Raw genomic sequence first — 83,923 nt, 5'->3', positions numbered from 1 at the left:
GAATCTCTCCACCCCTGCCATATTTAAGGCTCTAGCAGAAATGCTAGAGCCTTTTTGCTTTCTGAATCTAATACCAATTAAAGTAAAAATGTGATCTAATTAAGATTGATGAATTATTGTGAAATTTAGCCATGGATAGCCTTAATAACACTGACTTCAAAAAGCTTGCGAGCCAGCAAAAAACCATTCAGATGAAGATGCGTTTACTTGCGCTCGCACACTTTAAAGACGGCCTCTCTCGTACACAAATTGCAAAATCTCTCAAAGTCAGTCGAACCAGTGTCAATAAATGGGTTCGGATTTTTTTTGAAGAAGGCCTAGAAGGACTTCAAGAAAAACCTCGGACTGGTAGGCCTGCATACCTCACCGATGAGCAGCGGGCTCAACTCAGTGCCTTCATAAAAAAAGAAGCTGAATCACCTTCTGGTGGCCGCCTTGTTGGAAGCGATATACATGACTACATCGTTAAACACTTTGACAAGCACTACCACCCTAATTCCATCTATTATCTCCTCGACCACATGGGTTTTTCTTGGATAACTTCTCGTTCCAAACACCCTAAACAATCACAGCAAATACAAGACGATTTTAAAAAAATTCCAAATCGAAACGATCCTTAAGATCCCCGGCCATATTGGGCTAGAGAGTGTTGATGTCTGGTTTCAAGACGAAGCTAGGTTTGGTCAGCAGAACACAACAACACGTCTTTGGGCTACTCGTGGAACGAGACCTCGCGTAGTAAAACAGCAGCAATTTGAATACGCTTATTTGTTTGGCTCAGTGTGCCCATCGAGAGGGATTGGTGAGGCAATGGTCGTCCCTTGGGTTAACAAAGACATCATGATAAACCATCTAGAGCAGATATCTAAAGTCACAGAAAAAGACCGTCATTCAGTGGTAATAATGGATGGCGCAGGATGGCATACCGATGATATTGCTAACCCATTTGATAATGTCAGTATTATCAAATTGCCGCCATACTCACCAGAGCTTAACCCTATAGAGCAAGTGTGGAGTTGGTTAAGGCAACACTATCTAGCAAACCAAAACTTCATTGATTATAACGATATTGTTTCGAAGGTCTGTAGCGCTTGGAATGGATTTCTTGAGTGCAAAGATCGCGTCACAAAAATGTGTACAAGAGATTGGATTGACCTGAACAGTTAATTTTCCGGATTGGTATAATATACGCCATTAGCAAAGCCGCGGATTCTCCTACTTACCAAAACAGCGCGTGTTGGGAGTCTAAACCTCCAACCTTTCCATATACTAAGCCTCAGCAGAAATACTGGGGCTTTTTTGTATCTGCTGCTTCTACGAAGTAATGTTGGGATAACTAGGCGCTCCTAGCTCACCTGCGTGCTCGAATCTCCGGAGTGCCTACTCATTCCAGCCTTGCCATATTTAAGACTCTAGTCTGCACGTCTCGGCAGAAATGCTAGCGCTTTTTATTCCTGTCATTTTTACAAGTATCACTTGAAGTACCATGTGTTCCTTTAGCTATCTCTATCGAACACTGATTTAGTGCAGCCTTGCGGTATTTAATGACTTAGTTCAAACCGTTCACCACTCATCTAGCTCCACAGTCCTGTTAATAACTAACGCTATTCTAGCGAGACGTTGAGTCCCGTTATTTTTGTTTCCAGGTGAAAGGTGAAGTCTTTCGATTGAAGCTTATATAACTTGAGAGTGGGTTATTGGGTAGACTAGCGAGTGCGCACAAGAACGAGTTCTCTGTATGACTTAACCTACTTAAAGAGTTCTGGATACCCACAACAAGGCTTTCGACTACTCAAATACTCGCGGTATCAAATATCGATATAATCTCTATGTTCCACGCATACCTTTCAACGATAACTTCAGTGAGGGAATTGGCGAGTTTGACTTTCATTAGGTATAAAAAAGGCCACCTAAAGTAGGCGGCCTTGGTTGATCTATTTAGATATTAATCTAGCTCTTTCTCTGCTTGTTTTGCTTTCTCTATCATAGGAGTGATTGTTGAGCCTTGAACTAGAATAGAGAACACAACAACGGCGTATGTCATGACAAGGATTATCTCTTTAACATCGATTGCTTTGTCTTCAATTACCCAGATACCTGAAGGGATTGAAAGTGCCATGGCTAGTGCTAAGCCACCGCGTAAACCACCCCAAGTTAGAATCTTAATCGACCACGGGTTGTAAGTTCTAAAGCGTTTAAATCCGATGTAAGACAAGAAAACACTCAAGTAACGTGCACTCAATACTAGAGGGACTGCGAAAGCCATTAAGATCCAATCTTCTTGGTGGAATTTGAATAACAGCATCGACATACCAATTAGTAGGAATAATACGCCGTTTAAGAATTCATCTATCAATTCCCAGAAATGATCTAAGTGATCTTCACTCTCTTTTGAGAATCCGATAAAGCGAGTCCAGTTACCAATCATGATACCTGAGACCACCATCGCTAATGGTCCTGATACATGTAGAACTTCAGCAAACGCATAACCAGCAGTTGGGATGCCGATGGTTAATAGCAACTCCATCGAGTGGTCATCGGTATTGCTGATTAGGTAGTGGAATACAAGACCTAAAACAAAACCATAGACAATGCCGCCAATCGCCTCTTGAACGAATAGCATGGTCACACTACCGACGGTTGGCGCTTCTGTGCCGAATGCGATAGTAAATAGGGTTACGAAGATAACTAAGCCAAAACCATCGTTGAATAGAGATTCTCCCTCGATTTGAGTAGAGATTCTTCTGGGAGCGTCGAGTTTCTTTACTATTGCTAGCACGGCGATGGGATCGGTTGGAGAGATTAGCGAGCCAAAGAGTAGGCAGTAAATCAGATCAAATTGAATACCGATGAACTGGCAAAACCCGTACAGCACAAAACCGATAAAGAATGTTGAAAACAGCGTAGCACCTAACGCGAGTACTGTTATTTCCCATTTCTGGTCTTTTAGGTTTGGTAATTTGATTCCCAAACCGCCTGCAAATAGTAAGAATCCTAATATCCCTTTTAGAAGGAAATCTTCAAAATTGATACTGGCAACGGTTTCTGAGGCGATGTCAGCCAATTGGAACCAATTGTTTTGTCCCGCAATGATAATCAATAGAGATAACATCATTGAGCCTGCTGTGATGGCGATGGTTGTCTGCATTTTACCAATTTTTGTATTCACGAAAGCAATAAGCATGGCTGCAGCGGACAAGAAGCATAAGGTGTAATAGACCGACATTGGGATTCCAACATGTAACAAAGTATGAATATGAATTTTCGTTGTCTCATGCTCAAATAGCAAACATTTTTTTGTCATGACTCAGTAATCAATTTCCTTTTTTAGACGTCTAGACTCCTTTTTAATGTGTGATAGGATGGAGGGATAATTAAAGGAATGAGGTTGTACCGTGGGAAGTAATGTAAGGCAAAAGATTGACGCTCTGTTGAAGCAACGAATTTTACTGATTGATGGTGGCATGGGCACCATGATTCAGGATTATAAATTGGAAGAGCAAGACTATCGTGGTGAACGCTTTGCTGATTGGCACAGTGACTTAAAGGGCAACAATGACCTTTTAGTTCTTACACAGCCTAAGCTTATCAAAGATATCCATTCAGAATACTTGGAAGCTGGGGCTGACATCCTCGAAACCAATACCTTTAACGCTACAACCATCGCTATGGCCGACTATGATATGGAAAGCCTTAGTGAAGAGATTAACTTTGCTGCTGCCAAGCTTGCTCGTGAAGCAGCTGATGAATGGACTGCAAAGACCCCAGATAAACCTCGCTTCGTCGCGGGTGTATTAGGCCCTACCAACCGAACTTGTTCTATCTCGCCTGATGTAAACGATCCAGGTTACCGTAATGTTAGCTTTGACGAACTGGTTGAAGCCTATTCTGAATCGACTCGCGCGCTCATTAAGGGCGGTTCAGATTTAATTCTTATTGAAACTATCTTTGATACGTTAAACGCGAAAGCGTGTGCCTTTGCCGTTGAATCTGTTTTTGAAGAGGTGGGTATTGCTCTTCCAGTGATGATTTCCGGTACCATCACTGACGCATCAGGTCGTACCCTTTCAGGACAGACGACAGAAGCATTCTACAACGCCCTTCGTCATGTAAAACCAATCTCATTTGGATTGAACTGTGCATTGGGCCCTGATGAACTGCGTGAGTATGTCGGTGAGATGTCTCGTATCTCAGAGTGCAATGTTTCTGCTCACCCTAATGCGGGTTTGCCTAATGCATTTGGCGAGTATGACCTTTCTCCTGAGGATATGGCTGAACATGTTAAAGAGTGGGCTGAAAGTGGCTTCTTGAACCTAATTGGTGGGTGTTGTGGTACTACTCCAGAGCATATCCGTCAAATGGCTGAGGCCGTTGAAGGTGTAACGCCGCGTCAATTGCCAGACTTACCAGTTTCTTGTCGTCTTTCGGGACTAGAGCCACTGACGATAGCTAAAGAATCTTTGTTCGTGAATGTAGGTGAGCGGACCAATGTTACCGGCTCTGCACGCTTTAAGCGCCTTATCAAAGAAGAGCTCTACGACGAAGCCTTGAGTGTAGCTCGAGAGCAAGTCGAGAATGGTGCTCAAATTATCGATATCAACATGGATGAAGGGATGCTAGACGCCGAGGCGTGTATGGTTAAATTCCTGAATCTATGTGCTTCAGAACCTGAAATCTCGAAAGTACCTGTTATGGTCGATTCTTCTAAGTGGGAAGTTATCGAAGCTGGCCTAAAGTGTATTCAAGGCAAAGGCATCGTTAACTCAATCTCTCTAAAAGAAGGCAAAGAGAAGTTTGTTGAGCAAGCCAAATTAGTTCGTCGTTATGGTGCTGCTGTGATCGTGATGGCGTTTGATGAAGTCGGGCAGGCTGATACTCGAGAGCGTAAAGTCGAAATCTGTACCAATGCCTACAACATTCTTGTTGATGAAGTCGGTTTCCCACCAGAAGATATTATTTTTGACCCGAATATTTTCGCAGTGGCTACTGGTATCGATGAGCATAATAACTATGCGGTTGATTTCATTGAAGCAGTAGGAGACATCAAACGCGATCTCCCGCATGCGATGATCTCTGGCGGTGTGTCGAATGTTTCATTCTCATTCCGTGGTAATAACTACGTCCGTGAGGCTATTCACGCGGTATTCCTATATCACTGTTTTAAAAACGGTATGGATATGGGCATTGTAAACGCTGGTCAGTTGGAAATTTACGATAATGTTCCAGAAGATCTGCGTGATGCTGTTGAAGATGTCGTACTAAACCGTCGTGATGATTCGACTGAAAGATTGCTGGATATGGCGACCGAATACCTAGAGCGTGCTGTTGGTAAGGTTGAAGATAAATCTGCATTAGAGTGGCGAACTTGGCCTGTAGAGAAGCGTTTGGAGCACTCTTTGGTAAAAGGTATCACCGACTTTATTGTTGAAGATACCGAAGAAGCTCGTGTTAATGCCTCTCGTCCTATTGAAGTGATTGAAGGTCCTCTAATGGACGGAATGAACGTTGTTGGTGACCTGTTTGGTGAAGGTAAGATGTTCTTACCACAGGTTGTAAAGTCTGCGCGTGTGATGAAACAGGCGGTTGCCCATTTAGAACCATTCATTAATGCATCCAAAGAAGTGGGCGCAACTAACGGTAAGATTTTGTTAGCGACCGTTAAAGGTGACGTTCACGATATCGGTAAAAATATCGTTGGTGTGGTTTTACAGTGTAATAACTACGAAATTATCGACTTAGGTGTGATGGTTTCTTGCGAGAAGATTCTCAAAGTAGCGAAAGAAGAGAATGTCGACATTATTGGCCTGTCTGGGCTGATTACACCGTCTCTTGATGAAATGGTACATGTTGCTAAAGAAATGGAGAGACAGGGTTTCAAGCTGCCTCTTCTGATTGGCGGCGCAACCACATCTAAAGCTCACACAGCAGTTAAGATTGAGCAGAATTATTCAGAACCTGTTGTATACGTAAATAATGCCTCGCGTGCAGTGGGTGTTTGTACTTCACTACTTTCTGATGAATTGAAACCCGCTTTCGTTGAGAAGCTGGATATCGATTACGATCGCGTTCGAGATCAGCACAATCGTAAGAAGCCTCGTACCAAGCCTGTCACGCTTGAAAGAGCTCGTGCCAATAAAGTTGCTATCGATTGGGATGCGTATACGCCACCGGCACCCGCTAAGCCGGGAGTTCATATCTTCAATGATTTTGATGTGGCAACTTTGCGTCAGTACATCGATTGGACTCCATTCTTTATGACATGGTCATTGGTTGGTAAATACCCTGCAATCCTTGATCATGAAGAAGTGGGTGAAGAGGCAAAACGTTTATTCAAAGATGCTAATGATTTACTGGATCGCGTAGAGAAAGAGAAGCTGCTTGAAGCGCGTGGTATGTGTGCCATGTTCCCAGCGAACAGTGTTGGTGATGATATTGAGGTGTATACCGATGAATCTCGTACCGAAGTTCTAAAAGTTCTACACAATCTTCGTCAACAAACAGAGAAACCAAAAGGCTTTAACTACTGTTTGTCTGATTACATTGCGCCAAAAGAAAGCGGTAAAGCTGACTGGATTGGTGGCTTTGCGGTTACTGGCGGTATTGGTGAGCGAGAGCTTGCTGATGAATATAAAGCTAATGGTGATGATTACAATGCGATTATGATTCAGGCGGTTGCGGACCGTTTGGCTGAAGCGTTTGCAGAATATTTACACAAAGAAGTGAGAAAGGACATTTGGGGTTACTCGCCTGATGAGGATTTGTCTAACGACGATTTGATTCGAGAGAAGTACCAAGGTATTCGTCCAGCTCCGGGTTACCCTGCTTGCCCAGAACATACAGAGAAAGGCACGTTGTGGGAGTTGATGGACGTTGAAAAAGCCATCGACATGTCACTAACCACGAGTTACGCAATGTGGCCAGGTGCCTCAGTGTCGGGTATGTATTTCTCACACCCTGATGCTAGATACTTTGCTATTGCACAGATTCAACAGGATCAAGTGGATAGCTATGCTGATCGTAAGGGCTGGGATATGTTGGAAGCTGAGAAGTGGTTAGGTCCAAACATTAACTAGTTTGAATCTATGACGAGCTTTGGTTCGTAAAGTAAAAAAGAGAAAGGGTTGCTCAAGAGCAACCCTTTTTGTATCTGGGGTTTGGTTAATTAAAACCAATTAATTAACCATCGCCTTATTCAAATAACTCTTGGTGAAGTTTTTGGATCGCCAACTTAGAAACAGATGCATCTAGCAAGAAGCACAAGTTGTGTGGGCTTGCTCCGTAACAAATCATACGTAGATTGAAATCTTCCAGAGTGCCAAACACCTGCTTTGCATAGCCTTTATTTTCACTCATGTTGTTGCCAATAAGCGCAACAAGGCATAGGTCGTGTTCAATATCTACAGAACACAACTCTTCAAGCTCCAGTCGAGCAGCTTCTGGTAACTCAGGAGCACCACCTGATGTGTCTGTTTGATCGAGAGTCAGTGAGACACTGATCTCTGAAGTCGTGATGAGATCGACTGAGATCTTATGTTTAGCAAGGATCTCGAATACCTTCGCCAAAAAGCCGTAAGCATGGAACATGTTTGCACTGCGAAGCGTAACCATCGTTTGGTTGCAACGAAGAGCAAGTGCTCTGAATAATGGTGAGCTTTCAACTTCTTGGCGAATCCAAGTTCCACCTAACTCTGGTGCTTTAGAAGAGCCGACAAATACCGGGATTTGGTGGCGCAATGCAGGTACTAGAGTTGAAGGGTGCAGTATCTTTGCACCAAAGTTTGCCATTTCCGATGCTTCACTAAAGCTGATCTCTGGGATAGGAGAAGCTTTAGGTGCAATACGAGGATCTGTGGTGTAGATACCTGGAACATCCGTCCAGATTTCTAGACCAATCGCCTGTACAGATTCGGCAATCAGTGCTGCTGAGTAATCACTGCCACCGCGGCCTAAAGTCGTGGTGTTACCTTCGCTATCAGCGCCGATAAAACCTTGGGTAACGACAACTTGTTGTTGGCAAAGTGGAATCAGTTTCTCTTGCGCTAGAGCGGCAATATCTTCTAGTTGAGGTTCGGCTTTACCAAAATCATCATTAGTACGCATCACATCTCTGATATCAAAGCGAACAGCAGGAGTGCCTCGTTCAGAGATGATCTGAGCCAAGATGTGTGTCGACATCAACTCGCCACATGCGACAAGGTGATCCGTCAGTTTAGTACTTGTTTGGAATGATGCGGCCTCTGCAGCGCTCGCAATGTCATCAAGAATGCTGTGGACTTCTTTTTCGATGCTGATTGGATCTGCGAGTTGGTCAAGAATTGCGTTGTGAATGTCCGCTAATTGCGCCATTAGTTCCTGACGACGAGCTTTGTCTTGAACACCATTTGCTAGTTCAACCAGCAAGTTAGTGACACCAGAGCATGCACTACTCACGACCAGTTTCGTGTTTGAGTTGTTTTCAATAATGGCAGCACAACGGCTCATTGCTTCAAAGTTGGCAACACTTGTTCCACCAAACTTAGCGACATTAAAAGAACCAGCTACATTAGATGCACTCACGATATATCTCCCACGACTTCCTAAAATAAAATTACGGTTGGGTAATCCAACGTCCGATGTTTTTCGAAGAGAGTTTTAGAGCAAAAAGAGAGGAATTATTAGAATAGTAACCTCAGAAGCTCTTCACCATATAGAAATGGCGACAGTTGACGGGATTCAGCCCGCTCAACCGATAATAAAGGTCCTGCATCCTTTTATTATCTCGGCACTGCTCCCCATAAATGTTTTGTATTGGAAATGCGGTTCCACAAAACATCTGCCTGGGCAGTGCTCCTCTTCTGCTAGATAGCCGTTTCATTGAACGTTTTTGTGGTAACAATGTCAATCCGTAACTTGAGATAATTGAAAAATAATTTTAACAATTATGTGACAGTGGTTTGACCTCAATACTTATGGCTAATTGCTGAGGTAATCAATTTGCTTTAGGGTGGATTGTTCACAACATTAACGTAAGGGATGTACATGTCTAATTTACCACTCACTACTGCTATCGATAGCTTTTATCCACCACACCGAACGTTAATGGGACCTGGTCCTTCAGATATCTCACCTCAAGTGTTACAGGCTTTGAGCCGTCCAACCATAGGTCACTTAGATCCGCTGTTTATTGCGATGATGGATGAGCTTAAACAGCTTCTTAAATACGCTTTTCAGACTGAAAACGAATTTACGATTGCCGTTTCTGCACCGGGCAGTGCGGGTATGGAGACCTGTTTTGTTAACTTGATTGAGCCTGGTGAAAAGGTGATTGTTTGTCGTAACGGTGTCTTCGGTGAGCGTATGCGAGAAAACGTGGTGCGTTGTGGTGGCGAAGCGATCCTTGTTGATGACGAATGGGGCAAGCCCGTTTCAGTTGAAAAGGTAGAACAAGCATTGGCAGAAAACCCCGATGCCGTTGCTGTTGCATTTGTGCATGCAGAGACATCAACCGGAGCGTTATCTGATGCTCAAGCTATCTCTGCTGTCGCTCGTCAGTTTGATGCGTTAACGATTGTTGATGCAGTGACATCATTAGGTGGTGTGCCATTGCTGGTTGATGAGTGGCAGCTTGATGCGGTTTATTCTGGCAGCCAAAAGTGTCTGTCTTGTGTGCCAGGGCTATCTCCAGTGACTTTCTCTCAGCGTGCGGTTGATAAAATGAAAGCCCGTAAAGCACCAGTGCAAAGCTGGTTTTTGGATCAAAGTTTAGTATTAGGTTACTGGAGTGGAGAAGGTAAGCGTAGCTACCACCATACCGCACCCGTGAACAGCCTTTATGCTCTGCATGAGTCGCTGGTTTTGTTGAAAAATGAAGGCTTAGATAATGCGTGGTCTCGTCATCATGCGATGCACCAAGAGCTTAAAGAAGGCGTAGAAGCTCTAGGGTTAAAGTTTGTGGTTGATGAAGAGAGCCGCCTGCCGCAGCTTAATGCACTTTATTTCCCAGAAGGAATTGATGAGGCTAAGATCAGAACGCAGCTTTTAGAAGAATATAATCTTGAAATCGGTGCTGGGCTTGGCTCTTTGGCTGGTAAGGCATGGCGTATCGGCCTAATGGGTTACGGTGCTCGTAAAGAGAATGTCGCGTTGTGCCTAAAAGCGCTAAAAGATGTTTTGAAGTAGCTGCATGAACTGAAATTAAAAAGAAAAGCGCACGAGAGATCGTGCGCTTTTTTGTATCTACCCCAAGCTCCTACTGCCTACTAAGTGAAGCTTGCGTTGCGAATTCTTAACATTATTCTGCAGACGAAACGTTATCTTCTGCTTGTGACACTTTCTTATACTGAACCTTTGAAAAGTCTCTGTTAGGGAATAAAAAGTTCGCTTCGCTACGAATTTGCTCTGCTTTACTTTCTTCTCCTAGGCCTTGATACGCCAGAATCAGATTGCTGTAGAAAGCCGGTCTTGGTTTGCTCTTAATGATCTCCAGTGACCAATCGATGTAAGGCTGTATAAGGCTCGGGTCGGCTTTGTAGAGGCCGATATTAAGGTAAGTGCTGTATATATCCCAATCGTAGCGATCTTTCCACACCACTGGGTTCGTTACCTGCTTAAGAATGTCCGGATTTTTCGGCTTAGACAGTTCAAACTTAGTCAGTACATAGTTGGTGTGCAGGGCGCTCAACATATAAAAACTGACCAAAATAGGGAGCACTAAGCTCAACACTCTAAATAGGGTCTTGCTGATGATACTGAACGACTGTTGATAATGTCGGGAAGAGCGCTGATCTACCCAGTAAATCAATATAATGAATGTTATCCAGTGAATCGCCGAGTGGTAAAAAGGATACTCAAGTTGAGAGTGCAAAAGGATTGGGATAAATAACGCGAGCAGGGCTAGACGTGTTCCCTTTGCTGAACTTGTTATGCGTGACATCACCAATATTGCAGCAATCAAGATTCCGATGATTGGTACAATCCCCCCTTCAACTCCCCAAAACAGGAACTCATTGTGCGGGTGATCCATTGAAGGAAGACCTGGATGATAGTTCGAGTTGAGTTGATGTTGGCGAGCTGTATATAGCGTGTATTCAGACTCAAATTTCCCGTAACCATAACCTGTAAATGGCTTTTCGATCATCATATCTAAAGCTTGCGGGAACGTATAAGCGCGCGGGCTTTCTAGGTTCGCTTTCTTGCTAGCGAGGCTATCAGTCGCACTTAGGCTGATCACCGAAAAAGCGACGACGACACCGACGAGCACTGATGCGCACCATCCGTAGAAGCGTTTCTTGGTCGAGAACTTGTATAGATAGGGCAGAATGCAGATAAACCCAATGACAGCGGCCAACCATCCGGTACGTGATGCAATGATGATCAGCAAGGGCACGGTTAAGGTTGGAGTTAAATACAGTAGGAATGATTCGCTGATCTTATGGTTATATTTAGCCGGCTGCCTTGCTAAAAGGTAAGCGGACAGCACAAAACCAGTAGCAAGAAAGCTTGCCATTACATTCGGTTGTTGAAATATCCCATATGGTCGGTTTGCAGCAGTGTTGTAGCCAAATAGGTTGCCTGGTTCTAATAAGAAATATTGCACATAGCCAAATAGTGCTTGTATAACAACAGCAAGTACAATGAACCACAACATACGTTGCTTGTGTTTATTGCTGAACTTAAATTGCTGCAGCACCACAAATAAGGCAAAGCCCGCCCACAATCCAAGCAAGCGTCCTGACGCTCCTTGAGGTGCAGCATTGCTGTATAAAATGGGTAGCGTGAGTATGATGCAGCTAATCAACAAGCCAATTGTTAATTTGGAATACTTGAGTACTCGATTGGTCGCGAGTTGGTAAAAGCCAATCGCTAGCGTGAAGCTTAGCGCTAGCCAAGTGGTAGGGTTAAAGGATAGAGCAAGGCCCGAACCACCAGGATTCGGCATAAAAAAATGCATAGCTAACAAGAATACAACAGCTAAAGAAGCCAGAAATGCTTTGTTGAGTGGTAGCTGAGTGACCTGATTTTCTAGCTGAGTACCGCTAGTGTGTATTGTTGCCATAAATCCCTAACCTTATAAAAACAGAGCTTGTTCCTTCTGAAACAAGCTCTGTTACTTTAACATTTTTCTGTCTGCCCGCAGGGCGCTATTTTACACCGACTTCAAATTTAACATAGGCTTAAGGAAGCGAGCAGTGTGTGAACCTTCGACTAACGCCACATCTTCAGGTGTACCCTCTGCAACAATCTCACCACCACCTTGCCCACCTTCTGGGCCAAGATCTAGGATCCAGTCTGCTGTTTTAACGACATCTAGGTTGTGCTCAATCACGACAACTGTATTACCGTGATCACGCAGTCTATGTAATACCGTCAGTAGCTGCTGGATATCGTGGAAATGAAGGCCTGTTGTTGGCTCATCGAGAATGTATAAGGTTTTTCCCGTGTCTCGTTTAGACAGTTCACGCGCTAATTTAACACGCTGAGCTTCACCACCAGATAAGGTTGTAGCTGCTTGCCCTAAGCGAATGTAGGAAAGGCCAACGTCCATTAAAGTTTGCAGTTTACGAGCGATAACAGGTACCGGGTTGAAGTATTCACGAGCATCTTCCACAGTCATCTCTAGAACTTCGTCAATGGTTTTACCTTTGTAGCGGACCTCTAGAGTCTCACGGTTATAACGCTTACCTTTACACACATCACAAGGCACATACACATCGGGTAAGAAGTGCATCTCTACCTTGATTACGCCGTCTCCCTGACAAGCCTCACAACGACCACCACGAACGTTAAAGCTGAATCGACCTGGCTTGTAACCACGAGAACGTGATTCCTGAGTGCCCGCGAATAGTTCACGAATAGGGGTGAAAATCCCTGTGTAGGTCGCAGGGTTTGATCTTGGTGTACGACCGATAGGGCTTTGATCTATGTCGATTACCTTATCAAAATGTTCTAACCCTTTAATCTTTTTGTGCTTTGCTGGAACTGCAGTCGTGGCACCGTTTAATTGAGTGTGGGCGACTTTAAAGAAGGTATCGTTGATAAGCGTTGATTTACCCGAACCTGATACGCCCGTAATACAACTGAACAAGCCAACAGGAATTGTCGCGGTCACATTCTTTAGGTTGTTCCCCGTTGCGCCAACGATCTCGACGACCTTTTTCTTGTCGATAGGCGTTCTCTTTTCAGGCACTGCAATTTCTTTAGCACCGCTCAGGTATTGGCCTGTCAAAGAGTTCGGGTTTTCGATGATGTCTTGCATGGTACCTTCTGCCACCACGTGACCACCGTGCACCCCTGCTCCTGGACCGATATCGATAACATGGTCAGCACAACGAATTGCATCTTCGTCATGTTCCACAACAAGTACCGTATTACCTAAGTCTCTCAGGTGAATTAAGGTTTGCAATAGACGTTCATTATCGCGCTGGTGGAGACCAATTGATGGCTCATCAAGTACATACATAACGCCAACTAAACCGGCACCGATTTGGCTCGCCAAACGAATACGTTGCGCCTCACCACCAGACAGCGTTTCAGCACTGCGTGATAGGTTAAGGTAGTTCAAACCAACGTTGACTAAGAAATGCAGACGATCATTGATCTCTTTCATCACTTTATCTGCGATCTGCCCACGTTGACCGTCTAGCTTCAATTCTTGGAAAAATTGTAGTGCGTCAGCAATGCTAAGTTCAACGATTTCCGGAAGTGTTGTATCACCAATGAAAACATTACGAGCTTCTAATCTCAGGCGAGTGCCATCACAGCTAGAGCACGATTTGGTTGAGATGTATTTAGCAAGATCTTCACGCACTGCGCTCGATTCAGTATCACGGTAACGGCGCTCCAAGGTATTTAAAATGCCCTCAAATGGATGACGCTTAACCCGAATATCACCTCGGTCATTGATGTACTTGAATTCCACTTCAGTACGACCTGATCCTTTTAGAATGATCTCTTGAGTCTTTTTCGGTAGAGAATTAAATGGCGCATACAGATCAAAACCATAATGTTCTGACAGCGACGTTAGCATTTGGAAATAGTAGTAGTTCTTTTGATCCCAACCTTTTATCGCACCTTCAGCAATGCTTAGGTTCTCATCTAAAATCACTCGGCTTGGATCAAAATACTGTTGAACACCAAGACCATCACACGTACCACATGCTCCTGCCGGGTTATTAAATGAGAACAGGCGAGGCTCAAGCTCTTGCATGCTGTAACCACATTTAGGACAAGCGAAGTTAGCAGAGAATACGATCTCTTCTTGATCCGTTTCGTCCATCCAGCCGACGACAGCGATACCGCCAGAGAGCTCTAATGTGGTCTCGAATGACTCGGCTAAACGCTGTTGAAGATCAGGACGAACCTTGAATCTGTCTACCACAACTTCAATGGTGTGCTTCTTATGAAGTTCAAGTGCTGGTGGATCGGATAGATCACAGGTTTCACCATCAATTCGGGCTCGGATAAAGCCTTGCGCAGCTAAGTTTTCCAGTGTTTTAACATGCTCACCTTTGCGCTCTTTGACAATCGGTGCCATCAACATCATCTTTGAGCCTTCAGGCAGTTCTAAGACCTTATCGACCATTTGACTGATGGTTTGTGCTGCTAGAGGGATGTTGTGGTCTGGACAGCGAGGTTCGCCTACTCGCGCATACAATAATCTGAGGTAATCATAGACTTCGGTAATGGTACCGACGGTTGAGCGAGGGTTATGTGAAGTCGATTTTTGTTCTATTGAGATAGCTGGAGACAGACCTTCAATATGGTCGACATCAGGCTTTTCCATAAGAGATAGAAATTGACGAGCGTAAGCAGACAGAGATTCAACATAACGACGCTGACCTTCTGCGTAGAGTGTGTCAAACGCAAGTGACGACTTTCCTGAACCCGATAATCCGGTGATGACAGTCAGTTTGTCACGTGGAATGGTTAGGTTGACGTCTTTGAGGTTATGCGTACGAGCGCCTCTAATTTCTATTTTATCCATCTCAATAGACCATGTAATTTTAAGTGGCTAAAGTATTACATAGAGTGAGATTTGTGCAAAGTTTTACTGGATAAAAAAACAGTAAACAAAAAGGGCGACTCAAAGAGTCGCCCTTTCTAAAATCAGTAACGTTAGTGATTAACCAGTCGTTATGCTTCTTTCTTGGTCGAGTGTTTACCTAGCTCGATTTGCTGCTGGTCTTTCTTGTATAGGTTTTCGAAGCAGTAGTTTGTTGCTTCGATATAGCCTTCAACACTACCACAGTCAAAACGTTGGCCTTTGAATTTGTAAGCCAATACACAGCCTGCTTTTGCCTGTTTTAGCAATGCATCAGTGATCTGGATTTCGCCGCCTTTACCTGGTTCTGTCTGCTCGATTAATTCAAAGATATCTGGAGTCAGAATATAACGACCAATGATCGCTAGGTTGCTTGGTGCTGTACCTTGCTCTGGCTTCTCTACCATGTCATCAACTCGGAAAAGGTCATCTTTGATCATTTCGCCAGAGATAACACCGTACTTGTGAGTCTCTTCTTCTGGAACTTCTTGTACAGCAACAATAGAACAGCGGAACTGTTTGTATAGCGCAACCATCTGAGCTAGCACGCCTTGTTGCTCGTTCACACAAAGGTCATCAGCAAGTACTACTGCGAACGGTTCATCGCCTACAAGTTCGCGACCCGTTAAAATAGCATGGCCAAGGCCTTTCATCTCACGTTGACGAATGTAGGTGAAGTTTGCCGCTTCAATCGTTTCACGGATATTAACCAATAGGTCTTCTTTATTGGTGCCGCTAATCTGGTGCTCAAGCTCGTAGTTTTTATCAAAGTGATCCATGATCGAGTGCTTACCACGTCCAGTAACGATGCACATTCCATCCATACCAGCTTCGATAGCTTCCTCTACACCGTATTCAATCAGAGGCTTGTTTACTACAGGCATCATTTCTTTAGGCATTGACTTGGTTGCAGGTAAAAAACGTGTACCGTAGCCAGCTGCCGGGAAAAGGCACTTTTTGATCATGATAAGACCCTTTATCTATAATAATTATTGATTCAACCTGAGTGGTTGATATTTCTGAGGGCAACTCTAGCATAAGTTATGTCGAAAATTCAGCAACAATAGCCATGGTTTACTAGAGCTTCCCTCAAAATTATCGTCAGACTAAGAGGTGGGTCGATTATGCAAGCAGGTTCTGGTTTGCCCATGCTATCGCTTGAACTCTATTTTTTACCGCAAGCTTACGGAATATTTGATAGAGGTGAGATTTAACCGTGAACTCACTAATAAACAAGTCATCGGCGATTTGTGTGTTTGAAGACCCGGATTGAAGACAGCGAATCACCTGGATCTCACGAATGGTTAAATCAACATTGGTTGGTGTGGTGTTGGTATTGACCATATTGCGATAATAAAACAACAGTTGATTGGTTACCTTCCTTGGCAGCCAGTTATCGCCATCAATGACTTCTTGAAGACCACGAGCAATCTTGTCCTTTTGTTCAGTGTTGTAAAAGAGTCCTTTTAGTACCCCATAGGTAAGAAGCTCTGAGGTTGGAAGTTGCTGGGGGACATTGAATAAAATGATTTCGTGATTTTTCCACATAACAGTCAGGTTAGGACAAATAATCAGTAGTTGTGGTACCTCTCTGTAATCGACGAGCAAGATCCGGTTACTCCGCTTTCTATCAACTAGCATTAATTCGTCGGGTGTCATTTTGTAGAGAACAATAGATAAATGCTTTTCTATCTCTTTTACATGTAGATAGGTATCGTTTGGGTCGATGCACAGAAAGTGTAAAGTGCGAGCGTATCTTGATTTTCTCATTGAAACGTCCTGTTTGAGTGGGATTAGATTCCACGTTGTCATGCAGGCTTTAGCTTCTCTAGCGCCTTGATAGTGACTTGCGTTGAATATCAATTATCAAAGTAAATGAGTGGTTTGTAAGTGGAGAAAAAAGCAACATCGCTCTGAATATCATGATTTGTTACGTTTTTATTCTTTGTAGTGAGGAGAGAATAGGAATGCGATTTATCACTGCAGAAAAGCATGCTATTCTTGTGCGCTAAAATTTTCTGAGACTATGAATTTAGACGGAGCAAATCATGGCTAGCCGTGGAGTTAACAAAGTTATATTAGTGGGTAACCTAGGTAATGACCCTGAAATTCGTTACATGCCAAATGGCGGCGCAGTAGCGAACATTACCATTGCAACGTCAGAGTCATGGCGTGATAAAGCAACTGGCGAGCAGCGTGAAAAAACAGAATGGCACCGTGTTGCTCTGTTTGGCAAGCTTGCGGAAGTTGCTGGTGAGTACCTACGTAAAGGTTCTCAAGTTTACATTGAAGGTCAACTTCAAACTCGTAAATGGCAAGATCAAAGCGGTCAAGATCGCTACACAACTGAAGTGGTTGTTCAAGGCTTCAATGGTGTAATGCAAATGCTTGGCGGCCGTGCTCAAGGTGGTGCTCCTGCTCAAGGTGGCATGGGTAACAACCAACAGCAAGGTGGTTGGGGTCAGCCACAGCAGCCACAGCAACAACAATACAGTGCTCCCGCTCAACAGCAGCCAAAAGCACCTCAACAAGCTCCTCAGCAGGCTCAACCTCAATATAATGAGCCGCCAATGGATTTTGATGATGACATCCCATTTTGATCCCTGTTTTTAATATATTATAAAGACAGTATTAAATTGGAAAAAGCCGCGTTCATCGCGGCTTTTTGTTACCTACAATTCTTAACGCTTTATTTACAACGTCAATTTATAGTATAAGTAGCAATACGGTATAATGTGAGTTGAAAAGGATTTCGTTATTCATGAGATATACCCCGACACTAAAATTGAGCACTCGATTGGTCGCATTTGTCACCGTGATAGTGATCAGCGCGATGTTCATTCTTTTTATTGGTGGCACACTTTCCTTTAAGCGTATTGGACAGGAGTATTTAGACCATTATTTGGTTGGCATTGTCGACGTTGTAGATAAAGAGATGGAAGACCCTGACGCCGCGTATTCAATGCAGCGTTGGATGCCTAAGATGTTGCAGGCGAGCAATATTGTTGAGATGAAACTCTCGAACAAGACCGGCATCGTTTATCGTTTCAAAGATACCTCCCCACAAATTGATCCCAATCGTCTTTATGAGAAAAGCTTCATTTTAGAGCGTAATGAAGGCTACCGAATCGAATTTAAAGCACTTCCTCCTTATATTGGCTACAACTACTCAATGGAAGCGATGTGGTCAATTACTTTGGCTGTCGCATTGGTTCTGTTCTGTCTTGCTCGCGGTGTTCGTTGGTTGAAAGAACAACTCATGGGTTCTGAAATCTTGGAAGAGCGAGGAAGAATGATCTTGGCCGGTCAGGTTGAAGCTCATGCAAAGGGAGATGAGCGAGAGTGGCCTTATACCGCAAGCGAAGCCTTAGATGTATTGATTGAAGAGCTACAAGATGCTCGTCAAGAACGAAGTCGCTTTGATACCTTTATTCGTACCCATACTTTCCTAGATAAACTCACGGGAACGGCAAACCGAGTTTTATTCGATAATAAGCTGGAATCGGCACTGCATGAAAGTGGTGCTCGAGGCGGTGTGTTACTGATACGTATCGACGAATGGGAGCAAGTTAGTGATGCTAACGATAAGCAAACCACAGACGGCTTTATTATTGAAGTCGGTGAAGTACTGTCGAATATCGTTCAACGCTATCCCGATGTCATTTTTTCTCGCTATTACGAAGCGGACTTTGCTGTATTTATCCCTCATCAGGGCGCAAAAGATATTGCGACCTTGGCTGCTCAGTGTTTAAGGCAGTTAGATAAGCTAACTCCGCCAGAGCCTTTAGAGTCGGATAACTGGTGTCATATTGGTGTGACCATGTATACCGAAGGTGAGCGTCATAGCCAGATCATGGATGAAACGGAAACGGCACTAAAGAGTGCTCAGTTAGAGCGTATTAATAACTGGAGCCGTTACCCGAAAGAGAATAAGAATGAGCTTGATAGAGGTAGTGTTCGTTGGAGAACATTACTTGATAAAGCGCTGCTTCCTGAAAATTTAGTAATCTTTGCTCAGCGGTGTTATCTTATGCCGGAATCTGGTCAAGTTAATGAATTGCATAGAGAAATATTTACTAGAATTCAGGATCCTGACAAAGGTTTATTGAAATCGTCTCGATTTATGCCTGCGGTAGAGCAAGTGGGTTATCAAGCTCAAATGGACCAATCGGTTCTAAAGGTTGTGTTGAAATCGTTGAAAGAATCAACTCAACCTATCAACTATTCAGTGAATCTGAATGTTACCCCGTTTGCTAATAAACAGCACTTTAAGTGGTTTAGGAGTGAGTTGTTACAGCTCTCTGCTCAACACCGCTCTCAGCTTGCGTTTGAGTTTCCAGAAGGGCACTTGATTGCTCATCTTGATTATATGAGACCGGTGGCAAAGATGTTGCGAGGTTTAGGGTGTAAAGTTGTGGTTGGCCAAGCTGGGCGAACCATTGTTAGCACTCACTATATAAAGGATTTGAAGGTTAATTATATTAAGCTTCATCGAAGCCTAATAAAGAAAATCGACCAAAGGCATGAGAACCAACTGTTTGTTCGCAGCTTAATTGGGGCGTGTGGTGATTCTCCAACTCAAGTTATTGCCGTTGGAGTCGAGACAAAACAAGAAAAGAATACCTTGATAGAGTTAGGCATTAACGGCTATCAAGGGAGATATTTCGACGAAGAACAACAAATTATCCCTTTGCCTAATCAAGCAGAAAAAGCCGCGAAAGCGGAATCTGTTGTCAAAGTTGGACGAAGAAATCGATGGCGTAAGAGTAGTAGTTAAGAATGAATTTTAAAGCGATTTTAGACAAAATAAAGCCAACGAATAATAAAGGTAGCTCGCAAGTTGTCTTGCTGGGCAATGACGCCATTTATATTTCATCGACAGAACAAGATCCTCAAGTAGCCAGCATTCCCGTGGTTAATGGGGACTGGGAGAGTGCGCTAAAAAAATCGCTTAGCAGTGAGGCGTTTACCAGTAATAGCGTCCAACTGATTGTCTGTGCTAACTACTACCAAACCTACCAAATTGATAAACCGGACATTCCAGAGAGTGAATGGTCGGTAGCACTGCCTTTTTTACTCAAAGATCTTGTTTCAGAAAGAGTCACGGAAATTACTGCGAGTGCGGTCGCGTTACCAACGTCGAACAAGCTGCAAGTATATGTCCTGCCTAAAAAGCTGTTGGACAAGCTTTTGAATATCACTAATTCGGCTCAGGTTGAATTAATAGGTGTTGCTCCTGAAGATGAAATCTGGGGTTACAGTGCAGGCGAACTGTCTAATTTCATTCTTTTACAACGTAGCGTCAATTCACACTTTAAATTGGGTGCGTTTGTCGAAAATACCGTTTGTTTTCAAAGAACCATCCGCAGTGTTGTGCCACCTTTAACGGGTGTTGCGTCAAGTGCTCTGCAGTTAGATGGCCTCGCTTTAGAGCTTCAACGCTCGATTGATTACCTTTCTTCTCAAATTAAAGGCACCCAGCTTCACCAGCTTAAAATCTGTTGTGACGAAGAAGATGAAGCAGAGTTACAAAGTGCCTTAAACAGTACATTGAGCTCGACAGTTTCACTGTTGGTTGAAGGTGAGCGTGATAATTCAGAGAGTTTGTTGCTTAAACTTGCAGCTGAAAAAGAGACGTTTAAGGTCAATCTTTACCCTGAACACCTTAAGCCTAAAAAAGAATATTTTACGCTGACCAATGTTGTTGCGAGCTGGGGAGTAATTTGTGTTTTGATGCTTGGTGGTTACTTCGCAATGCAGTATCAAGTTTCTAATCTAGATAAAGAGCTAACAGCCCTGCAACAAGACTCGAATCAACTTAACAAGCAAGTTAACCAATTGAATAGTAAGTTAACTCAGCATAAACCGTCTCCAGAGAAAGTCGCGGCGGTTGCGCGTCTCAAACGTGAGACTGAGGCTAAAAAAGAGGCTTTGAAGGCTGTTGGACAATACGACGAATCCCAACAAGTCGGGTATTCTGGCGTCATGAATTCCTTAGCTAAATTAGGCCGAAATGACATTTCTCTTTCGCACATCTACATGACCCACGATACTTTAGATCTTAGTGGCTTGGCTCGTAACGCAAATGTCGTTCCGAACTGGATTGGTCAGTTTAAAAGTGAGCTTAATTTAGTCGGACGCACTTTTGAAAAACTAAAAATTGGCCGTAATGATCAGGATGTGGTGACGTTTGAGCTAAGTACTCGTCGGGAGAGTAAATAATGCAGCAGTGGAACCAGCTGAGCGATAAGTTTCTTGCATTAAGTCAAAGAGAAAAATGGCTACTTTTTGTGTGTGGTTTTGTTGGCCTATCGATGTTGTTGTTCACCTTATTGGTTGAGCCTGCGTATCTCGATCTACAAGCTAAAAATGCCAAGGCGAGCAGCCTGACTCAATCGAATCAAAGGCAGCAAGGTGAGTTACTTGTTCTGCAAGCTCAGTTAAACAAAGACCCAGACAAAGAAATTAATCGAGAGTACAAAAAGCTGCTGGTGGAGAGCCAAGATCTCTCTCTTCAGCTTTCTCAGATTGTTGATGGATTAATCACACCTTCTCAAATGTCGCAGTTACTGGAGAGCGTTCTTAACGCCGGTAATGGACTAAAGCTTGAATCGCTAGAGTCATTAAAACCAGAAGCGATTTCGAACAATAAAGAGACCAGCGAATATTCAGGCTACTTTCTTCACCCTGTAAGAATGGAGCTAACCGGCAGTTACTTTGATATCTCAGCTTACCTTCAAGCACTTGAGTCTCTACCTGTGAGTTACTACTGGCGCACATTTGAATACTCAGTAGAAGAATATCCTAAAGCTCGACTGGTGTTCGAGGTTTACACATTAGGTACTAGACAGGAGTTTATCGGTGGTTAGAACTCTTTTGTTGTCCTTGCTATTTAGTAGCTCTTTTGTGTGGGCTGAGCAAGATCCCACGGCGCCATTAGGCTGGCTTTCACCTCAACAGAAAACGGCGCCTGCTAAGAAAGCACCAACTCGTTATCGCTTGCCTTCTTTAGAAAGCATCGTGTGTAAGGGAGATACGCCTTGCTATGCGATTATGAATGGTCAGATTCTCGGACAAGGGGAAACGATCAGAGGGTACCGAGTTAAGAACATAGATCCAGAATACGTCACTCTGCAGAGAAGCTCTAAGCAGTGGAAATTAGAGATGTTCTCTTTAGATGTTAAGAATAATTAAGGTTAGAGTGAAGACATGCGTAAACTTGTAGTAGCAATCCTAGTGTCATCTTTAGTCGGCTGTTCGATGGGGCATAGAGATCCTGTTGAGATTAAAGAGTCTTTAAACGAATCAATTAATGAAGCCAATAGCAGAGCGCTTCATAAGCTGCCTTCGTCGGTTCAAGATGACCTTATGCCTCAGCTTAATTCTGACTCGATGTCTCCGGGGATGGAAACGGTTAAGCGTTTTCGTATTCAGGCAAAAGGCGTTGAAGCGAGAACTTTTTTTGCCAGCTTAGTGAAAGGTACGGAATATAGTGCGGCTATTCACCCAAGTGTGTCTGGAAACCTTACGCTTAATCTAACGGACGTGACGTTAGATGAGGTACTGGCTGTTGCTCAAGATATGTATGGCTACGATATTGAAAAGCGTGGCAAAGTGATTCAAGTTTATCCTGCCGGTCTTCGCACCGTAACGATCCCTGTCGATTACTTACAAGTTAAGCGTTCTGGTCGCTCACTAACGACGATCACCACCGGCACGATCTCTAACTCAGATTCGAATTCATCGAGCTCTTCAAACTCGAACTCAAACTCGTCAAATTCATCTAACTCTTCTAATTCATCAAACTCGACATCGAATGGTGGTACAGAGATTGAAACGACCTCTGAAAGTGATTTTTGGCCACAGCTTGAAGCGGCGGTTGCTCACTTAATTGGCTCGGGCGATGGGCAAAGCGTTGTCGTGACCCCGCAAGCGAGTGTGATTACAGTGCGTGCTTACCCTGACGAAATTCGTGAGGTTCGAGAGTTCTTAGGTATTTCTCAAAAACGCCTGCAGCGTCAAGTTATCCTAGAAGCCAAAATCATGGAAGTAACCTTGAGTGATGGTTACCAACAAGGTATTAGCTGGTCTAATTTATCTAAGTCGATTGGCAGCGGCGGTGTGGTAATTGATCGACCTGGTGGAACTTTGCCTCCATTAGATGCGATCAGCTCTTTGTTAGGCGGGCAAACCAACGTAACGATCTCAGATGGCAGTTTTGAAGCGGTATTGAGCTTTATGGATACTCAAGGTGACCTGAACGTTCTATCAAGCCCACGAGTCACAGCTGCAAACAACCAGAAAGCGGTTATCAAAGTGGGTACTGACGAATACTACGTGACGGATTTATCTAGCGCGGTAGGCAGTGGTGACAACGCGAACGTCGCACCTGAGGTTGAGTTAACTCCGTTCTTTTCGGGTATCTCCTTAGATGTGACCCCTCAGATAGATGATAAAGGTAGCGTATTCTTACATGTTCACCCAGCCGTTATTGAGGTCGAGGAAGAAGTGAAAGAGCTCAACCTTGGTTCTACAACGGGTGTGGTGCAGCTTCCTTTGGCGAAAAGCTCTATTCGTGAGTCTGACTCAGTGATTCGAGCTCGAGATGGCGATGTGGTTGTTATTGGTGGTTTGATGAAATCCAACACCAGTGATGTGACCTCTAAAGTTCCATTCCTCGGTGATATTCCAGCCTTAGGTCATTTGTTCCGTAATACCAATCAGTTAACGCAAAAAACTGAGCTCGTGATCTTACTTAAGCCAACGATCGTGGGTGTGAATACTTGGCAAAATGAGTTGGAGCGTTCACGTGATCTTCTTCAGCAGTGGTTCCCTGATGAAGAGTAATTGCTTACTTTCTCAATATAGAGTGGCAGTGTCTCACTAAGCTAGGTCGTCGTATGTATCAAGCTCACTTTGGTTTTGAACAACTGCCATTTACCTTAACGCCGAATACCGATTTCTTCTATGGTTTAGCGCCTCATTTCGAAGCGATTCAGACGGTAATCTCGGCGTTGGAAATGGGCGAGGGCGTGATTAAGGTGACCGGAGAGGTAGGCACTGGAAAAACCATGGTTTGCCGAATGTTGGTCAATCACCTACATGACTGTACAGCTCTGATCTACTTACCAAACCCTGTGTTATCAGGGGCAGACTTGCGCCAGGCGGTTGCAACAGAGCTTGGTTTAGCTGTCGATAATGAAGCAACCTTGGTTGATAACATTCAGCATAAGCTCATTGAATTGCACAATTCTGGTTTAAGAGTGGTGGCTATTCTTGATGAAGCTCAGGCTCTATCGGATGAAGCGCTCGAAACATTAAGGTTGTTTGGTAACCTTGAAACGGAAGATAAAAAACTGCTGCAGATTGTCTTATTAGGTCAGCCAGAATTGGATGCTCGATTAGAGGCTTACCACCTAAGGCAGTTTCGCCAAAGAATCACATTTAGTTCGACACTGAGACCGCTGAATCTCGATGAAACGGTGGCTTATATTGATAATCGAATCGCTAAATCTGGTGGCAGTCCTGAGTTATTCAGCTTGAATCAAAAAAAGGCGATCTGTCGTTCGTCGTTAGGTATCCCTAGATTGATAAACCAACTTTGCCATAAGGCTCTATTGCTTTCGTTCAGTGAAGATAAGAAAAGTATCGACAACCAACATCTTTTTTCAGCTATGCATGAAACGTACGATGTGTGTAAGCCTAAATTTAAAACGCCAATACTGTGGGGTTGGAATTAATTATGAGCGTCATTAACAACGCCTTGTCTGAATTGGCAAAGAAAAAGTCAGCGACTTCGATTGAAGCGGCAGTCGTACCTAAAGTAAAAACGCGTTCCCCCCTAGTTTGGGTTGTTGCAGGTTTTACGTTGAGCTTAGCGATGGGCGGTTGGGCGATATCGCAAGGCCCTGTGATTGATCAGTCTATTGTTGAGCAGTCAATCTCAACTCGAGATTTACAGGTTCAAGTCTCTGTCGTTGATGATTCAAATGGCATCCAGGAAGCCGCTCAACCTATCTCATCGCCAACTAAGAAATTGGTGACACTAGACTCTGCGATCCTTTCAACAGAAAACACTGCGATGGCAAAAAGCGCTCAATCTAAGCCTAGTGTTTCCGAATCAGTTGTTATGTCTGCCCCAAAAGCGACAAAACAACAAACACCGGCTAAACCTCTAAGCACGCCTAAAACGATTAGGACTGACATCCCCCAACCAGTTTACGTTGCTAGTGTGGCCAAAAAAGATCCTGCGTCTATCTCTAATGAGCCTGTAGCCTCTGGTGATTCAGAAAATAGCGGAATGTTGATCGAACAGGTTGAGTTAACTCCGGAACAGCTATCTGTGAATGCTCAAGGTCGAGCTCAGAAAGCGCTTGATGCGAACGATCTTACTGGTGCGTTGAAGGGCTACACTGAAGCTCTACGCTACACGCCACGAAATGAAGATGTCCGTCAGAAACTTGCGATTCTCTATTTTGGTAAAGGCGATACTCGCAAAGCCTATGAGCTTTATCAGTCTGGAATTAAGCTCAACATCAACAGTGAAAAATTGCGATTAGGGTTATCTAAACTGCTGGTTAAAGCGAATCAATCAGAAGCGGCGCTGAGCCCTTTAGTACACATGCCTCCGCATCCAACTCAAGAGTATCTAGCAATGCGTGCGGCGTTGAGCCAAAAATCACAGCAAGAAGAAATCGCACTCGAGAGTTATCAAAAGTTGGTTGAGGTCGATTCAGATAACGCTCGCTGGTGGTTGGGCTTAGCGATTCAGCAAGAACGCCAACTCGACTTCACGGCTGCTAAAGCGTCATACCAAGGTGCGTTAACCAGAGTCGGTATCTCATCTCAATCACAAAGCTTTGTGCGTGACCGGTTAAAAATACTCAATGCTTTAGAGGAGAGCGGCGATGCAAATTAGATTAAGAAAAAGACTTGGTGATTTGCTTGTCGAAGAAGGCATTATCACCGAGGCTCAAGTTGAACAAGCACTGGCCGCTCAGAAAAGTACTGGGCGTAAGCTCGGTGATGCTCTAATTGAGCTTGGCTTCTTGTCAGAACAGCAAATGCTGAGCTTTTTGTCGCAGCAGTTAGCGATTCCTCTTATTGATTTAAGCCGAGCCGTTGTCGATGTTGAAGCGGTACAGCTTTTGCCAGAAGTACATGCTCGTCGCCTTCGTGCCTTAGTGATTGGGCGCCAAGGTGACACTTTACGTGTTGCTATGAGTGACCCAGCCGATCTGTTTGCCCAAGAGTCTTTGCTTGGTCAGCTCGGCGATTACGCGCTGGAATTCGTTGTTGCTCAAGAAAGGCAATTGGTTGATGGCTTCGATCGCTATTATCGAAGAACCAAAGAGATTGCCTCGTTTGCTGAGCAACTTCACGCTGAACACCAAGTTAATGATGCTTTTGATTTCGATATCGCTGAAGAAGACAGTGATGAAGTTACCGTCGTTAAGCTGATCAACTCACTATTTGAAGATGCTATTCAGGTTGGTGCTTCGGATATTCATATCGAGCCAGATTCAAACGTATTGCGTCTTCGTCAGCGTATTGATGGCGTACTGCATGAAACATTGCTGAATGAAGTGAATATCGCTTCTGCACTTGTACTGCGCTTGAAGCTGATGGCAAACCTCGATATTTCAGAGAAACGTCTTCCTCAAGATGGTCGCTTTAATATCCGAGCTAAAGGTCAGTCGGTTGATATTCGTATGTCGACCATGCCAGTACAGCACGGTGAATCAGTGGTTATGCGTCTTCTTAACCAGTCAGCAGGCCTACGTAAACTAGAAGAGTCGGGCATACCGAGTGATCTGTTGGTTCGTCTGCGTCAACAATTGCGCCGTCCACATGGCATGATTTTGGTTACCGGCCCAACCGGCTCAGGTAAAACAACAACCTTATACGGCGCGTTAAGTGAGTTAAACGAACCGGGTAAAAAGATCATTACTGCGGAAGACCCGGTGGAATACCGCCTACCTCGTGTGAATCAAGTTCAGGTAAACCCTAAGATCAATCTCGATTTCTCTACTATCTTGAGAACCTTTCTACGTCAGGATCCCGATATTATTCTTATCGGTGAGATGCGTGACCACGAAACCGTTGAGATAGGCTTGAGAGCTGCACTGACCGGCCACTTAGTATTAAGTACGTTACATACCAATGATGCGGTAGACAGCGCGTTGCGTATGATGGATATGGGTGCTCCGGGTTACTTGGTCGCGAGCGCTGTTCGAGCAGTAGTCGCACAGCGATTAGTTCGTAAAGTGTGTACAGATTGTAAGGTTGAGGATGAGTTAGATGAACCTCGCAAGCAATGGCTGAGCGTCCGTTTCCCTAACCAAGTAGGTGTGCCGTTTATGAAAGGCCGTGGTTGCCAGCACTGTAACTTAACCGGTTACCGCGGGCGAATTGGTGTATTTGAAATGTTGGAGCTAGAGCAAAACATGATGGATGCACTGAGAGCTAATGATGCGGTAGGTTTTGCTCAAAAGGCGAGACAGTCTGAAAACTATAAACCGTTATTGGCTTCTGCGATGGAATTGGCTCTGCAAGGTGTCGTGAGTCTTGATGAGATAATGCATCTTGGCGAAGGTGATGCGTCCGGTGCCACTGACCCAATTTATCTGTAGGGGTAGAATGATATGCCAACGTATCGTTATGTAGGTCGCAGCTCTGATGGTAGTCAAGTAAGTGGGCAATTAGACGCGAATAATGAAGATCTTGCTGCTGAAAGCTTGATGAGTAAAGGGATCATTCCAACCTCTATCAAACTGGGCAAAAGTGGTGGTTCAGTCTTAGATATGGATGTATCGAGTCTGTTCTTTCCGAGTGTACCGTTAGAGGTGTTGGTTCTGTTTTGTCGACAGTTATACAGCCTAACCAAAGCGGGTGTACCACTATTAAGATCGATGAAAGGCCTCACTCAAAACTGCGAAAATAAGCAGCTGAAAGCCGCCTTGGAAGAGGTGGTTGCTGAGCTAACCAATGGTCGCGGCTTAGCGGCGTCAATGCAGATGCACCCAAAGGTATTCAGTCCGTTGTTTGTCTCGATGATTGGCGTTGGTGAAAACACAGGCCGTCTAGATCAGGCTTTACTGCAATTAGCTGGATATTACGAACAAGAAGTTGAGACTCGCAAACGAATTAAGACTGCGATGCGTTACCCAACATTCGTGATCAGTTTTATCTTGATTGCAATGTTCATTCTTAACATCAAGGTTATTCCACAGTTCTCAAGCATGTTTGCGCGCTTTGGTGTCGACTTGCCGCTGCCTACTCGTATCTTGATTGGTATGTCTGAGTTCTTTGTGAATTACTGGGGCTTAATGCTTGGAGTGATCTTTGGTCTTATCTTCGCTTTTAAAGCTTGGGTGAAGACAGACAAAGGCTTGGAAAAGTGGGATCGATTACGCTTAAAAATGCCGGTCATTGGCGGGGTAGTGAATCGAGCACTGTTGTCACGCTTCTCGCGTACTTTTGCTTTGATGCTTAAAGCGGGTGTTCCACTGAACCAGTCGCTAGCGCTTTCGGCGGAAGCTTTAGATAACCGTTTTCTAGAGTTGCGAGTTCAAGCCATGAAATCGGCCATTGAAGCCGGTAGTACGGTTTCGTCGACCGCGATTAACAGCGAAATTTTCACACCGCTCGTGATACAAATGATCTCCGTCGGTGAAGAGACGGGTCGTATTGATGAGCTATTACTTGAAGTGGCTGATTTTTATGACCGCGAAGTCGATTACGATCTGAAAACCTTAACCGCCAGAATTGAACCCATTTTGTTAACCATCGTTGCAGGCATGGTGCTGATTTTGGCGCTAGGTATCTTCTTGCCGATGTGGGGAATGTTGGATGCGATCAAAGGCTAGGGAATGCTAAATAACCTACAACGCTCACGTTTTGTTATTTGGACAGTGGTTATTCTTTTTCTTATTGTCGGTGTGCTTTCGGCATTCAAAACGGTAGAAGAAGAAGCGACTAACACGGCATTTATCGTCGCGAGCAAGCGGATTTTAGAGCAAGCCAATTTGTTCAAACAGCAGTATTTGTTATCGGGTGCTGGGCAAGAAGAAGGCTCGGAACCCCCAAAGATCTACAGCAGAACTGGGTGGGTAATGCCTATCCAAGGTACGGAGCGAGACTGTAATTATTGGCTGGATCAATTGTATCCCCAAGGAAGCATTTTAGGGCTAAGATCTCCAAGTGTTGAAGATAAGAGTGATAACATACGGTTTCACTGTAGTTATCATTATGCTGATAAGTATCAGCTAGATATATTGCTCGAAAAAGAAAGGTTTAGTGTGAAAGCCAATATTTTGGCTTTGTGAAAATATTGACAGTTTTTGTATGGTTTTATACGTGCGCGAATGTATAATGCGCGTTAATAATTAGATGAGTAGGTAGAAAATGCTTAAGAATCAAAAGGGTTTCTCCCTTGTCGAATTAGTGATAGTGATCGTGGTCGTTGGTTTATTGGCGGTTGCTGCATTACCTCGTTTTCTCGATGTAACTGATGAAGCTAAGAAATCAAGCATTGAAGGTGTCGCTGGTGGTTTTGCGACCGCTGTTTTGTCGGCAAGAGCACAGTGGGAAGCAGAAGCAAGACCGTCAGAGAAGATTGGTGTTGAGACATACAATACTGTAAATTATGATGGTGTTGATTTTTGGTTAACAAGATCAAAGAACAGTAGCAACGTCGATACTGACTTTCGAGATGGCTATCCGTGGACTCTGAACAATAATTCGAGCACCGCGCCACAAGATATTTCAGATGAAACATGTTCTGAACTGATGGAAAACTTGCTGCAAAATCCACCTAAAGTAGGTGCAGTGGCAGATGTCGCTAACGACTCAAATTACAAATATTCAGCGCAAGCGAATTCAGGTGATGCAACCTGTACTTACGTTCAATTAGAAGGTAGTACTGAGCATGAATTTGTTTACGAAATTAAAACTGGTCGTGTGACCGTAACTTTGCAGTAAGTCTGCGTAAAATTAAACATAGAGAGAGCTTAACTATGAAAAGACAAGGCGGTTTCACCCTAATCGAACTAGTGGTTGTAATTGTTATTCTAGGTATTCTTGCTGTAACTGCGGCACCTCGTTTCCTAAACCTGCAAGATGATGCTCGTGAGTCTTCACTTCAAGGTCTAAAAGGTGCAATTGATAGTGCTGCAGGTATCGTTTATGGCAAAGCTGCTGTAGAGGGCGTTGAGTCTCAAGAGTACACTGCAACGCCAGCTCCAGAAGTAGAGGGCATTACAACTTCTTTTGGTTACCCAACAGCGGATGCTGATGGTATTGGTGCAGCAGTTGTTGGCTTGTCTACAGATTGGTCTGTAACTGCTAGTGTTGCAAATACCAGTATTACATACTCATTCTCAGGCACTGCTGCTGACGCAGCGGCATGTATTGTTACTTATACGCAAGCTACTGGTACAACAGCGGCAAGTGCTGCAACTACTACTGTGAATTTAGGTACGGCAGCTGATGGCTGTGGTGGTACTGGTAACTAAGTTTGTATTTTAGACCAGCTTCGGCTGGTCTTTTATTTTGTATTCAATATGTTTTAACTGCCACTTTATCCTTCCATACCGTAATTTATAATCTAGATAGTCAAATTAACCAATTAAGGCTTATATGAATACAAAGCCAAACAAAGGTTTCACTCTAGTTGAATTGATCGTAGTGATTCTTTTACTTGCTATTATTTCAGCGACAGCTATTAGCCGGTTTGGCGGTCGCCAAGTCTACGAATTGTATGCTCTTCAAGAACAGGCATCTTCTGTCATCCGACAAATTCAGCTCAATCGAATGCAATCCAATATGGATATGTCTGTGTCAGGTGCTGAAAGCTTACGTTTAGTAGCTGCGAACAATTGTATCGGTTCGCAATCTGCTTGTGATAACACATCTGAAACAAGAAGTGATGTTATCGTTAGTGATGATTATAGCTTCGCGTCTGTACCTATCTCTAGCTACTCTTCTCCAATCGAATTCAACCTTTTAGGTAACCCTGAAAATACTGCCTCATCTGGTGTTCAAATTACCATTTCATCAAATAATAGTTCAGGCAGGGCTTGGGTTTGTATCAATTCTCAAGGTTTTGTTTATCCAAGTAATCAGGTATGCCCATGAAGTACGTAAATAGTGGCTTTACGCTTATCGAGTCGATTATTGTTATTGTACTACTTGGTTTTGCAATGCTCGCATTTTCTACTTTTCTTGCACCACAATCCGCGCTTTCAGGGCAAGTGAATTATTCCAACCGAGCTTCGGCATTAGGTCAAAGTATTATGACCGATCTTTTAGCTCGAGATTACGGCTCGGTGAGCTCCGGCACTCCAATTGAACTCGGCAGCACTTACACTAATTTTGATGTGGATTTGGTCGTTACTAACGATACGCCAACTACATCTATGCAGAAATTTACCTTAACAATTACCGCAAGCAATAATCCTCCTATCACTTTAGTCGCTTATAAAGGGGAGTATTAATGAAAGGGAAAGGGTTTACGCTTATAGAGATGATTTTAGCTATTGTCATCTCAAGTATCGTTTTGCTTGGTGTCGCAAATTTTACTGAACTCGGTATGAGAGGTTATTTTGGCTCTGTAGAGCGCTTTCGGCTACAAACCGAAGCTAGGTTTGTACTGGAAAAGCTTTCGCGTGAAGTGAGGCATGCTGTACCTAATCTGTTTCCTGCTTCTGTAAGTAGCGGTTGCGTATCATTTTATCCAATTGTTGATTCAGGTTTTTACGCTACCTCGGGGGCAGACATTAACTTTCTAGTTAGTGATACTGGAGCGACAAGTAGTTCATTACAATCTATGTCATTGGTTATAAATCCGACTAGACCACATACGGATATCAACAACCTAAATAATGTATACCCTCTTGATAGTGTGGTTCCTCCGAGCGTATCTGCTGCATACTTTTCTATTCCAAATGGAGCTAACACTCTTGTCAGTGAATCTGTAGGTAAAAGGCACTACATTTTTGACTCAAATAACCTTGTGGAGTATTGCCTTGCGAATAGTAATTTACTAACTCGTAATGGTGTCACAATAAGCGATCGAGTTATGAGTGAGAATAGCACTCTGAGTTATCAACCTGCGGATGTTCAGAGTAACGGTGTTGTTGAGTTGATTCTCGAGTTTGCAGAAAATAATGAGTCCACAGTGTTTGAGCAAGATATACAGGTGATTAATGTCCCGTAAATCAACCCAAAAAGGTAGTGCGCTAGTCATTGTCATCTTTGTTATCGTGGTGCTTGGTTTCTTAGCGACAAGTTTGAGTCGAACGAGTTGGTCTGATAATGATTCAAACACTCGAGTTGTACTTGGCACACAAGCTTGGTTGCTCAGTCACTCTGTTAATGAATATGTTATGACTCAGTTTTATCCGGATCCTGATCCTCAGGCTTCTTCTGCTGTTGCTAGTGTTTGTAGCAGCAATGCTCTCCAACCCGGAGGTGGGATTTATACGGTAGCAAGCTCTATGGTTGATGCGGCTTCGGTGAATTGCTCTCTTGAGCGAGTGCAGTGTTCCAATCGAGGAGAGCTTGATGGCTTTGTTTTCTATGTTCTAGAGTCTTCGGTAATTTGCGGTTCTGGTGTGAGCCAAGTGCAACGTAATCAAGAACTTTGGGTGAAGGAGGCTGAATGAAGCATCTTAGTATAATATTTGCGCTGCTATTTTTTTCTTTTCCTGCTTTCGCAGATTTTTCTTCGTCTCAATGTAGCTCACTTCATGCTGGAGATGATTTTTCCGTATGGTTTAAATTATCCCCTGCATCGGGGGGAGATACTATCTATGCGACGAAAAGAAATGGCGGTAGCCCTACGCCAATTTGGAGCAATGATAGTGGCGTTCGAAACCCTGTCATTGATGATAATGAAACATTAAATGGTGAGTTTTATGAAGTTTGGCTTGAATATGAAAGTAGCTCGAATAAGTCAGGATGGCTAACTTATAATTTATGGGAAGGAAGCTCTTGGCGACAAGTTGGCTCGCCTCAATTTGCTGACCTTTCAGGGCTTTCTGCAGCGATTGCTGTATCGGGAGATGGAGCTAGTGAGATTCAGTGCGATGATGATATAACTCAACCACCACCAAGTTATGTTTCGCAAGCGCAGTACCAGTTTGGAATCGCGCAATGTGCAGGCTCAGAATGTAAGATTCCTCTAAATAAACCCTTCACGAATACACCACTTGTGTTCGTGATGCCTACTATTGCTTCTAATAATCCTGACTTAGATGCCCCAGCATCGTTAATGGTTACTAATGTAACTAAAACGGAAGCCACTATCGAGCAGGTAAAAGCGCCTAAAAACGGTTGGGGTCCTGACTTAAATAGTCAACCAATGACAGAGGTAAGCTACCTTGCCATTGAACCCGGTGTTGCTGATTTTAATGGACATCAAGTAATTGCGGGTTACATAGAGACAGATGAAGCAAGTGCAAAGTTTGGTTCAAACGATAATGATAGAGTTCTCTACAGTGATTTTGGTGGAGGTACATTTTCTTCAAACCCAGTCGTGTTACATCAAATCCAAACTCGGAATAACAGTACGAAATGGATGACATCAGGAAAGGTAAAAAGAACTAATGAGCGATCTTATGTCGATCTATTTTTAGAGCTTAGTGCTTCTCACAACAGTAATCTCGATTATGAAGATGAAAAAATAGCTTTTTTAGCAACATTACCAACCAACTCCAATCTTGCAGTCGATGGTTACAAGGTTCAATTTGCAAGAGGGTATGATACACCCAGTCAAAACGGTAATGACCCAATGTTGGATGGCTGTGAGGATAAGTATGCTACCACCTCTCTAACGAATGTTGATGGAATCATCGCCAATAAACAAGAGCGGGCTGGTGGACACGGAGGCTGGTTGCGTCGATGTAATATCAATAACGATCAGGTTAGTTTTGTTGTCGATGAAGACTTTAGAGATCGCACGCATATACCTGAAGAGGTTGGTTACTTTGCTTTTGAAATGGAAGATGTTCCATTAGATATATGTGATGTTGCTCCATATGTGGTTCAGTCTTGGGGGGATAATAGTAGCTTATTATGGACTTCAAATACGGCCTCGATTCAGATTGAAGGTACCTACCAGTCTAGTGGGCAAGTAGGCATATGGGTTGACCCGACAAACCCAACCGTTAACCCAAAGACACAATGTGATGGCAACGAGTGTGTAGAGAACTCATCGCTATATATAACTGAGCCTAATATTGTCGATCTAGATTTACCAACAGGTCAAAATGTGGATGCCGGTTGGCAAGAAATCAACTTGGTTAGCGGTAAGTATAATACAGTATCCGCTGGAGGTTCAGGTACGATTAACTTGACTGGGGATACCTATTATATTGAGCATTTGATTGTAGGTGCTAGCGGTAAAATAATATTATCTCAAAATACTAAGATCTATGTGAATAGTTTTGAATTGTCAGGCGGGGGGCAAGTTATTAATAATAGCTTCAAACTGTCTATATGGGCTGAGAATTATAAAGGTAGCAATGCGTTAGTTCAGGTGGAAAGGAACTTGAATGCGCTAATTTTTAGTCGCGATAAAGTCCTTGTTACTGGTGGCAACGGTCTTATAAATGGTCGAGTAACAGCGAAAAATATAGAATTACGACCTGATGGGAAAATTATTGATGATGGTCAGTTTTGTCCTGTGCAACCATCAGATTATCAATTGGATCTGACACCTAATAAAGATTTCTCTTTATTGTGTGAAACTCCACAAGTGACGGTCATCATAACTGATTCTCAAGGGAATCCAGCCACGGAGCAAGTTGAAGTTTATATTACGACACCTGCTGGCATAATTGTTGATAGTGTTATTGAGGGGCGCCATAACGGTGGTAATTCTTATTCGACAAATTCATCTGGGATATTAACGCTCGGTTTAGATGCTGAATCAATTGGGACTTATAAAATTGAGGCTGAATTGGCGTCAGATTCCAATCAAAGTGACTCTGGCGACTTTTTAGTATCGCTATACAAATTTGAAGCGAGCGATATATATGCTGTAGCCGGTCTGGCTGCGAGCTTTGACCTGAAAGCTTTGGCTTGTAAAGATGATACGGCAACACCTGTTTTAGGTTATCTAGGGGATAAAACTCTCAATGTCTCGGACTTTTCATTGGTGCACCCCACTTCTGCCCAGGGAGCCGTTGATGGAAACTTATTGGTAAAAAGTAAGAGCGATTGGAGCGATACTTCGGTAATTTTTGAATTTGATAGTTCCGCTCAAACTACAGGTTCCGTTATTTACAGTGAAGCGGGTAAGGTTAGCTTCAAACTTTCGGACCCTACTTTTGAATGTCCAACGGGGTATGATTGTGAAGATAATGATGGTGACAGTTGGGATTCGTTAGAAGGTATCGTTGAGGTCTATGTCAGACCTTGGCAATTTGCAATCTGTACAAACAACAGTTCTGATGGCAACAGCAGTGGTGGGAATGCGTTTGTTGCAGCAGGGGAAGAGTTTGACGTGTTTGCTAAACCAATTCGATTTTCGAGTAACGCTAACCCTTCGTGTAACAATAGCTTAGTAACACAAAACTATTTGCTGTCCTCTGGTGCTGTCGTTGCAACTCATACTCTGGATACACCTAGCAATAATGGTGCAGTGCTTGGTAGCTTAGAGCCTGGCAGCCAATTGACTCAGTCTAGTTCCGATATTAGTCCTAATGATAATGGTTATAAATTCAAAAGTTTAAAGTATTCAGAAGTTGGTAGTATAAATTTTGAAGTGACTGAAGATTCGAGCAGCTTTTACGGCAAGATTCTTGGTGGATTTTCTGGAAGTAAATCAATTGGCCGCTTCTATCCGAAGTACTTCCTGCAAGAGAACCCTGAATGGAATGTCGCGAATCAAAACGACATTGCTTATTTGAGTCAACCTTATGACTCTACAGTTCACCAAGTATATCCAATGGCATCAGGTGAAGGTGAAGGTGATACGGATAATGCGCTTAATAATTACCGATTCTTTAATACAGAACTACAAGCAAAGTTTGGTGTTCTAGATGATAGCAATATAGATAACGGCTTCTTGCTAGATACGGATGCTGGGTCTTGGTCTAATGATCGTAAGCATTGGTTGTTGAACGATAGTGCCTCTGTTCTTCAGCGAGTTACGGATTCAGATGACGTTGGCCGCAGAGATGCACCGTTTAATACTTCAGATGCTAACTCCACTATTACCCACTTTGGCTTGACCGTTGCAGGAGTTGATCCTGTTTCATTTACTGACTCTGATATTTTGACTGATTCTGTCGAGTTTCCGGTCCAGCCTCCAGCTCGTTATGGTCGAATGGTGCTAGATGATATTGGTGGCAATTCTGATACTACTCTAACTATTCCATTGCGCGCTGAGTTCTGGGATGGCAGCGAGTTTATTGTTAACGAGGATGATGACCGCAGTACCTTCAATGGGGCTAATACTTGTAAACAAGTTATTTGGCACAGTGAAGGGGCGGCAACCACTTTAGTTTCACTTAACGGTAATGGAAATGTGGATGATGGAGAAGAAGAGGTCACAGCAAATCAAAATACGCCAGCAGGAACAGACGCGCCACGTGAGCAAGTTCGTCTGTGGTTAAGAATGGATGACTCTGAGCCTGATAGCGATGGCGGAAATAACATCTCATGTAGTGGCAGTGATCAAGATCAACCATGGCTACGTTACAACTGGCGCCAACTGGGTGATGAAGATCCATCCACCGTCGTCACATTCGGTATCTACCGCGGTAACGATCGTGTGATCTACCGAGGTGAAAGTGGCTTAACAGGTCAGTAATAATATAATTTTTGCCCCTTAAGTTAGGAATCTGTAAGAAATTGCGGGTTTCAGTCCATGTTTGTACTTCAATGCCTTGCCGTAACAGCAAGGCATTGGTACATTTAGTGCAATTTTTGTCTTCTAATTCTTGCAGGATGAGCGAAGAATATGTTTAAAAAACTTCGTGGCATGTTTTCAAACGACCTATCGATTGATTTAGGTACAGCCAATACCCTTATTTATGTAAAAGGCCAAGGCATTGTTCTTGATGAGCCTTCAGTTGTAGCTATTCGCCAAGATCGTGCGGGTTCTGCAAAGAGTGTCGCTGCTGTTGGCCACGCTGCTAAGCAAATGCTTGGTCGTACGCCTGGTAACATCTCAGCGATCCGTCCAATGAAAGACGGTGTAATTGCCGACTTTTACGTAACGGAAAAAATGCTTCAGCACTTCATCAAACAAGTGCATGACAACAGTGTGCTTAAACCAAGTCCTCGTGTTTTGGTTTGTGTACCTTGTGGTTCAACACAGGTTGAGCGTCGTGCTATCCGTGAATCAGCGTTAGGTGCTGGTGCTCGTGAGGTTTACCTAATCGATGAGCCTATGGCTGCTGCGATTGGTGCTGGCCTACGTGTCTCTGAGCCAACAGGTTCAATGGTTGTTGATATCGGTGGTGGTACTACTGAAGTTGCGGTTATCTCACTGAACGGTGTGGTTTACTCGTCTTCTGTTCGCATTGGTGGTGACCGTTTTGATGAAGCGATCATCAACTACGTTCGTCGTAACTACGGCAGCTTGATCGGTGAAGCGACAGCAGAGAAGATCAAACACGAAATCGGTTCAGCTTACCCTGGCGATGAAGTCGAAGAGATCGAAGTACGTGGTCGTAACCTTGCTGAAGGTGTGCCTCGTAGCTTTAGCCTAAACTCAAACGAAATCCTTGAAGCACTTCAAGAACCTCTATCTGGCATCGTATCTGCAGTCATGGTTGCACTTGAACAGTGTCCACCAGAGCTGGCTTCTGATATCTCAGAAAACGGTATGGTACTAACAGGTGGTGGTGCACTGCTTAAAGACCTTGATCGCCTGTTAACAGAAGAAACAGGTATCCCTGTTGTTGTTGCAGAAGAGCCATTAACGTGTGTTGCTCTAGGTGGCGGTAAAGCGCTAGAGATGATCGACATGCACGGCGGCGATCTGTTCAGCGAAGAATAATATCTAGTGTTAGGCTCTTTTCTTATCTAGTTTTATGTAAAGAGCCTAGGACCTTGTCTATAGGATCAAATGTAGCTCTAGGACCAAATATAGAATGAAGCCAATTTTTGGTAGAGGTCCCTCTCTACAATTGCGCCTGTTTTTTGCTGTAATTTTATCAGCCAGCCTTATGCTGGCTGATAGTCGTTTAGATGCTTTCTCAAATGTTCGCTATCTATTAAACAGCATGGTTGCGCCTATTCAATATGCAGCCAACTTGCCTCGCACTATGTTCGATGGTGTTTACGACCGTTTTAGCACTCGCAAAGGGTTAATTGAATCTAACCATAATATTAAACGAGAAGTCTTGCGTCTGAAGAGCGAGCTGATTCTGCTTGAGCAATATCAAGAAGAAAACAAGCGCCTTCGTAAGCTGTTAGGCTCGCCGTTTATCCGTGATGAGAAGAAAGTCGTCACAGAAGTTATGGCGGTAGACACTTCACCATATCGCCATCAAGTCGTGATCGACAAAGGTCAGATTGATGGGGTGTATGAAGGTCAGCCGGTGATCAACGAAAAAGGCATTGTCGGCCAAGTCACTTTCGTTGCTGCGCATAATAGTCGTGTATTACTACTCACTGATGCAAACAATGCGATTCCTGTTCAGGTTATTCGTAATGACATCCGTGTGATTGCTTCGGGCAATGGCATGATTGATGAGATCCAGCTAGAGCACATTCCAACCAGTACCGATATACAAGAAGAAGATCTGTTGGTGACATCAGGTCTTGGTGGGGTATATCCAGAAGGTTATCCAGTCGCCTATGTTACGGCCGTTGATTACGACCCGAAACGTGAGTTCGCTGTGATTAAAGCAGAGCCTGTGGTTGAGTTCGATAAGCTCAGATACCTGCTGCTTGTATGGCCTGATGAAAACAAACAGATGCAAGCGGATCAATCGAGCATAGAACAAGCATTGTTAGAGGGCGAAGATGGCCAATAGCGTTTTGAGAAGCAAGGTAGTAATTTTCTGCTCATTTTTAATAGCACTGACTCTGCAGACGATCCCTTGGCCTGGTAGCTTAGATTTATTTAGACCATCTTGGTTACTGCTGGTTACGTGTTACTGGGTTTTGGCTCTACCGCATCGTGTTAACGTGGGTAGTGCTTTGATTTTAGGCTTATTGTGGGACCTTTTGATCGGCTCTACTCTGGGTATTCGAGGCATGATGATGGCAATAGTGATGTACATTATTGCGATGAACTTCCTCGTCATTCGTAACATGGCGTTATGGCAGCAAGCGATGATCATTGCCGCGTTAACGGTCTTGTTTGAGGTGTTGATCTTCTTTGGTGAATATTTGATCCAAGATGTTGTTTTCAATCCGTTATCGTTATGGAGCGCATTGATAAACTGTATACTTTGGCCTTGGATGTTTTTATTAATGAGACGCGTGCGTCGCCATTGGCATGTGAGGTAGCGTGACGATGGAAAAGAAACATTTAGTTTTGGCATCCGGCTCTCCACGCCGCAAAGAATTGCTATCTCAACTCGGTTATGAGTTTTCTGTCCTCGTAACCGATGTTGAAGAGTGTAAACACGCTCAAGAAACCGCCGAAGAATATGTTAAGCGACTATCTTTAGATAAAGCTTTAGCTGCGTTGTCTTTATTGAAAGATAACCCTTCTGAAAGGCAGCATGTCGTTCCTAGTTCTGATACTGTAGATAATGGCTCTGATATAGTCGTTCTTGGTTCTGACACAGTCGTCGTAAGCCAAGGGCAAGTGCTTGAGAAACCCACCGATTTTGCTGACTCTAAGCGCATGCTTACTCAGTTAGCGAATGAACGTCACCAAGTGATGACGGCGGTTTCTGTGGTTTCAGAAGAAAAACAAAGAACAGAAATCATTATTACCGACGTATGGTTTAAACCCCTCAGTGAAAAAGAAATAGAACAATACTGGCAAACAGGGGAGCCATGCGATAAAGCCGGTAGCTATGGGATCCAAGGTTTGGGCGGACGCTTTGTCACCCGAATCGAAGGTAGTTATTACGCCGTTGTCGGCTTACCTTTATTTGAAACGGACCAGCTACTGCAAGAATTCTTATAATTACTAATCTGAGGTGCACCATGAGTGCTGAATTGTTGCTGAACGTGACCCCGAGTGAAACTCGTGTGGCCATGATTGAAGGGGGGGCTCTTCAAGAGATCCATGTCGAACGAGATGCTCGACGCGGTATCGTAGGAAATATCTATAAAGGACGTGTAAGCCGTGTTCTTCCGGGAATGCAGGCGGCTTTTGTGGATATAGGCCTTGAGAAAGCAGCTTTTTTACACGCCTCTGATATTGTCCCACACACTGAATGTGTCGCTGAAAACGAAAAGAAACAATTTCAGGTTCGTGATATTTCAGAGCTTGTCCGTCAAGGGCAAGACATTGTGGTGCAAGTGGTCAAAGACCCTCTTGGTACTAAAGGTGCTCGCTTAACCACTGATATCACTCTACCGTCTCGTTATCTGGTATTTATGCCGGGCGCAAGTCATGTTGGTGTATCTCAACGTATCGACAGCGAGTCTGAACGTAACCGTCTTAAAAAAGTCGTGTCTCGTTACTGTGACGAACACGGTGGCTTCATCATCCGCACAGCAGCAGAAGGTGCAGATTCAAATGAGTTGGCACAAGATGCCGCATTCTTGAAGCGATTATGGCTAAAAGTATTAGAGCGTCGTGGTAAGCACAAGGCGCGTACTCGTTTGTATGGTGAGCTTTGCTTAAGCCAACGTATCTTACGTGACTTCGTCGGTACTGAGCTGAGCAAGATTCAGGTCGATTCTCGTCTAGAATATGAAAACCTAAAAGAGTTTACCTCTGAATACGTGCCTGAGCTGACAGACAAGCTTGAGCTGTATGAAGGTGATAAGCCTATCTTTGATATGTACGATACCGAGAACGAAATTCAGCGTTCATTGGATCGTAAAGTCGAATTAAAGTCTGGTGGATATCTGATTATCGACCAAACTGAAGCGATGACCACGGTTGATATCAACACTGGCGCGTTTGTTGGTCGTCGTAATCTAGAAGAGACGATTTTCAACACCAATGTAGAAGCGACTCAAGCGATTGCTCGTCAGCTGCGTCTACGTAACTTAGGTGGCATCATCATTATCGACTTTATTGATATGTTGTCTGAGGAACATCGTAAGCGAGTACTAACTTCTTTAGAGGCTGCGCTCGACAAAGACCGTGTGAAAACCAATATTAATGGCTTCACGCAGCTTGGGTTGGTTGAGATGACTCGTAAACGTACTCGTGAAAGTATTGAGCATATCCTATGTTCGAGCTGTCCTGCTTGTGAAGGCCGCGGCAGTGTGAAGACAGTTGAAACCGTTTGTTATGAAATTCTTCGAGAGATCACGCGAGTGAATCGTGCGTATGACGCCGATAAATTTGTGGTCTATGCGGCAGCTGCCGTAGCTGAGGCGTTAGAGGGCGATGAATCTCATGCGCTTGCGGAGCTTGAAGTCTTTATTGGTAAGCAAGTTAAAATCCAGGCTGAGCCTCTGTACATACAAGAGCAGTTTGATGTTGTTATGATGTAATGGAAATTTTGTGAGCTCAAGCGTTACTCTGATTCTACGTGCATGTTTATGGTTAGTGGTTACTCTCTTAGTAACGCTAGCCATTGCCGTTACTACACTGCGTGTAGCCTTGCCCAATTTAAACAAGTATCAATCTGAAATTGAGCTTTGGGTAAACCAACACTCCGGTTTTGATTTTTCGATTCAAGATGTGGGCGGTTTTTGGCGTAACACTCACCCCTCTATTGCTCTGCAAGGCGTTAAAGCTAGCCTCCCCAATGCAGAAGATGTGACCTTCTCTGTTGAGCGTGTTGAAGTCGAGTTTGACTTGATTCAATCGCTCGTGCAGATGCGCCCGGTTGTGGCCGATCTAGTCATGAATCAAATGTATCTTGATATCCGCTCAATTGATCTGTTTGCCGGACAAAATAGCAAAGACGAACCTACAGATCCCGAGTCTTCCAAGCGAGTGATACAAGAGCTCGATAATTTACTGCTAAAAACACTCGTCGATGTAACTGCAAAAGATTCTTCTATTCTTTATCACTCTGTTTCGGGTGAAGAACGTCAGCTCGATATAGAAACCTTAAAATGGCAAAATTCAGACAAACATCACCTTGCTGAAGGTGTGGTGAGTATCAAAGATGCCAATCTAAACTCTCTGTCAGTGAGTGCTAACTTTATTGATGGTGGGTCACTGACTGATGTGACTGGTGAGTTTTATGTCAGTGCCGACAGCATTTCTGTTAAGCCATGGCTTACGCATTATATGCAGGCGGAATCCGGCATTGAAACGGGTACTGTGAGCTTGAATAGCTGGCTTACGCTGCGAAATAGCAAGCCAGTGAGCGCTTATGTTGAGGTTTTACCCTCAGAACTGGCGTGGAACGAAGATGGCGAGCATGACCTCATGCTTGAGTCCGGTGTCTTTAAGTTGTCGCCGACTGATGATGGTTGGCAAGTAAATGGTCACTCACTAAACCTTAGAACGGATGACACACCTTGGCCGGAACTCGACGTAGCGTTCAAGTGGAATCAAGGTCCATGGCAACTCAACATTTCTGAGCTGGATATTGCGACTATTACTCCGTTGATTAAGCTGCTGCCTGACTCTGAACAATCAACCAAAATGATTAACGTATTGGCGCCGGGCGGCTCTGTTTCTGATATCCGTGTTTCCATGGGTTCGGGAATTGACAGTTTACGTTATTCAGCCAGTTTTTCTGATCTTGCTATCGAGCAGTGGGAACTAGTCCCAGGCTTTAGCCAAGTGTCTGGTAGTGTGTTTGGTTCGGCCTCGGAAGCGAAAGCTAGCCTGCATGTTATTGACGATGTGTTCCCTTATGGTGACGTATTCCAAGCGCCTTTGAATATCAAACAAGGTCAGGTTGATATTGTTTGGCAGCAAGATGAAAACGGCTGGAAGCTGTGGTCAGACAAAATCACAGCTGCCACCCCCGATTTACAAGTACTAGGCGCATTCCGCTTAGACTTCCCAAAAGATGCGAGCCCGTTTTTATCCTTCTACGGCGAAGCGGACGCTTACAATGTCGGTGAAACATGGCGCTACTTACCTACACTGGCTCTTGGGCAAGATCTAACAGACTACCTTTCAACTGCGATTCAAGCCGGTAAAGCGGATACCGTAAAACTGTTGTGGCATGGTGATTTGTCTCAATACCCATACACTAACCACGATGGTATTTTCCAGGTTTGGGTTGGCTTAGAAGATGCGAAATTCAGCTTTGATACCGCGTGGCCACTGATTACTGATCTTCAGCTTGATCTGTTGTTTGAAAATGATGCGATGCATCTGGATTCTCGCTCAGCTCAACTGATGGATGTGACGGCAGATCGAATCACAGGACGCATTCCTTATTTAGGGGAAGGCGGCCATATTGAAATTGAAGCTAAAGCGACGGCGTCTGGCAACGCAGTACGCGATTACATGACGTCTTCGCCACTGGTGGGCTCGGTAGGCGCAGCCTTAACCGCACTTCAAGTGAGTGGTGATGTCTCTTCTGAGTTCCAGCTGAATATTCCGTTTGATTCTGAAAAAGAAGCAAGAGCATGGGGTTACGCCGACTTAAGTGGCAACCATGTTGAGATTGAAGCGCCGCCAATGGTGCTCGAGAACACCACGGGTCGAATTGAATTTGATAATGACGTAGTGACGGCAAATGGCCTCGCTGCGGATCTGCTTAACCAAGGTATCTCGCTTGATTTTAAGGGCCTTAATGATGGTCCTGGCTATGCAGTTGATATTGATGTGTTAGGTGATTGGGACGTCAAGCCTCTAGAACCTTACATCGGTGAGCAATGGTTAAGCCGCTTATCAGGTCATGCGCAATGGCAAAGCCAGATTGATATCCAGCTGAATGATATCGGCTTTACCTACCAACTAGACTTACAGTCAGACCTAAAATACTTGGCGAGTGATTACCCATATCCATTGGCGAAAAAATCACTAGAAAGTGGCTCTGCAAGGCTACAGGCATCGGGTAACCAAGAGACGATTACCGCGCGCCTGCAATTGCCAAACACCAAGTACCAAGCTGAGATTGATATCACAGGCGACGTGCCTGAGTTAACGGCGACCAACTTAGTGCTTGGTCGCGGTGGCTACAAAATTAGCCCGGTGGTGGGCCATCACGCACTGATTCGTACAGACAAATTCAATGCCGATGATTGGTTATCGGTTGTAATGGAACCGGTAAAGCCTTCAACGGCTGTACTTAGTCAAATGAACACGCCAACCATACCTGCGCCAAGCCGTATTACCTTTGAGAGTAAAGAGCTGATCTTAGGTGGTATCTCTTGGAATGACGTCGATTTTAGTGCTAGTAAGAACAAACAGGCGTGGCAAATGGAAGTGTCTAGCCAAGAGCTAGAAGGGGATATTAACTACCTGCCTCCTTATGATTTGACAGTTTCACTGGATCGTCTGCATCTGTTTGTTCCTGAGTGGAGTGATAAGAACAACCAAGATCAGCAACTGCTGCAACGTAAAGAACAAGCTGCGCCATTGATATCCAAATTGGATAGAGAGATCCACGATGCGATGCCAAACCTGACCCTGACGCTGAACGACTTTTGGCTGCAAGGCTACAAGGTGGGTAAGGTCGATGTTGAAATGACGAGGAACGAAGATCGTATCGAGTGGAACAAAATCCAGGTGCGAAGCGGCGGTAACAAAGCGGATGTGAGTGGCTGGTGGGAACTGCAAGGTGACAAGAGTCATTCATCGTTAACCGTTGATGTTGAAGGTGAAAACAACAGCGAGCTCATGGAGCGCTTTGGTATTACTTCCGGGATTCAAAAAGCGCCATTCGCGTTGGAAGGTCAACTAAATTGGGATGGTTCGCCTTGGGGAATCAAAATGGATACCCTTGATGGCAACGTTAAAACCAAGTTTGGTAAAGGCATTATCTCGGATGTGAGCGGCGCAGCTCGATTACTTGGCCTGTTTAGCCTAGATTCGATCATCCGTAAGATGCAGCTCGATTTCTCAGATGTGTTTGATAAAGGTATGGCCTTCAACAGCATCACCGGAACGGGCGAGATTCAAAATGGTATCTTCCTGACCAATGATCTGAACATGGATGCGGTCGCAGGTGAGATGAAAATCAAAGGTATCGCTAACCTCAACACGCGTCAGGTTGATGCTGAGGTGAACTTTACCCCAGATATTACCTCGGGTATTCCCGTATTAACGGCCTTTGCGGTAACCCCTCAAACGGCGCTGTACGTATTGGCGGTGACCACGGTTATCTCGCCAGTTGTGGAAGTCTTTACCCAAGTAAATTATTCGGTGAAAGGACCATTGGATTCACCAACGGTGAGCGAACTTTCTCGTAGCTCTGGCGAGTTTCAGCTGCCAGAGAAGCTGAGAAAATTAGCCGAATAGGCCTTAAATTAGCCGAAAAGACCTTATGCCCGAGTCAGCGAATATACGGTGAAATGCTGATTTCTGAATCATAATGAATGGAGGAGCGATACACATGGATTGTGTTGGGTTGATTCAAATGACATCTGGCCCCAGCCCTGAATTGAACTTTGAGTACCTTGCTCAAGAAGTTGCAAAGTGCAAAGAGTTGGGGGCTAAGTGGGTTGTTTGCCCTGAAAACGCGTTAGTTTTTGGCAGTAAAGCCGACTATCACCAGTGTGCTGAGCCTTTTAATGATGGCCCACTGCAAAAGAAAATCTCTGAGCTAGCAAAGCTTCACAGAATTTGGATCGTCATTGGCAGTATGCCGATAAGCACAACTAACGGAGTGACGACCACCACCTTGGTGATTGATGATTTTGGTTGCCTCGTTGCTCATTACGACAAGCTACACATGTTTGATGTGGATGTCGCTGACGCCCATAAGTGCTATCGAGAGTCGGATATTTTCACTCCGGGCAACCAAGTTGTGACAGCGGAAACGCCTTTTGGTCGCTTAGGTTTGAGTATTTGTTATGATGTGCGCTTTCCACACTTGTATTCAGAGTTACGTAAGCAAGGGGCACAAATCATTGTGGTGCCTGCGGCTTTTACAGCGGTAACGGGTCAAGCGCACTGGGAAGTACTATTAAGATGCCGCGCGGTTGAAACACAGTCGTGGATTGTCGCGGTAGGTCAAGGCGGAAAACACCCTTGCCAAAGAGAAACATGGGGACACTCAATGGTGGTTGATCCATGGGGACGAGTGGTCGCACAGTTAGACCAAGATCCTAAAAGTATGGTGGTTGAGATAGACACATCCAGTTGCGAGTCCATTAGGCAAAATATGCCCATCGCGCAACACTCTCGATTTACCAATCAATTTTAATTACAAACAAGAGCCATCTATGAGCATTAATCAAATTGAAGAAGCGCTACTGAACCCGACAGGGCTTACGGAGCAAAATATCGCAGATACATTGGCGAGTATTGCTACCCGCCAAATTGATTATGCTGATATCTACTTTCAGTCAAGCTGGCACGAATCTTTAGTGCTAGAAGACAGCATTATTAAAGACGGCTCTTTCAATATCGATTGCGGTGTTGGCGTTCGTGCAGTATCTGGTGAAAAGACTGGTTTTGCTTACTCTGACCAAATCCAATTGGATGGTCTTAAGCAGAGCGCAATTGCGGCTCGTGGTATTGCTAAACAAGGTCAAAACGGCAAGGTTCAAGCGTTCAAACGCAACTCTAATCAAGCTTACTATGATGCAGTTAACCCGCTTGCGAGTTGGGAAAAACAGCAGAAAACAGAATTACTAAAATCATTAGATGCTTACATTCGCACTAAAGAGCCGATGGTGACTGAAGTATCGGTGAGTTTAAGTGGTGTGCATGAGCAGATGCTGGTTGCTGCGACTGATGGCACTTACGCTGGTGATATTCGTCCGCTGGTTCGCTTGTCTATTAGCGTACTTGCACAGAAGGGTGATCGTCGTGAGCGTGGTAGCGCTGGTGGTGGTGGCCGTTTTGGTTACGACTTCTTCTTAAGTGATGACAAAGGCACTCAAGTTGCTTACCAATTTGCGGATGAAGCGATTCGCCAAGCATTAGTTAACCTTGAAGCAGTGGCTGCGCCTGCTGGTGCCATGCCTGTGGTTCTTGGTTCTGGTTGGCCGGGCGTTCTGCTGCATGAAGCGGTAGGCCACGGTTTAGAAGGCGACTTCAACCGTAAAGAGTCGTCAGTATTCTCCGGCAAAGTTGGTGAGCAAGTAACTTCAAGCCTATGTACGATTGTCGATGACGGTACATTAACGGATCTACGCGGTTCATTGAACGTCGATGATGAAGGTGTTAACGGTCAGTACAATACGTTAATCGAAAACGGCATCCTAAAAGGTTACATGCAAGATAAGCTGAACGCTCGTCTAATGGGTGTAGCACCGACAGGTAATGGTCGTCGTGAGTCATACGCGCATCTTCCAATGCCACGTATGACGAATACATACATGCTACCGGGCGAACACACACCGGAAGAGATCATCGCGACGGTTGAGAAAGGTATCTACGCACCGAACTTCGGTGGCGGTCAGGTCGATATCACATCAGGTAAGTTCGTATTCTCAGCGTCTGAAGCGTACATGATTGAAAACGGTAAGATCACTCACCCAGTGAAAGGCGCGACGCTAATCGGTTCTGGTATCGAAGCGATGCAGCAGGTGTCTATGGTGGGTAACGACCTAAGCATCGACCGTGGTGTGGGTGTGTGTGGTAAGGCTGGTCAAAGTGTGCCAGTGGGTGTTGGTCAACCAACATTGAAACTAGACTCGCTAACCGTTGGTGGTACTGAGTAATTCAGACTAACCTCTGCCGACTTACTTCAAAATATTAAATTGAAAAGCGCCTCCAATGTGAGGCGCTTTTTGTTTTTAGATTACTGATTCAGTGAGCGTATAGAGTCACTACATGTTCTCTTCCGCAAACTCAGCTAGTCGGCTACGCACCACACCATTGAGGTGGATGTTGGCACTGCCTTCGAAGTTTTTAAAACGCTCAACCATGTAGGTTAAGCCTGAAGTCACAGGGGTTAGGTAAGAAGAATCTATCTGCGCTAAGTTACCTGAGCAGACGATCTTAGTACCTTCACCACAACGGGTGATGATGGTTTTTATCTGTGAAGCGGTGAGGTTCTGACACTCATCCAAAAGCACAAAGGCATTTTGAATCGAGCGGCCACGCATGAAGTTGATTGATTTGAACTGGATATTGGCTTTGTCACAGATGTACTTCATCGAGCCTTCTGTGCAGTGGTCGTTCTTGTGCAGCGCTTCCAGTGTATCGGTCACTGCGGCTAACCAAGGCAACATTTTCTCTTCCTCTGTACCCGGAAGGAAACCTATCGACTCACCAATATCAGGGGTGTTGCGGGTTACGATGATCTTATCGAATTGCTTACGTTCAATGGTTTGTTCAAGTGCAGCAGCCATAGCAAGCAGTGTCTTACCACTACCTGCGGCGCCAGTGAGAATCACAAGATCAATATCAGGGTCGAGCAGCGCATCAATCGCCATGCCTTGATAGACGTTCTTTGGTGTGATGTCCCATGCTCTGCGATTCATCAATCTTTCGCGGCTGAGGTCTCTCAGGGTAATGCTTTCCGGCTCAATCTCCTCGACTCGAGCGGCAAAGTCACTTTCTTCGTCAATCACATATTGGTTGAGGAAGGTTGGCTCGAACGGCGCTCTTGCTAAGGTGTGCAGCGTCTTGCCGCCTAAACTTCTGCTCTCGACATTATCGATACCATCCCAAAATGAGCCTTCCAGTTGTTGGAAGCCTTTGGTGAGGTATTGGATATCATCAATCAGTTGGTCAGTTTGATAGTCTTCAACAAAACGTACACCGGCGCCTTTTGCTCGTAAACGCATATTGATGTCTTTGGTGATGAGAACCACTTCGCGTGGTGCGCGTTTATTTTGAAGATAGAGGACAGCGTTGAGGATTCGGTTATCGCCCGCCTTGTCATCGGCAAAGGCTTTGATGCTTTCTTGAAGTTCGTAGTCAGCGAGTATTGAAATACTGCCAGATGCATTTATGTCTTTAGAAAAAGGGATGCCTTCCGATATTTGGTCTGGTGTGGCTTCCCTGAACAGGTCTTCGAGCGTTCGAATCGCAATTCTCGCATCTCGAGCAACGTCTCTTTTACTGTCTTTGATTCTGTCGAGTTCTTCTAGCACTGTCATGGGGATAACGACATCGTGCTCTTGGAAAGAAAATATAGCGAAGGGTTCGTGAAGTAGGATATTGGTGTCTAAAACAAATAGCTTCCGGTTGGTCTCGCCCATAGCATCTCCTTGCCGACGTGCGGCTTGCCTTGCATTCATTGAACGTAGATAAAGCTCATATAAAGATTAGTATCTGATTCTGGTGATAGTCAACTACTCACCTAAACTTCATCTAGAGGAACAGCACCATATCGTTACGAGTGAATATGGTGTATTCGTTTGAGAGCAGCAATCTGCTACCTATAGATTAACCATGAATTTTTGACAGTTTGATTGCACTGGCGAAAACAGAAAAAAAGCATGAAATCATCTCCTTTAGGCGTGACCTAAATCACAGCATCGAGTAAGATTAGCGACCTTTTTCTGCACCATTTTCTCGAGATATTTATTATTGAGAGCGCACTTAAAAAGTGGCTGCAAACTAGACATTTTTGGCTATATTTTTAGTTCAGGAGCGATAATGTTCTTGTTTAAAACTGCAGTTAAGAAGACCAAATTCCAACTATAAGATTGAGGTAGTCGATTCATGACATTTGCTTTGGGGCAACGCTGGATAAGCGATACGGAGAGCGATTTAGGTTTAGGTACCGTTGTAGCAATGGATGCTCGCACAGTGACACTAATGTTTGCAGCGTCAGAAGAAAACCGTGTTTATGCACGTACTGATGCTCCCGTAACCCGAGTAACGTTTAATGTAGGCGATGTCATCGAATGCCAAGAAGGTTGGTCTCTGTCTGTCGAAGAAGTTATCGAAGACAAAGGGCTGCTAACCTACTTAGGTACTCGCGAAGATACCCAAGAAACAGAAGTCACTCTGCGTGAAATCTTCTTAAGCAACCAGATCCGCTTTAACAAGCCACAAGATAAGCTATACGCAGGTCAAATCGACCGTATGGATAACTTTGTGTTGCGTTACCGTGCGCTAAGCAACCAGTACCAACAACACAAGAGCCCGATGCGTGGCTTGTGTGGTATGCGTGCTGGCTTGATCCCTCATCAGCTATACATCGCTCATGAAGTGGGTCGTCGTCACGCTCCGCGCGTTTTACTGGCTGATGAAGTGGGCCTAGGTAAAACCATCGAAGCGGGCATGATCATCCACCAACAGGTGCTGTCTGGCCGTGCTGAACGCATTCTGATTGTGGTTCCTGAAACTCTACAACACCAATGGTTAGTAGAGATGATGCGCCGTTTCAACCTGCATTTTTCTATCTTCGATGAAGAGCGTTGTATTGAAGCGTTTGCTGAATCAGACAACCCGTTTGATACCCAGCAGTACGTTCTGTGTTCTTTGGACTTCCTACGTAAGAGCCGTAAGCGCTACGAGCAAGCACTTGAAGGCGAGTGGGACTTGTTGGTTGTCGATGAAGCGCACCACCTTGAGTGGAGCCAAGACAAACCAAGCCGTGAATACCAAGTGGTTGAAGGCTTAGCGGAAAATACGTCTGGTGTGCTACTACTAACAGCAACGCCTGAACAGCTTGGTCGTGAGAGCCACTTTGCACGTCTGCGTCTGCTTGATCCTGATCGCTTCTACGATTACGAAGCATTCGTTGAAGAAGAAGACCAATACGCACCGGTTGCTGATGCAGTAACGGCTCTGTTCTCTGGAGTGAAGCTTGAAAACAGCGCGAAGAACCAGATTACGGAACTGCTTTCTGAGCAAGATGTTGAGCCTCTGTTCCGTGTGATTGAAGGTGATAGCAGCGAAGAAGAGCAAGCGTTAGCTCGCCAAGAACTGATTGATAACCTTATGGATCGCCATGGTACCGGCCGTGTTCTTTTCAGAAACACACGTGCTGCAATCAAAGGCTTCCCTAAGCGTAATGTAAACCTACTGCCGATGGAGATTCCAACGCAGTACACAACCTCAATGCGTGTATCTGGCATGATCGGTGGCAAAATGGCTCCCGAAGCTCGTGCAATGAAGATGCTGTATCCAGAAGAGATCTTCCAAGAGTTTGAAGGTGAAGATTCAAGCTGGTGGCAGTTCGACTCACGTGTTAACTGGTTGATTGAAAAGATCCAAGACAAGCGCAGCGAGAAAATCCTAGTGATCGCCTCTCGTGCAAGTACGGCTCTTCAATTAGAGCAAGCACTGCGTGAGCGTGAAGGTGTGCGTGCAACCGTATTTCACGAAGGCATGTCGATTCTAGAGCGTGATAAAGCTGCGGCTTACTTTGCTCAAGAAGAGGGCGGCGCTCAGGTTCTTATCTGTAGTGAAATCGGCTCTGAAGGTCGTAACTTCCAGTTCGCTAACCAACTTGTGATGTTCGATCTTCCATTCAACCCAGACTTGCTTGAGCAACGTATTGGCCGTTTGGACCGTATCGGTCAGCTGCGTGATATCGACATTCATGTTCCTTACCTAAAAGGCACATCACAGGCGATCCTTGCGCGTTGGTTCGATGAAGGTCTGAATGCATTTGCGGAAACTTGTCCAACGGGTCGCACGGTTTACGATAAGTACTCAGATGTTCTTATCGAGATGCTGGCTTCTGGTAACACTGAGCAACTTGATGAAGTGATTGAAGAGTCTGCCAAGCTAAATCAAAGCCTGAAATCAGATCTAGAAAAAGGCCGTGATCGCCTATTAGAAATGCACTCAAACGGCGGCGACAAAGCGCATGAAATTGCAGAGAAGATTGCCTCGACTGACGGCGACACTAACCTAGTAACGTTTGCACTAAGCCTGTTCGATACGATTGGCTTGAACCAAGACGACAAGGGTGAGAATGCTCTGGTTGTAACGCCGTCTGAGCACATGATGGTGCCAAGCTACCCAGGCTTACCATACGAAGGCGCAACCATCACGTTTGATCGTGATACTGCGCTTTCTCGTGAAGACATGAACTTCATTAGCTGGGAACACCCAATGATTCAGGGCGGTATCGATCTGCTACTGAGTGAAGGTGTTGGTGCATCAGCGGTATCACTACTGAAAAACAAAGCGCTGCCAGTGGGTACTATCCTGCTTGAGCTGGTTTACCTTGTGGATGCGCAAGCGCCGAAACGCAGCGGTATCAGCCAGTTCTTGCCTAAGACGCCAATTCGTTTGATGATGGATGGCCGTGGTAATGACTTATCAGCTCAGGTTGAGTTCGACAGCTTTAACCGTCAATTAAGCCCTGTAAACCGTCACCTAGCGAGCAAGCTAGTTAACTCGGTACAAGGTGAAATTCACAAGCTAATCGAAGCGGGTGAGACGCACGTACTTCCTAAAGTGGAAGAAGTGCGTGAACAAGCTCAACGAGATATGCAGACTAACCTGAACGGTGAATTAGAGCGTCTACAAGCGCTTAAAGCCGTGAATCCTAATATTCGTGATGAAGAGCTAGAGGTAATCGAAGCTCAAATCAATGAACTGACCGGTTACATCAGCAAAGCTCAGGTTCAGCTAGATTCATTACGCTTGATTGTGGTTTCTCACAACTAGTTTTGAATTAGCGAAATGCTTCAACGAAATAAGGCCTTCATTATGAAGGCCTTATTTGTATCTGTAGCTTAATTAACAATTCAAGTAGCTGGTTACATTAACCACTTCCACCAAACAAATACCGCTAGGAAACCAAATAGGTAAACAAGACCTGCTACAGACAACCATTTTAGTTTGCTGCCAATGGCTAGCGCTTCTGGAAGCTTAGCTTTGTTGACCAAGATGAAATTAAGCAGAGCGAAGAATGGCGTTGTTGCAAACGCGAGTACCATTGCGAAATCGAGCATAGGCATCAGTGCTGCGCTAAAGAACATCACAATCGCGAGTGCCGCGATAGAGACAATGATTATCCAGCCTTGCAGCATTCTTGGGCTTGAATCTTTTTTGAATAATAGACGTTGTGATTCAGCAAGCACGCGTGAGTAGCCATCGATAACGGTAATGGTGCTACCAAAGATACAGAAGAAAGCGATAAGAGCGATTAACGGGCGAGACCATTCACCAATTGTCGAAGCGTAGATGCCGACCAATTGATGAGTAAAGCCAACACCGGAGCGAGACAGTTCAACTCCCGAACCGTGAAGTACTAGCGCGCCTAACGCAACGAATACTAAAGCAAGCAGCGCCGTACCAATGTAGCCAACGTTAAAGTCGAACAGCGCTGATTGTGCGGTCACTTCCTGCTTCTCTTTTTGGCTTTTTAGCCACATAGAGGTGATGCTTGATATTTCGATAGGCGCAGGCATCCAACCCATGGTCACCACGATAAAACCAATAGCAGCCAATGACCAAGGCGACGGTGGAACAAAAGCAGCATCAGGTTCGACTGGAGAGCCGATAGCAATGGCGACTGCAGCTAAGGTTGTGATGGTTAAGATCGCCATGATCGCTTTAGATAGTGTATCTAGAGCACGATAATGGCCAGCAAACAGAATGATCAAACAGGTCGCTAAAACGATCATGCACAAGGTGCTAGTGGCTAAATCGAAAGGAACAAAGTAACTGAGTAGGCTTGCACTGAATAATAGCAGGGCAGCGGTATTCACGACCGCAGATATGGCACTCAAGATCGAAAAGATCACAAGGTATGGGCGGCCTAGGTTAGAGTAACCTTCCACCAAGCTTTGACCCGTTCCTAGCGTGTATTGGATGCCGGCTCTGAAGAATGGATATTTAAATACGTTAACGAGGATAATGAGAGCGGCAAGCTGCCAACCATAAATCGCACCCGCCTTGGTTGAGGCGACTAAGTGAGAACCACCTACAGCCGCTGCGGCCATCATAATGCCTGGGCCAAGAGACTTAATTAAACTTGATAGGGGAGCTGAGGTTGGTGTTTTTGTGTTGGTGGTTTTAACCGTACTGTCCATCGTTTTTCCTTTGATGCTGACTTCTTATTATCTGTTACCCTATCAATACCATGTTTTGTAAAGCCGTCAACTTTTATGTACGAAAATATTGAAAATTGTATTTATTTATAAACGAATCAACCGTGAATTATTTGTTCACTAGCAATTAAGAGGCTTCAATGGCGTTAGAACAGTACACACCACCACGTGAACCGTGGATTGATATTGTTTATCAAGATGACGATATTCTTGTGGTGAACAAGCCTGCAGGCCTGCTTTCTGTTCCGGGTAGGTTACCTGAGCATTACGACAGCATGTGGAGTCGCTTGGTTGTCGAATTTCCAGAGATTCAAGTCGTGCATCGATTAGACATGTCGACATCGGGCTTGATGCTGCTCGCTAAACACAAACAAGCTGAGCGTCATTTGAAGAAGCAATTTCAATATCGACTGACACACAAACTCTATTACGCCCGAGTATGGGGTTCAGTAGAAGAAGCTGAAGGTTTGATTGACCTCCCTCTTATTTGCGATTGGCCAAACCGGCCGAAGCAAAAAGTGTGTTTCGAGGATGGTAAATCATCACAGACTCGTTATGTGGTAGAACAGCAAGAACTCCAAACGACTTTACTTAAGTTACTGCCAATTACCGGGCGTTCTCACCAATTGAGAGTGCATTGCATGGAAATAGGCGCACCGATTGTGGGCGATGAGTTTTACGCAACATCAGAAGCATTTGAATACAGTGATAGGTTGGCTTTGCATGCGTGTGAGCTGAGCTTTTATCATCCAGCGAATAATCAGTTGTTTAAAGCCTTTGTTCCGTGTGAGTTTTATCCTCAAGCATCGCCACAAATCGAACAGCACTTTGAAATTGCGCTTGAGCTTCCAGACTACAGTAAGCTAAAAGCTTAGAATGGACTGATTCATAGATCTAACCAAGGAAGAAGAATGCCAACGCTGAATGTTGTGTTTCTCGATAGAGCGACTATCCCATCTCAAATTCATTTAAAGCCTCTGAGCTTTGAGCATGAATGGGTAGAGTATGACTTTACTGCTCCTGAGCAAGTATCGGAGCGAGTTGAAGAAGCTGATGTGGTGATCACTAACAAGGTAGTGCTCAATGAGTCGAATCTCGCTGGTGCGAAAAAACTCAAGTTGATCGCGGTTTCAGCGACCGGTGTTAATAATGTCGATGTGGAATACTGCAAATCTAAAAACATTGCAGTGACAAACGTGCAAGGCTATGCGATTCAATCGGTTCCTGAACATGTCATCGCAATGCTGTTTGCACTTAAACGAAACCTTGTTGGTTATCATAAAGACATTGAGGTGGGCGAGTGGCAAAAGGACAAGCAGTTCTGCTTCTTTACTCATCCGATTCAAGATGTGGCTGGCAGCACACTGGGGTTGATAGGGAGTGGCAGCTTAGGTCAAGCCACCGCAATGTTAGCCAAAGCGATTGGTATGAAGGTGATGTTTGCCGAGCGAAAAGGAGCAGAGTCTTGTCGAGAAGGGTATCTACCTTTTGATACGGTATTGAAGCAAGCGGATGCGATCAGTCTACATTGCCCATTGACTGATGCGACCCAAAATCTGATTTCAGAGCGAGAGCTCACAATGATGAAATCGAGCGCGGTATTAATTAATGCCGGGCGCGGAGGTCTAGTAGATGAACAAGCCCTAGTTGAGGCTTTGAAAAAACATGAGATTGCAGGCGCAGGTATGGATGTGTTTACACAAGAGCCAGCCGACAACTCAAATCCACTATTGGCTAATAGCCACTTACCGAACTTATTACTCACTCCACATGTGGCGTGGGGCAGCGACAGCTCGATTCAAAAACTGTCTGATATCTTAATCGATAATATTGATGGGTTTGTTGAGGGTAATCCGCAGAACTTAGTGAGTTGATTAAAGGTATCCGCCCCATGAACCTACGGGGCGACTTGTCAGTGTTTGAAGTTCCAAGGCAGGAGTGCATCGATATCGGGCTCTGCTTTTGCTAGCTCTTTCATGCACTTGACCATATAGTCATAGAGGATAAGGCCGTTGGCTTTTGCAGTCTCGATGATGCTGTAAAGCATCGCGCTCGCCTCAGCGCCATTTGGTGTGTTGGAGAATAGCCAATTTTTCCTGCCAATAACCAGCGGTTTAATTGCGCGTTCAGCGCGATTATTATCGATAGATAAGTGACCATCGTCGATATAACGAATGAGTTTAGGCCATTGCCCGAGCGTGTACTTTATTGCTTTGCCTAGTGGGCTAGAGCCAATCACCTTCTGGGTCGTCATCCATTGGTAAAGCTCATCCAGTATCGGCTTGGCAAGCGCTTGACGCTCTGCTTTTCGCTCTTGGGCAGGCGCACCTTTTAAGCGTGATTCTATCCCGTAGAGTTTTTGGATTTTAGCCAGCGCCTTATCAGCCTTGCCCGATTTACCTTTCCCTTGAAGCTTTTTAGCATCCATGAACTTGCGACGAGCATGCGCTAAGCACCCTACATTGGTGACGTGATGCAGACCATCATAAGCCGCGTAGCCATCGGTTTGTAGATAACCGTTGTAGTCACCTAAAAAGTCCACGGGACACGCCCTCGCGCGACTGTTTTGATAGTCGTACAAGGCAATATTTTTCACATTCGGCAGTGCCGATTCGGGTGAGTCAGCGCCTGAGCAGTAGAGCCACATATAACACTGCTTCTCTTCTTTGAGCACATTGAGCGGCGTTTCATCCGCCTGAACCACCACTTGTTGAAGTAGGTGCTCTTTCAAGGCGGCATACAGCGGGGCGAACTTCTCACTGACTTGGATAACCCACCTTGCCATGGTGGTGCGTGATAGCTCGATACCCGACTGGGTAAACAGCGATTCTTGGCGATAAAGTGGCATCGCGTATTGGTATTTGCCAAGAATGATGTTGGTCAGCAAGCTTTCTGTGGCGAAGCTTTTAGGGATGAGACTCTGAGGGGATGGCTTCTGAACGATACGGCTGCTGTCACCTGTTTTCTCGCACTGGCGGCAAGCGTACTTAGGACGAACATATTCCAACACTTTGAGTACCGCTGGCGTGAACTCTAGCTTCTCGCTGCGGTCTTCACCGATTTTATGCAGGCTATGATTGCAGCAAGCGCACTGCTTTTCATGGTCGTCTACATCAAGTTCGATAACCTCACGAGGCAAGGTCTTAGGCAGAGGTTTACGTTTACCGCGCTTTTTCGTTGTGGTCGTGGTTGTCACCTCAACCTCGTCTTCTTTAACGGCTTCACACTCCGCTTCGTTGAAGAGGTCACCTTGTGATTCATCGTAAGGCTTTAATGCCTCCGAGCGTTTCGCGAACTGACGGTCGAAGGCGAGTTTGAGTTGTTCAAGCAGCGATTGGCGCTCTTGTTTCCACTCATTTTTCTCCGACATCAGAGCAGCTACCATCGCTTGTAGCTCGGCAACATCTTGGCTTTCTGGGTTGATATTTGGCGTCTTTTTCATAGCATTGATTATACTAAAATCGTGCCGTTAACGCTTGGAGAATAAGGCTTTATTCTCGATTAACTCATTGTAAAATCGTTTATTTTGATGGGTTCGTGGCCGATAATTGTGAAGCCTGAAAGCAGTCTGTCAAGCTCAAATTGAGTGAGGGTAAACACCTGATTTTTCTCTTTTGAAGGCCACTTATACTTGGCTTTTTCAAGGCGTTTATACCAGAGGGCGAAGCCTGTTTTATCCCAGTACAACACTTTAATCTTATCGCGCTGTTTATTGGTAAACAGGAACAGCGCACCGCTGCCAAGAGGCAAGTCAGTATCATTTTCGATAATCGCTGCAAGGCCGTTGATGGACTTTCTAAAATCGACGCTTTCACGATAAAGGTAAATGTCTGAAGCGCTGAGCATACCTTTCATGACAACGCTCCAATGAGTTCAGCAAGATAGGTGGCTAGCGTGCCTTGAGGAATGCTCAGCTCCACATCATTGATGAGAAGTGTCATGTTCGCCGTAGCTATCTGGGCCTGATACTTGGTTGTCTTTTCAACGATTTCGGCTTTAACAAATCCGACAGATTCCGATTGGCTTGCTGTTTGGAGTTGACGCCGTTTGGCGAAGAACGTGGATAAACTCAGTCCATGCTCTTCACAAAAAGCGCGTTGGGTAACACTGCTACTTTCATATTGTTCAAACAGTGATTGCCATTCTAGGTCGGTGCGTCGTTTTGCCATTTCAACTCTCCTTTGGGTTGGAGAGATGATCTTATTCTTCGTGCTGAAGGATTAGAATGCGGTGTTCATGGCACGCTTACGATTAAAGAATTAAATGGTGCGAACGCAAAACAAAAAAGGTTGGCCTGTAGGCCAACCTTTTTAGATTGTGTGTCGATTAAATGACTTAACCTTGCGGTTTAACCACCAATACATTGATTGGTGAGTTCTGTACTACTTTGCTTGCAACCGAGCCAAGTACCACTTTGTCGATTTTTGAACGCTTATGGCTAGGCATCACGATAAGGTCGGCGCCAAGCTTTTCTGCGTAATCAAGAATCGTCGCGTAGGTTTTACCCTCAGCAACATGAACTTTGTAAACCACTTCATCGTCGATGTGTTTGTCGGCAAACTCTTTGAGCTGATTTTTAACATCAAGCTTCATTTGGTTCGCTGCATCTTTCGGGAAGTAAGACGCCACCATCGACATGTGAATGCCTGGTAGTACGTTCAGAATGTGGATTTCAGCATTGCTGTGTTTTGCGTGCCATACCGCCAGTTCGACTGCCTTATCAGAAAAGCCTTTGTCATTAAGATCAACAGGAACAAGGATTTGTTTATACATGTATTCGTCTCTTTTTAATCAGCGCTAAGCTTTCACTTAGCACTGTAATTATCCTTTCCATGTAATAAAGCCAAATAGCGCTAAGCACTACTCAGCCTTATCCATTACGCGCTAATCTCATCCTTACGAGCACGTCTTCTTTGGTTCATCGCTAAACCAATCAAAATGATCAGAGCTGGTAAGAATACCCACTCTTTCATTGGTCGATCTGCATCTTGGATAACGGATTTGATTTCCCAATCGAAATCAATACCAGCCGCTTCTGCTGGGCTACCGAACTCAACCATATCAACAATCATCTTGCCTTCTGATTCAGTCAGCATTAGACCCATAGAGGCAATACGATCTTCACTTGAGGTCGCAGAATCTTCAAACGGCAGGCGAACTGTCTTTTCAGAATAGTCACCTTCTAAGTTTTCGCCACCCACTCTAAGTTCAAGTGATTGTCCCACATCCAGCTTTTCCGTGATTTGAGCAATCTCAACTCCAGGTGAAAGAACTTTCTCTGGATAAATCATGTCCCACCAGAAACCTGGGCGGAAGAAAGAGAAGGTCAGAACGATAAGCAGTATAGTTTCCCACCACTTGTTCTTGGTGAACCACCAACCTTGAGTTGCTGCGGCAAAGATAAGTACCGCAGTCACAGAAGAGAAAATCGTTAGTGCTAAGTGCCACCAAGAATCAATACCCATCAACAGTAGTTGGGTATTGAAGATGAACATGAATGGCAAGATAGCGGTCCGGATATCGTAGGTAAAACCTTGAATACCTGTACGAATTGGGTCGGATTTCGCAATCGCGGCGGCCGCAAAGGCTGCCAGACCTACCGGAGGTGTGTCATCTGCAAGAATACCGAAGTAGAACACGAATAAGTGAACCGCAATCAATGGAATGATCAAGCCGTGCGCAGCGCCTAGGGTCACGATTACCGGAGCCATCAGCGTTGATACAACGATGTAGTTCGCCGTTGTTGGCAAGCCCATACCTAAGATCAAGCTGATTACTGCAGTGAATAGCAACATAAGAATGATGCTACCGCCTGAGATAAACTCAACGAAGTCCGTCATTACTAGACCGATACCCGTTAGAGTCACCACGCCTACAACCGTACCTGCAGCCGCTGTCGCGACACCGATACCAATCATGTTACGTGCGCCTGAAACCAAGCTCTCTGCGAGATCAACGAAGCCCGCTTTAGTTTGCTCTGCAAGATCGTCTGATTTGTTCATCAGAGTCATTAACGGACGCTGAGTGATCAGAATGAAGATCATGAACACGGTCGCCCAGAATGCCGACAGACCTGGAGAGAAACGTTCAACTGTTAAACACCAAACAAGTACTACGATAGGCAGTAGGAAGTGCAAACCAGATTTAATCGTTGGCCCCGGATCCGGAACTTCTTTTAGATCAGCATCGATTTCCATGCCGCCTTCAGCTGCGTATTTTGCAGATACGCGAACCAGAGCAACATAAGCGGTCAATAGCGCCACAGTTACGATTGGTGTTGCCGCATCGCCAAATACATCTTTCGTCCAACCCACACCGTAGTAAACCGCGGCGCTGATGACACACAGACCTAAAATGGTACCCGTGAAAGACAGTAAGCTTTGTACGATAGTTGGTGTGTGGCGACGAGGTAGGCCAGTCATACCTGCTTTACATGCTTCTAGATGAACAATGTAAATCAGAGCGATGTAAGAGATCAGAGCGGGCAGTAGCGCGGCTTTGATTACCTCTACATACGAAATGCCCACATACTCAACCATCAAGAAGGCTGCTGCACCCATGATAGGTGGTGTTAATTGACCATTGGTTGAAGCCGCGACTTCTACCGCACCGGCTTTTGTGCCCGGGAAACCAACACGCTTCATTAGCGGGATAGTAAAGGTACCCGTGGTTACCACGTTCGCGATAGATGAACCTGATACCAAACCAGACAGACCTGATGCGACAACGGCTGCTTTCGCTGGGCCGCCTTTCATGTGACCAAGCAGTGAGAATGCAACTTTAATAAAGTAAGCACCGGCGCCAGCACGTTCTAGCATTGCACCAAACAGTACAAACAAGAATACGAATGACGTTGATACGCCAAGTGCCACACCGAATACACCTTCAGTTGTTAGCCACAGATGCGACATTGCCTTGTTCAGGCTCGCACCTTTGTGGGCAATAACGTCCGGCATGTGAGGGCCGCCAAAGGTATAAAGTAGGAATACTGCTGCCACAACCATAAGAGGTGGACCCAAAGCGCGTCGTGTTGCTTCAAGCAGTAAAACCATACCGAATACAGCCGCAACAATATCGAATGTTGTTGGTGCGCCCGATCGCTCAGCGAGTTCAGTATAGAAAATATAGATATAAGAAGCTGAAAAGCTACCTACAAGCGCTAATATCCAATCGACTGCGGGGATGCGATCCCTAGGCGAATTCTTCATGGCTGGATAAGCGGTAAAGGCTAGGAAAATAGCAAACGTAAGGTGAATTGCTCGAGCTTCAGTGTCGTTTAAAATTGCGAAGTTAAAAATGAACGGCAGCGGAGATGCATACCAAAGTTGGAACAGTGACCAACATAGAGGCACAAACCATAAAATACGGCCTTGGATACCACGAGGGCTACGCGCACCAGTATCTGATTGTGCCACCATTTCTTGCACATCTGGAGACGGTGATGTTGTCTGCGTCATGTACTTTATCCTTATTATTGATGGTCTGCCTTTTCTTACGAACAACCAAACGTTATTTATTTCCTATCTAGTGTAGTGAATGGATAGGGAAATGCGTTTTTTGTTCGTCTTTGTCTTAGGCTTGATACGAAGGTAAGTCCTCCAAATTGGAGAAACTTAAAGGGCTGTTCTTTTCACTTAAATTATTTTTATAAAACGTGAAAAGCCAATAAGGAGGGCTAGCCTCCTTATTGGTGTAGTAGGCTTAAAGTAGAGTTACTTTAGAAGGCCCACTTCTTTGTAGTATTTTGCTGCGCCTGGGTGAAGAGGGATAGAGATACCCGCTTTAACCATGTCTTCTTTTTTCAGGTTAGCAAATGCTGGGTGTAGGCGTTTGAAAGTGTCAAAGTTTTCAAATACTGCCTTAGCAACGTTGTATGCAACTTCTTCAGAAACGTCTGAAGTTGTTACCATAGTAGCTGCAACACCGAAGCTGTTTACGTCAGCGTCAGTACCACGGTACATACCAGCAGGAACTGTGCTGTAAGCGTAGTATGGGTTTTCAGCTACGATCTTGTCGATCTGTGGACCTGTTGCTGAAACCAGTTTTGCATCACAAGACGTTGTTGCTTCTTTGATTGATCCGTTCGGGTGACCAACCATGTAGATGAATGCATCAATCTTGTTATCACAAAGTGCTTGTGAACGCTCAGAACCTTTAAGTTCAGAAGCAAGCTTGAAGCTGTCGTTAGTCCAGCCCATAGCGTCCATTACAACACCCATCGTTGCACGGTCACCAGAACCTGGGTTACCAATGTTTACACGCTTACCTGCTAGGTCAGACACATTGTTGATGCCAGCATCAGTACGAGCGATGATGTTGAACGGTTCTGTATGTAGAGAGAACATCGCGCGAAGTTTCTTGTATTCGCCCTGATCTTTGAACTTACTTGTACCGTTGTAGCCGTGGTATTGCCAGTCCGATTGAACAACACCGAAATCTAGTTCACCAGCACGGATGGTGTTAACGTTGTAGATTGAACCACCAGTAGACTCTACAGAACAACGAATGTTGTGGTCTTTGCGGCCCTTGTTCACTAGCTTACAAATCGCACCACCAGTTGGGTAGTAAACACCCGTAACTGAACCAGTACCAATCGTGATGAACTCTTGAGCGTTAACAGCGCCAGCGCCCATTACAGCAGCTGCAATAGCACCAACTTTAATAAGTTTGGTAAATGCCATGAATTTCCCTTCCTTTATTCATTATTAACCCTGAAACAAGTGTAGTTGCTTCAGGAGTTTCCTATTTGGAAACGGCACCTTTTTCAATCCATGTGATGAAAAAGTGGCTGAATAATATCAAAAATTGGCAGAAAATTACTCGAATGTTAAAAGATATAGCTGAAAAATCTAACAAATGATGTCTGGATCTCGTGTTTGATTTACTACTGAGTTTTTTAAAATCAATAGTTTAGTGTGATTTTGGAAGGGAGGTATGGATATTCTAGGATGTGATTTGGATCACGAAGCAAATAGATACTCGTGATCCATTAATAAGGCTGATAGTTATGAAACAGCGATCAATTATCCTGCGTATTCAAACAGTTCACACACTGAATCAAACAGTTGCTTAGTGGTAACCGATAACGTTGGGGTAATGAAGATAGTGTCATCACCTGCGACTACGCCCAGTATACCTTCCGACTTACCTAGTGAGTCTAATAAACGAGCAATCAGCTGCGCCGCACCAGGACCTGTGTGTATCACCACCAATGCATTATTGTGGTCAATATCTAGTACTAATTCTCGTAAAGAGCTAGAAACGGTCGGAACACCTAGCTCAGCAGGAAGACAGTAAACCATCTCCATTTTTGCGTTACGAGTTCGAACGGCACCAAACTTGGTTAACATACGCGAGACTTTAGACTGGTTGATGCTTTCAAAACCTTCGTGTTTTAGGGCATCCACAATTTCGCCTTGTGAGCCAAAACGTTCTTCTTTTAGTAAGGCTTTAAATGCACGAACTAAGTTGTCTTGCTTTTCTGTATTGCGCATATGTCATTCTTATTCATTAACAAAGATGTTTGCATATTCTCGCATACATATTCAATTTTAGCCAAAACATCCCTGTAATTTGTTAGTCATATCACTGTAAATATTTAATGGAATAATGTGTTATTTGCGACGACTTATTTTGTTATTTCAGTCGATTATCGCCATAATGCGAACTTGCTGTGTAGCACGGTTTTATTGACTTGCGCGAAGTCGCAAAGCTAGCGTTAATTGATTGTAATCACTTTGTGATTAATATAGTTTTTTAACTTAGATTTAGCTCAAGAATTACCCTACAAAGAATCTATAAGAGAAAGCTCTCAAGGAGAATAACAATGAAAGTAGCTGTTATTGGTGCCGCTGGTGGCATCGGTCAAGCCCTAGCCCTACTACTTAAGAACCGCCTACCTGCTGGTTCAGATCTTGCACTTTACGACATCGCTCCGGTAACACCGGGTGTTGCTGCCGATCTTAGCCATATCCCAACGCCTGTTTCGATCAAAGGTTACGCGGGTGAAGATCCAACACCAGCACTAGAAGGTGCGGATGTTGTACTTATTTCAGCGGGTGTTGCTCGTAAGCCTGGTATGGATCGTGCGGATCTTTTCAATGTGAACGCTGGCATTGTTAAGTCTCTTGCAGAGAAAATCGCAGTTACTTGTCCGACTGCTTGTGTTGGTATCATTACTAACCCAGTAAACACAACAGTGCCAATCGCGGCTGAAGTACTGAAGAAAGCGGGCGTTTACGACAAGCGTCGTCTATTCGGTATTACGACTCTTGATGTGATTCGTTCTGAAACGTTCGTTGCTGAACTAAAAGATAAAGATCCAGGCGACATCCGTGTTCCTGTTATCGGTGGTCACTCAGGCGTAACGATTCTTCCTCTACTTTCTCAAGTTGAAGGCGTAGAGTTCACTGATGAAGAAATTGCAGCGCTAACGACTCGCATCCAAAATGCAGGTACTGAAGTAGTAGAAGCTAAAGCTGGCGGCGGCAGTGCGACACTGTCTATGGGTCAAGCGGCTTGTCGTTTCGGTCTTGCACTAGTTAAAGCACTTCAAGGTGAAGAAAACGTGATTGAATGTGCATACGTTGAAGGTGAAGGCGAGCACGCTCCATTCTTCGCACAGCCAGTTAAACTAGGTAAAGAGGGCGCTGAAGCGATCCTTAGCTACGGTGAGCTAAGTGACTTCGAACGTAACGCTTTAGATAGCATGCTTGAAACGCTAAATGGTGACATCGAGATTGGTGTTGAATTCGCTAAATAAGCGAAACGCTATTTAACTCAGACTTAAGCTAATTAATAAGGGCCGGTCATTATGATTGGCTTTTTTGATCCTGAAGTTCAAGCTACTCGTATTTAGCTTTACAATTAATGTGAAGGTAAATGTTATGGCTACTGTTCAGAAGGGTATGAATGTCGAATATTTGGGGCACTTAGGAAAAGTATTGGTAATTGATGAGCAAGAGCAGTACGCGCTAGTAGAGACTTACAACGGGCATGAGCAGTACGCGGTGCCAATGGAAGAGCTTGAAGAGATTGAAGCACAACTGCCGTTATCATTAGAAGCCAGTCGATATTGAATTTGGCTCACCTACAAATATTTGTTGAAAACCAAAAAAAAGAGCCCTGAGGCTCTTTTTGTTATTTATATAGAAGCTAGAAGCTAGAAGCTAGAAGCGAGTTGTCTATTAACCTGCTTACTTACTGCGTTTAACAGCTAAGTGTGCGAGCGTGGTTAGCGCTTGCTTATATTCTGAGTCAGGAAGTACAGAAAGTTCAGCGATGGCTTTATCGGCCTCTTCGTAGGCTTTATTTGTTGTGTACTCTAAAGAGCCTGTCTCTTTCATTACAGCCATAATATCGTCAAGACGTTCCATGCCGTTCGCTTTCTCAATCGCTTCACGAATCATGCTTGCTTGTTCAGGAGAGCCATTATGCATTGCGTAAAGTAGAGGCAGTGTTGGTTTGCCTTCGGCTAGATCGTCACCAACGTTTTTACCCATCTCTTTACCATCTGCAGTGTAATCCATCACATCGTCAATCAGTTGGAAAGCGGTGCCTAGGTATTTACCATAGTTCTGCATTGCTGTTTCGATCTCTGGTGATGACTCAGTAAGAATCGCACCGATTTGGGTCGCAGCTTCGAACAAACGAGCAGTCTTAGAGTAGATCACCTGCATGTAGCTTTCTTCTGTGGTGTCTGGGTTATTGCAGTTCATTAATTGTTGAACTTCACCCTCGGCAATCACGTTTACCGCTTCACTCATTAGCTCAAGGATCTTTAAAGATCCTAGCGTTGTCATCATTTGGAATGAGCGTGTGTAGATAAAGTCACCCACCAAAACGCTAGCGGCATTACCAAAAGCGGCATTGGCCGTCGCTTTACCGCGTCTCATGTCTGATTCATCGACAACATCGTCGTGAAGCAGGGTTGCGGTGTGAATAAACTCGATAAAGGCTGCAGAGGTGATATGAGCTTCACCTTGATAACCAAGTGCGCGAGCAGATAAAAGAGCAAGCAAAGGGCGTAGGCGTTTGCCACCACCGCTAACGATATAAAAACCAAGCTGGTTGATTAAACTTACGTCAGAATTAAGTTGGGCTTGAATTGTTTCATTCACTTTTGCCATATCATTGGCAGTAAGCGTTTGGATAGCTTTAAAATCCATTGTTCATCCGGCTGAAGTTAGACCCTGTAAGGCTTATACGTTGTATTTAATTGTTGAATAATACACTAAAAAACGTTGATTAATACATCGCTAAAGGGCATGATTGCCGCACTTTTCTTTGGCGAACAGGTTTTCGCCAATTTTTTAAAAATATGGCTTGTCATAGCGCCATGATTCCCGTAGAATCTGCGCCCTATTGATTAGTTTAGCGCACACCCGAGTTGTACAATTAACAACCATAGGCTGTGCGGAAAAAGCGGAGTAAAATATGTACGCTGTTTTCCAATCTGGTGGCAAACAACACCGAGTAAGCGAAGGTCAAACACTTCGTTTAGAGAAATTAGACGTTGAAACTGGTGCAACTGTTGAATTTGATAAAGTTCTTCTTGTTGCTAACGGCGAAGAAATCGCTGTTGGTGCACCTCTTGTTGAAGGTGGCAAGGTTACTGCAGAAGTAGTACAACACGGTCGTGGCGATAAAGTAAAAATCGTTAAGTTCCGTCGTCGTAAGCACTCGCGTAAGCAAGCTGGTCACCGTCAGTGGTTCACTGAAGTGAAAATCACTGGCATTAACGCTTAAGTATTAGGAGAGTTTAACAATGGCACATAAAAAAGCTGGCGGTTCTACTAATAACGGCCGCGATTCAGAAAGCAAACGTCTTGGTGTTAAGCGTTTTGGTGGTGAATCTGTTCTTGCAGGTAACATCATCGTTCGTCAACGTGGTACTAAGTTCCACGCTGGCACAAACGTTGGCATCGGTAAAGACCACACTCTTTTCGCTCTTACTGAAGGTAAAGTGAAATTTGCTGTTAAAGGTCCTAAAAACCGTAAGTTTGTAAGCATCGAAGCTGAGTAATTTAATCTTTAACTAGATTATTTTATTAGCTTTCAAGCTGAATTCAAAAGCCCTGCCGATTCGGCAGGGTTTTTTATTTATAGCAAGAATAAAAAAGCAGACGCTCTTGTTTTGGTTTTGAGAAGCCGTTTTATTTTTTGATAAACAGATTAGTTTTTAAGAAGCCGTTTGTTTTTAAGAAATAAGAAGCAAAGAACCTCTCCTTATTTGTTCCTTGGTTGCAGGTCGGCCTAGATCTTAGGTGATCGATCTAAACACGGATCTGCTAGAATTTATATCACATCCTTGATGAGTGGTAACGCAACGTAAGTGCGGAGTTAAAAAATGAAATTCGTTGATGAAGCGGTAGTAAAAATAGAAGCCGGTGATGGCGGTAATGGTACAGTTAGCTTTTGGCGCGAAAAATTCGTCGCTAAAGGTGGTCCTGATGGCGGCGACGGTGGTGACGGCGGTGATGTTTACATCCAAGCGGATGAGAACTTAAACACACTGATCGATTACCGTTTCCAACGTTTTTACAATGCAGAGCGTGGCGAGAATGGTCGCGGCGGTAACTGTACTGGTAAACGTGGTAAAGACATTACGCTGAAAGTACCAGTTGGTACGCGTGCAGTTGATATCCACACCAACGAAATCGTTGCTGAAGTTGCTGAACACGGCAAGAAAGTAATGGTTGGTAAAGGTGGTTGGCACGGTCTTGGTAACACGCGTTTTAAATCGTCTGTTAACCGCGCTCCTCGTCAAAAGACAATGGGTACTAAAGGCGAAGTTCGTGAACTGCGTTTAGAGCTTCTTCTATTAGCTGACGTTGGTATGCTTGGCCTACCAAACGCAGGTAAATCTACTTTTATTCGTTCAGTATCTGCTGCGAAACCAAAAGTGGCTGATTACCCGTTCACTACTTTGATCCCAAGCTTGGGTGTGGTAAGTGTTGTCCCTGAAAAGAGCTTCGTTGTTGCCGATATCCCAGGACTAATCGAAGGCGCAGCTGATGGCGCTGGCCTTGGTATCCGATTCCTTAAGCACCTTGAGCGTTGTCGTGTTCTTCTGCATATGATCGACATTATGCCGATCGATCAATCTGATCCTATTCAGAATGCACTAACGATCATCGATGAGCTTGAGCAATACAGTGAAAAAGTTTCACAAAAACCTCGCTGGTTAGTGTTCAATAAAGTTGACCTAATGCCAGAAGACGAAGCAGACGAAAAGATTCAAGAAATCATCGATGCTTTGGGCTGGGAAGGCGAGTACTTCAAGATCTCTGCTGTGAATAAAATCGGCACCAAAGATCTTTGCTTCAAACTAGGTGAGTTTATGGAAAACCTACCTCGTGAAGTTGTAGAAGTTGAAGAAGAAGAAAAAGTAGACTTTATGTGGGATGACTACCATAAAGATGCGATGAGCGGTAAGAATGTCGTTACTGAAGATGACGACGATTGGGACGATTGGGATGACGAAGAGGATGACGGCCATGTTATCTATGTTCGTGACTAATCCTCTTAGTTTCTCATAACGCATCGGTCGCTTCTTACAAGTACACTGATAGTTTTATTAAACCGCAATGAAAATTGCGGTTTTTTTGTATCTAAATCATGACGTCTTACTGTTTTTTATGCAAAATTTATCTTTAGATAATTAACGCCTATGGGAAGGAAATCATGGCATCAAAGCAAAGAGCGATCTCAAGACTCGTCGCTCAATCAGGACAAATGTTATTGGCGCACGGGGCAGAGAGCACACTGGTCGGCGATATCATGCGTCGCATCGGTATTGCTTGTGGGGTGAATGAGGTTGAAGTCGCACTGTCAGCCAATGCGCTTGTTGTAACTACCGTAATGGATGATCACTGTATTACCACTACTCGAAGTTGTGCTGATCGTGGCATTAACATGCAGGTTATCACCGACATTCAACGCATTTGCATCATGATGGAGAAGGGAATTCTCGATTATGATTTGGCGTATAAAAAGATTCAAAACATCAGCCCCGAGCGCTACAACCGTTGGTTAGTGGTTGTGATGATAGGGTTGTCGTGCGCCTCTTTTAGCCACCTTGCGGGCGGAGACTGGCAAGTCTTCATGATGACTTTTATTGCTTCAGCTTGCGGTATGATCGTCAGGCAAGAGATTGGGCACCGCCATTTCAATCCGCTATTAAACTTTGCTATCACAGCATTCGTTACCACGACCATTTCAGCTCAAGCCGTACTTTACAATATTGGCGGCCAACCCACGATCGTGATGGCTTCATCTGTATTAATGTTAGTACCTGGTTTTCCTCTGATTAACTCCGTCGCTGATATGCTTAAAGGCCATATTAATATGGGGTTAGCGCGCTTTACCATGGCCAGCTTATTAACTCTGGCGACGAGCTTGGGCATTGTCGCGGCGATGAGTCTATCAGATGTTTGGGGGTGGGCAAGCTAATGAGTATTTTCGAACTGTTTTTAGGTCTGCTCAACGATATGTTTTTCGCCGCTATTCCTGCGGTTGGGTTTGCATTGGTGTTTAACGTTCCGCAACGTGCTTTAATTTATTGTGCACTCGGTGGTTCTATCGGTCATGGTAGCCGGTATCTGATGATGCACTTTGGTATTCCAATCGAATGGGCGACGTTCTTCGCCGCAACCGTGGTTGGTATGATAGGGGTTCATTGGTCACATAAACTGTTAGCACATCCGAAGGTGTTTACGGTTGCAGCTCTAATTCCTATGGTGCCAGGTGTGTTCGCCTTCAAGGCGATGATTGCGATGGTGGAGATTAACAGGGCAGGCTACACGCCTGAGTTGTTGGCAATGTTGATGGAGAACTTTTTAAAATCGATGTTCATTATCGCAGGGTTGGCGGTTGGCTTAGCTGTGCCAGGGCTGTTATTCTATCGCCGTAGACCTATCGTTTAGCGTTAATTTTCTTTTTAGGGACAGGACTTTCGATTTATGATCATCAGCATGATAGCGGCAATGGCAAACAACCGTATAATTGGTAAAGACAATCAGATGCCTTGGCATTTACCTGCGGATTTTGCATGGTTTAAACGCTCGACTATGGGTAAACCAGTCGTGATGGGACGTAAGACCTACGATTCTATTGGACGCCCTTTGCCGGGTCGGTTGAATGTCGTAATCAGCCGTGATGAGAGTTTAAAGATTGAAGGTGTAACGACGGTAACTTCTATTGAACAGGCTCTAGAGCTACTCAGTGATGTTGAAGAGGTGATGATCATTGGTGGCGGCTCTATTTATGAGAGCTGCTTACCTAAAGCGGACAAGTTGTATCTGACTTACATCGATTTCGCCGTCGATGGAGATACACAATTTCCTGACTGGGGTGAAGGTTGGAAGCAGAGCTTTAACGAGAGCTATCAAGCTGACGAGAAAAACAAACACAACATGGAGTTTGTGATTCTCGAGCGTTAACTGTGGTTATCAATAGCTAGTCTCTGAAAAATGCTTGCGTTACCCTACCAAGGTAGCGCAAGTTTCTCGTATCTTTATAGCGCTTTCTGAGTGAAAAACTGTTTATCTTCCCAGCGAAGAATTGTCAATTCACCTCCCCAGACGCATCCAGTATCAAGTCCAATTACGTCTTTTCCGTTATAGCCTTCAAGCGCAGCCCAGTGTCCAAAAACAACGGTTTTATCGAGCTTTATGCGTTGCGGAAGGTCAAACCATGGCACTAATGGTTCATCGGTAATCTCATTCGGTGGTAGCTTACATGCCATGTCGAGACGGCCATCTTCAAAACAGAAACGCATTCTTGTCAGGCTATTGATCGCATAGCGATAGCGCTCAATATCATGTAAATCCTGATGCCATAAATCAGGCGCGTTGCTGTACATGTTTTCGATTAGCCATTGCCATTTATCGGACTTTAACAAGGATACGATCTCTCGATTTTCAACACGTGCTCTTTCTAGATTCCACTGCGGTGAGATACCCGCATGGCACATCACGAACTCTGGGTGTTCTTGAAGCAAAGGCTGTTGTCTTAACCATTCGATTAGCAGTTCACGATCTTCAGCATCAAGAATCGCTTGAGTCTTATCTTTTGGTTTCGCTGGAAATAGTCCTAAGGACACCGCCAGAAGATGTAAGTCGTGGTTGCCTAATACAACCTTAGCTGCGTCACCAAGGTTACGAATAAAGCGTAACGTCTCCAATGATTTAGGGCCTCGAGCAACTAAGTCTCCGGCGACCCATAAAGTATCTTGGTGTTTATCAAAGTTAATTTTTTCAAGTAGTCCTTGAAGTTCGTCGAAGCACCCTTGGATGTCTCCGACAATGTAATTCGACACAATAATTTCCTGTAGATACGGATGTACGGCTAATTAAGAATATTAGGGATTGCGAGTCTGAATGGGTCAACTTCGGTAATAAAATCAATGCCCTTGTTATCGGTCATCACATAGTGACCTTGCATAACGCCAACAGGGGTTTCGATGACCGTACCACTTGTGTAGGTGTACTCGTCGTTGGCTTCAATCACGGGTTGTTGGCCAACTACACCATCACCCTCAATGGTGAGCTGCTTGCCGTTAGAGTCGGTAATTAACCAGCGGCGAGACATAAGTTGCACCGTTGTTTTACTTAGATTTTTGATGGTAATAATGTAGGCGAAGACATAACGATTCTTCGTTGGCTCAGATTGTTCTTCTATGTACTTAGAGTGAACCTGGCATTTGATACAAGGCGTAGATATATCCATATTCGCACCTTTTGTTGTTGATATACTTAATGTAATTAAAGTATTACATAAAAAAGGCTCCTAACCGAAGTGTAGGAGCCTTTTTTATTTATTTGTCAGCGTTATGACTGTCGTACAACCAGTTTGCCATGTCGACAAACTGCTCGAGCGTTAAGTTCTCAGGACGCATGCTTGGGTTGATACCTAGCTCTTCAAGCACTTCCTTATCGATTAAGCTCTTGTAGCAGTTACGAACTGTTTTACGACGTTGGTTAAAGCCTTCACGACAGACGCGATCTAGCCATTTCAGATCTTTTGCCGGATAAGGCAGCACTTCGTATGGCTGTAGGCGCACGACTGCTGAGTCTACTTTCGGTGGCGGAACGAAGGCCGTTGGTGGAACTTCTAACACAGGCGTTACTTTACAGTAGTATTGAGCCATTACAGTAAGACGACCGTAAGCTTTACTGCCAGGGCCAGCAGCTAGACGGTTAACCACTTCTTTTTGAAGCATAAAGTGCATGTCTTGCACGTCTTTATGGAATTCAAAAAGGTGGAACATCAATGGTGTAGAGATGTTATATGGCAAGTTACCAAAGATGCGTAGCTTATTGTTTGGCTTAACCAGTTCTTGGAAATCGAACTTCATCGCATCGCCTTCACGGATCGTTAGCTTGTCCGCAAGATCTGGATGGTTACGAAGACGTTCTGCAAGGTCTCTATCCAATTCGATAACAGTAAATTTATCGACAAGCTTACCCACAGGCTCAGTAATTGCGCCTAGACCAGGACCGATCTCTACCAAGTTTTGACCTGGTAGTGGGTTAATACTCGATACGATGCCATCAATAATGTATGGATCGTTAAGGAAGTTTTGACCAAAACGTTTACGCGCTTTGTGCCCTAAGTGGACATCATTTCTCATTGCTTTTTCTCTACTAATTCAATGGCGTGCGTGAGCGCTGTTCTAAAGCTCCCTGTATCGGCTTGGCCTTTCCCTGCCAAGTCTAAGGCGGTACCGTGGTCGACTGATGTGCGAATAAACGGTAAGCCAAGCGTGATGTTCACTGAGCGACCAAACCCTTTGTATTTCAATACCGGGAGTACTTGGTCGTGATACATACCTAAAACAGCATCTGCATCTTGCAAATATTTTTCATTAAAGATGGTGTCTGCTGGCAATGGGCCAACTAAATTGATGCCATCTTTTTGGCGAATTTTTTCTAGCGTCGGGGTGATAGTTTCAATCTCTTCACGCCCTAAACAACCATCTTCACCAGCATGTGGATTCAAGCCACACACATAGATAGTTGGTTTCTCAATAGCAAATTTTTCAACCAAGTCTTTATTTAGAATAGCAATAATTTGCTCTAATCTGTCTTCGGTCACAGCTTGAGATACATAAGCTAGTGGGATGTGCGTTGTTACTAGCGCAACACGCAGCCCTTCAGTTGCCAACATCATCACCACCAGTGGTGTATTGGACTTCTCTGCAAAGAACTCGGTATGGCCGCTAAAAGCAACGCCAGCTCGGTTAATTACACCCTTGTGAACGGGGCCGGTGACAATAGCATCAAATTCATCATTCATACAGCCAATTGCTGCGGTTTCTAAAGTATTTAATACGTAATGACCATTAGCCTCATTGAGTTGACCTGCAACTGCCGTTTCAGCAAGTGGAACGTGTTTCACTACCAGTGTGCCAGCGCGTTGCGGTTGCTTAGCTGCATTTGCATCGTAGTCCAGAAGATCGACTTCGATACCAAGAATTTTAGCTCGCTCGGATAGCAGTGTTTTATCAGCACAAACCACGAGTTGATGAGGCCAACTTTCTTGAGATAGAGCCAAAGTTAAATCTGGGCCTATCCCTGCTGGTTCACCTGCGGTTATGACAATACGTTTAGTTGTTGTCATCTTGGTCGTCCTCAACCATCTCAACAAAGGCACTTGCTCTTACTTCTTGTAGCCAAGCACCAGCTTCTTCGTTGAATTTACGGTTAAATAGAATTTGGTAAGCTTTGTTTTTCAAAGCTGAATCGGTACGGTCGACTTCGCGACGGTCTAGTACTTCAACAATGTGCCAACCGTGTACGGTTTTGAATGGCGCACTGATTTTGCCTTCTGGTAGCGTTTCTACTTGGTGTTTGAATTCTGGTACATACAAATCTGGTGTTTGGTAGCCTAGCTCACCATCTTGTACTGCAGAACCTGGATCTTGGCTGTATTGCTGTGCAAGGTCGCCAAAGCTCGCTTCACCTGTGTTTACGCGGCGCGTGATCTCTTCAAGTTGTTCTTTCGCGCCATCGTCACTCAAGATTACGGTTGGCTTAATCAAGATATGACGAGCATTCACTTCCGTTACTGCTACGGTTTCTAAGCCTTTCACATCTTCAATTTTTAGAATGTGGAAACCTACACCGCTACGGAAAGGACCGATGATGCTGCCTTTATTTTGCATTTTGATCTGGTCAGCAAAAATGGTTGGCATCTCTTCTTTACGCATCCAACCCCAATCACCACCTTGCAGCGCTTTAGGACCCTTAGAGTAAGTATATGCCATGGTGCTGAAATCTTTGCCTGAGTTCAGTTCTTCGACAAGTTCTTTAGCTTGGGCTTCTAGCTCTTCTTTGGTTTGGTCATCATTAAAGCGCAGTTGAATGTGGCCAATTTTATATTGAACGGTCGCGTTAGTCTCTTGCGCTAAGATATCTGCTAGGTTATCAACTTCCGCAGGAAGAATATTGATACGGCGACGAACTAAGGCGTTACGAGCTTCACTTGCCGCAATTTCTTTTCTTACTTGCTCTCGAAATGCATTGTAGCTAAGGCCTTCTTCAGCAACCGATGCGGTAAGTTGTTCTACCGTTTGGTTGTTGTCTTTAGCGATACCTTCAATTGCTTGATCAAGTCGAGCATCATCAATACGAACACCGATACGTTCTGCTTCTTGAGTTTGAATAGTATCGATGATCAGTTTTTCTAGTACTTGCTCATTGAGCACATCTTGCGATGGCAATGTTTGCCCGCTTTTCTTAGCGTTTGCGCGCAGCGTCTTCATCGAGGCATCGATGTCGCTTTGTAAGATAACGCCTTCGTTAACGATAACTTTTACGCTGTCTAGCTCGACTGGCGCTGCAAAGCTTGTTGATAAAGTACAAGTCGCTGCGATAGCAATTAATGTGCGTTTCCACAATGTCATGTGTAATCCTTTAAATTTACTGATTTCTTATCAGTAAAGAAAATTAGTTGTTTAAGAAGAATGGGCGACCGTAGCTCAATGAGTTATCAGAACTGCTATCCCCAACAGCGCCTGAATCAGAGCCTAAGTTAGTACCAAAGCCGATAATACCGAAATTCACACCAAAGTTATTTTCATATTCAGGCGTGACATTTGGATCACTAATGTTATTTGTCAGCTGGTTACTATACGTAAAGCCGATGTACCAACAATCCGATCTATAGTTTAAACGAGCTAACCACTCTAGATCTTCTTGTGTGGTTAAGTCATAGAAATATTGAGCACTGGTGCTCCATTTCGGTGAAATTTGGTAGGAACCAAGTAAACCCGCTTGCGAAATACCATCTCTTGTTATGGATGATACGTCAAAATCTACAGTTTCATTTATGTATTCTTCTGTAACATAGCGATAGTTGGTTTGTATGTAACCACCAGCAAAGCGGTATTCAAGTGTACTATTCGCTAATTGCATCGAAGATGAGTCAATATCGTATTGCACGCCACCATGGTAGAACAGGTAGTCATCATAGTTGAAGTCCATTTCTATAGCCCAAGACGAATAATTAGTTTTGTTATCAGAGTCGTCGTTGTCTAAAGTCTGTTTTGTATCTTTATCGATATAAAAAATCTGACCAAAAGAAATATTCAAACGCTCTTTATACTCATCATCGAAGAAACGAGATGATGCACCATAACTAATTTGATTCGCAGATGCGATACGATCAACACCGCTATATTTACGGCTTCTAAATAGACCATAGTAATCGGTCTGCAGTAGTGTCGTATCGTAAAGACCAATGTCACTTTGATCTTCTTCTGGTACGTAAAGATACTGAACTTGAGGTTCGAGTGTTTGAGTGTAATTGCCCACAATTTTTGTATCACGTTCAAGAACGATACCTGCGTGGCTTCTAAACTCTGGAATAACTCGACTTACTGATTCTTCCAAGCCTTCATAATCAGAGCCTGCGCCGGTATCAACGCCATCAAGGTCTTGTTGATAGTAAGTACCAAGTAGTCGAGCTTCTGTTGTCCAAGTACCCCAAGTGTTACCTACTGGGATTGTAATACCAGGTTCAACGTGAACACGAGTGGCTGATGGTTTGCCTGATGCGTCGGTATCGAACATTGATATATGACTGATTAAGTCAAAATCTAGGTAATCCATTACCTCTGGAGCATAGTAATTGTACTCGAGTTGTGGCATTAGACGATAAGGCAAGTTATTGCTGGTGGTAAGAACTTGGAAGTCTCGAACAAGTACAGACGCATCCCAATTTTGAGAACGGTATGTTGCTTGCCCTTCTTGAAGCAGTTGTCCATCTTCACGGTTACCGATATTTGAGCTCATGTCCGAAAAGTAGTCAATATCACTGACTTTAGAGTAATCAATTTCGAATAACCAAGATTGTTGGAATATTCCTGAATGTTCTAGTTGGAAACCCCAACGATCGCCTAGATCAGTGTACTTTTGATCGTCTGGTAAATATTCAGACTCGATACTACCGGAACCAAAATCGCTTAAATATCTGAATTTACTGTTGAGTTGAGTGCCACGCTCTTGCATGTACTTGAAGGTAGTTTCCAAATCGTAGTCTGGTGCTAAGTTCCAATAAACAGGAATTTCAGCTTCAAAACCATCGCTTGAACCATACGAAACTGTTGGGTACAAGAAACCGGTTTTACGTGTATCACCCACCGGTACTGTTAAGTAAGGTAAGTAAAAGACGGGAACACTTTGGATTTCAAAACGTGGATTATAAAAAGTGGCTTGTTCTTCGTCTTGGTCGACACTGATGCTCGATGCTCTTAGACGCCAAGCATTATCGCCGATAGGGCAAGAGGTAATGGAGCCATCTTCAATCTCATAAACCGCTTTACCTGTTTTTGCTATATAAACAGCATCTCCGCGACCGGGCTCGCAAAGGAATTCGTAATCGGTGTTCTCAAGCGTCATTTCATCTGTAGTCAGATTATTGGTCGCTCTGTCTGAGATAGATTTGATTTGACCATCACTAAAGTTTACGTTGCCTTCAGCTACAACGATATTTTCTTGTTGGTGCAGGGTTACGTTATCTGCAAGGATGGTCTTGTTCCCTTGCGTAACGACTACGTCACCTGAGTATATTGCCTTGTCACCATTGATAGCTTCTAAGCGATCTGACTCAACATGAGCGGGTAGCTGTGTCTCGTTTTCTGCAGCGGGCTCGATCAAGCATTGATCTATAGAGGGCATTTCCTGCACACTACTATCGGTGATTGTTTCAGCTTGAGTTGTCGACACGTATAACGCCGTACTTATAGACGCGGCTAACAAGGTGCGGGAAAAAGATTGCATGAAGTTGAACTATCCTGTGTCACTAGATGAAGGGTTGATCTAGTATCAATCCAATTAATAAAGCATTTTCCTTATGATAAAGGAAATAATAGCATTCAGCATCATCAGACAGCATTACTCAGATAAAATTCATAGATAGAGAACACATAATGCAAATATTTGGCAAAATTTTGGGCGCGTTTTTTGGCTTTTTATTTGGAGGGCCACTCGGTTTAGTTTTTGGTCTGTTTTTAGGACACCAATTCGATAAAGCTCGCGGATTGAACCAATCAGGCTTCAATAGCTCTGGTTTTGGTCGAGGTCCAAGCCAAGCAGAAAGACAGAACGAGTTTTTTAAATCCGCTTTTGCGGTTATGGGGCACGTTGCTAAAGCGAAAGGGCAGGTAACGCCAGAAGAGATTCAACTCGCTTCTACCATGATGGAGCGTATGAACCTGCATGGCGAACAGCGTAAAGCAGCGCAAGATGCATTCCGTGACGGCAAAGAGAGCGACTTCCCTCTGAACGACGTACTTGAGCGAGTTAAAATCTCATCGGGTGGTCGTTTTGATCTTCTGCAGTTCTTTCTAGAGCTTCAGGTATCTGCCGCATTTGCGGATGGAAGTTTGCACCCGAGTGAACGTCAAGTTCTGCATAAAATAGCGCAAGGGCTTGGGTTTTCGGCAGCACAACTAGAACGCCGCTTGCAGATGCAAGAAGCTGCGTTCCGTTTCCAACAGCAAGGTGGAAGCTTTGGTGGCCATCAGGGTCATGGGCAATCATCAGGTTGGCAACAGGCTTCGCAACAGAACCAACTTGGCGACGCATATAAGGTTCTTGGTGTGAGTGAAAGTGCTGACGGTAAAGAGGTGAAGAAAGCCTACCGCAAGCTGATGAATGAACATCACCCAGATAAACTGATGGCGAAGGGCTTACCGCCTGAGATGATGAATGTTGCGAAAGAGAAATCGCAAGAAATTCAGAATGCTTATGACCTGATAAAGAAAGTAAAAGGTTTTAAGTAATTGAACACTAAACTGAGTAATAACAAAGTTACTCGGTTTTTTATTAAAGGGAATTATATGACGGTAACGTATCAGGATGTTCTAGAGTTTTGGTTCGATGAGTTGACGCCTAAAGATTGGTTTACTGGCGGCGCCGAGATTGACACTTTGATAGAGTCTCGATTTTCTGAATTGCATAAAGCAGCCATTCAAGGCGAGCTATTTGAGTGGCGCCAAACTGCGCAAGGACGATTGGCTGAGATTATCGTACTTGATCAGTTTTCTCGAAATATTGGTAGAAAAAGTCCGACAGCATTTTCTGCTGATCCGATGGCGTTGGCTCTAGCCCAAGAGGCGGTAGCGGGTGGTTTTGATCACCAGCTTAACGAGCAACAGAAAAGCTTCCTGTATATGCCTTATATGCACAGTGAATCTTTGTTAGTCCATGAACAAGCCGTGGAACTCTTTTCTCAAACGGGATTAGAGCATAATCTGGACTTTGAGTTTAAGCACAAGGTTATCATTGAGCGATTTGGTCGCTATCCGCACCGTAATGAGGTGTTAGGGCGAGCTTCGACTCCCGAAGAGATTGAGTTCTTGCAGCAACCGGGCTCAAGCTTTTAATTGTAGAAATACGGTCAAAGAATTGAGAAGAGGCTAGAGGTTAATAAAAACCTCTCGCCTCTTTTTTACTTTAGTGATCAACTTTAGCCTTAGAGCTAGTTTGCTTGGTTGAGCGACCAATCGTATTCATAACTGATGTTTTGAGTATTGGTTACTGCTTCAACTCGATATTGTTCTAAGTGCTGAATAAGCTGTTTCTTCGTACCAAAATCCACAGCAAACCATTCGTAAATCGATGATAGTTGAAGCTTATTGTTTGTAACCATCACGCCTTTGTCACTGCTTACAAACTCAGTTGCAGCTTGCTCTAGCAAGGCTTCAGTATTTTTAGAGGTAAAAGCGTCAGGTTGTAAGTTAGGGCAACCTAGGCTGGCACAGTTCACTGCATAATGCGTGCGAGGATCTTGCCAAATTGGTCTTAGGATTCGGTGTTCAATGTCATTGAGTGTCAGTGATTTCCCATTAACGACTACCACATCATCTCCCCACGGACCGAAACTAAATAGTCCGCCAAGTTTAGTTATGGATTTGATCGGGTAGGTATCAAGAATCAAATCGACAGTCACGGCGTTATATAGATTAACCCAGTAGGCATACTGCTCCGCTTTTGAATAGTTGAGCGGATTCACCTGTTCGAGTTGCTTGATGTATTGCTTAAGTTTGGTCTTATCGGCAGTGTTCACTGCTTTATAGCGAACTAACGTATTTTGCCCCTGTTTAACCAAGTAGCTATCGAGGAATTGCTGCCAATCTTGATGAGATACCTGTTCTAGGTTGGTTTCGTCGCTTTGCTTCCAGTATGGCCAAAGATCGGATTTAGGCGCAGACCAAGCTAAGGTTGAGAAAAGTAGGCTGACAATAAAAAGTAGTTGTTTCATGGCATTCTCCTGATGACTGACTACTAAGACCTTAAGGCTTACCATTTTCTTTCATTGCTCTTCATTTAAATAAACATATGAAGTTAAGTTAAAAGCTTAGCCAAATAAAAAAGGTTGGCACTTGGCCAACCTTTAGATTTATTCAGAAACGTCTCATTATTTTAGGAAGCTAGGAATCTTAGCTTCAAACTCTGAGATCTTATCGGCATGTTGAAGTGTAAGGCCGATATTATCTAAACCATTCAGTAAGCAGTGACGACGGAACTCATCAATTTCAAACGAGTACTCTTTGCCGTTCGCGCTGACTTTCATTGCTTCTAGATCAACCGTAATTTCTGCACCTTCATTCGCTTCAACGAATTGGAATAGCTCATCCACTTCTTGCTCAGTCAATCGAACTGGCACCATTTGGTTGTTGATCGAGTTACCGTAGAAAATGTCGGCAAAGCTTGGTGCGATCATTACTTGGATACCGTAATCGGCAAGCGCCCACGGTGCGTGTTCACGAGATGAACCACAACCGAAGTTTTCACGAGCTAAAAGAATTGAAGCGCCTTGGTAGCGAGCTTCGTTCATTACAAAATCAGGGTTTGGCTGTTGGCCTGCATCGTCTAGGAAGCGCCAATCGTGGAACAAGTGCTTACCAAAACCGATGCGGTTTACTTTCTGTAGAAACTGCTTTGGAATGATCGCATCAGTATCGATGTTGGCCGTATCTAGAGGAACGACTAATCCGGTGTGTTGTTGAAAACCTGACATGTTAAATCCTCTAATTAAAGTTCACGAATATCGACAAAGTGACCAGCGATAGCCGCTGCGGCTGCCATTGCTGGGCTAACTAGGTGCGTACGACCATCACGGCCTTGGCGACCTTCAAAGTTACGGTTTGATGTAGAAGCACAGCGCTCTTGTGGACCTAGACGGTCGTTGTTCATCGCAAGACACATAGAGCAACCCGGTAAACGCCATTCAAAGCCTGCTTCGATGAAGATCTTATCTAGGCCTTCAGCCTCAGCTTGTGCTTTAACTTGCTCTGAACCCGGAACGATAAGCGCTTGAACATGTTTCGCTACTTGACGGCCTTTCGCTACCGCTGCTGCTGCACGCATGTCTTCGATACGAGAGTTAGTACAAGAACCCACGAACACTTTATCTACGTTGTAATCAGATAGAGATTTACCGGCTTCAAGACCCATGTAAGCCAGCGCTTTTTCAGCTGATGCTTTTTCTACAGGGTCTGCGAAGCTTTCTGGTGCAGGGATTGGTGTGTCTACTGAGATAACCTGACCTGGGTTGGTACCCCAAGTGACTTGTGGTTTGATGTCTGCCGCTTCTAATGTAACAACTGCATCGAATTCTGCATCAGCATCGGTTTTTAACGTATCCCAGTATTCGATTGCTGCTTCTAGGTCTTCGCCTTCTGGAGAGAACTTGCGACCTTTGATGTACTCGTATGTCGTTGCATCTGGAGCGATTAAGCCTGCTTTAGCGCCAAGCTCGATTGCCATGTTACATACTGTCATACGACCTTCCATCGTAAGGTCGGTAATTGCCTCACCACAGAATTCAACTACGTAGCCAGTACCGCCAGCAGCCGTTGTTTTACCGATGATCGCTAGCACGATGTCTTTTGCAGTGATGCCAGGAGTAACCTTGCCTTTTACTTCGATCTTCATGGTTTTAGCGCGAGCTTGTTTTAGCGTTTGCGTAGCTAGAACGTGTTCCACTTCTGAAGTACCGATACCAAATGCTAGTGAACCAAATGCACCGTGTGTAGCCGTGTGCGAGTCACCACATACGATGGTCATGCCCGGTAGCGTAATACCTAGCTCAGGACCCATTACGTGCACAATACCTTGGTATTTGTGGTTTAGATCGTAAAGCGTGACACCAAACTCTTCACAGTTCTTCGATAGCGTTTCCATTTGGATACGAGCCATCTCACCAGAAGCGTTGATGTCTTTAGTTTGTGTCGATACGTTGTGATCCATGGTCGCGAAAGTCTTGCCAACTTGGCGAACTTTGCGGCCTTTCTCACGCAAGCCATCAAATGCTTGAGGTGACGTTACTTCGTGAACTAAGTGACGATCGATATAAAGAATTGGTGTTTCGCCCTTCGCTGCAACCGCAACGTGAGCGTCATAAACTTTTTCGTATAAGGTTTTTGCGTGCTGGTTTGTCGACATAGCTTTTCTTCCTTGGGAGCATCAGTCCCAGTGTTTGTTTCGAGCCAAGTCATGCGGTTTACGCTGACTTGGCTTGATATTATTCTTATGTACTTGCTTCTAATCGGAGCCTTTAGCTTATGAAGCTAAGATGTACTCAGCGATCTTGTCACCCATTTCAGAGGTAGTCAGCGCTTGGTTTTTGCCAGCAAGGTCTGCCGTTAGCTCGCCTGCAGAAAGTGCTTTAGAAACCGCTGCTTCGATGTCTTGTGCTGCCGCTTCTTCGCCTAGGCTGTAACGAAGCATTAGGGCTGCAGAAAGGATTTGCGCGACTGGGTTTGCGATGTTCTTACCTGCGATATCTGGTGCGCTGCCACCTGCTGGTTCGTATAGGCCGAAGTTGCTTTCATTTAAACTTGCAGAAGGAAGCATACCCATAGAGCCAGTGATCATTGCGCACTCATCAGAGATGATGTCACCAAAGATGTTTGAACATAGCATTACGTCAAACTGAGATGGGTCTTTGATTAGCTGCATGGTCGCGTTGTCGATGTACATGTGGTTTAGCGTTACATCTGGGTAATCTTTTGCGATCTCTTCAACGACTTCACGCCATAGGATAGAGCTCTGTAGAACGTTCGCTTTATCGATTGAGTAAACATTTTTGTTACGTAGGCGTGCAGATTCAAAAGCAATCTTTGCAATACGTTCGATTTCGTAGCGGTGGTAAACCTCGGTATCAAAAGCTTTTTCCGTTGCGCCTTCGCCTTCACGGCCTTTAGGTTGGCCGAAGTAGATACCGCCTGTTAGCTCACGGACTACCACGATGTCGAACCCGTTACCTGAGATGTCAGCACGTAAAGGAGAGAAAGACTCTAGACCTTTATGGATTTGAGCTGGACGTAGGTTACAGAACAGTTGGAAGTGTTTACGTAGAGGAAGTAGGGCACCACGCTCTGGTTGGTCGTTCGGTGGAAGGTGTTCCCATTTAGGACCGCCAACCGAGCCAAAAAGTACTGCGTCAGATTCTTCACAGCCAGTGACTGTTGCTTCTGGAAGTGGACAGCCGTGGTTATCAATTGCAATACCACCAACATCATACTCTTCGCGAGAAAAGCTAATCGCGTGCTTCTTTTCGATCGCGTCTAGCACTTTATGCGCTTGTTGCATTACTTCTGGGCCAATGCCATCACCAGGTAGTACGGCAATTTTGTATGATTTATCAGTCATGTTAATCCTTTAATTCTTTGTTACTGAGCTATTTAGCTCGTTTAAAATTTTGTCCCTAAAGCCAATAACATCGGCTCTAGGGCTCTGTTATTGGGTGTTTAAACTGTTGCGATTCTTTGCTGTTTCATTTCAGCAATGGTGTCTGCGCGTTGAATGCTATTAATAACGTGCAGTAGCGCCTGACCAGAGGCCTCAACGATATCCGTTGAAACGCCTGTACCGTGGTACTTGCGGCCTTTGTAGTTCGCAATAATATCAGCTTGGCCTAAGCCATCTTCGCCTTCACCTTTCGCGGTAAGGTCGAATTTATCCAATGCAATTTCGTAACCCGTTAAGCGGTAGATACATTGGTATAAAGCATCAACCGGGCCGTTACCGACAGCCGCTTCGCATTTCTCTTCATCACCACATTGCAGCTTGATGCTGGTGGTAGACATAACACTACCAGATTGTACGCTTAGGTAGTTAAGTTTATAGAAGTCATCTTCGTCACGTAGATTTGCGAAGTGCATTAGTGCTTCTAGGTCGTAATCGAATACTTGGCCTTTACGGTCAGCCAGTTTCAAAAAGTCTTCGTACAATGAATCTAGGTTGTACTCATTGTCTTTGTAGCCCATTGCGTCCATGTGGCTCT

At 44.5% G+C, this 83,923-nt stretch carries 69 protein-coding genes and 1 riboswitch; of the genes, 42 read left to right on the top strand and 27 right to left on the bottom strand.

Annotated elements, in window-relative coordinates:
- Positions 1-131: 131 nt before the first annotated feature.
- Positions 132-1,167, top strand: a protein-coding gene (locus tag A136_RS22265; protein WP_141707901.1) for an IS630 family transposase whose coding sequence is annotated in 2 segments (ribosomal slippage) — positions 132-590 and positions 592-1,167 — 1,035 coding nt in all. Because the reading frame shifts where the segments join, the coding sequence is not laid out codon by codon here.
- Positions 1,168-1,945: 778 nt separating this feature from the next.
- Here A136_RS22265 and A136_RS12520 read toward each other — a convergent pair.
- Positions 1,946-3,226, bottom strand: a complete 1,281-nt coding sequence (locus tag A136_RS12520) for a cation:proton antiporter (protein ID WP_017061334.1) — start codon at positions 3,224-3,226, stop codon at positions 1,946-1,948.
- Between the two features lie 169 nt (positions 3,227-3,395).
- On the opposite strand from A136_RS12520, the gene metH reads away from it, so the two are divergent.
- Positions 3,396-7,073, top strand: coding sequence for a methionine synthase (metH, locus tag A136_RS12515; RefSeq protein ID WP_017062974.1), 3,678 nt, complete (start codon positions 3,396-3,398; stop codon positions 7,071-7,073).
- Positions 7,074-7,188: 115 nt separating this feature from the next.
- On the opposite strand, the gene lysC is transcribed toward metH, so the two are convergent.
- Complete coding sequence (gene lysC, locus A136_RS12510; RefSeq protein ID WP_017062973.1) at positions 7,189-8,556, bottom strand: lysine-sensitive aspartokinase 3; 1,368 nt, start codon at positions 8,554-8,556, stop codon at positions 7,189-7,191.
- Positions 8,557-8,664: 108 nt separating this feature from the next.
- Positions 8,665-8,842: riboswitch (Lysine riboswitch) on the bottom strand.
- A gap of 176 nt (positions 8,843-9,018) precedes the next feature.
- On the opposite strand from lysC, the gene A136_RS12505 reads away from it, so the two are divergent.
- On the top strand, positions 9,019-10,158 hold the full coding sequence (locus tag A136_RS12505; RefSeq protein WP_017061337.1) for a pyridoxal-phosphate-dependent aminotransferase family protein: 1,140 nt from the start codon (positions 9,019-9,021) through the stop codon (positions 10,156-10,158).
- 112 nt (positions 10,159-10,270) lie between these two features.
- On the opposite strand, the gene A136_RS12500 is transcribed toward A136_RS12505, so the two are convergent.
- From A136_RS12500 to A136_RS12485, 4 genes are all read right to left on the bottom strand, one after another.
- Positions 10,271-12,034: a PglL family O-oligosaccharyltransferase gene (locus tag A136_RS12500; RefSeq protein ID WP_017061338.1), complete on the bottom strand. Its 1,764-nt coding sequence runs from the start codon at positions 12,032-12,034 to the stop codon at positions 10,271-10,273.
- Positions 12,035-12,124: 90 nt separating this feature from the next.
- Positions 12,125-14,962, bottom strand: coding sequence for an excinuclease ABC subunit UvrA (uvrA, locus tag A136_RS12495; RefSeq protein WP_017062972.1), 2,838 nt, complete (start codon positions 14,960-14,962; stop codon positions 12,125-12,127).
- 149 nt (positions 14,963-15,111) lie between these two features.
- Entirely contained in the window at positions 15,112-15,984 is an 873-nt protein-coding gene (galU, locus tag A136_RS12490; RefSeq protein ID WP_017061340.1) for a UTP--glucose-1-phosphate uridylyltransferase GalU, read from the bottom strand.
- 157 nt (positions 15,985-16,141) lie between these two features.
- Positions 16,142-16,789, bottom strand: coding sequence for a LuxR C-terminal-related transcriptional regulator (locus A136_RS12485; RefSeq protein ID WP_029235092.1), 648 nt, complete (start codon positions 16,787-16,789; stop codon positions 16,142-16,144).
- Positions 16,790-17,067: 278 nt separating this feature from the next.
- Between A136_RS12485 and A136_RS12480 the strand changes: the two genes are divergently transcribed.
- The 26 genes from A136_RS12480 to tldD all read left to right on the top strand — a co-directional run bounded on the left by A136_RS12480 (position 17,068) and on the right by tldD (position 47,872).
- Positions 17,068-17,619, top strand: a complete 552-nt coding sequence (locus A136_RS12480; protein WP_017062970.1) for a single-stranded DNA-binding protein — start codon at positions 17,068-17,070, stop codon at positions 17,617-17,619.
- 161 nt (positions 17,620-17,780) lie between these two features.
- On the top strand, positions 17,781-19,796 hold the full coding sequence (csrD, locus tag A136_RS12475; protein ID WP_017062969.1) for an RNase E specificity factor CsrD: 2,016 nt from the start codon (positions 17,781-17,783) through the stop codon (positions 19,794-19,796).
- Between the two features lie 2 nt (positions 19,797-19,798).
- A complete protein-coding gene (locus A136_RS12470; protein WP_017061344.1) occupies positions 19,799-21,241 on the top strand; it encodes an MSHA biogenesis protein MshI in 1,443 nt (480 codons plus the stop codon).
- Positions 21,241-21,888: a type 4a pilus biogenesis protein PilO gene (gene pilO / locus A136_RS12465; RefSeq protein ID WP_017061345.1), complete on the top strand. Its 648-nt coding sequence runs from the start codon at positions 21,241-21,243 to the stop codon at positions 21,886-21,888. Before A136_RS12470 ends, pilO begins: the two co-directional genes overlap by 1 nt.
- The gene (locus A136_RS12460) at positions 21,881-22,213 is read left to right on the top strand and encodes a hypothetical protein (RefSeq protein WP_017061346.1); all 333 of its coding nucleotides are present in this window, start codon (positions 21,881-21,883) and stop codon (positions 22,211-22,213) included. The genes pilO and A136_RS12460 overlap by 8 nt, the downstream gene beginning before the upstream one ends.
- Before the next feature lie 15 nt (positions 22,214-22,228).
- Positions 22,229-23,866, top strand: a complete 1,638-nt coding sequence (mshL, locus tag A136_RS12455; protein WP_017062968.1) for a pilus (MSHA type) biogenesis protein MshL — start codon at positions 22,229-22,231, stop codon at positions 23,864-23,866.
- Between the two features lie 53 nt (positions 23,867-23,919).
- Positions 23,920-24,759 (top strand): ExeA family protein, encoded by an 840-nt coding sequence (locus A136_RS12450; protein WP_017061348.1) that lies wholly within the window; start codon positions 23,920-23,922, stop codon positions 24,757-24,759.
- A 2-nt stretch (positions 24,760-24,761) separates the two neighbouring features.
- On the top strand, positions 24,762-25,937 hold the full coding sequence (locus A136_RS12445) for a tetratricopeptide repeat protein (protein WP_017062967.1): 1,176 nt from the start codon (positions 24,762-24,764) through the stop codon (positions 25,935-25,937).
- Complete coding sequence (locus tag A136_RS12440) at positions 25,927-27,651, top strand: GspE/PulE family protein (protein WP_017062966.1); 1,725 nt, start codon at positions 25,927-25,929, stop codon at positions 27,649-27,651. The genes A136_RS12445 and A136_RS12440 overlap by 11 nt, the downstream gene beginning before the upstream one ends.
- Positions 27,652-27,663: 12 nt before the next feature.
- On the top strand, positions 27,664-28,887 hold the full coding sequence (locus A136_RS12435; protein ID WP_017061351.1) for a type II secretion system F family protein: 1,224 nt from the start codon (positions 27,664-27,666) through the stop codon (positions 28,885-28,887).
- 3 nt (positions 28,888-28,890) lie between these two features.
- Entirely contained in the window at positions 28,891-29,346 is a 456-nt protein-coding gene (locus A136_RS12430; RefSeq protein ID WP_017062965.1) for a hypothetical protein, read from the top strand.
- Between the two features lie 79 nt (positions 29,347-29,425).
- On the top strand, positions 29,426-30,001 hold the full coding sequence (locus A136_RS12425) for a prepilin-type N-terminal cleavage/methylation domain-containing protein (RefSeq protein WP_017062964.1): 576 nt from the start codon (positions 29,426-29,428) through the stop codon (positions 29,999-30,001).
- A gap of 35 nt (positions 30,002-30,036) precedes the next feature.
- On the top strand, positions 30,037-30,534 hold the full coding sequence (locus tag A136_RS12420; RefSeq protein ID WP_017062963.1) for a type II secretion system protein: 498 nt from the start codon (positions 30,037-30,039) through the stop codon (positions 30,532-30,534).
- A 124-nt stretch (positions 30,535-30,658) separates the two neighbouring features.
- Positions 30,659-31,156 (top strand): prepilin-type N-terminal cleavage/methylation domain-containing protein, encoded by a 498-nt coding sequence (locus A136_RS12415; protein WP_017062962.1) that lies wholly within the window; start codon positions 30,659-30,661, stop codon positions 31,154-31,156.
- Positions 31,153-31,515, top strand: coding sequence for a type IV pilus modification PilV family protein (locus A136_RS12410; protein ID WP_017062961.1), 363 nt, complete (start codon positions 31,153-31,155; stop codon positions 31,513-31,515). The genes A136_RS12415 and A136_RS12410 overlap by 4 nt, the downstream gene beginning before the upstream one ends.
- Positions 31,515-32,237: a PilW family protein gene (locus A136_RS12405; RefSeq protein ID WP_017062960.1), complete on the top strand. Its 723-nt coding sequence runs from the start codon at positions 31,515-31,517 to the stop codon at positions 32,235-32,237. Before A136_RS12410 ends, A136_RS12405 begins: the two co-directional genes overlap by 1 nt.
- A complete protein-coding gene (locus A136_RS12400; protein ID WP_017062959.1) occupies positions 32,227-32,685 on the top strand; it encodes a hypothetical protein in 459 nt (152 codons plus the stop codon). Before A136_RS12405 ends, A136_RS12400 begins: the two co-directional genes overlap by 11 nt.
- A complete protein-coding gene (locus A136_RS12395; RefSeq protein ID WP_017062958.1) occupies positions 32,682-36,839 on the top strand; it encodes a DUF6701 domain-containing protein in 4,158 nt (1,385 codons plus the stop codon). Before A136_RS12400 ends, A136_RS12395 begins: the two co-directional genes overlap by 4 nt.
- 150 nt (positions 36,840-36,989) lie before the next feature.
- Positions 36,990-38,033 carry a rod shape-determining protein gene (locus tag A136_RS12390; protein WP_017062957.1) on the top strand — a complete coding sequence of 348 codons (1,044 nt, stop codon included), beginning with the start codon at positions 36,990-36,992 and terminating at the stop codon, positions 38,031-38,033.
- A 94-nt stretch (positions 38,034-38,127) separates the two neighbouring features.
- Positions 38,128-39,015, top strand: a complete 888-nt coding sequence (gene mreC, locus A136_RS12385) for a rod shape-determining protein MreC (protein ID WP_004735927.1) — start codon at positions 38,128-38,130, stop codon at positions 39,013-39,015.
- Positions 39,005-39,493, top strand: a complete 489-nt coding sequence (gene mreD, locus A136_RS12380; protein WP_017062956.1) for a rod shape-determining protein MreD — start codon at positions 39,005-39,007, stop codon at positions 39,491-39,493. The genes mreC and mreD overlap by 11 nt, the downstream gene beginning before the upstream one ends.
- Before the next feature lie 7 nt (positions 39,494-39,500).
- A complete protein-coding gene (locus A136_RS12375; RefSeq protein WP_017062955.1) occupies positions 39,501-40,124 on the top strand; it encodes a Maf family protein in 624 nt (207 codons plus the stop codon).
- 20 nt (positions 40,125-40,144) lie between these two features.
- Positions 40,145-41,614, top strand: a complete 1,470-nt coding sequence (gene rng / locus A136_RS12370) for a ribonuclease G (RefSeq protein WP_017061363.1) — start codon at positions 40,145-40,147, stop codon at positions 41,612-41,614.
- Between the two features lie 10 nt (positions 41,615-41,624).
- Positions 41,625-45,500, top strand: a complete 3,876-nt coding sequence (locus A136_RS12365; RefSeq protein ID WP_017062954.1) for a YhdP family protein — start codon at positions 41,625-41,627, stop codon at positions 45,498-45,500.
- A 94-nt stretch (positions 45,501-45,594) separates the two neighbouring features.
- The gene (locus A136_RS12360) at positions 45,595-46,407 is read left to right on the top strand and encodes a carbon-nitrogen hydrolase family protein (protein WP_017061365.1); all 813 of its coding nucleotides are present in this window, start codon (positions 45,595-45,597) and stop codon (positions 46,405-46,407) included.
- A gap of 19 nt (positions 46,408-46,426) precedes the next feature.
- Complete coding sequence (gene tldD, locus A136_RS12355) at positions 46,427-47,872, top strand: metalloprotease TldD (RefSeq protein WP_017061366.1); 1,446 nt, start codon at positions 46,427-46,429, stop codon at positions 47,870-47,872.
- Positions 47,873-47,980: 108 nt separating this feature from the next.
- Here the strand turns inward: tldD and A136_RS12350 are convergent, their stop codons facing one another.
- On the bottom strand, positions 47,981-49,360 hold the full coding sequence (locus A136_RS12350) for a PhoH family protein (protein ID WP_017062953.1): 1,380 nt from the start codon (positions 49,358-49,360) through the stop codon (positions 47,981-47,983).
- A gap of 466 nt (positions 49,361-49,826) precedes the next feature.
- On the opposite strand from A136_RS12350, the gene rapA reads away from it, so the two are divergent.
- Positions 49,827-52,736, top strand: a complete 2,910-nt coding sequence (rapA, locus tag A136_RS12345) for an RNA polymerase-associated protein RapA (protein WP_017062952.1) — start codon at positions 49,827-49,829, stop codon at positions 52,734-52,736.
- Between the two features lie 92 nt (positions 52,737-52,828).
- On the opposite strand, the gene A136_RS12340 is transcribed toward rapA, so the two are convergent.
- A complete protein-coding gene (locus tag A136_RS12340; RefSeq protein WP_017061369.1) occupies positions 52,829-54,106 on the bottom strand; it encodes an NRAMP family divalent metal transporter in 1,278 nt (425 codons plus the stop codon).
- A gap of 158 nt (positions 54,107-54,264) precedes the next feature.
- Here A136_RS12340 and rluA point away from each other — a divergent pair, with 158 nt between their 5' ends.
- Both rluA and A136_RS12330 read left to right on the top strand, forming a co-directional pair.
- Positions 54,265-54,999 carry a bifunctional tRNA pseudouridine(32) synthase/23S rRNA pseudouridine(746) synthase RluA gene (gene rluA, locus A136_RS12335; RefSeq protein WP_017062951.1) on the top strand — a complete coding sequence of 245 codons (735 nt, stop codon included), beginning with the start codon at positions 54,265-54,267 and terminating at the stop codon, positions 54,997-54,999.
- A 36-nt stretch (positions 55,000-55,035) separates the two neighbouring features.
- Complete coding sequence (locus A136_RS12330) at positions 55,036-55,998, top strand: D-2-hydroxyacid dehydrogenase (protein ID WP_017062950.1); 963 nt, start codon at positions 55,036-55,038, stop codon at positions 55,996-55,998.
- 38 nt (positions 55,999-56,036) lie between these two features.
- On the opposite strand, the gene tnpC is transcribed toward A136_RS12330, so the two are convergent.
- The 7 genes from tnpC to argR all read right to left on the bottom strand — a co-directional run bounded on the left by tnpC (position 56,037) and on the right by argR (position 63,618).
- Entirely contained in the window at positions 56,037-57,566 is a 1,530-nt protein-coding gene (gene tnpC, locus A136_RS12325) for an IS66 family transposase (protein ID WP_017062949.1), read from the bottom strand.
- Positions 57,567-57,625: 59 nt separating this feature from the next.
- Positions 57,626-57,979 carry an IS66 family insertion sequence element accessory protein TnpB gene (gene tnpB, locus A136_RS12320; protein ID WP_017062948.1) on the bottom strand — a complete coding sequence of 118 codons (354 nt, stop codon included), beginning with the start codon at positions 57,977-57,979 and terminating at the stop codon, positions 57,626-57,628.
- Positions 57,976-58,293 carry an IS66 family insertion sequence element accessory protein TnpA gene (gene tnpA / locus A136_RS12315; protein ID WP_017062947.1) on the bottom strand — a complete coding sequence of 106 codons (318 nt, stop codon included), beginning with the start codon at positions 58,291-58,293 and terminating at the stop codon, positions 57,976-57,978. Before tnpA ends, tnpB begins: the two co-directional genes overlap by 4 nt.
- A 166-nt stretch (positions 58,294-58,459) precedes the next feature.
- Positions 58,460-58,897 carry a universal stress protein gene (locus tag A136_RS12310; RefSeq protein ID WP_004740830.1) on the bottom strand — a complete coding sequence of 146 codons (438 nt, stop codon included), beginning with the start codon at positions 58,895-58,897 and terminating at the stop codon, positions 58,460-58,462.
- A gap of 104 nt (positions 58,898-59,001) precedes the next feature.
- Positions 59,002-61,581, bottom strand: a complete 2,580-nt coding sequence (locus A136_RS12305; protein WP_017062946.1) for a TRAP transporter permease — start codon at positions 61,579-61,581, stop codon at positions 59,002-59,004.
- A 255-nt stretch (positions 61,582-61,836) separates the two neighbouring features.
- On the bottom strand, positions 61,837-62,805 hold the full coding sequence (locus A136_RS12300; RefSeq protein ID WP_017061374.1) for a TAXI family TRAP transporter solute-binding subunit: 969 nt from the start codon (positions 62,803-62,805) through the stop codon (positions 61,837-61,839).
- 342 nt (positions 62,806-63,147) lie between these two features.
- The gene (gene argR, locus A136_RS12295; RefSeq protein WP_004740827.1) at positions 63,148-63,618 is read right to left on the bottom strand and encodes a transcriptional regulator ArgR; all 471 of its coding nucleotides are present in this window, start codon (positions 63,616-63,618) and stop codon (positions 63,148-63,150) included.
- Between the two features lie 332 nt (positions 63,619-63,950).
- Here argR and mdh point away from each other — a divergent pair, with 332 nt between their 5' ends.
- Positions 63,951-64,886 carry a malate dehydrogenase gene (gene mdh / locus A136_RS12290; protein WP_009847834.1) on the top strand — a complete coding sequence of 312 codons (936 nt, stop codon included), beginning with the start codon at positions 63,951-63,953 and terminating at the stop codon, positions 64,884-64,886.
- A 124-nt stretch (positions 64,887-65,010) separates the two neighbouring features.
- Positions 65,011-65,202 (top strand): hypothetical protein, encoded by a 192-nt coding sequence (locus A136_RS12285; protein WP_017061375.1) that lies wholly within the window; start codon positions 65,011-65,013, stop codon positions 65,200-65,202.
- Between the two features lie 117 nt (positions 65,203-65,319).
- On the opposite strand, the gene ispB is transcribed toward A136_RS12285, so the two are convergent.
- Positions 65,320-66,291, bottom strand: coding sequence for an octaprenyl diphosphate synthase (gene ispB / locus A136_RS12280; RefSeq protein ID WP_017061376.1), 972 nt, complete (start codon positions 66,289-66,291; stop codon positions 65,320-65,322).
- Between the two features lie 268 nt (positions 66,292-66,559).
- Between ispB and rplU the strand changes: the two genes are divergently transcribed.
- From rplU to folA, 6 genes are all read left to right on the top strand, one after another.
- Positions 66,560-66,871: a 50S ribosomal protein L21 gene (gene rplU, locus A136_RS12275; protein ID WP_004740823.1), complete on the top strand. Its 312-nt coding sequence runs from the start codon at positions 66,560-66,562 to the stop codon at positions 66,869-66,871.
- Positions 66,872-66,890: 19 nt separating this feature from the next.
- On the top strand, positions 66,891-67,148 hold the full coding sequence (gene rpmA, locus A136_RS12270) for a 50S ribosomal protein L27 (RefSeq protein ID WP_004735905.1): 258 nt from the start codon (positions 66,891-66,893) through the stop codon (positions 67,146-67,148).
- 324 nt (positions 67,149-67,472) lie between these two features.
- A complete protein-coding gene (gene cgtA, locus A136_RS12265) occupies positions 67,473-68,645 on the top strand; it encodes an Obg family GTPase CgtA (protein ID WP_017061377.1) in 1,173 nt (390 codons plus the stop codon).
- A gap of 164 nt (positions 68,646-68,809) precedes the next feature.
- Positions 68,810-69,577: a threonine/serine exporter family protein gene (locus A136_RS12260; RefSeq protein WP_017061378.1), complete on the top strand. Its 768-nt coding sequence runs from the start codon at positions 68,810-68,812 to the stop codon at positions 69,575-69,577.
- Positions 69,577-70,050, top strand: a complete 474-nt coding sequence (locus tag A136_RS12255) for a threonine/serine exporter family protein (protein WP_017062945.1) — start codon at positions 69,577-69,579, stop codon at positions 70,048-70,050. The genes A136_RS12260 and A136_RS12255 overlap by 1 nt, the downstream gene beginning before the upstream one ends.
- A gap of 36 nt (positions 70,051-70,086) precedes the next feature.
- A complete protein-coding gene (gene folA / locus A136_RS12250) occupies positions 70,087-70,566 on the top strand; it encodes a type 3 dihydrofolate reductase (RefSeq protein WP_017062944.1) in 480 nt (159 codons plus the stop codon).
- 74 nt (positions 70,567-70,640) lie between these two features.
- On the opposite strand, the gene A136_RS12245 is transcribed toward folA, so the two are convergent.
- The 6 genes from A136_RS12245 to lptD form a co-directional block, all read right to left on the bottom strand.
- On the bottom strand, positions 70,641-71,444 hold the full coding sequence (locus tag A136_RS12245) for a symmetrical bis(5'-nucleosyl)-tetraphosphatase (protein ID WP_017062943.1): 804 nt from the start codon (positions 71,442-71,444) through the stop codon (positions 70,641-70,643).
- 29 nt (positions 71,445-71,473) lie between these two features.
- Positions 71,474-71,854 carry a Co2+/Mg2+ efflux protein ApaG gene (gene apaG / locus A136_RS12240; RefSeq protein ID WP_004735899.1) on the bottom strand — a complete coding sequence of 127 codons (381 nt, stop codon included), beginning with the start codon at positions 71,852-71,854 and terminating at the stop codon, positions 71,474-71,476.
- Positions 71,855-71,942: 88 nt separating this feature from the next.
- Entirely contained in the window at positions 71,943-72,758 is an 816-nt protein-coding gene (gene rsmA / locus A136_RS12235) for a 16S rRNA (adenine(1518)-N(6)/adenine(1519)-N(6))-dimethyltransferase RsmA (RefSeq protein WP_017062942.1), read from the bottom strand.
- Positions 72,755-73,747, bottom strand: a complete 993-nt coding sequence (gene pdxA / locus A136_RS12230; protein ID WP_017062941.1) for a 4-hydroxythreonine-4-phosphate dehydrogenase PdxA — start codon at positions 73,745-73,747, stop codon at positions 72,755-72,757. The genes rsmA and pdxA overlap by 4 nt, the downstream gene beginning before the upstream one ends.
- Positions 73,734-75,032 (bottom strand): peptidylprolyl isomerase SurA, encoded by a 1,299-nt coding sequence (gene surA, locus A136_RS12225; protein ID WP_017062940.1) that lies wholly within the window; start codon positions 75,030-75,032, stop codon positions 73,734-73,736. Before surA ends, pdxA begins: the two co-directional genes overlap by 14 nt.
- Positions 75,033-75,075: 43 nt before the next feature.
- On the bottom strand, positions 75,076-77,409 hold the full coding sequence (gene lptD / locus A136_RS12220; protein WP_081326293.1) for an LPS assembly protein LptD: 2,334 nt from the start codon (positions 77,407-77,409) through the stop codon (positions 75,076-75,078).
- Between the two features lie 149 nt (positions 77,410-77,558).
- On the opposite strand from lptD, the gene djlA reads away from it, so the two are divergent.
- Complete coding sequence (gene djlA / locus A136_RS12215; RefSeq protein WP_017061385.1) at positions 77,559-78,413, top strand: co-chaperone DjlA; 855 nt, start codon at positions 77,559-77,561, stop codon at positions 78,411-78,413.
- 57 nt (positions 78,414-78,470) lie between these two features.
- Positions 78,471-79,016: a DUF924 family protein gene (locus A136_RS12210; protein WP_017061386.1), complete on the top strand. Its 546-nt coding sequence runs from the start codon at positions 78,471-78,473 to the stop codon at positions 79,014-79,016.
- A gap of 95 nt (positions 79,017-79,111) precedes the next feature.
- On the opposite strand, the gene A136_RS12205 is transcribed toward A136_RS12210, so the two are convergent.
- The 5 genes from A136_RS12205 to A136_RS12185 form a co-directional block, all read right to left on the bottom strand.
- Positions 79,112-79,894, bottom strand: coding sequence for a DUF547 domain-containing protein (locus tag A136_RS12205; RefSeq protein ID WP_017062938.1), 783 nt, complete (start codon positions 79,892-79,894; stop codon positions 79,112-79,114).
- A gap of 156 nt (positions 79,895-80,050) precedes the next feature.
- Positions 80,051-80,653 (bottom strand): 3-isopropylmalate dehydratase small subunit, encoded by a 603-nt coding sequence (gene leuD / locus A136_RS12200; protein ID WP_017062937.1) that lies wholly within the window; start codon positions 80,651-80,653, stop codon positions 80,051-80,053.
- Between the two features lie 14 nt (positions 80,654-80,667).
- Entirely contained in the window at positions 80,668-82,080 is a 1,413-nt protein-coding gene (leuC, locus tag A136_RS12195) for a 3-isopropylmalate dehydratase large subunit (protein ID WP_017062936.1), read from the bottom strand.
- Between the two features lie 117 nt (positions 82,081-82,197).
- Complete coding sequence (leuB, locus tag A136_RS12190; RefSeq protein ID WP_017061390.1) at positions 82,198-83,289, bottom strand: 3-isopropylmalate dehydrogenase; 1,092 nt, start codon at positions 83,287-83,289, stop codon at positions 82,198-82,200.
- Between the two features lie 98 nt (positions 83,290-83,387).
- A partial coding sequence (locus A136_RS12185; protein WP_017062935.1) for an alpha-isopropylmalate synthase regulatory domain-containing protein occupies positions 83,388-83,923 on the bottom strand: 536 nt, incomplete at its 5' end.

The organism is Vibrio crassostreae 9ZC13 (assembly GCF_000272045.2).
Classification (GTDB): domain Bacteria; phylum Pseudomonadota; class Gammaproteobacteria; order Enterobacterales; family Vibrionaceae; genus Vibrio; species Vibrio crassostreae_C.
This window is presented reverse-complemented; position numbering and strand designations above follow the sequence as displayed.

Bases quoted from the DNA above. Each gene is read 5' to 3' on its own strand.
- galU (WP_017061340.1), bottom strand. From the start codon at position 15,984: ATGATCAAAAAGTGCCTTTTCCCGGCAGCTGGCTACGGTACACGTTTT.
- A136_RS12360 (WP_017061365.1), top strand. From the start codon at position 45,595: ATGGATTGTGTTGGGTTGATTCAAATGACATCTGGCCCCAGCCCTGAA.
- pdxA (WP_017062941.1), bottom strand. From the start codon at position 73,747: ATGACAACAACTAAACGTATTGTCATAACCGCAGGTGAACCAGCAGGG.
- pilO (WP_017061345.1), top strand. From the start codon at position 21,241: ATGCAGCAGTGGAACCAGCTGAGCGATAAGTTTCTTGCATTAAGTCAA.
- leuD (WP_017062937.1), bottom strand. From the start codon at position 80,653: ATGTCAGGTTTTCAACAACACACCGGATTAGTCGTTCCTCTAGATACG.
- surA (WP_017062940.1), bottom strand. From the start codon at position 75,032: ATGACATTGTGGAAACGCACATTAATTGCTATCGCAGCGACTTGTACT.
- tldD (WP_017061366.1), top strand. From the start codon at position 46,427: ATGAGCATTAATCAAATTGAAGAAGCGCTACTGAACCCGACAGGGCTT.
- rng (WP_017061363.1), top strand. From the start codon at position 40,145: ATGAGTGCTGAATTGTTGCTGAACGTGACCCCGAGTGAAACTCGTGTG.
- djlA (WP_017061385.1), top strand. From the start codon at position 77,559: ATGCAAATATTTGGCAAAATTTTGGGCGCGTTTTTTGGCTTTTTATTT.
- A136_RS12425 (WP_017062964.1), top strand. From the start codon at position 29,426: ATGCTTAAGAATCAAAAGGGTTTCTCCCTTGTCGAATTAGTGATAGTG.
- mreC (WP_004735927.1), top strand. From the start codon at position 38,128: ATGAAGCCAATTTTTGGTAGAGGTCCCTCTCTACAATTGCGCCTGTTT.
- A136_RS12310 (WP_004740830.1), bottom strand. From the start codon at position 58,897: ATGTATAAACAAATCCTTGTTCCTGTTGATCTTAATGACAAAGGCTTT.
- apaG (WP_004735899.1), bottom strand. From the start codon at position 71,854: ATGGATATATCTACGCCTTGTATCAAATGCCAGGTTCACTCTAAGTAC.
- A136_RS12210 (WP_017061386.1), top strand. From the start codon at position 78,471: ATGACGGTAACGTATCAGGATGTTCTAGAGTTTTGGTTCGATGAGTTG.
- A136_RS12470 (WP_017061344.1), top strand. From the start codon at position 19,799: ATGAATTTTAAAGCGATTTTAGACAAAATAAAGCCAACGAATAATAAA.
- A136_RS12400 (WP_017062959.1), top strand. From the start codon at position 32,227: ATGTCCCGTAAATCAACCCAAAAAGGTAGTGCGCTAGTCATTGTCATC.
- rplU (WP_004740823.1), top strand. From the start codon at position 66,560: ATGTACGCTGTTTTCCAATCTGGTGGCAAACAACACCGAGTAAGCGAA.
- A136_RS12305 (WP_017062946.1), bottom strand. From the start codon at position 61,581: ATGACGCAGACAACATCACCGTCTCCAGATGTGCAAGAAATGGTGGCA.
- leuB (WP_017061390.1), bottom strand. From the start codon at position 83,289: ATGACTGATAAATCATACAAAATTGCCGTACTACCTGGTGATGGCATT.
- A136_RS12405 (WP_017062960.1), top strand. From the start codon at position 31,515: ATGAAAGGGAAAGGGTTTACGCTTATAGAGATGATTTTAGCTATTGTC.
- A136_RS12285 (WP_017061375.1), top strand. From the start codon at position 65,011: ATGGCTACTGTTCAGAAGGGTATGAATGTCGAATATTTGGGGCACTTA.
- A136_RS12445 (WP_017062967.1), top strand. From the start codon at position 24,762: ATGAGCGTCATTAACAACGCCTTGTCTGAATTGGCAAAGAAAAAGTCA.
- A136_RS12500 (WP_017061338.1), bottom strand. From the start codon at position 12,034: ATGGCAACAATACACACTAGCGGTACTCAGCTAGAAAATCAGGTCACT.
- A136_RS12395 (WP_017062958.1), top strand. From the start codon at position 32,682: ATGAAGCATCTTAGTATAATATTTGCGCTGCTATTTTTTTCTTTTCCT.
- A136_RS12330 (WP_017062950.1), top strand. From the start codon at position 55,036: ATGCCAACGCTGAATGTTGTGTTTCTCGATAGAGCGACTATCCCATCT.
- A136_RS12260 (WP_017061378.1), top strand. From the start codon at position 68,810: ATGGCATCAAAGCAAAGAGCGATCTCAAGACTCGTCGCTCAATCAGGA.
- rpmA (WP_004735905.1), top strand. From the start codon at position 66,891: ATGGCACATAAAAAAGCTGGCGGTTCTACTAATAACGGCCGCGATTCA.
- ispB (WP_017061376.1), bottom strand. From the start codon at position 66,291: ATGGATTTTAAAGCTATCCAAACGCTTACTGCCAATGATATGGCAAAA.
- A136_RS12205 (WP_017062938.1), bottom strand. From the start codon at position 79,894: ATGAAACAACTACTTTTTATTGTCAGCCTACTTTTCTCAACCTTAGCT.
- A136_RS12375 (WP_017062955.1), top strand. From the start codon at position 39,501: ATGGAAAAGAAACATTTAGTTTTGGCATCCGGCTCTCCACGCCGCAAA.
- rapA (WP_017062952.1), top strand. From the start codon at position 49,827: ATGACATTTGCTTTGGGGCAACGCTGGATAAGCGATACGGAGAGCGAT.
- tnpC (WP_017062949.1), bottom strand. From the start codon at position 57,566: ATGAAAAAGACGCCAAATATCAACCCAGAAAGCCAAGATGTTGCCGAG.
- tnpA (WP_017062947.1), bottom strand. From the start codon at position 58,293: ATGGCAAAACGACGCACCGACCTAGAATGGCAATCACTGTTTGAACAA.
- A136_RS12485 (WP_029235092.1), bottom strand. From the start codon at position 16,789: ATGAGAAAATCAAGATACGCTCGCACTTTACACTTTCTGTGCATCGAC.
- A136_RS12350 (WP_017062953.1), bottom strand. From the start codon at position 49,360: ATGGGCGAGACCAACCGGAAGCTATTTGTTTTAGACACCAATATCCTA.
- A136_RS12340 (WP_017061369.1), bottom strand. From the start codon at position 54,106: ATGGACAGTACGGTTAAAACCACCAACACAAAAACACCAACCTCAGCT.
- A136_RS12450 (WP_017061348.1), top strand. From the start codon at position 23,920: ATGTATCAAGCTCACTTTGGTTTTGAACAACTGCCATTTACCTTAACG.
- rsmA (WP_017062942.1), bottom strand. From the start codon at position 72,758: ATGAGAAATGATGTCCACTTAGGGCACAAAGCGCGTAAACGTTTTGGT.
- A136_RS12505 (WP_017061337.1), top strand. From the start codon at position 9,019: ATGTCTAATTTACCACTCACTACTGCTATCGATAGCTTTTATCCACCA.
- uvrA (WP_017062972.1), bottom strand. From the start codon at position 14,962: ATGGATAAAATAGAAATTAGAGGCGCTCGTACGCATAACCTCAAAGAC.
- A136_RS12440 (WP_017062966.1), top strand. From the start codon at position 25,927: ATGCAAATTAGATTAAGAAAAAGACTTGGTGATTTGCTTGTCGAAGAA.
- A136_RS12390 (WP_017062957.1), top strand. From the start codon at position 36,990: ATGTTTAAAAAACTTCGTGGCATGTTTTCAAACGACCTATCGATTGAT.
- A136_RS12410 (WP_017062961.1), top strand. From the start codon at position 31,153: ATGAAGTACGTAAATAGTGGCTTTACGCTTATCGAGTCGATTATTGTT.
- A136_RS12255 (WP_017062945.1), top strand. From the start codon at position 69,577: ATGAGTATTTTCGAACTGTTTTTAGGTCTGCTCAACGATATGTTTTTC.
- tnpB (WP_017062948.1), bottom strand. From the start codon at position 57,979: ATGAAAGGTATGCTCAGCGCTTCAGACATTTACCTTTATCGTGAAAGC.
- cgtA (WP_017061377.1), top strand. From the start codon at position 67,473: ATGAAATTCGTTGATGAAGCGGTAGTAAAAATAGAAGCCGGTGATGGC.
- A136_RS12420 (WP_017062963.1), top strand. From the start codon at position 30,037: ATGAAAAGACAAGGCGGTTTCACCCTAATCGAACTAGTGGTTGTAATT.
- leuC (WP_017062936.1), bottom strand. From the start codon at position 82,080: ATGTCGACAAACCAGCACGCAAAAACCTTATACGAAAAAGTTTATGAC.
- A136_RS12435 (WP_017061351.1), top strand. From the start codon at position 27,664: ATGCCAACGTATCGTTATGTAGGTCGCAGCTCTGATGGTAGTCAAGTA.
- argR (WP_004740827.1), bottom strand. From the start codon at position 63,618: ATGCGCAATACAGAAAAGCAAGACAACTTAGTTCGTGCATTTAAAGCC.
- A136_RS12520 (WP_017061334.1), bottom strand. From the start codon at position 3,226: ATGTCGGTCTATTACACCTTATGCTTCTTGTCCGCTGCAGCCATGCTT.
- rluA (WP_017062951.1), top strand. From the start codon at position 54,265: ATGGCGTTAGAACAGTACACACCACCACGTGAACCGTGGATTGATATT.
- mdh (WP_009847834.1), top strand. From the start codon at position 63,951: ATGAAAGTAGCTGTTATTGGTGCCGCTGGTGGCATCGGTCAAGCCCTA.
- A136_RS12480 (WP_017062970.1), top strand. From the start codon at position 17,068: ATGGCTAGCCGTGGAGTTAACAAAGTTATATTAGTGGGTAACCTAGGT.
- folA (WP_017062944.1), top strand. From the start codon at position 70,087: ATGATCATCAGCATGATAGCGGCAATGGCAAACAACCGTATAATTGGT.
- A136_RS12415 (WP_017062962.1), top strand. From the start codon at position 30,659: ATGAATACAAAGCCAAACAAAGGTTTCACTCTAGTTGAATTGATCGTA.
- mshL (WP_017062968.1), top strand. From the start codon at position 22,229: ATGCGTAAACTTGTAGTAGCAATCCTAGTGTCATCTTTAGTCGGCTGT.
- A136_RS12300 (WP_017061374.1), bottom strand. From the start codon at position 62,805: ATGGCATTTACCAAACTTATTAAAGTTGGTGCTATTGCAGCTGCTGTA.
- csrD (WP_017062969.1), top strand. From the start codon at position 17,781: ATGAGATATACCCCGACACTAAAATTGAGCACTCGATTGGTCGCATTT.
- lptD (WP_081326293.1), bottom strand. From the start codon at position 77,409: ATGCAATCTTTTTCCCGCACCTTGTTAGCCGCGTCTATAAGTACGGCG.
- A136_RS12430 (WP_017062965.1), top strand. From the start codon at position 28,891: ATGCTAAATAACCTACAACGCTCACGTTTTGTTATTTGGACAGTGGTT.
- mreD (WP_017062956.1), top strand. From the start codon at position 39,005: ATGGCCAATAGCGTTTTGAGAAGCAAGGTAGTAATTTTCTGCTCATTT.